Source organism: Paraburkholderia phymatum (assembly GCF_040965635.1).
GTDB lineage: Bacteria > Pseudomonadota > Gammaproteobacteria > Burkholderiales > Burkholderiaceae > Paraburkholderia > Paraburkholderia phymatum_B.
This window is the reverse complement of sequence record NZ_JBFRCH010000003.1, coordinates 1-115,343: the sequence shown is the minus strand read 5'-3', so window position 1 is coordinate 115,343 and position 115,343 is coordinate 1. Positions and strand designations below refer to the sequence as shown.

General features: G+C 64.2%; 95 protein-coding genes, 4 pseudogenes and 1 riboswitch (1 of these 100 running past the window's edge). Of the genes and pseudogenes, 38 read left to right on the top strand and 61 right to left on the bottom strand.

Annotated elements, in window-relative coordinates:
• The 3 genes and pseudogenes from AB4Y32_RS07115 to AB4Y32_RS07105 all read left to right on the top strand — a co-directional run.
• Nucleotides 1–1,871, top strand: partial view of an AI-2E family transporter gene (locus AB4Y32_RS07115; protein WP_368720650.1) — the 3' portion only. Its footprint begins 28 nt before the window's first position; 1,871 of the gene's 1,899 nt are visible here — the last part of the coding sequence; its start codon lies beyond the left edge, outside the window; it ends in the stop codon at nt 1,869–1,871.
• A gap of 220 nt (nt 1,872–2,091) precedes the next feature.
• A pseudogene (locus tag AB4Y32_RS07110) lies at nt 2,092–2,367 on the top strand (alpha/beta fold hydrolase); the annotation flags it as partial.
• Nucleotides 2,355–2,705: a hypothetical protein gene (locus AB4Y32_RS07105; RefSeq protein ID WP_368720649.1), complete on the top strand. Its 351-nt coding sequence runs from the start codon at nt 2,355–2,357 to the stop codon at nt 2,703–2,705. The pseudogene AB4Y32_RS07110 and the gene AB4Y32_RS07105, both read left to right, overlap by 13 nt.
• Nucleotides 2,706–2,932: 227 nt before the next feature.
• Here the strand turns inward: AB4Y32_RS07105 and AB4Y32_RS07100 are convergent, their stop codons facing one another.
• The gene (locus AB4Y32_RS07100) at nt 2,933–4,456 is read right to left on the bottom strand and encodes an amino acid racemase (protein WP_368720648.1); all 1,524 of its coding nucleotides are present in this window, start codon (nt 4,454–4,456) and stop codon (nt 2,933–2,935) included.
• 349 nt (nt 4,457–4,805) lie between these two features.
• Between AB4Y32_RS07100 and AB4Y32_RS07095 the strand changes: the two genes are divergently transcribed.
• The 3 genes and pseudogenes from AB4Y32_RS07095 to AB4Y32_RS07085 all read left to right on the top strand — a co-directional run.
• A complete protein-coding gene (locus AB4Y32_RS07095) occupies nt 4,806–5,273 on the top strand; it encodes a response regulator (protein WP_368720647.1) in 468 nt (155 codons plus the stop codon).
• A gap of 225 nt (nt 5,274–5,498) precedes the next feature.
• Nucleotides 5,499–6,086 (top strand): BPSL1445 family SYLF domain-containing lipoprotein, encoded by a 588-nt coding sequence (locus tag AB4Y32_RS07090; protein WP_368720646.1) that lies wholly within the window; start codon nt 5,499–5,501, stop codon nt 6,084–6,086.
• Nucleotides 6,087–6,184: 98 nt separating this feature from the next.
• Nucleotides 6,185–7,312 (top strand): annotated as a pseudogene (locus AB4Y32_RS07085) (glycosyltransferase); the annotation flags it as partial.
• Between the two features lie 75 nt (nt 7,313–7,387).
• Here the strand turns inward: AB4Y32_RS07085 and glgX are convergent.
• Both glgX and AB4Y32_RS07075 read right to left on the bottom strand, forming a co-directional pair.
• Nucleotides 7,388–9,559: a glycogen debranching protein GlgX gene (gene glgX, locus AB4Y32_RS07080; protein ID WP_368720645.1), complete on the bottom strand. Its 2,172-nt coding sequence runs from the start codon at nt 9,557–9,559 to the stop codon at nt 7,388–7,390.
• A gap of 130 nt (nt 9,560–9,689) precedes the next feature.
• Nucleotides 9,690–11,327 (bottom strand): sensor histidine kinase, encoded by a 1,638-nt coding sequence (locus tag AB4Y32_RS07075; protein WP_368720644.1) that lies wholly within the window; start codon nt 11,325–11,327, stop codon nt 9,690–9,692.
• A gap of 404 nt (nt 11,328–11,731) precedes the next feature.
• Here AB4Y32_RS07075 and AB4Y32_RS07070 point away from each other — a divergent pair, with 404 nt between their 5' ends.
• Nucleotides 11,732–12,163, top strand: a complete 432-nt coding sequence (locus AB4Y32_RS07070) for a PleD family two-component system response regulator (protein WP_368721072.1) — start codon at nt 11,732–11,734, stop codon at nt 12,161–12,163.
• 179 nt (nt 12,164–12,342) lie between these two features.
• On the opposite strand, the gene AB4Y32_RS07065 is transcribed toward AB4Y32_RS07070, so the two are convergent.
• The 5 genes from AB4Y32_RS07065 to AB4Y32_RS07045 form a co-directional block, all read right to left on the bottom strand.
• On the bottom strand, nt 12,343–12,552 hold the full coding sequence (locus tag AB4Y32_RS07065; RefSeq protein ID WP_368720643.1) for a hypothetical protein: 210 nt from the start codon (nt 12,550–12,552) through the stop codon (nt 12,343–12,345).
• Nucleotides 12,553–12,704: 152 nt separating this feature from the next.
• Entirely contained in the window at nt 12,705–13,559 is an 855-nt protein-coding gene (locus AB4Y32_RS07060; RefSeq protein ID WP_368720642.1) for a 2OG-Fe(II) oxygenase, read from the bottom strand.
• A 164-nt stretch (nt 13,560–13,723) separates the two neighbouring features.
• Complete coding sequence (locus AB4Y32_RS07055; RefSeq protein ID WP_368720641.1) at nt 13,724–14,197, bottom strand: nuclear transport factor 2 family protein; 474 nt, start codon at nt 14,195–14,197, stop codon at nt 13,724–13,726.
• 131 nt (nt 14,198–14,328) lie between these two features.
• Nucleotides 14,329–15,588, bottom strand: coding sequence for a patatin-like phospholipase family protein (locus tag AB4Y32_RS07050; RefSeq protein WP_368721071.1), 1,260 nt, complete (start codon nt 15,586–15,588; stop codon nt 14,329–14,331).
• A 202-nt stretch (nt 15,589–15,790) separates the two neighbouring features.
• Nucleotides 15,791–17,182 carry a sigma-54 dependent transcriptional regulator gene (locus tag AB4Y32_RS07045; protein ID WP_368720640.1) on the bottom strand — a complete coding sequence of 464 codons (1,392 nt, stop codon included), beginning with the start codon at nt 17,180–17,182 and terminating at the stop codon, nt 15,791–15,793.
• Between the two features lie 467 nt (nt 17,183–17,649).
• Between AB4Y32_RS07045 and AB4Y32_RS07040 the strand changes: the two genes are divergently transcribed.
• Both AB4Y32_RS07040 and AB4Y32_RS07035 read left to right on the top strand, forming a co-directional pair.
• Nucleotides 17,650–17,991: an NIPSNAP family protein gene (locus tag AB4Y32_RS07040; RefSeq protein ID WP_368720639.1), complete on the top strand. Its 342-nt coding sequence runs from the start codon at nt 17,650–17,652 to the stop codon at nt 17,989–17,991.
• Nucleotides 17,992–18,188: 197 nt separating this feature from the next.
• Complete coding sequence (locus tag AB4Y32_RS07035; RefSeq protein ID WP_368720638.1) at nt 18,189–20,777, top strand: mechanosensitive ion channel domain-containing protein; 2,589 nt, start codon at nt 18,189–18,191, stop codon at nt 20,775–20,777.
• A 13-nt stretch (nt 20,778–20,790) separates the two neighbouring features.
• On the opposite strand, the gene AB4Y32_RS07030 is transcribed toward AB4Y32_RS07035, so the two are convergent.
• The 4 genes from AB4Y32_RS07030 to AB4Y32_RS07015 form a co-directional block, all read right to left on the bottom strand.
• A complete protein-coding gene (locus tag AB4Y32_RS07030; protein ID WP_368720637.1) occupies nt 20,791–21,276 on the bottom strand; it encodes an SRPBCC family protein in 486 nt (161 codons plus the stop codon).
• Between the two features lie 971 nt (nt 21,277–22,247).
• Nucleotides 22,248–24,512 (bottom strand): ATP-dependent DNA helicase, encoded by a 2,265-nt coding sequence (locus tag AB4Y32_RS07025; RefSeq protein WP_368720636.1) that lies wholly within the window; start codon nt 24,510–24,512, stop codon nt 22,248–22,250.
• Nucleotides 24,509–26,329: a VRR-NUC domain-containing protein gene (locus AB4Y32_RS07020; protein ID WP_368720635.1), complete on the bottom strand. Its 1,821-nt coding sequence runs from the start codon at nt 26,327–26,329 to the stop codon at nt 24,509–24,511. The genes AB4Y32_RS07025 and AB4Y32_RS07020 overlap by 4 nt, the downstream gene beginning before the upstream one ends.
• Before the next feature lie 115 nt (nt 26,330–26,444).
• A complete protein-coding gene (locus AB4Y32_RS07015; protein ID WP_368720634.1) occupies nt 26,445–28,037 on the bottom strand; it encodes an MFS transporter in 1,593 nt (530 codons plus the stop codon).
• 408 nt (nt 28,038–28,445) lie between these two features.
• On the opposite strand from AB4Y32_RS07015, the pseudogene AB4Y32_RS07010 reads away from it, so the two are divergent.
• Both AB4Y32_RS07010 and AB4Y32_RS07005 read left to right on the top strand, forming a co-directional pair.
• Nucleotides 28,446–28,682: pseudogene (locus AB4Y32_RS07010) on the top strand (hypothetical protein); the annotation flags it as partial.
• Between the two features lie 178 nt (nt 28,683–28,860).
• Entirely contained in the window at nt 28,861–30,057 is a 1,197-nt protein-coding gene (locus AB4Y32_RS07005) for a TIGR03118 family protein (protein ID WP_368720633.1), read from the top strand.
• A gap of 74 nt (nt 30,058–30,131) precedes the next feature.
• Here the strand turns inward: AB4Y32_RS07005 and AB4Y32_RS07000 are convergent, their stop codons facing one another.
• Entirely contained in the window at nt 30,132–31,607 is a 1,476-nt protein-coding gene (locus AB4Y32_RS07000) for an RNA polymerase factor sigma-54 (protein WP_368720632.1), read from the bottom strand.
• A gap of 481 nt (nt 31,608–32,088) precedes the next feature.
• Between AB4Y32_RS07000 and AB4Y32_RS06995 the strand changes: the two genes are divergently transcribed.
• Complete coding sequence (locus AB4Y32_RS06995) at nt 32,089–32,427, top strand: BON domain-containing protein (protein WP_368720631.1); 339 nt, start codon at nt 32,089–32,091, stop codon at nt 32,425–32,427.
• Nucleotides 32,428–32,516: 89 nt separating this feature from the next.
• Here the strand turns inward: AB4Y32_RS06995 and AB4Y32_RS06990 are convergent, their stop codons facing one another.
• Nucleotides 32,517–32,969, bottom strand: coding sequence for a PA2169 family four-helix-bundle protein (locus AB4Y32_RS06990; RefSeq protein WP_368720630.1), 453 nt, complete (start codon nt 32,967–32,969; stop codon nt 32,517–32,519).
• 361 nt (nt 32,970–33,330) lie between these two features.
• Here AB4Y32_RS06990 and AB4Y32_RS06985 point away from each other — a divergent pair, with 361 nt between their 5' ends.
• Nucleotides 33,331–33,615 carry a hypothetical protein gene (locus AB4Y32_RS06985; protein ID WP_368720629.1) on the top strand — a complete coding sequence of 95 codons (285 nt, stop codon included), beginning with the start codon at nt 33,331–33,333 and terminating at the stop codon, nt 33,613–33,615.
• A gap of 79 nt (nt 33,616–33,694) precedes the next feature.
• On the opposite strand, the gene AB4Y32_RS06980 is transcribed toward AB4Y32_RS06985, so the two are convergent.
• The 3 genes from AB4Y32_RS06980 to AB4Y32_RS06970 are packed head-to-tail and all read right to left on the bottom strand — an operon-like array spanning nt 33,695 to nt 35,189.
• On the bottom strand, nt 33,695–34,054 hold the full coding sequence (locus tag AB4Y32_RS06980; RefSeq protein WP_439899759.1) for a DUF1488 domain-containing protein: 360 nt from the start codon (nt 34,052–34,054) through the stop codon (nt 33,695–33,697).
• On the bottom strand, nt 34,051–34,581 hold the full coding sequence (locus AB4Y32_RS06975) for a DUF4142 domain-containing protein (protein ID WP_368720628.1): 531 nt from the start codon (nt 34,579–34,581) through the stop codon (nt 34,051–34,053). The genes AB4Y32_RS06980 and AB4Y32_RS06975 overlap by 4 nt, the downstream gene beginning before the upstream one ends.
• Before the next feature lie 56 nt (nt 34,582–34,637).
• Entirely contained in the window at nt 34,638–35,189 is a 552-nt protein-coding gene (locus tag AB4Y32_RS06970; RefSeq protein ID WP_368720627.1) for a type 1 glutamine amidotransferase domain-containing protein, read from the bottom strand.
• A 204-nt stretch (nt 35,190–35,393) separates the two neighbouring features.
• On the opposite strand from AB4Y32_RS06970, the gene AB4Y32_RS06965 reads away from it, so the two are divergent.
• Nucleotides 35,394–36,674 carry a DNA topoisomerase IB gene (locus AB4Y32_RS06965; RefSeq protein ID WP_368720626.1) on the top strand — a complete coding sequence of 427 codons (1,281 nt, stop codon included), beginning with the start codon at nt 35,394–35,396 and terminating at the stop codon, nt 36,672–36,674.
• Between the two features lie 86 nt (nt 36,675–36,760).
• On the opposite strand, the gene AB4Y32_RS06960 is transcribed toward AB4Y32_RS06965, so the two are convergent.
• The 3 genes from AB4Y32_RS06960 to AB4Y32_RS06950 form a co-directional block, all read right to left on the bottom strand.
• A complete protein-coding gene (locus AB4Y32_RS06960; protein WP_368720625.1) occupies nt 36,761–37,051 on the bottom strand; it encodes a hypothetical protein in 291 nt (96 codons plus the stop codon).
• 224 nt (nt 37,052–37,275) lie between these two features.
• Nucleotides 37,276–37,464, bottom strand: a complete 189-nt coding sequence (locus tag AB4Y32_RS06955; RefSeq protein WP_368720624.1) for a hypothetical protein — start codon at nt 37,462–37,464, stop codon at nt 37,276–37,278.
• A gap of 91 nt (nt 37,465–37,555) precedes the next feature.
• Entirely contained in the window at nt 37,556–37,834 is a 279-nt protein-coding gene (locus AB4Y32_RS06950; RefSeq protein WP_368720623.1) for a hypothetical protein, read from the bottom strand.
• A gap of 379 nt (nt 37,835–38,213) precedes the next feature.
• On the opposite strand from AB4Y32_RS06950, the gene AB4Y32_RS06945 reads away from it, so the two are divergent.
• From AB4Y32_RS06945 to pelG, 5 genes and pseudogenes are all read left to right on the top strand, one after another.
• Complete coding sequence (locus AB4Y32_RS06945; protein ID WP_368720622.1) at nt 38,214–38,888, top strand: HAD family hydrolase; 675 nt, start codon at nt 38,214–38,216, stop codon at nt 38,886–38,888.
• 178 nt (nt 38,889–39,066) lie between these two features.
• Complete coding sequence (locus AB4Y32_RS06940) at nt 39,067–39,204, top strand: hypothetical protein (RefSeq protein ID WP_368720621.1); 138 nt, start codon at nt 39,067–39,069, stop codon at nt 39,202–39,204.
• Between the two features lie 100 nt (nt 39,205–39,304).
• Complete coding sequence (locus tag AB4Y32_RS06935; protein WP_368720620.1) at nt 39,305–39,811, top strand: PRC-barrel domain-containing protein; 507 nt, start codon at nt 39,305–39,307, stop codon at nt 39,809–39,811.
• Between the two features lie 16 nt (nt 39,812–39,827).
• Complete coding sequence (locus AB4Y32_RS06930) at nt 39,828–40,262, top strand: DUF3175 domain-containing protein (protein WP_368721069.1); 435 nt, start codon at nt 39,828–39,830, stop codon at nt 40,260–40,262.
• Nucleotides 40,263–40,386: 124 nt separating this feature from the next.
• Nucleotides 40,387–40,604: pseudogene (gene pelG / locus AB4Y32_RS06925) on the top strand (exopolysaccharide Pel transporter PelG); the annotation flags it as partial.
• 82 nt (nt 40,605–40,686) lie between these two features.
• Here pelG and AB4Y32_RS06920 read toward each other — a convergent pair.
• Nucleotides 40,687–41,748, bottom strand: a complete 1,062-nt coding sequence (locus tag AB4Y32_RS06920) for an aldo/keto reductase (RefSeq protein ID WP_368720619.1) — start codon at nt 41,746–41,748, stop codon at nt 40,687–40,689.
• A gap of 462 nt (nt 41,749–42,210) precedes the next feature.
• On the opposite strand from AB4Y32_RS06920, the gene AB4Y32_RS06915 reads away from it, so the two are divergent.
• Entirely contained in the window at nt 42,211–46,791 is a 4,581-nt protein-coding gene (locus tag AB4Y32_RS06915; protein ID WP_368720618.1) for a DEAD/DEAH box helicase, read from the top strand.
• A gap of 24 nt (nt 46,792–46,815) precedes the next feature.
• Here AB4Y32_RS06915 and AB4Y32_RS06910 read toward each other — a convergent pair whose 3' ends face one another.
• Together AB4Y32_RS06910 and treA are read right to left on the bottom strand one after the other, a co-directional pair.
• On the bottom strand, nt 46,816–47,394 hold the full coding sequence (locus AB4Y32_RS06910) for a hypothetical protein (RefSeq protein ID WP_368720617.1): 579 nt from the start codon (nt 47,392–47,394) through the stop codon (nt 46,816–46,818).
• 386 nt (nt 47,395–47,780) lie between these two features.
• Complete coding sequence (gene treA, locus AB4Y32_RS06905) at nt 47,781–49,370, bottom strand: alpha,alpha-trehalase TreA (protein WP_368721068.1); 1,590 nt, start codon at nt 49,368–49,370, stop codon at nt 47,781–47,783.
• 381 nt (nt 49,371–49,751) lie between these two features.
• Between treA and pdeR the strand changes: the two genes are divergently transcribed.
• Entirely contained in the window at nt 49,752–51,755 is a 2,004-nt protein-coding gene (gene pdeR, locus AB4Y32_RS06900) for a cyclic di-GMP phosphodiesterase (RefSeq protein WP_368720616.1), read from the top strand.
• Between the two features lie 177 nt (nt 51,756–51,932).
• Here the strand turns inward: pdeR and AB4Y32_RS06895 are convergent, their stop codons facing one another.
• The 3 genes from AB4Y32_RS06895 to AB4Y32_RS06885 all read right to left on the bottom strand — a co-directional run bounded on the left by AB4Y32_RS06895 (nt 51,933) and on the right by AB4Y32_RS06885 (nt 56,264).
• Nucleotides 51,933–52,811 (bottom strand): crotonase/enoyl-CoA hydratase family protein, encoded by an 879-nt coding sequence (locus AB4Y32_RS06895; RefSeq protein ID WP_368720615.1) that lies wholly within the window; start codon nt 52,809–52,811, stop codon nt 51,933–51,935.
• Nucleotides 52,812–53,537: 726 nt separating this feature from the next.
• Nucleotides 53,538–54,653, bottom strand: coding sequence for a malate/lactate/ureidoglycolate dehydrogenase (locus tag AB4Y32_RS06890; protein ID WP_368720614.1), 1,116 nt, complete (start codon nt 54,651–54,653; stop codon nt 53,538–53,540).
• Between the two features lie 150 nt (nt 54,654–54,803).
• On the bottom strand, nt 54,804–56,264 hold the full coding sequence (locus tag AB4Y32_RS06885; RefSeq protein ID WP_368720613.1) for a M20 family metallopeptidase: 1,461 nt from the start codon (nt 56,262–56,264) through the stop codon (nt 54,804–54,806).
• 204 nt (nt 56,265–56,468) lie between these two features.
• Here AB4Y32_RS06885 and AB4Y32_RS06880 point away from each other — a divergent pair, with 204 nt between their 5' ends.
• The 3 genes from AB4Y32_RS06880 to AB4Y32_RS06870 all read left to right on the top strand — a co-directional run bounded on the left by AB4Y32_RS06880 (nt 56,469) and on the right by AB4Y32_RS06870 (nt 58,932).
• Nucleotides 56,469–56,777: a superinfection immunity protein gene (locus tag AB4Y32_RS06880; RefSeq protein WP_368720612.1), complete on the top strand. Its 309-nt coding sequence runs from the start codon at nt 56,469–56,471 to the stop codon at nt 56,775–56,777.
• A 45-nt stretch (nt 56,778–56,822) separates the two neighbouring features.
• A complete protein-coding gene (locus AB4Y32_RS06875; RefSeq protein WP_368721067.1) occupies nt 56,823–57,977 on the top strand; it encodes an epoxide hydrolase family protein in 1,155 nt (384 codons plus the stop codon).
• 173 nt (nt 57,978–58,150) lie between these two features.
• Nucleotides 58,151–58,246, top strand: a riboswitch (ZMP/ZTP riboswitch).
• A 53-nt stretch (nt 58,247–58,299) separates the two neighbouring features.
• Nucleotides 58,300–58,932: a LysE family translocator gene (locus AB4Y32_RS06870; RefSeq protein ID WP_368720611.1), complete on the top strand. Its 633-nt coding sequence runs from the start codon at nt 58,300–58,302 to the stop codon at nt 58,930–58,932.
• Between the two features lie 137 nt (nt 58,933–59,069).
• Here AB4Y32_RS06870 and AB4Y32_RS06865 read toward each other — a convergent pair whose 3' ends face one another.
• The 5 genes from AB4Y32_RS06865 to AB4Y32_RS06845 form a co-directional block, all read right to left on the bottom strand.
• The gene (locus AB4Y32_RS06865) at nt 59,070–59,348 is read right to left on the bottom strand and encodes a YodC family protein (protein WP_368720610.1); all 279 of its coding nucleotides are present in this window, start codon (nt 59,346–59,348) and stop codon (nt 59,070–59,072) included.
• 586 nt (nt 59,349–59,934) lie between these two features.
• A complete protein-coding gene (locus tag AB4Y32_RS06860) occupies nt 59,935–61,416 on the bottom strand; it encodes an MFS transporter (RefSeq protein WP_368720609.1) in 1,482 nt (493 codons plus the stop codon).
• 46 nt (nt 61,417–61,462) lie between these two features.
• Nucleotides 61,463–62,107, bottom strand: coding sequence for a TetR/AcrR family transcriptional regulator (locus AB4Y32_RS06855; RefSeq protein ID WP_368720608.1), 645 nt, complete (start codon nt 62,105–62,107; stop codon nt 61,463–61,465).
• Between the two features lie 89 nt (nt 62,108–62,196).
• On the bottom strand, nt 62,197–63,042 hold the full coding sequence (locus AB4Y32_RS06850; RefSeq protein WP_368720607.1) for an isocitrate lyase/phosphoenolpyruvate mutase family protein: 846 nt from the start codon (nt 63,040–63,042) through the stop codon (nt 62,197–62,199).
• A 142-nt stretch (nt 63,043–63,184) separates the two neighbouring features.
• Nucleotides 63,185–63,610, bottom strand: a complete 426-nt coding sequence (locus AB4Y32_RS06845; protein ID WP_368720606.1) for an OsmC family protein — start codon at nt 63,608–63,610, stop codon at nt 63,185–63,187.
• Between the two features lie 348 nt (nt 63,611–63,958).
• Between AB4Y32_RS06845 and AB4Y32_RS06840 the strand changes: the two genes are divergently transcribed.
• Nucleotides 63,959–64,252, top strand: coding sequence for a DUF4148 domain-containing protein (locus tag AB4Y32_RS06840; protein WP_368720605.1), 294 nt, complete (start codon nt 63,959–63,961; stop codon nt 64,250–64,252).
• A gap of 142 nt (nt 64,253–64,394) precedes the next feature.
• On the opposite strand, the gene AB4Y32_RS06835 is transcribed toward AB4Y32_RS06840, so the two are convergent.
• From AB4Y32_RS06835 to AB4Y32_RS06805, 7 genes are all read right to left on the bottom strand, one after another.
• Nucleotides 64,395–64,949, bottom strand: coding sequence for a carboxymuconolactone decarboxylase family protein (locus AB4Y32_RS06835; protein ID WP_368720604.1), 555 nt, complete (start codon nt 64,947–64,949; stop codon nt 64,395–64,397).
• A 32-nt stretch (nt 64,950–64,981) separates the two neighbouring features.
• Entirely contained in the window at nt 64,982–66,319 is a 1,338-nt protein-coding gene (locus AB4Y32_RS06830; RefSeq protein ID WP_368720603.1) for an aspartate aminotransferase family protein, read from the bottom strand.
• Nucleotides 66,316–67,410, bottom strand: a complete 1,095-nt coding sequence (locus tag AB4Y32_RS06825) for a C45 family autoproteolytic acyltransferase/hydolase (RefSeq protein WP_368720602.1) — start codon at nt 67,408–67,410, stop codon at nt 66,316–66,318. Before AB4Y32_RS06825 ends, AB4Y32_RS06830 begins: the two co-directional genes overlap by 4 nt.
• 148 nt (nt 67,411–67,558) lie before the next feature.
• A complete protein-coding gene (locus AB4Y32_RS06820) occupies nt 67,559–68,419 on the bottom strand; it encodes a MurR/RpiR family transcriptional regulator (RefSeq protein WP_368720601.1) in 861 nt (286 codons plus the stop codon).
• A 340-nt stretch (nt 68,420–68,759) separates the two neighbouring features.
• A complete protein-coding gene (locus tag AB4Y32_RS06815; RefSeq protein ID WP_368720600.1) occupies nt 68,760–70,202 on the bottom strand; it encodes an aldehyde dehydrogenase family protein in 1,443 nt (480 codons plus the stop codon).
• 21 nt (nt 70,203–70,223) lie between these two features.
• Entirely contained in the window at nt 70,224–71,432 is a 1,209-nt protein-coding gene (locus AB4Y32_RS06810) for a fumarylacetoacetate hydrolase family protein (RefSeq protein ID WP_368720599.1), read from the bottom strand.
• Nucleotides 71,433–71,523: 91 nt separating this feature from the next.
• Nucleotides 71,524–73,308, bottom strand: coding sequence for an IlvD/Edd family dehydratase (locus tag AB4Y32_RS06805; protein WP_368720598.1), 1,785 nt, complete (start codon nt 73,306–73,308; stop codon nt 71,524–71,526).
• A 496-nt stretch (nt 73,309–73,804) separates the two neighbouring features.
• Here AB4Y32_RS06805 and AB4Y32_RS06800 point away from each other — a divergent pair, with 496 nt between their 5' ends.
• Nucleotides 73,805–75,157 carry an MFS transporter gene (locus AB4Y32_RS06800; protein WP_368720597.1) on the top strand — a complete coding sequence of 451 codons (1,353 nt, stop codon included), beginning with the start codon at nt 73,805–73,807 and terminating at the stop codon, nt 75,155–75,157.
• Nucleotides 75,158–75,246: 89 nt separating this feature from the next.
• Here the strand turns inward: AB4Y32_RS06800 and AB4Y32_RS06795 are convergent, their stop codons facing one another.
• The 7 genes from AB4Y32_RS06795 to gltA form a co-directional block, all read right to left on the bottom strand.
• A complete protein-coding gene (locus tag AB4Y32_RS06795) occupies nt 75,247–75,603 on the bottom strand; it encodes a hypothetical protein (RefSeq protein WP_368720596.1) in 357 nt (118 codons plus the stop codon).
• Between the two features lie 153 nt (nt 75,604–75,756).
• Nucleotides 75,757–76,101 (bottom strand): hypothetical protein, encoded by a 345-nt coding sequence (locus tag AB4Y32_RS06790; RefSeq protein ID WP_368720595.1) that lies wholly within the window; start codon nt 76,099–76,101, stop codon nt 75,757–75,759.
• A gap of 208 nt (nt 76,102–76,309) precedes the next feature.
• Entirely contained in the window at nt 76,310–77,149 is an 840-nt protein-coding gene (locus AB4Y32_RS06785; RefSeq protein ID WP_368720594.1) for a tetratricopeptide repeat protein, read from the bottom strand.
• Nucleotides 77,146–78,120: a non-homologous end joining protein Ku gene (locus AB4Y32_RS06780; RefSeq protein ID WP_368720593.1), complete on the bottom strand. Its 975-nt coding sequence runs from the start codon at nt 78,118–78,120 to the stop codon at nt 77,146–77,148. Before AB4Y32_RS06780 ends, AB4Y32_RS06785 begins: the two co-directional genes overlap by 4 nt.
• Nucleotides 78,121–78,267: 147 nt before the next feature.
• Entirely contained in the window at nt 78,268–79,008 is a 741-nt protein-coding gene (locus tag AB4Y32_RS06775) for a YukJ family protein (protein WP_368720592.1), read from the bottom strand.
• 37 nt (nt 79,009–79,045) lie between these two features.
• Nucleotides 79,046–81,325 carry an amylo-alpha-1,6-glucosidase gene (locus tag AB4Y32_RS06770; RefSeq protein WP_368720591.1) on the bottom strand — a complete coding sequence of 760 codons (2,280 nt, stop codon included), beginning with the start codon at nt 81,323–81,325 and terminating at the stop codon, nt 79,046–79,048.
• Nucleotides 81,326–81,686: 361 nt separating this feature from the next.
• A complete protein-coding gene (gene gltA, locus AB4Y32_RS06765) occupies nt 81,687–82,988 on the bottom strand; it encodes a citrate synthase (RefSeq protein WP_368720590.1) in 1,302 nt (433 codons plus the stop codon).
• A gap of 369 nt (nt 82,989–83,357) precedes the next feature.
• On the opposite strand from gltA, the gene AB4Y32_RS06760 reads away from it, so the two are divergent.
• Complete coding sequence (locus tag AB4Y32_RS06760; RefSeq protein ID WP_368720589.1) at nt 83,358–83,759, top strand: hypothetical protein; 402 nt, start codon at nt 83,358–83,360, stop codon at nt 83,757–83,759.
• 15 nt (nt 83,760–83,774) lie between these two features.
• Here AB4Y32_RS06760 and AB4Y32_RS06755 read toward each other — a convergent pair whose 3' ends face one another.
• The 4 genes from AB4Y32_RS06755 to AB4Y32_RS06740 form a co-directional block, all read right to left on the bottom strand.
• On the bottom strand, nt 83,775–84,563 hold the full coding sequence (locus AB4Y32_RS06755; RefSeq protein WP_368721066.1) for an alpha/beta fold hydrolase: 789 nt from the start codon (nt 84,561–84,563) through the stop codon (nt 83,775–83,777).
• 243 nt (nt 84,564–84,806) lie between these two features.
• The gene (locus AB4Y32_RS06750) at nt 84,807–85,859 is read right to left on the bottom strand and encodes a rod shape-determining protein (RefSeq protein WP_368720588.1); all 1,053 of its coding nucleotides are present in this window, start codon (nt 85,857–85,859) and stop codon (nt 84,807–84,809) included.
• A gap of 218 nt (nt 85,860–86,077) precedes the next feature.
• Entirely contained in the window at nt 86,078–86,737 is a 660-nt protein-coding gene (locus AB4Y32_RS06745) for an alpha/beta hydrolase (RefSeq protein ID WP_368720587.1), read from the bottom strand.
• A gap of 355 nt (nt 86,738–87,092) precedes the next feature.
• Entirely contained in the window at nt 87,093–87,314 is a 222-nt protein-coding gene (locus AB4Y32_RS06740; RefSeq protein WP_368721097.1) for a hypothetical protein, read from the bottom strand.
• On the opposite strand from AB4Y32_RS06740, the gene AB4Y32_RS06735 reads away from it, so the two are divergent.
• Nucleotides 87,259–88,776, top strand: a complete 1,518-nt coding sequence (locus AB4Y32_RS06735) for a DHA2 family efflux MFS transporter permease subunit (RefSeq protein ID WP_368721065.1) — start codon at nt 87,259–87,261, stop codon at nt 88,774–88,776. The two genes, AB4Y32_RS06740 and AB4Y32_RS06735, sit on opposite strands and share 56 nt — an antisense overlap.
• Nucleotides 88,777–88,922: 146 nt before the next feature.
• Here the strand turns inward: AB4Y32_RS06735 and AB4Y32_RS06730 are convergent, their stop codons facing one another.
• A complete protein-coding gene (locus AB4Y32_RS06730; RefSeq protein WP_368720586.1) occupies nt 88,923–89,681 on the bottom strand; it encodes a helix-turn-helix transcriptional regulator in 759 nt (252 codons plus the stop codon).
• Nucleotides 89,682–89,858: 177 nt separating this feature from the next.
• Here AB4Y32_RS06730 and AB4Y32_RS06725 point away from each other — a divergent pair, with 177 nt between their 5' ends.
• From AB4Y32_RS06725 to AB4Y32_RS06715, 3 genes are read left to right on the top strand one after another with little or no spacing between them, the layout of a single operon-like run.
• Nucleotides 89,859–90,668 (top strand): PadR family transcriptional regulator, encoded by an 810-nt coding sequence (locus tag AB4Y32_RS06725; RefSeq protein ID WP_368720585.1) that lies wholly within the window; start codon nt 89,859–89,861, stop codon nt 90,666–90,668.
• 33 nt (nt 90,669–90,701) lie between these two features.
• A complete protein-coding gene (locus AB4Y32_RS06720; RefSeq protein WP_368720584.1) occupies nt 90,702–91,520 on the top strand; it encodes a siderophore-interacting protein in 819 nt (272 codons plus the stop codon).
• A gap of 27 nt (nt 91,521–91,547) precedes the next feature.
• On the top strand, nt 91,548–92,846 hold the full coding sequence (locus tag AB4Y32_RS06715) for an MFS transporter (protein WP_368720583.1): 1,299 nt from the start codon (nt 91,548–91,550) through the stop codon (nt 92,844–92,846).
• A gap of 12 nt (nt 92,847–92,858) precedes the next feature.
• On the opposite strand, the gene AB4Y32_RS06710 is transcribed toward AB4Y32_RS06715, so the two are convergent.
• Genes AB4Y32_RS06710 through AB4Y32_RS06700 form a run of 3 tightly spaced genes read right to left on the bottom strand, consistent with a single transcriptional unit; the run spans nt 92,859 to nt 96,680 of the window.
• On the bottom strand, nt 92,859–95,093 hold the full coding sequence (locus AB4Y32_RS06710) for a xanthine dehydrogenase family protein molybdopterin-binding subunit (protein WP_368720582.1): 2,235 nt from the start codon (nt 95,091–95,093) through the stop codon (nt 92,859–92,861).
• A 23-nt stretch (nt 95,094–95,116) separates the two neighbouring features.
• The gene (locus tag AB4Y32_RS06705) at nt 95,117–96,118 is read right to left on the bottom strand and encodes a xanthine dehydrogenase family protein subunit M (protein WP_368720581.1); all 1,002 of its coding nucleotides are present in this window, start codon (nt 96,116–96,118) and stop codon (nt 95,117–95,119) included.
• A gap of 10 nt (nt 96,119–96,128) precedes the next feature.
• On the bottom strand, nt 96,129–96,680 hold the full coding sequence (locus tag AB4Y32_RS06700; RefSeq protein WP_368720580.1) for a (2Fe-2S)-binding protein: 552 nt from the start codon (nt 96,678–96,680) through the stop codon (nt 96,129–96,131).
• 157 nt (nt 96,681–96,837) lie between these two features.
• Between AB4Y32_RS06700 and AB4Y32_RS06695 the strand changes: the two genes are divergently transcribed.
• Complete coding sequence (locus AB4Y32_RS06695; protein WP_368720579.1) at nt 96,838–96,999, top strand: hypothetical protein; 162 nt, start codon at nt 96,838–96,840, stop codon at nt 96,997–96,999.
• 51 nt (nt 97,000–97,050) lie between these two features.
• On the opposite strand, the gene AB4Y32_RS06690 is transcribed toward AB4Y32_RS06695, so the two are convergent.
• The 6 genes from AB4Y32_RS06690 to AB4Y32_RS06665 all read right to left on the bottom strand — a co-directional run bounded on the left by AB4Y32_RS06690 (nt 97,051) and on the right by AB4Y32_RS06665 (nt 104,893).
• The gene (locus AB4Y32_RS06690) at nt 97,051–98,190 is read right to left on the bottom strand and encodes an enoyl-CoA hydratase/isomerase family protein (protein WP_368720578.1); all 1,140 of its coding nucleotides are present in this window, start codon (nt 98,188–98,190) and stop codon (nt 97,051–97,053) included.
• Entirely contained in the window at nt 98,187–98,993 is an 807-nt protein-coding gene (locus AB4Y32_RS06685) for an enoyl-CoA hydratase (protein ID WP_368721064.1), read from the bottom strand. Before AB4Y32_RS06685 ends, AB4Y32_RS06690 begins: the two co-directional genes overlap by 4 nt.
• Nucleotides 98,993–99,886 carry a 3-hydroxyisobutyrate dehydrogenase gene (gene mmsB / locus AB4Y32_RS06680; RefSeq protein WP_368720577.1) on the bottom strand — a complete coding sequence of 298 codons (894 nt, stop codon included), beginning with the start codon at nt 99,884–99,886 and terminating at the stop codon, nt 98,993–98,995. The genes AB4Y32_RS06685 and mmsB overlap by 1 nt, the downstream gene beginning before the upstream one ends.
• A gap of 413 nt (nt 99,887–100,299) precedes the next feature.
• Complete coding sequence (locus AB4Y32_RS06675) at nt 100,300–101,829, bottom strand: CoA-acylating methylmalonate-semialdehyde dehydrogenase (RefSeq protein ID WP_368720576.1); 1,530 nt, start codon at nt 101,827–101,829, stop codon at nt 100,300–100,302.
• A gap of 52 nt (nt 101,830–101,881) precedes the next feature.
• Entirely contained in the window at nt 101,882–103,600 is a 1,719-nt protein-coding gene (locus AB4Y32_RS06670; protein WP_368720575.1) for an AMP-binding protein, read from the bottom strand.
• A 159-nt stretch (nt 103,601–103,759) separates the two neighbouring features.
• Entirely contained in the window at nt 103,760–104,893 is a 1,134-nt protein-coding gene (locus tag AB4Y32_RS06665; RefSeq protein ID WP_368720574.1) for an acyl-CoA dehydrogenase family protein, read from the bottom strand.
• Nucleotides 104,894–105,191: 298 nt separating this feature from the next.
• On the opposite strand from AB4Y32_RS06665, the gene AB4Y32_RS06660 reads away from it, so the two are divergent.
• The 5 genes from AB4Y32_RS06660 to AB4Y32_RS06640 all read left to right on the top strand — a co-directional run bounded on the left by AB4Y32_RS06660 (nt 105,192) and on the right by AB4Y32_RS06640 (nt 111,130).
• Nucleotides 105,192–106,259, top strand: coding sequence for an AraC family transcriptional regulator (locus AB4Y32_RS06660; RefSeq protein ID WP_368720573.1), 1,068 nt, complete (start codon nt 105,192–105,194; stop codon nt 106,257–106,259).
• A 71-nt stretch (nt 106,260–106,330) separates the two neighbouring features.
• Nucleotides 106,331–108,085 (top strand): NfeD family protein, encoded by a 1,755-nt coding sequence (locus AB4Y32_RS06655; RefSeq protein WP_439899757.1) that lies wholly within the window; start codon nt 106,331–106,333, stop codon nt 108,083–108,085.
• Nucleotides 108,086–108,176: 91 nt separating this feature from the next.
• Nucleotides 108,177–108,947 carry a slipin family protein gene (locus tag AB4Y32_RS06650; protein ID WP_087740074.1) on the top strand — a complete coding sequence of 257 codons (771 nt, stop codon included), beginning with the start codon at nt 108,177–108,179 and terminating at the stop codon, nt 108,945–108,947.
• A gap of 98 nt (nt 108,948–109,045) precedes the next feature.
• Nucleotides 109,046–109,297: a DUF4148 domain-containing protein gene (locus AB4Y32_RS06645; protein WP_368720571.1), complete on the top strand. Its 252-nt coding sequence runs from the start codon at nt 109,046–109,048 to the stop codon at nt 109,295–109,297.
• Between the two features lie 531 nt (nt 109,298–109,828).
• Nucleotides 109,829–111,130 carry an NCS2 family permease gene (locus AB4Y32_RS06640; protein ID WP_368720570.1) on the top strand — a complete coding sequence of 434 codons (1,302 nt, stop codon included), beginning with the start codon at nt 109,829–109,831 and terminating at the stop codon, nt 111,128–111,130.
• A gap of 937 nt (nt 111,131–112,067) precedes the next feature.
• Here the strand turns inward: AB4Y32_RS06640 and AB4Y32_RS06635 are convergent.
• Both AB4Y32_RS06635 and AB4Y32_RS06630 read right to left on the bottom strand, forming a co-directional pair.
• Complete coding sequence (locus tag AB4Y32_RS06635) at nt 112,068–112,358, bottom strand: DUF1488 domain-containing protein (protein ID WP_087739302.1); 291 nt, start codon at nt 112,356–112,358, stop codon at nt 112,068–112,070.
• 308 nt (nt 112,359–112,666) lie between these two features.
• Nucleotides 112,667–113,011 (bottom strand): DUF2964 domain-containing protein, encoded by a 345-nt coding sequence (locus AB4Y32_RS06630; protein WP_368720569.1) that lies wholly within the window; start codon nt 113,009–113,011, stop codon nt 112,667–112,669.
• 244 nt (nt 113,012–113,255) lie between these two features.
• On the opposite strand from AB4Y32_RS06630, the gene AB4Y32_RS06625 reads away from it, so the two are divergent.
• Nucleotides 113,256–115,226, top strand: a complete 1,971-nt coding sequence (locus AB4Y32_RS06625) for a sigma-54-dependent Fis family transcriptional regulator (RefSeq protein ID WP_368720568.1) — start codon at nt 113,256–113,258, stop codon at nt 115,224–115,226.
• Nucleotides 115,227–115,343: the final 117 nt, after the last annotated feature.

Sequence of the window (115,343 nt, the reverse complement as noted above, 5' to 3'; positions counted from 1 at the left end):
CTTCCGCCAACCGGGTCTACCCATCGGGAACACCCGGGCTGCATGGCCTCACGTCGGTGGTTACGTTCGTGGTCGTCGTATGCGGGCTGTACTTTGGGCGCGAGGTGCTGATCCCCATCACGCTCGCGGTGCTGCTGAGCTTTTTGCTCGCGCCGCTCGTCGGGCTGCTGCGCCGGTTTCATTTCGGACAATTGCCGTCGATCTTCGTCGCGGTGCTGACGGCTCTCGTCACGCTGCTTGCCGTCAGCACGCTGATCGGCGCGCAGGTCGCGCAGCTCGCGAGCTCGCTGCCGCAATATCAGGCGGCCATCGAGCGCAAGGTCGAGACCGTGCAGGAGAAAACGGTCGGACGCGCCGATGCGCTCCTCACGCGCGCCGCGTCCGCGCTCGCGCGTGTCGCGCCCGAACGTCCCGCGCCGCCTCACGAGCCAGGCCGCTCGCAAAAGCCCACAGTCGCGGCGCCACTGCCCGTCGAGGTCCACGAGCCCATTCCGTCGCCGCTACAGGTCGCACAGCGCGTGTTCTCGCCTGTCGTCGGGCCGCTGGAGACGATGTTCATCGTGCTTGTCGTGACGATCTTCATCCTGTTTCAGCGCGAAGATCTGCGCGACCGGCTGATACGCCTGTTCGGCGCGCGCGATCTGCACCGCACGACCACTGCGATCAACGATGCCGCGAGCCGTCTGTCGCGCTACTTCGTGGCGCAACTCGGCGTGAACCTCGGCGCGGGCGCGACGATCGCGATCGGACTTGCGGTCATCGGCGTGCCGGGTGCGCTGCTGTTCGGCGTGCTGACAGCGCTGTTGCGTTTCGTGCCGTATATCGGCACCTGGATCGCGGGGCTGCTCGCCATGATTCTCGCGGCCGCGATCCAGCCGCAATGGACGATGGCGGTGTTGACCTTCGTGCTGTTCGTGTCCGTCGATGTCATTGCCGGCCAGATCGTCGAGCCGCTGCTGTATGGGAATCGCTCGGGACTTTCGCCGCTTGCCGTCGTCGTCGCGGCGATTTTCTGGAGCTGGCTGTGGGGGCCCATCGGCCTCGTGCTGTCGACGCCCCTCACGTTGTGCCTCGTCACGCTGGGTCGCTATGCGGAGCGCCTGAAGTTCCTGACGGTGCTGCTCGGCGATCAGCCCGCGCTCACGCCCGCGCAGAATTTCTATCAACGGCTGCTCGCCGACGACCCGCACGAAGCGATCGTGCAGGCCGACCGCTTCCTGAAGGAGATGCCGCTCACGCGCTACTACGACGACGTCGCGCGCGAAGGCTTGCGGCTCGCGCGTAACGATGCGCTGCGCGGCGTGTTCGCGCCCGAGCAGCTCGCGCGGATGAACGAGACGCTGGTCGATATCGTCGAGAACCTCGAGCAGTTCGAAGGCTTGCCCGAGCACAAGCCCGATCCGAATGCGCTCGATGCGCTGCCCGCCGTGCTGCCCGAAGACGCCGCCGCGCAACGCATCGTGTGCGTGGCGGGCCGCGGCGCATTCGACGAAGTCACGACGGCCATCGCGCTGCAATTGCTGACGCGCCGCGGCTTTGCACCCGTGCTGACGAATTACGCGCACTTCAGGCGCGGACACGCGGATACGCTCGGCGTCGATGGCGCGACGATCATCTGCGTGGTCACGCTCGATGCGCCCGAAGCACCGCCGTATCTGCGCAATCTGTTGCGGCGCATTCGCGATCGCGCGCCCGGCGCACAACTGATCGTCGGTATCGGCGGACAATCGGAGCGCGTCGATCAAGTGGGCGTGTTGAACGGCACGCACAACGCGAACGCATTCGGCGATCTCGTCAATCAATGCGTGCGGGCCGCCTGCGCGATGGCCGCGCCGCTCGTCGAGAAGTCAGCTGGCAGCATCGGCGCATGAACGGGCCGCTCCCTGCTCAGTCCGCCTGGTTCGTTCGGTTCGTTCGGTTCGTCATGTGACTTCGCAACGCATCACGCGCTTCATACGTTCGGCGTGTTTCTGTCGATGAAGCGTCGTTTGTCCGCATGTTCATGCGGCAAAAAATCCCTGCGGGTATAGGCTGAATGAAAGCGCGCGTTGCATTGATCGCAAGCTTTCGTCATTCGCTGCCGGGAGGCCCATGTCCGCGTCCGCCCCGCATTGCAGGCAACAGATAAGGCTGTGCACGGCCCGCGACGGCGTGCGCATCGCGTATGCGACGACGGGCAAGGGACCACCCATTGTCAGGGCCGCAAACTGGCTGAGCCATCTGGAATTCGATCTCGGCAGCCCCGTCTGGCATCACACGATTGCCGAGCTGTGCCGCGAACACACGTTGATCCGCTATGACCAGCGCGGCTGCGGCCTGTCGGATCACGACGTCGCGGATATTTCGTTCGATGCGTGGAAGCACGAGACGCGAATCTCGGCAAGCCCGAACGCGACGCCGCCGTCGACGACCTGATCGCACTGGTGGCGGGCGTCGATGGACTCGCGCAAATCCAGGCGAAAGAAGATGCCGGGTACTTCTGCGAGCACATGGGCCGCACGCTGATGCGCGCCGAAATCGCGGACGCGGAGGCGGCGATGCTTGACGCGTATCGTTGGCAGTACATCGTGTCGGGCGTCGAAGAGCCACGCTTTCGCTCGCTGCTCGGCGGCCTGATCGATGAAGAGCAAGGCAAGCGCATCTTCGACGCGCTCACGCCCATCATGAAGCCGACGCTGCAACGTCAAACGCTGCCGCTCATCTGAGTCCGTTCTGTCCGCGCGCAAGTGACAACAAAAAAAGACCCCGGCATCGCGGACGATGCCGGGGTCGAGCTTGCGCTGCTGTGCTCTGCTCTTCTACGCGTGCAAGAGAAGAGAGCAGAGTCTGACGTCGAATCAAGAAAGTATTGTGAAACGTTCGCAAAGAACAATTAACAATTCACCCGATTCGTTTATGGAAAGCGGCAAGAAAGGAAAAGCAACTACGCGAGTCACGATGCAATTGTGCTTAAAAGAACTCCAGCATTAAGTGCCGTGCCTCTTTCGGCCCGCGCGGCTAATGCCGCATATTCGACGGGCACGCGTTCCAGGGGCGCTTTCGCCTGCTTTGCAATCGGCTCGCCGATCGGCTTGCCTAAAGCGAACTCGACACAGCATTTCGCCAGCACGTCAGTCGGATCGACGAGATGCGCGGTGCGGCCTCTGCGCGTAATCGTAGCCGCTTGCGGAAAGAGCAGCGGCAATTCCGTACACGCCAGCAGAATGACTTCGACTTCCTGCAACAGCAGGCTCTCGATGGCGGCGATGATATCGTCGACGCACTCGCCGCTCGTGAAGCCCGCTTTCACGCCGCGCGTCCCGTAGATTGCATTGGCCACCCGTGCCTGCATCGCGGCGGACGGCAAGACCTGAGTCAGTCCGCGCGCTTCGAGCGCGACTCGATACACGCCGCTCGCAAGGGTGCCGTCGGTTGCGAGCAGCCCGATACGCTCGACGGCGGGAAATGTCGTTCGCAGATGATCGGCCGTCACGCTCATCATGCTGACGATGGGCACGCGCAAGCGCGCTTCGATCGGCACGATGAACGCATGTGCGGTATTGCATGGAATCGCGATCACATCGGCGCCGCCGTCTTCGAGTTTCCGGCAAGTCGCATAGAGCGCGAGCGTCGGGTCCATGCCATTGCCCATCAGATGATCGGTGCGATCGGGAATCTGCGGGTTCTGTTCGACGATGATCTTGATGTGCTCCTGGTCGCGCACGGCGGGCGTATTGCGCACGACCTTGTGCATGAAGTCGACGGTCGCGGCGGGACCCACTCCGCCGACGACGCCGAGCGTGACCTGGCGCGCCGGCTTGCAATGATCGGCCGTAATCAGATGCTGCGCGTAGGCCGCATACGAGTCGACGATCGGCACCGCAAGCGCGCCGAGCCGTTGCACCGATAACGCGCTATCGGTCGTGGCCGGCAACAGCACGTCGACGTCCTGCGCAATCAGCGCATCGCAAGCGGCGCGTAGCGCGCCCGCGTCCTTAATGCCTACGCTGACCACGTCGATACCCACGCGGGCGCCGTAGCGCTCGAAGAGCCGCCGCTCGCACATCAGCGGCGAGGTCAGCACGCCGACGCGCCGAGCGAACGGGAAACGCCGCCGGATATGAGCAAAGAGCGCAGCGACCATATCGATCACGGCGACGCTCGTGTTCGCCTGCAATTCGTCGATGAACAGATGGCTCTCGAAACACGGCAGCGCTACGGCCAGCACGCCGCGCCGTTCGAAATCGCGAATCGCGTCGAATGTGCGCAGCTTGTGTTCCGCAGAACCGGCAACAGGTGGATAGGGCTCGCAGCGCTTGCCACTCGCGCCGCGCTCGACGGCAATATCTAGCGGCTGAAAGTGACGTGCGGCCGAATTCGCGCAATGCATCTTGCGCAGCAGGTCCACACTTGCGAGACGCGCGGCGCCGCCGACGATGCCGAACGCGCGCCGTCCAATAACAGACGATGGTTTCATTAAGCCCTCGCTTGATTGTTCTATTGGAGGCACGCATTCCGGCAATCGCATTGCGCGTGGTGCCGGTGCTCTATTCGAATCCGCAATTTGTCGCGCCATTCGGAATATAAATCCGAATCACCGTTTATGTCGCATGAATAAAGCCGATCGCAGACTTATAAACAACACGCTTTACGTTTACTCCTTCGCATTAGCGTGCGGCGATTATGTTCGCCTCACCAATCCAGTGGTTAACCCTAAGCGGGCGCCGCAATTGTCAATTAAAGGCGTTGAATGCGTTTGAAAACACTTCGCGTCCCGGGTCCGGCCCTTGCTCAATTCGGAGCCTTGGGGAGTGGAGATCAACGGGATGGCTACGAAAAACCCGCGTGACAATGAAGATGTATTGCAATGGCGGCCGATTCCAACGCATATGTCCAATCACCGGCGCGTACTGGTCGTCGACGATTACGCGGATGCCGCCGATGCGCTGCAATTGCTGCTTTACGCCAATGGCTTCGAATGCCGCGCAATGCATGGCGCTGGGAACGTTTGCGAATTCGCGGCTGAATGGCAGCCGTTTGCCGTCGTGCTCGATATCGCGATGCCGGGCGTCGACGGACTCGAATTGGCACGCCGTCTGCGCGCGACGCGGTCGACCTCGCACATGCTGCTGATCGCGTGCAGCGGCTACGCATCGCAGTCCGACCGCGAGCGAGCGCGCGAAGCGGGCTTCGACGCGCATTGCGCCAAGCCGCTGACGCCGCAACGCCTGCTCGCTTTGTTGAAGCGCGCCGTGTCCGAATCCGATAACGCACAGCGAAGCGACGGCGTGTAATTCGTACACACGTCGCGCCGTTCGTCGAACGCGTTCATACCGTGCAGGTCTGATGACGCCCCGCCGCTCGCGACATCGAACGCTGTGGTGCAATGCGGGCACACGAACTGCTGTCATATGGTTAGTCCTTGCCCATCAAGGGTTTCGCGACCCTCATCGGCGGCGGTGATGCACCCAGGGAGGCGCAAACCGGCGGACTTTGCGTTGACAGACAGGAGAACTCAAATGCATAGAAGAATTTTCATGTTCAGCACGGGTGCCGCGCTCGCCGCCGGCAGCCTGGCGCTCGCCGGCTGCACGACGACGCCTTCGAACTCCACGACGGCAAGCAGTAACGCGGACAAGCGCAGAGCGATCAATGCGAGCGTCGATGAAACGTTGTCGCGGCTCTATACGAGCGTGCACGGCTCACGTGAACTCGTCTCTAAAGCGCGCGGCGTGCTCGTGTTCCCTTCAGTCGTGCAGGCGGGCTTCTGGATCGGCGCACAGTACGGCCAGGGCGCATTGCGTGTCGGCGGACAGACGGTCGGCTACTACAGCACAGCAGCCGGCTCATTCGGCCTGCAGATCGGGGCGCAGTCGAAGGGCGTGATCTTCCTCTTCATGACACAGGATGCGCTCGATCGCTTCCGCAACAGCCAGGGCTGGTCGGTCGGCGGCGATGCGACGGTCGCGCTCGTGAAGATCGGCGCGAACGGCAACATCGACTCGACGACGGCCACGGCGCCTGTTCAGGCGTTCGTGCTGACCAACGCCGGACTGATGGCGGGCGTATCGCTCGAAGGCGCGAAGATCTCGCGGCTCGACATCTGATATTTGAGTCTGAGCACGTCCTTGCGGGGCGTGCAACGCGCCCCGCAACTTCGCGGCGCTGCCGAAGTTCGTAAAGCGCCTCTGTAAAAAAGCGCCATTTTCAAGGCGTGTTTTACATTCCGCTTGCGCTCGGCAGCTGGATGGGCGTGCCGCCGGAACTGCTCGTGCCCGCGCTGTCGGACCCGCGCAGCATCGAGTTCTATGGCGCGCTCAGCATGATGAAGGCGGGCATCGTGCACGCGCAGCAGGTCGTGACCGTCAGCGAAAACTACCGCGAAATCCTCACGCCGCGCTTCGGTCATCTGATGGAAGGCGTGCTGCACGCATGTGCGCATAAGCTGTCGGGCATCACGAACGGCATCGACGGCAACACGTGGAATCCCGCGACCGATCCGCTGATCGCGCGCCCCTACTCCATCGACGACGTGCGCGGCAAGCAGGCCTGCAAGCGCGATCTGCAACAAACGTTCGGCCTGAGCGTCGATCCGTTCGCGCCGCTCGTCGCGATCGGCAGCCGCCTCACGTCGCAAAAGCTCGCGGACGTCGTGGCCGAAGCGCTGCCCTTGATGCTTGCGCGCCACCCGCGCCTGCAAGTGGCGATTCTCGGCAAGGGCGACGCGAACCTGGAAGCGGCGATGCGCAAGCTTGCGTCCGCGTGGCCGCAGCGCGTGGGTGCATATATCGGTTATGACGAAGCGCGCGCGCACATGCTGCACGCAGGCGCCGACATCCTGCTGCACGGCAGCCGCTTCGAGCCGTGCGGTCTCACGCAGCTGTATGCGCTGCGCTACGGCACGATTCCTGTGGCATCGCGCGTCGGCGGGCTGCGCGACACGATCGTCGACTACACGCCCGAGCGCTCGCCCGAACTCGGCCTGCCCGAAGACGGCGCGACGGGCTTTCTGTTCGACGGCGAAACACCGGAAGGTGTAGCGGGCGCGCTGCGACGCGCGCTCGACGCGTTCATGCGGCCATCGTCGTGGCACGCGCTACAGCGCAACGCGATGCGCTGCGATTTCAGCTGGCGCAAGCCGGTGCACGCGTATCTGAAACTGTATGGCGCATTGACGGATGCACGTCCGGCGCAACCGCGCGTCGATGTGGATGTCGTGGCCGCCGCTTCCGCGCAGCGTCGCGCGAATGCTGGCACGCAAGCCGCCAACGCGCAGACGGGCTGGGCGAACGGCGCGGCTGCATCGCAGGAGACGGTTGCGCGCAGTGCGTGAATGCCTGACATGTCAGCGACGGGCTTCGATGTTCGGCTTGCTTCGCCCGTCGCTGATATGGCCGTGAGACAGACCCTAGCCCGTCAGCCGTTCTTCCAGCCGATCGAAGATCCGTTGCGTTTCGCCCTTCGCGTGCAGCGCGAACAGCAGCATCGAGCGCCCCGTCACCTGATAGACATCGCCTGATTCGAAGTCCGGCAGTTCGTCTCGCTCGGGCGCGTTCGTATCGATCATGCAGCTCCATTGATCGCTGCCCGGTATCTCAGGCAGCGTGAAGTCGACGACATCGTGATACGCATTGACGACCAGCAGCAAGGTCGCGTCGGATGCGGGCTTGCGGATGCCGCTCGCCTGCGCGCGGCCGTCGATCACGAGGCCGAAGCAGCGCATCGTCGCATCGTCCCATTGGTCGCCCGTCAACTCGACGCCCGCGGGACTCAGCCACTTCACGTCCATCACGCCGATGTCCTCGCGCATCTCGCCCGTGAGAAAGCGATTGCGCCGCAATACAGGCAACGCATGGCGCAGCGTCGTGAGCTTGCGCACGAATCCGGTGAGCGCGCGGCCATTGTCATCGATGCCCTTCCAGTCGACCCAGCTGATCTCATCGTCCTGGCAATACGCGTTGTTGTTGCCCATCTGCGTGCGGCCGAATTCGTCGCCGGCGAGCACCATCGGCGTGCCTTGTGAAAACAGCAGCGTCGCGAGCATGTTGCGCTTCTGGCGCTCGCGCAACGCGATCACTTCCGGATCGTCGGTGGGCCCTTCGACGCCGCAATTCCACGAACGATTGTCGCTATGGCCGTCGTTGTTGTCCTCGCCGTTCGCTTCGTTGTGCCGCTCGTTGTACGACACGAGATCGTTGAGCGTGAAGCCGTCGTGCGCGGTGATGAAGTTCACGCTGGCCCACGGACGCCTGCCGCGCCGGTTGAAGAAGTCGCCCGATGCGGTGAAGCGCGTCGCGAGATCGGCGGCGATGCCCTCGTCGCCTTTCCAGAACGCGCGCACCGTGTCGCGAAAGCGGTCGTTCCATTCGGCCCAGCCCGGCGGAAAACCGCCCACCTGATAGCCGCCCGGCCCGCAATCCCACGGCTCGGCAATCAGCTTCACGCTGGAGATGATCGGGTCCTGCCGGCAACTGTCGAGAAAGCCGCCGCCTTCGTCGAACCCATACGGCTCGCGTCCGAGAATGGTCGCGAGATCGAAGCGGAAGCCGTCGACGTTCATCTCCGTGACCCAGTAACGCAGACTGTCCGTCACCATCTGCAGCACGCGCGGATGCGACAGGTTCAGCGTGTTGCCCGTGCCCGTATCGTTGATGTAGTAACGGCTCTGCTCAGGCATGAGCCGGTAGTACGACGCGTTGTCGATGCCGCGAAACGACAGCGTCGGCCCGCGCTCGTTGCCTTCGGCCGTGTGGTTGTACACGACGTCGAGTATCAGTTCGAGGCCGGCGTCGTGCAGGCTGTCGATCATCGCCTTGAACTCGTCGACCGCGCCGGGGCCGCGCGCGAAGTAACGCGGATCGGCGGCGAAAAAGCCGATCGTGTTGTAACCCCAGTAGTTGGTGAGCCCCTTGTCGAGCAGATGTTGATCGTTGACGAACGAATGAATGGGCAGCAGTTCGATCGTCGTCACGCCGATGCGCCTGATATGGTCGATCACGGCCTTTTGCGCGAGACCGTCGAAGGTGCCGCGCATCGCTTTGGGCACGCCGGGATGACGTTTCGTATAACCGCGCACGTGCGTCTCGTAGACGATCGTGCGATCCCACGGCACGCGGATGCGAGTGGGATGCGTCCAGTTGAACGTCTGATCGACGACCTGGCACTTAGGCATGAAAGGCGCACTGTCGCGCTCGTCGAATGTGAGGTCGTCCTCAGATTCCAGCGTATAGCCGAATAGCGACGGGTCCCAGCGCAACGCGCCCTCATGCGCCTTCGCATACGGATCGAGCAGCAGCTTGTTCGGATTGAAACGATGACCGGCCTCGGGCTCATACGGACCATGCACGCGATAGCCATAGACAGTGCCCGGCTTCAATCCGGCGACATGCACGTGCCACACTTCGTCGGTGTATTCGGGCAGTTCGATGCGTTCGCGTTCCTTCTTGCCCTTGTCGTCGAACAGACACAACTCGACCTTCGTTGCATTTGCGGAGAAGAGCGCGAAATTGACGCCCCTGCCGTCCCATGTCGCGCCGAGCGGAAAAGGCAGGCCCTCGGCAATGCGGGAATCGATCGGCATGTTGTGTTCCTCAGGCGAATTGAACGGGCGCGGCGCATGCTGCATGCGAGGCGGCAGCGCTGCGAGCAGCAATCGATGTACCTGTGGACGAACGCTAACGCACTTCTACGCGTTTCGCTCGACGACGTTGTCAACGATAGAGCGGCAGCGTCACTCTGAACGTCGAACCCGTACCGCGCCCTTCGCTCTCGGCCACGACCGAGCCGTGATGCAGATCGACGAGATGCTTGACTAGCCACAGCCCGAGACCCAGCCCCGCGACGCGCCCGCCGCTTTCTGGATCGACCTGGCGAAAGCGCTCGAAAATGCGCGTCAGCGCATCGGGCTCGATGCCGGAGCCCGTATCGCGCACGGACAGTTCGACCTGCTGCCCCTTCACCGTCACGCTCAACTCGATTTCGCCCTGCGCGCAGAACTTCACTGCATTCGACAGCAGATTCCACGCGACCTGCTTCATCCGGCTTTCGTCGGCCATCACGACGCACGGCGCAAGCTCGCCGACCACGAAGCGCAGCCCTTTTGCTTCCGCCGACATGCGCATGTCCTCGGCGACGTTGCCTGCAAGCGCGCCAAGATCGACGGGCTGAAGATTAACGGACAGCTTGCCCGTCGCGATCGCGCCGCTGTCGAGCAGATCGTCGACCATATGCGCAAGCTGATGCGCGTTGCGCTCGATCACGCCGGCGGCGCGCATCACGTGTGCGGGATGATCGGCGGCACGTTGCAGCAGCGTCGTCCACGAAAGAATCGCGCCGAGCGGCGAGCGCAATTCGTGGCTCACAGCGGTGACGAAACGATCCATCGCGCGCGCCGCTTCATCGCTATGCTTGCGTGCGCGCTTTTCCGATTCCGCGATCGCGCGCTGCTCGAGCTCGGCCTCCTTGCGCGACGTGATATCGAGCGTAAAGCCGACGATCGACTTCAGCGTGTCGTCCGCATGATGACGGCCGAGCCCGCGCAGCAGCACCCAGCGCACAGTGAGGTCGGGCCACGTGACAAGGAACTCGACTTCGAAGTGCTCGCGTCGCGCAAGCGCGCGTTGCATCGCGTCCTTCACGCGCGCGCGGTCGGCGACGTCGATCAACTCGTCGAAAAGGCGCTTCTCGGTCAGCTCGTCGGATGCCGAAAGGCCGAGATTGATCTTGCATTGCTCGGTGGCGTCGATCGCGCCTGTCGCCGAATTGAGCTCCCACGCGCCGACATGCGCGAACTCGAGCGCCTGGCGCAACTGCTCGCGATGCATGCGCAGTTCCGCATTCGCTTCGTCGACCAGCACCTGACGTCGGAGCACCTGCGAACGCAGCTTCTCGCGCTCGCGTTGATCGCGTTCGGTGATCGCGAGCGATTCGGTCACGTCCATCAGGCACATCGCGATCAGCAGCGCATGACCGTCGCTCGGCTCGATCATCGACGCGCGCGCCTGCCAGTAGCGCGGCGTCAGCGCGTCGTCGCTCCCGTTCGGCGCAGGTGTGTCATAACGGATCAACGAAGAAAGACGTGGCTCGCCAGGCACGAGACCGGCTAGCAGCGAATCGAGCCAGCTGCGGCGCAATTCCCGCTGCGATTGCGGGCCGACCTGATTGATGTCGTGGATCGAACGGCCCTGGATATCGGACAGCGTGACACCGTGCATCTCGCGATAACGCGCGTTCGCGGCCACGACCTCGCACCGCTCGTCGAGGATGAGCCACGCATCGGGCAACAGTTCGAATACCTGCGTGGCGTCGACGGAGATGACCGTGTGCGATCGGCTGGATAGTCTGTCCATAGCCCTAGAGTCTACCTGAAACGACACCATTGGACCCGACGTAAAGCACCGCGTGACGCATATCGCATACCGTGATTGAAACTCACAGGCATGTCGCGGTAAATATCGACATCGCCGCGAGTCAGAACTTACAACGCATCCGATAATTTTTGCGACGCGCGACCCTCCACTGCAACAGTACTCATGCCGCTTCGCGCCCATCCGCCGACAGGGTCGAAACGTCCGGAAGCCGCGCCCGCCTTGGCGACGACGCATCTGCTTCGTTGCTGCGCGATGACCATGCGGTCACTCGAATGAACCTGTCATGTGAGTGGCACGCGCCGTGCGTGCGCGGGAATCAATTAAACGATGACACATCGCATGCGCCGGATTCCGGTCTGCGAGTAAGAAGCTTGCCTGTGTACATGGATTCGAACGCGATATCGGACAGCCGACTTCCTACCATCCTGCTCATCGACGACGAGCCGGATCTGTTGATTGCATGGGCGCTCCTGCTCGAACTGGAGGGCTTTCACGTGCTCACGGCCTTCAATGCCCGCCAGGGCGTCGAACTGGCGCAGCGCGTGCATCCCGCACTCGTGATCACGGACCTGATGATGCCGGAGATGAACGGCGCCGAAGTGTGCCGCACGCTCAAGAGCGATCCCGGACTCGACGGCATGCCCGTGATCCTGTGGAGCGCTTCGCCGGATATCCCCACTGATCTGAAATGCGAGTGCACCTTGCACAAGCCCGTTGCGCGCGAGATCCTGCTCGGGCAAGTCGATCTGCTGCTCGGCCGCGAGCATGCAAGCGATGCCGCTTCGCCGATCTCGGACAGCGCGCCGTTGAACTAGCCCATCATCTTTTGCTTTTGACGCGATCCGGCGTCCTTCTCGTGCATGAGCGCGAGCGTGCTTCGATACGCACGAGAGGATAAACATACCGAACTGAAACGGGCCGCGTCGCAATACGGCCCACGCCTGGTCCTCTTACGCTCCGTGTGTTGCATCGTCTCGCTCGATCGAACGCGCCGTCAGCCGATCTCCGGCGCGCGAGTCTCGAGCGTGCGCAGCATGCCGTCGAGCTTGCGCGCACGTGTGCGCTGCGAAGGCACCAGCGGCGCCGCGAGCACGGTGTTCAGCCGGGTGCGCCAGTACGAGAGCGGAAACCGATGCTCAGCGGCCATATGGCTGAGCACGCGTTCGAGGTGGTGCAACTCGCTTTCCAGCTGATAGTTGTCCATCGTTGGTCCCCCGAGTTCTTTTTCCAGTCGGGACGGCGCTCACGCGTCGCGTCGAACGCCGGATACCCGCGCGTCGACACGCCGCAATGAGCACACGCCATTCCTGATTCTTTTTTACGCGCGCGCGAAGAGACGCACGCGCCGGACCGCACCTACACGTACGCGCGTTCGCGCATCCACTTGGTCATGATCCACTTCTCACCGCCCGTGACGGGCGCGCCGCCGTGCAGCGTCAGCGGATCGAGTTGCCCGCGTCCGTTCATGTAGCGGAAGTAGACGGCGCCACCCCGTCGCGCCATCACGGTGATGCCGGCGTCCGGAAACACCGTTTCGCCGCCGCCCTCGACATCGCACAGATAGACGATCAGCGTCGCGACCCGCTGGCCGCCGCGCGCCGTATGCAGTGCGCTGCCCGATTGCGCGGGCGGAAAGTAGTCGAAGTGCGGCCGATACTCGCCGCCCGCCCTGTAGTGCAGGATCTGCAGGCCCTCGCCATGTTCGAGCGGCCAGTTCATCAGCTCGGCGATGCGGCGGTCCAGCCGCTCGATGAACGCGTCCTCGCAGCGCTGAAACCAGAAGCCCTCGCTGGTGCGCAGCGTGATCACGTCTTCCTGTCCGCTGTCGGGATTGACGGTCGTCGAGCGCTTCAGCCTGTTTCGCGCGCGCTCGATCAGCTCCGTGCATTCGTCGCCCGACAGCACGTCGTCGAACGCGATCACCTGCGGGCGATCGACGCGCAGCACCACGGGCACGTCGCGGTCGTGCGTGCGCACGATATTGCCCGCGGCGACGGGGCACGCATCGTATTCATAGGCGCGCTCGCCGTCCGATGGCTTGACGGCCTCGGCCTCCACGCTGTTTTCGGCGGCCGCGCGGCCCACGATCTCGCGCGCCGCCGATGCGTCGAAACCCGCCTGCACCATCGCGTCGACCATCGATTCCTGCGTGCACCCGCGACGCACATTGGTCGCGAGCCATTCCTGCCATGCAGCATCCACGACTTGCATTCGAGCCTCGCTATGTCGTTCGTTCTGCCTGCTTCGCAAACGGAATACCACGCATACCCAGCGGCGCGATGCCTGCATTGCGCCGCGCATGCACGCGGTCCGCGTGCCCATCAGGGGCGCTTCCCGCGCCCTTCATGCTCCCCGCCTGCTCCCACCGTGCCCCTTCACGCATGCCTTGCACGCCACGCAGCCAGCCCACGTCTGGCCTGCGCGCGGATCGCGTTGTGCGCGAACGGCGTCCAGCCGAACAGCGCGCCCTTCGCGCCCAACGCCTGACTCGCCCAGCGCCACAGATCGAAGCGATCGCGATGCTCGACGATCAGCCCGTCGCGGAACACGAAGCGCGCATCGACGGGATTGACGACCGTCCTGCCCGTCTGGCTGAATACATAGCTCGCGACCCAGTGCGCGCTGCCGCCTGCATCATCGGCAACGACGTGACTGAAAGCAAGCGTCAACTCCTCTGCGCGCGACACCAGCATGCGCCACATGTCGGACACTTCGGCGCCATGCAGCTCGCCGAAGACGGGATCGCTGAACGTCACGTCGGACGCATAGCAGGCCGCCATCGCGTCGACGTCGAGCCGCTGGAACGCCTCGTAGAACCGTTCGATCAATGCCGCATTCGGATGAGTCATGTCGTTCTTGTCGTGGACGTCCCGTCTGCCGATGCCTTCATTCAAGGTACATCACGCCGATTCCTTTGCGCAATGTTTCCGACGTGCCGCCATCGCTCATCGCCGCTCATCGCTCCTGCACAACGCGCGGTTCACGCCGTCTGCGGCTCCGAGCGATGAATCGATATGCCCTCCATTGGGTCCGGCTCCGCGCTCCACGGCGAGCGTTCGATCATCCGTTGCGCGTCCGCGTAGCCCGCCTGCCAGCGCCGCTTGATGCCGTCCGCCGAAAAGTCGATGTCCTTGTGCAGCTCGTCGCCGCCGAAGCTCGGCGCGTCGAGCTCGATCACCTGCATCGTCGTCCCGCAGCCCCAGCCGAGCAGTTCCTGGACGGCCTTCGTATCGCGTTCGTTTTCAGGCAGATGCTTGCCCAGTTCGCGGATCACGTGGCGAAGCCGGTGAATCTGCCGCTGCCGTTCGAGATGGCTCTCGGCGCGGCTCGAATACTGGATGTCGCGCTGCCGGCTCATTGCTTCGTGGATCGATGCGGGCTCGTCGCCATGCGCGGGCCACAACTGCACGGTGAAGATCACCGAGCTGTGGCGCGGCCGGTCGTCGAGCACTGCTTCGAGCGGCGTGTTCGAATAGATGCCGCCATCCCAGTACGCCTCGCCGTCGATGCGCACGGACGGAAAGCCCGGCGGAAATGCAGCCGACGCCATCACGTGCTGCACGTCGAGCGGTTCGTCGCGGTTGGTGAAATAGCGCATCTGCCCGCTGCCGACGCCGACCGTGCCGACCGTCAGCCGCGTTGCCTTGGCGTTCAGACAACCGAAGTCGATCAATGACGCGAGCGTCTCGCGCAACGGCTCCGTGCGATAGAACGCGGCGTGCTCCAGGCCGACGGGCACTTGCATGCCGAGCCACGCATCGGCGCGCGGCGTGAAGAACGCCGGAATGCCTTTTGACATGATCGACAGATTGCGCAGCCATTGCTCGTAGCCCGGCATCCACGCGGCCCACGCGCTCCATGCGGCCGTCAGATACGCGGGAAGGTTCGTCGCAGCGCACGCGGGCGCGAAGGCCGACAGCCAGGCGTTGTGATCGTCTGCAACGCCCTTCCACGTGACGCGCTCCCAGAACGCGCGCAAACGATTCATCCGGTCTTCCGGGCGATTGCCCGCGATGATCGCGCCGTTGATCGCGCCAATCGACGTGCCGATCACCCAGTCGGGCTCGATCCCTGCGTCGTGCAGCGCCTCGTATACGCCCGCCTGATACGCGCCGAGCGCGCCGCCGCCTTGCAGCACGAGCACGATCTGCGCATCGATCGCGGGATGCGCGGACGTCTCGCCGGCAACCGCTTCACGCGGGCGCGCGGACGTGCGGGATGCCTGCGCTGCCGCATGCATCGACGGTTTTTTCACACGGCTCGGCCTGGTTGAGCTGGGCATTGCTTTTAGCCTCGTTCAGCAACGGTTTCGCGGAAGAATCCGCTGTCCATTTTGACAGAGGCGACGGGAGAAATCAGGGCAAGGCCGCCTGGACGCGCCGCGAGCAGCCGATTCCCGCTGTCCGCACGGGCGTAGCACGCGTGCCGGCGCGCCGGTTTCGTCAATCCGCCTCGCCATGGTCGTCGTGGCCCTTGCCTGGTTTGTCGAGTCCGGCGCTGTCCGGCTCGCGCATCCGGTAGGCGTCCATCAGGCGGTAAAGCGTGACGCGGGAAATGCCCAGGTCGCGCGCGGCCTCGCCATAGCGTCCGCGATGCCGCAGCAGCGCGCGTTCGATGGCCATGCGCTCGGCCGCCTCGCGCGCGACGTTCAGCGACACGGGCGTTTGATCCACGAGATGATCCAGTTCGAGATCCTTCGCCGTGATCAGTCTGCCTTCGGCCATCACTACGGCACGTCGAATGCGATTGCCCAGTTCGCGCACGTTTCCCGGCCACGCGTGCCGGTGCATGGCTTCCATCGCATCGGGCGCGAAACCCTGCAGCCGTCGTCCCGCGTCGCGCCGGAAATGACCGAGCAGATGAAACGCGAGCAGTTCGATATCGCGGCCTCGCTCGCGCAACGGCGGCTCGACGATGCGCAGCACGCACAGCCGATGATAGAGGTCGTGCCTGAAGCGCCCAGCGGCGATGGCTGCATCGAGATCGACGTGCGTCGCCGAGATGAACCGCACATCGACGTCGATCGATTCCTGCCCGCCGAGTCGTTCGATCTTGCGTTCCTGTAGAAACCTCAGCAGGCTGGCCTGGCTTTCCAGCGGAAGATCGCCGATTTCGTCCAGAAACAGCGTGCCGCCGCTCGCTGCCTCGACGCGCCCTATCCTGCGTTGCGCCGCGCCCGTAAACGCGCCGCGTTCGTGACCGAACAGCTCCGACTGCACCAGCTCGCGCGATATGGCGCCGCAATTGATCGCGACGAACGGAGCGTCGTGGCGGGAAGACCGTTGATGAATCGCGGCGGCCGTCAGTTCCTTGCCTGTTCCCGATTCGCCGGCGATGAACACGGGCGCATCCGTCGACGCCACCCGTTTGATCGACCGAAACAGCGCCTGCATCGACTCGCATGAGCCGATCATATCGCCTTCCGTGACGTGATGAACGGGCGCCCGTTGCGGCGCGCCCGCGAGCGTGGCCATTCCGCGCGCATGCCCGACGGCCCTGACGGCCCGTTCGGGGACGACGGGCACGGTCACGTAGTCGGAGCAGTAGTCGCGCACGAGCCGGCGCATCGTCGAATCGGCGAGTTGCCCCGGCGATACGATCGCGACCCAGCCGATATCCGGCATCGCCAGGCACGCATCGAGCGCCTCGATTTCGTGAAGCGGCAATCCTGCTGCAAGATCGATTAGCCCACCCGCCGCATCGAAACCGTCGAGCGCCTTCGTCACCTCCTTCACCGACTTGACCGGTTTCACTTCCCAGTCGCATTGCTCGAAGAATTGACGGATTTCCGCGCTGGGTTTCGCCGACAGGTAGATCAATCGCCGCACATCCATACTTCCCCCTTCGCGCGCGCCTGCGTCCGGACGACAAGGACGCTACCCGGTGTGCGCATACTACATGCACCGTCATCGCGAACCGATGCCCGATCGTCGACGATCCATTCGACTTTCTTATCGGCACATGTTTTTTTGACTTTAGGCGGGTAAACCATCACGCGCATCGCCACCGACGCAAGCGATCGTCAGTCTGCCATGTAATCGCCGACGATCTGCTGGAGAGGCATACCTGCTGGTCGCGTCACGGACGCATGAAGGAAAAGCACACTTAAAAATCTGAGGCTGCTGGACATCCACACCCATCCACACCCATTCACACCATCACCCAGCCGCCGTCGAACAGCCATCGACACTTCGAGCCAGCCTGAAACATCGCGCGACACGCGTCGCGGATACTTGCTGTCATGCCGCCGCAAGTCCCGTTTCAAGCGGCCAACGAACCCACGACATCGACAGGAATCCCCATGACGCTCACCTGTTTCATCCGCTATCAGATCGATCCTTTTCAACGTGACGCGTTCAGACAGTACGCCGAGAACTGGCGCGAAATCATTCCACGCTGCGGCGGCCATCTGATCGGTTATTTTCTGCCGCACGAAGGCACCAACGACATCGGGTGGGGTCTCGTCGCGTTCGACAGCCTCGCCGCCTACGAAGCATATCGCGCGCGGCTGCGCACCGATCCGGCAGCGGCCGAGAACTTCCGCATGGCGCAGGCGAAGCGCTTCATCCTGCGCGAAGAACGGACCTTCACGGAAGCCGTCGACGGCACGCTCGGCAAGCCCGCGCACGCCGGCAAAGGCTGATATGCGGATGCGTCCGCGCCACGCTTATACATAAGCACCCAAAGCGCGCATTGCACGCTCCGACGCGCGCTGGGTCGCCGTTTGCGGAACTTATAGCGCCCCGCCGCTGTCGTTTTATTTTTTAGTCGAAACGTGGTGGCTCCCGGCGCCGCATCGCGTCCAGCCGTACGCGCATCGCCGCCGCCCACCGGCCCTACATGCGCAAATTCCTTTTGCTCTGCCTGCTGGCGCTGTTCAGCGTCCCTGCCTTTTCTGCCGTCACGGCGATAGCGACCGCGACGGGCGCCTCCGCCACCACCGTCACGCTGACACCCGAACAGGCCCGCGAGGCGCTGTCCGTCCTCAACGATCCGAAAAGACGCACGCAGATCGAAGACACGCTGACGGCGATCGCCGCAGCAGGCGCGCTTGCAACGCCTGCTGCGCCCGCGCCTGCATCCGGCGCGTCGGCTGCTGCGGCGGCGAACGCATCGGGCGCGAGCGTGCCTGCCGCGTTCAAGTCGAACGGCCTCGCATCGCAGCTGGCGCGCCAGGGTGCGCATTGGCTCGCCCAAGGCGGCGCGACGCTCAAGCGCTCGGTGGCCGTGCTGCTCGATACGTCGTCGGCGCGCTACTGGTGGAACGTGCAACTATCCGATCCGCACGAACGCGCGAAAGCCGGCGGCGTGCTGCTCGCGCTGATCGGCACGCTGCTGCCCGCGATCGTGCTCGAATGGCTCGTGCGGCGCGTGCTGCGCCGGGCGCGCGCGGCGATCATCGCGCGGCGCGGGGCGCGCGAAGCACGCGACGCGGCTCATCAGGCAGAAGAAGACGCCGCGGCGCGCGCAGCGGGAGCCGTGAGCGTCGCGGCAACTGCAACGGACACGGCTACAGACAAGAGCCCGCCCGCAAGCCCGGCTGCGCCGTCGATGTCGACACCACCATCATCGGCGGGATCGGCTGCAACGCCCGCTGCCAAACCCGACACCACCGACGACAATCAGAAGGAAGCCCGCAGCAAACGCCAGGCGGCGCATCACTGGACCACGCTGCAACGTCTGCCGAGCGCGGCGCTGCAACTGTGCGTGCGCATGCTGCCGCTCGTCGCGTTCATCGCGGCCGCAAGCGCGCTGATGTCGTTCTTCACCGACGACGGCACGATTCAGGACGACGCGCTCAACGGGCTGATCGACCTCTATGTGATCTGCCGCGCGATCGTGATCGCGGCGGGCTTTTTCCTGCAGCCCGATGCGCCCGGCTTGCGCCTGTTGCGGCTGCGCGATAGCTGGGCGCTCTTCATGCAGCGCTGGGTGGTCCGCATCGTCAGCGTGATTGGCGTGGGCGGCGCGCTAATCCAGATTTCCACCGCGCTCGGCCTGAGCGATGCGGCGCATCTGCCTCTCGTCAAGCTGCTCGCGCTGGTCGGACACGTGATGGTGTCGATCATGATCCTGCAATGCCGCGCGCCGATCGCCGCGCTCGTGCTGGAGCGCACGAGCGAGAGCCAGCGTCCGATGAAGCTGCTCGCGCACGGGCTCATCGACATGTGGGCGGGCGTCGCCGTATTCGTGGTGATGGCGCTGTGGTTCGTGTGGGCGCTCGACGTGCACAACGGCTACCGGACGCTGCTGCATCTGGGCGGCCTGTCGCTGATCGTGCTGGTCGCCGCGCGCATCGTGTCGATCGTGCTGTACGGCGCGCTCGGGCGGATCTTTCGCGTCGAGGAGGGCGAGAGCCGCTCGCTGCTTCACCAGCACGCGTACCGCTACTATCCGCTGATACGGCGCGTCGTATCGACTGTCATCGTGGCCGTCACCGCGCTCGTGCTGTTGCAGGTGTGGGGCATCGGCGTATGGCAGTTCTTCCGTCCGGGCGCGATCGGCCACCGTCTGACCTCCGCGCTGATCACGATCTGCGTGGCGGCCGTGATCGCGCTGGTCGTGTGGGAAGTCGCGAACGTCTCGGTTGAGAAGCGCCTCGATCAATGGACGAAGAGCGGCGACCTCGTACGCGCCGCGCGTCTGCGCACGCTGGTGCCGATGCTGCGCACGGCCCTCTTCGTCGTGATCGCGCTCGTCGTCGTGCTGACGGGCCTGAGCGAACTCGGCGTGAACACGGCGCCGCTGCTCGCGAGCGCAAGCATCTTCGGCGTCGCGCTCGGCTTCGGTTCGCAAAAGCTCGTGCAGGACTTCATCACGGGGATCTTCCTGCTGATGGAAAACGCGATGCAGGTCGGCGACTGGGTGACGCTCGCGGGCGTGTCGGGGACGGTCGAGTATCTGTCGATCCGCACGGTGCGCCTGCGCGGCGGAGACGGTTCGTTGTACACGGTGCCGTTCAGTTCCGTGTCGACGGTAAACAACACGAACCGTGGGCTCGGCAATGCGGCCGTGAAGGTCAGCATCGCCTACGGCCAGGATGTCGAACTCGCGACCGCGACGCTGAAGGAAATCGGCGCGGCGCTGCGCGAGGACGACAAGTTCAAGGACGGCATCCTGTCGGACTTCAGCTTCTGGGGCGTCGATGCCGTCGATGGCGCGTCCGTCACGCTCGTGGGCCAGATCCAGTGCCGCGACAGCGCGCGCTGGCCGGTGCAGCGCGAATTCAACCGGCGCATTTTCGAGTCGTTCCACGCGAAGGGCATCGAGATTTCCAATCCTCAGCGCAACGTGCTCGTTCCGCCCGATGCGCAAGCGGGCATCGCCAACGGCGAAGAGCCCGAAGGACCGCCGCGTCCCGCGAGCGCACCCGACGGCCCGGACAAGGACAAGCAGGACAAGCCACAGCCGAAGGCCGCGCGCCACTGACGCGCCGTTTGCTTCACGACGAGTGCTCGATGCCGACGAGACGCGCATCGAGCAGACTCGCGAGCGCTTCGCCGCCCTGCTGCATCACGTAGTCGTGGTTCCATTTGAAGAACGGCCGCGCGAGCGGCGCAAGCAGATTCATCCAGCCACGCTTCGTGCGCACGCGCCATTCGTAGCGCACGACTGTCACCGTATCGTGCGACGAGAACTGCCAGCACCCCGTGCCCTCGACATCGCCGCACGCTTCGCCTTCGAGCACGATGAGTGGCTCGACGCGCGTCACGCGCATGTCGAACGCAACGCGATATGGCAAGCGGCCTTTCCACGTATAACGATGCAGTGCGCCGACGCCGTCGCTCGCGCCCGTCTCCACTTCGATCACGCGCTCGACGCTTTTCCACCAGCGCGGCCAGGCGGCCGGATCGTGGATCGCGTCCCACACGGCCTGGAGCGGCGCGTTGATGCGCCAGATCGTGGTGAAGCGGTATTCGGTATGCACTTTCGTTTCCTTTTTTTGTCTGCGACGCTGGTTCGGGTTTTTTAGCGTGCCGCTGGCATCCGCGATGCGGTTTTGTTTTGGTTTTTATGGCTTGCCGCTGGCGTCCGCGAAGCGTTCGTTCGCCTTGCCCTGCGCGAGCATCCGCGATTGCGGTTCGCCTTGCCCTGCGCGGGCATCCGCGATGCGCCTCGCGGTGCGGGCGTTGCCCCTGTGCGGGGCGGCACCTACTCTTCTTTGCCGCGGCAAAGAAGAGTAGGCAGAAGAAAGCCGCTCACACCGCCAGTGCTTGACCTTTACCCACGGGCTCTCAACGTCCCCATCCTTCACACGGCAGCATATATGACCCATGTTCGTTGCCAACGCACAGGTTAAGCGCCTCACCTGCATCGTGCACCCGAATTGCAGCTTGCGACATCGAACATCCCGCGCCCCTTTGCGGCAAACTGTGTGTAGGCATTCGCGCCGCACAGGACACCCTCGCTACGCGAGACGCTTGCGCGGGCGTTGCCCTGTACAACCGAGCCACCCGCATTCACTACCGACATGCGGCGCTGGAACAGTCAATAACCTTGGCCGTGCCACACGTGCATGAAGCGGGTGAGGCGTTCAGCAAGAACGTTGGTAACGAACATAAGTTAGTACACTGCCGTGTGAAGGATGGGGACGTTGAGAGCCCGTGGGTAAACGTCAAGGGCTGGCGGTGTGAGCGGCTTTCTTTTGCCTACTTTTCTTTGCCGCTGCAAAGAAAAGTAGGTGCCGCCCCGCACAGGGGCAACGCCCGCGCCGCGAGGCGCATCGCGGATGCCAGAGCAAAGCCATAAACACCAAAACAAAAGCAAGTGCCGCCCCGCACAGGGGCAACACCCGCGCCGCGAGGCGCATACGCGGATGCCCGCGCAGGGCAAGGCGAACCGCAATCGCGGACGCCCGCGACAAGGGCAAAAGAAACCAGCGCCGCAGACGAAAAAAACCTACCTCACCATCCACCACCGCGGCAACAGCCGCCTGACATCACCCCGCCGATACCTGTCATCGATCAGATGCACGACGCCCGCATCCTGCTCGGTGCGGATCACCCGCCCCGCCGCCTGCACGACCTTCTGCAAGCCCGGAAACAGATAGGCATAGTCATAGCCATTGCCGAACTGCGCGTCGAACGTGCGGCGCATCTGCTCATTGACATCGTTCATCTGCGGCAAGCCGAGCGTCGCGATGAACGCGCCGATCAGCTGATCGCCGACGAGATCGACACCCTCAGAAAACGCGCCGCCGAGCACGGCAAAGCCGACGCCCTCTCCGCTCGCGCGAAAGCGCGCGAGAAACGCGTCGCGCGCCGCTTCGTCCATGCGCGGCTGCTGCGTCCAGATGGGCACCTGCGGATGACGCTCGCGCATCGAATCGGCGACGCGCTGAAGATAATCGAAGCTGCTGAGAAAGCCGAGATAGTTGCCGGGACGCTGCGCATACTGCTCCGCGATCAGATCGACGATCGGCGCGAGCGAACGCTCACGGTCGCGCCAGCGCGTCGACACATGATGCGCGACATGCACGTCCAGTTGCTCCGCCCTGAACGGCCCTTCGACGTCGAGCCAGCCGGTATCGTCGGGCAGGCCGAGCATGTCGCGATAGAAGTGCTGCGGACTGAGCGTGCCCGAGAACAGAACCGTCGCGCGCGCGGCCGCATAGCGCGGCTTCAGGAACGGCGCGGGAATCACGTTGCGTACGCAAAGCGATGTCGACGACTTCGCGCGCGCAGCTCCTTGATACGAATCGAGCGCCGCGTCGACAATCGAGTGATCGCCGAACGCCTCGGCTAGCGACACGAAATGCAGCGCATCGAAATAGAAACGCAGCACGGTGTCGTCAATGGACTGCGGCGCTTCGGCAAGCTGATCGCCGATCGACGCGATCAGATTCTGCACCGCCGATTGCAACTTCGGCGGCACGGCGGGCAGCACTTCATACGCCGCGTTGCGTTCGCGATTCAACGCATTCCACTCGCGATTTGCGCGGTCGAATGGCTTCTTCAACGCAGCAGGCGCCGCATGACGCGCGCCGCGAAACGCGCCCTGATCGAGCGTCGCGCTGTACATGCGCCGCGCGCGGTCGGGCAGATTGTGCGCCTCGTCGACGAGCACCGCGACGCGCCAGCCGTTCATCTGCGTGAGCGCATACAGCATCGCGCTGCTGTCGAAGTAGTAGTTGTAGTCGCCGATCACGACATCGCACCAGCGCGACAGCTCCTGCGCAAGATAATACGGACAGATGCCGTGCGCGAGCGCCGCTTCGCGCACGGCCGCGCGATCGAGCATGCGCGACTGCAAGGCCGTGTCCCGCGCAGCAGGCAGCCGGTCATAAAAGCCGCGCGCGAGCGGACACGATTCGCCGTCACATGACTTGTCGGGATGCTCGCACGCCTTGTCGCGCGCAACGAGTTCGAGCGTGCGCAGCGGCAACGCCTCTTCGCTTCGATGCAACGATTCGATCGCATCGAGCGCGAGCGCGCGACCGGGCGTCTTCGCGGTCAGAAAGAACACACGGTCGAGATGATCCGCGCCGCACGCCTTCAGCAGCGGAAAGATCGTGCCGAGCGTCTTGCCGATGCCCGTCGGCGCTTGTGCCATCAGACAGCGCCCGTCGCGCGCGGCGCGAAACACGGCCACCGACAGCTCGCGCTGCCCGCTGCGAAACTCGCGATACGGAAAGCGCAGCGCGTTGAGCGCCGCGTTGCGCGTATCGCGATGCGCTGCTTCGCGCGCGGCCCACGCGACGAAACGCTCGCACTGGTCCTCGAAGAATGCGCGCAACGACTCGGCCGTGTGCTGTTCGGTCAGCACGGTTTCCTTCTGATCCGCGATGTCGAAGTAGACGAGCGCGACCGTGAGTTCGTCGAGTTCGCGCGCCACGCACAGCAGATGTCCATACACGAGCGCCTGCGCCCAATGCAGCACGCGATGATTCGCAGGCATCCGTTCGAGATCGCCCCGATGCGTCTTGATCTCTTCGAGCCGGTTGAGCGCAGGGTCGTAGCCGTCGGCGCGGCCGCGCACGGTCAGCGAACCATGCGTGCCCGTCAGCGTGATCTCGGTTTCATAGCCAGGCGCGCGCCGCGCCGTCACGGTCTGATGCCCTGCGATGCCTTCGAGCGCGGAAGGCGCGGGCGTGAAGCGCAGATCGAGATCACCGCGCCGCGCGGTGAATTCGCACAGCGTGCGCACGGCGACGATGTAGGTCATGCTGCCTCCGCGTCGCCGACGTCGCTGATGTCGCCGATGTCGCCGATGTCGCCGACGGCGCTGATGTCGCCGATGTCGTTCATGTCGCGCATGCCCACGCTGGCGACAACATTCGCATCGTCGTTACCGCCGACCCAGCGCACGTCGAGCACGCTCACAGGCATGCGATGTTGCACGCAGTACTCGAGCCAGCGGATCTGGTTGTCCTGCAGACGATCGCCCGGTCCTTTCACTTCGATCAGTTCGTAGCGCCGCTCGCCCGGCCAGAAGCGGATCAGATCGGGCAAGCCCGAACGATTCGCGCGAACGTCGGCCAGCAGCCGCTCGAACCACAGTTTCAGATGCGCAGCGGGCAGGCAATCGAGCGCGAGCGTCAGCAGCTCGGGCGTCAACATGCCCCAGAACACGAACGGCGATTGCAACCCTGCTTTGGTTTTGAAGTGACGTTGCATCGTCGCGCGATATTCGCCGCTGTCGAGTTGCGCGAAGCACGTGTCGAACAGCGCGGCGCGGCGCGCGCGAAAGTCGGGCGCGTGCAGATCGGCGGGACCGCGCTGAAACGGGTGGAAAAATGCGCCGGGCACGGCCGCGAACACGGGCTCCCAGCACAAAAGGCCGAACAGCGAATTGATCAGCGCGTTCTCGACGTAATGAACAGGTGCATCTTCCGTCGACAGATGATCGCGCGCGATATATTCGACTGCAAACGGATCGGCAGGGCGCGGCAATTCGAGCATGCTGCGCGGCGCTGCGCGCGCTTTCGCCGCCTTGTGCGCGGCAAGTCCGAGCCGTCGTTGCAGACGCGGCACGATACGCGCAAGACGCTGCAACTCCTCTTCGCTTTCCGGCTCATCGGCGGCTTGCAGGGCCAGCGCGAGCGCTTGCGCATCGCGGCCCGCGCGTTCGAGCACGCGCATGCGACGGTGCCGCGCGCCCGGCCACGCGCAGCGCTCGTAGACGCGCACCGCCGCATCCCAGTCATGCCGGCGTTCGGCATACTGGCCGATCGCGAACAGCAGTTTCGCGCGGCGCAGCGCAAGCCATGCGTTCTCTTGTGTATCGACTGCATCGACGGCTTCGAGCAGCGACTCCAGCGCTTCACCGTCCGTGAGTTCCAGCGCTTCGCGGCACGCGTGCAGCGCCAGATAGCAGTCGACATCCGCTCGTTGCTGAAACGCGCGCGACGAATCGGCAAACGCGACGCGCTCGTACTGGAACACACCCAGATCGGCGAGCACGAACTCGGACCAGTCCTGATGCAGATTGCCGAAGAACATCAGCCTGAAACGCTCGCACAACGGCGCGACGAGCACGCGCAGCGCGGCTTCGTCCGACGCGGCATCCCACTCGCGATACCGCCGTTGCCTCGCATGGGCTGCATGGGCCGCATCCGCGTGCAACGCTTCGAGCCACTCGGCCTTGCGCGCGCCCTTGAGCGCGGGCGCTTCAGCGAACATGCGCTGAAGCTCGGGGCGCGTCGCGAGCGCGAACAGTTCGTCGAGCGACACCGCCGCATCCGCATCGACCCATCCGAGCGCGGCAAGCGGCGCGGCGGCCTGCCCCGGGCAGCCTATCTCCGCATACGCGAGCCGCCCCGTGCGAAACAGCGTGCCCTTGCGCATCAGCATCCGGACGAGCAGCGCACGCGACGCTCGCGGCAAGCGCGCCGCGTCGTGCAGAAACGTGTGCAGAAAAGCGCGCTCGCCGTCGTCGAGCAGATCGTCATAACGCTCGGCGATCCATGCGAGCGCGCGCTCGAAGTTCAGCAAGTAGTAGAAAGAAGACCCGGAATACGGATCGGGTGCGTCGGTCGGCACGAGTGTCGGCAACAGAAGGGATGAAGAAGGCCTGTATATCTATACAGCCATCATAGCAAAAGCGGCCGCCCTTCCCGGCGGAAGCCACGCAATACAGCCTCTGAATGCAACGAGGTCACGTGCCGCGCGCTTCGGCCTCCGCAAACGTGACCTGCACGGCGGGCACGAACCACGCGAGGCACAGCCCGATCAACGCCGCCAGTGCCGCGACGGCGAGCCCGATATGGATCGACGCGATGAGCGCTTCTCGCGCCATGTGCATCATCGGCTCGCCGGAATGCCCGGCTGCCACCAGCCGCTCGATCAGCGCCGACTGCTCCGCGCGGTCCACCAGCACTTCGGGACTCGAGAACGACTTGAGCCATTGCGCCGCCTGATACGAATCGAGCGAGCGGTTGACGCCCTGCGTGTACAGATGACCGAGCAGCGCGCCCGTGATCGCCGTGCCGAGCATCCCGCCGAAGATGCGCAGCGATTGCAGCAGCGCCGTCACGGCGCCGAGATGATCGCGCGCGACGATCTGTTGCGAGCAGATCGTCAGATTCGTCACGACGAGGCCGAGCCCGAGTCCGCTCAGGCCCATGCACGACATCCATACGATATGCGGCTCGTTGCCGTTGAGCGCGACGAGCGCGAGGCAGCCGATCACGCACAGCGCAAAGCCGATATACATCAGGCCGTTCGCGCGCCGTATCCGCGTAACGATGCGGTTGTTCAGCACGCTGCCGACCGTGGTGCCGAGCAGCAAAGGCGTGATCAGCATGCCGGAGTCGTGCGGCGACATCGCATAGCCGCCCTGGAACAGCAGCGGCACATAGAACACCATTGAGAAGAGCGCAAAGCCGCCGAGCACGGCCATCGCGAACAGCGCCGCGAGCTTGCGGTCGAGCAGCACATCGACGGGCACGACAGGATAGCCCATGCGCTTTTCCCAGAAGTACAGCGTCAAGCCGCAAACGGTCGTGATCGCGAACAGCACGATCGTCGTGCCGCTGATGCCCTCCTTCGGCAGCAGTTCGATCAGCAGTTGCAGCGCGCCGAACGTCACGGCGACGACGAACGCGCCAAGCCAGTCGAGCTGTATCGGCCCGCGTTCCTTCAGCCGACGCAGTTTCGGCACGAACAGGTGAACGAAAGCCAGCGACACCACGCCAATGGGCACATTGACGAAGAACACGAGCCGCCAGCCCTGCATTTGCGTGAGCACGCCGCCGAGCGTCGGCCCGACGATGTTCGCGATGCCGAACGACGACGTGACGAACACGAGCCAGCGCAGGCGCAGCTTCGGGTCCGGGAACAGATCGGCGACCGTCGCGAACACGGTGCCGATCAGGATGCCGCCGCCGATCCCTTGCAAGCCGCGCGCGGCCACGAGAAACAGCATGTTGGTCGCGAGCCCGCACAGCATCGACGCGAGCGTGAACAACAGGATCGCCGCGAGCAGGAACGGCTTGCGCCCGTAGAGATCGCCGAGCCGCCCGAAGATCGGGATCGCGATCACGGATGCAAGCATGTACGACGTCGCGACCCAGGCGTAGAAATCGAAGCCCTTCAGGTCGGCGACGATGCGCGGCAGCGCCGTGCCGACAATCGTCTGATCCAGCGCGACCAGCATCGAAACGAATGCGATGCCAAGCATCGCGAGCAGCGATTCGCGAAACGGCAGCAATTGACGGTGAGGATCATGAACGGCGATGGCGGACATCATGGCGTGCTCCACCCGGAAGGACGCGCCTGTTGCGGACGTGCGAACAGGCGGTATTCTTCATGCAGAGTGGTACGCGCGCCTGAAAATAGCAAGGCAATTGCTCGAACGCGCGTCCTTGCCGCCGAGCAGTTTGGCGCACGGCAAAGAAGCTTTTAAGCCGACTGCACATGTCGACTCTTTCGCGCACGACAGCGCGTGCTTTTCGACAGGATTGCAATCGGATAACAGCCGCCGATCGTGCCTATACTTCCGTAGCCATTCCGAACATAGCGAACGTAGGTAGCCGACCAGCCGTCGCACAACGCGTGGCTATGCCGACGCGTTTGCTCTCGCGAATGCGAAGCGCCGGCCCTCCGCCCGTGCCCGAATGTCCGTCGCTCGAATTCGTGATGGGCCTGCATCCGACTCGCTGCCGCGCTGGCAATGATCTTCTTCTATGCGATGGCGCTGCCCGAGCGCTACGACGTGCTATGCGGCGCATTCGCATTTGCGCTAATCGTCACGCTTGCGGCGAGCGGAGTACACCTGGTGCCGCTGATCGGCAGTATGCTCGTCCTGTGCGCGGCGATGTTCATTTTTTTCCGCTGCATCATCGCGAGGGTAAGTCTGACGCAACACATACGCAGTCGTGCCCACCGCTTTTAATCAGAAGAACGGAATAATCACGCTTCCTGTTCGTTGCACAACGGACCTTCCGTTCAACTGCCTCACCGATTGAAATCGCGCGCGAAATAAGTCCTTGCGCAGCAGGAATAAACTCAACGCCCCCCTCGTTCAATGACCGTCACGACCTGTGGACAAAACAGGAACAAGGAGTACGGCCATGAAGTCTCTAGTCGAGGTGTTCGGCATCACGGCGTGCGCAGCCGCTCTGGCGACGCTCGTGTCATGCGGCGGCGGTTCCAGCTCGAACAATCCCAGCCCGCCTGTGCAGTCGTCGTTCGCCGCGAAGGCACTCGTCTCGGATGGCGCCGTGCCCGCATCGCACACCGATCCACACCTGAAGAACCCCTGGGGTGTCGCGTTCAATCCGAAAGGCTTCGCATGGGTCGCGGACAACGGCACCAATGTCGCGACGCTCTATGACGGCGACGGCGTGCCGCAATCGCTGGTGGTCACGATACCCAACGGCAAGAACGGTACGGCATCGCCGACGGGCATCGTGTTCAACGGCACGCAGAGCTTCAACGTCACGCAGAACGGCAAATCGGGCCTCGCCGCATTCATCTTTGCGGGCGAAGGCGGCACCATCTCCGCGTGGGCGCCCGCCGTCGGACCGACCAACGCATTCACGATGTTCGACGACGGCACGGGCGGCGCCGTGTACAAGGGCCTCGCGCTCGCGTCGAACAACGGCGCCAATTTCCTCTATGCCACCGACTTCCATAACAACAAGATCGACGTCTTCGATACCAGCTTCGCGAAGGTCGCAATGCCAGGCGGCTTCCACGATCCGGCGATTCCCGCGGGCTTCGCGCCGTTCGGCATCGCGGCAATCGGCACCAGCCTGTTCGTCACTTTCGCGATGCAAGACCCCGCAAAACACGACGATGTCCCCGGCATAGGACTCGGCATGGTCGATGTGTTCGATACGGCAGGCAATCTCAAGCAGCACTTCGCGACGGGCGGCGCATTGAACGCGCCGTGGGGCATCGTCCAGGCGCCCGCCAACTTCGGCACGCTGAGCGGCGCGATATTGATCGGCAACTTCGGCGACGGCCTCATTCACGCGTTCGACGCATCGACGGGCCAATCGATGGGCTCGCTCAATGGTCCGACGGGTAGCCCGATTGTCCAGGACGGCTTGTGGGGCCTCGCGTTCGGCAACGACCTCAGCAACCAGCCTTCGACCACCTTGTTCTTCGCGGCGGGACCGAATGACGAAGCGAATGGCGTCTACGGAAGGATCGATCTGAATACGACGTCGACAACCGGCTCGACCACGGGGTCGGGCACGGGCACGGGCACGGGCACGGGCACGGGCACGGGCTCGCCGGGCGGTTCGACCACGGGCATGTAGCGCTTTTCAAGCAGTAAAGAAAACACGGCCGCTTGCGCACCACGAGCGGCCGTCTTTTTTTGTGAGCCCCGGCGTCAGACCTGGCGACGCAGCTCGGCAGGCGGCACCTTCATCAGATGACGGTACTTCGCAACCGTGCGTCGCGCGACGAGCACGCCCTGTTCCGCGAGCATCTTCGCAAGCGCGACATCCGACAGCGGATCGCGCGTGTTCTCCGCGGCGATCATTTCCTTCAGCAGCGCGCGCACGGCCGCCGCCGAGCACGTGCCGCCGCTTTCCGTGCCGAGCTCGCGCGGGAAGAAATGCTTGAACTCGAAGATGCCGCGCGGCGTTGCCATGTACTTGTTGCCCGTCGCGCGCGAGATCGTCGATTCGTGCAGCCCGAGCTCTTCCGCGACGTCGCGCAACACCAGCGGCTTCAACGCGATCTCGCCGTACTGGAAGAACGGCCTCTGGTGCGCGACGATGCATTCGGCGACGCGCTGAATCGTCTCGAAGCGCTGCTGCGCATTGCGTATCAGCCAGCGCGCTTCCTGCAACTGCTGCGCAAGCGGCGAGCGGCTCGCGCCTGCCGACTGCGCGAACAGTTCCGCGTACATCCGATGGATGCGCGCGCGCGGCAGCACGGCGGGATTAACGGTCACGACCCACTTGTTGCGCACGTTGCGCACGATCACGTCGGGGACGATGTAGTTGTCGTCCGCGCGGCCATACGAATTGCCCGGCTTCGGATCGAGCTTGCGCACCAGCGCGCAGGCGATCCGCAACTGCTCCGCATCGCAGCCGATCTGCTTCTGCAACTCCGCATGCTCGCGCCGCGCAAGCCGGTCGAGATGATGTTCGACGACCTGCTTCGCGACATTGCGCGCGGGCGTATCCGCAGGCATCGCGTCGAGTTGCAGCGACAGGCACTCCGACAGCGAGCGCGCCGCGAGCCCCGGCCTGTCCAGCGTCTGCACGAGACGCAACGCGACCAGCAGCTCTTCTTCCGTCAGCGGAGGGTCGAACTCCACTATGTCCGTCAAGTCGGCGAGGTCCTGGCGCAGATAGCCATCGTCATCGAGCGCTTCGATCACGAGCCGCGCGACTTCGCGATCGCGATCGTCGAGCCGGTACAGACGCAGCGCGTCGTGCAACTGCTCATGCAGCGTCGGCTGCGCGCGCGCCCACTCGGTCGGGTCGGCGGCTTCCGAGTCGCCGTTGTAGCGCGACGGTCCGCGGCCATATCCGTCGCCCGGGAAGTCGTCGCCGCCGCCGTCGGACGAAACGGGTGTCTCCGCAGCCGGTTCCGCCGCAGAGCCTTCGAGCGCAGTATCGCGTTCGGCAGCAGGCAATGCTTCGCCGTCGGCCGTCGCGCCGTCCGCCGTCTTGCCCGCCGCGAGGTCGTCGGCAACGGTGGGATCGTATTCGAGGAAGGGATTCGTATCGAGTGCGTTGCGCAGTTCCTGCTGGAATTCCAGCGACGACAGTTGAAGCAGGCGCACGGACTGCTGCAGACGCGGCGTAAGCGCAAACGATTGCTTTGCGCGTAGTTCAATTGAAGGCGGCATACAGACTTTCCTTTCCTATGTGCGAGTCTACGAGTCGGCAGTGTGTTGGACGCGATCACGCAACTGTCGTACCAGGTTTCCCAACTGCCTGTTTTGACTCGTCTTTGCCTGTTCCGAATGCCGATCCAATAAGCACTTTGCGCGCCGAATTTACAAATGCTCTGAAATTCGAACCCAATCATCGCGCATCGCCGATTAGGCGCCTAGCGGCTTGCCATAAGCGTTTCGCGTTGCTTCTCGCGATTTTGAAAGCAGGTTGACAGCAGGCATGCGGCAGTGCGGCACATCGCTTGCTGCGCGCCTCTTAGGGACGCGCCGTGCGCATTGCGTGAGCGACGCTCAGCGCCGCGCTCTCAGGTCGGCGACGTACCGGACGGAACCGCGGCGGCAGTTTGGTCTGGTCATCGGTGGCAAGGGCCGCAATCGATCGCACCGACAACAGGGCCGCAACACCCTGATCATCAACCGAGAAGGAGAAACCATGAGAACTATCCCGTTGCTCAAGGCCGCAAGCAGCATCGCATGCGTTGCATTCGCACTGAACGCTACCGCGCAGACCACGGCGTCCGCGCCGCCGGCAACGTCCGAAAGCATCGGCGAACACATCGACGACGGCACGGTGACGACCAAGGTCAAGGCGGAACTGCTCGGCGCGAAGAACGTGAAGTCCACGCACATTCACGTCAAGACCCGCAAGGGCATCGTGTGGCTCAGCGGCTCGGTGCCGTCCGCCGAAGACAAGACGGCCGCGCAGGACGTCGTGCAAAACGTGTCCGGCGTGAAGGGCGTGAAAAACCATCTGAAGATCGCGGCCGAATAGGTGCCGCCGGGCGCCGCCGGGTGATCGTCACCTGATCGCGGCGCTCGGGAAACATGGCCGCCCATCTGCATGGGCGGCCATGTTTTTTCTCAGGTCTTCATTGCCGCGTACTGATCGCGCATGGCGCGAATGCGATCGTGATTTTGCAGCACGCCCTGATACAGCCGCTCGACGACCGCGCGCACATCGGCGGGCAGGTCCTTCTCTAGTGCCTCGTGAAACCGCTTCTTCGCGGCCTCTTCGCCCTTTTCGCAATCGGCGAGAATCGCGTGATCCGAACGGCCGCCGACTGCCGACTTCACATCGAGCCAGCCGCGATGCAGCGCACCCGCCACGCTGCCGCCGCTTTCGGGCTTGCCGCCCAGCTGCACCACGAGGTCCGCCAGTTCGCGCGCGCCGCGCGAGCAACTCGCGGCGCTTTCGAGCAGCGCATCGTTCACGCTCGCGTGTTGCGCTTCCTCTGCTGCTTTCATGAAGCCGTGTTCGCCGTCCTTCGACGTTTCGATCAGATCGTTCAGCACGGCAATGACATTGGTCGTCATGACTTCGCTCCCGTTCAGGTGACGCTTCAGCTAACGCATGAAACACGCTCACGCATGCACTCGTCATGCCCGAGCGGTAGCGAGACGTGGCGGCGACGCTGTTCTTATCTGGGCGTTTCGATTGGCGTCTTTTCCAATGCGGCGAGTAAATGATGCAGGCCTGAAGCGCCGGGCACGGCCTCATCGCGCTGAAGACCGCGCCGTGTAAGGGGCCGACATAGAGGCACGCATTTTGCAGCATTGAGCGCTGGCCCATTCTCACGCCTTTCGCAGACAGCAAACGCGAGGCGATTACACGATCTCGGATCACACATAAGCGATCACCCATAAGGGCCGGCATTCGACAAGGGAGAGCTTCATCATGAACATGAAGAGCGCGGAGCGTCTGCTCCTCGTCGCTATCGTCACTTCAGCCGTCGTCGCGCAGGTGCGCATCCATACGCTGTCATCCGTCAAAGCCACTCCGTCCGCGCAGACGCGAACAGCGCAACCGCGGCCCACTCGCGAAGTGCCCACGTGTGACGAAGCGCGCGGCGTCATGTTGCGCGCAGCATGCGAGATGCGACGCGATCGACACCCCGTCGACGGTCATGACCGTGAAATCGAACGCACACATCGTCCGCGCGTGAACGACGGCTGGGTCTGATCAGCGGCTGCCTCGCGTTCAGGCGCGCAAATGGCACGCGCGGCACGTGCGGCACGCACCCCTGCGCGCGCCGTATCGACTAGCGCGGCTTGGCGCTGCGATCCGGTTCCATGCCTTCGACACGGAACATTCCGCTATGCAGGATCACGCTTTCGCCTCCGTTCTCATCGAGCGCCTCGGCGCAGACGGAACGGATGCGGGCGCGCCCTCGTTCGTATGCGCCGATCAACGCGCCTTCGAGCGGCGAGTCCGCGCCGAAGTGATCTTCGAGCGCCTCGGCCGTGATCTCGCACACGACAGGCTCGCCATCGACGCACGCGGTAAAGCGCACGACCAGGCTCGACCCATCGAATGCGGGAGCATCATCGGTGAATGTGATGTGCATGTGAGAGTCCTCGTACGCCGCACGCGGCATGAACACCTTGATCATCCCGTTCATGACGATGCCTTTCGCGCATCCGCGAGTTGCTGCGCCATCTGGAGATGGTGACGGATAACGGGGAGCGCGCGCGTCGCCGCGCTCTTCAGTTGCGGGTCCTGGCCGCTTTCGCTCTCCTTCTGGAACAGCTCGACTGCCTTCTGGTGACCGCCCACCGCGACCTCGTCGATATATGCCTTGTCGAAGTCCGCGCCCTTGAGCCCCTGCAGCTTGCCGACCAGCGCCGAATCGGCGCCCGGCGCCTTGCCGAGGCCCTTGCCCGCGGCGACGACGTCGAGACTGCGCGCGAGCCGCATGTGATCGGCGATCATCTGTTGCGCGAACTTCTTCACCTGCGGATCGGAGGAATTCTTCAGCGCGAGCTTGCTCGCGGCGATCTCCGTGGCGCCCGCCTGCGAAGCGTCCTGCACGAACTGCTGATCGCCCGGCGCAAGCTTCGACGACTGCGCGTTGACGACACAGGTCGCCACGCCGAGCGCGACGATCGCAGGCAATACGACGGCTCTAACGAGTGGGCGATGAATCATGCGTCTCTCCGCTTTAGCGCTTGCTCTGATCGCTTGCAGCATGGTCGCGCCGTAACTCACGCGGCCTTCTTCTTCGACAGCTGCGCAATCAGTGTCCTGTTGAACGCGGGAATATCGCCGGGCTTGCGGCTCGTGATGAAGTTGCCGTCCTCGACGACTTCCTTGTCGACCCACGTGCCGCCCGCGTTGCGAATATCGTCTTGCAGGCTCGGCCAGCTCGTGACCGTGCGCCCTTTCATCAATCCGGCGGAAACGGGCAGCCACGCGCCGTGGCAGATCACGGCGACAGGCTTCTTCGCCTGATCCGCCGCCTTGACGAACGCCTGCGCTTGCGGCAGCAGACGGATCGCGTCGCTGTTCACGACGCCGCCCGGCAGGACCACTGCGTCGTAGTCGCCCGGCGACGCGTTGTCGAATGTCATATCGACATCGACGAAATCGCCCTTGTCGACGTGCCTGAAGCCCTGAATCTTTCCGCCCGTGGCAGAAATTACGTGTACTGTCGCTCCCGCTTCCGTGAGCGCGCGGCGCGGCTCGATCAGCTCGGCCTGCTCGAAGCCGTCGACTGCGAGTACCGCAACCTTGCATCCCGTGAGTGCGTTCGCCATGTATTCGTCCTCCCTCACTATCGGCGTGCTGCCTTGTTCGTCCTGCCGGCACGCGAACACGCGGCCGGACATTCGTTGATCAGGCGAGCAAGTTCGGTGCCCAGGTGTCGCGGCAATACCAGCGATGCGCGTCATGCAAATGCATGGCACCGCTATTGCACGGGTTACGTCATATCGCTGAACGAGCCGGAATCAACAACGCAGATGAAAACGATGACACGTCACACGGCCGAAGCGATTGCCGACGCGTGGCCTTCGCCGATGCCTGCCGGACTGTGGCACGCCGACGACACGCGGCCCGGCTTCACGCGCAGGAAAACGCGCGGCACGTTCGCGTATTTCGATCTGGACGGCAAGCGCATCAGGGACGAAGCGCAGATCGCGCGCATCCATGCTCTTGCGATTCCGCCCGCATGGTGCGACGTATGGATCTGCGCGGACCCGCGCGGCCATATTCAGGCCACGGGACGCGACGCGCGCGGCCGCAAGCAGTACCGGTATCACCCGCAATGGCGCGAGACGCGCGACGCCGACAAGTTCGAACGCATGGCCGCCTTCGGACGCGCACTGCCGAAGATACGCGCGTGCGTCGCGCGCGACCTCGCACGCGCAGGCATGCCGCGCGAGAAAGTCGTCGCGGCCGTCGTGCAACTGCTCGATACGACGTTGATTCGCGTTGGCAGCGTCGAGTACGCGCGAGAAAACCAGTCCTATGGGCTCACGACGCTGCGCAAAAAACACGTGAACATCCGATCCGGCGAAGTGCGCTTTCGTTTTGCGGGCAAGAGCGGCATCGAACACGATGTGACCGTCGAGAATCCACGCGTCAAGCGCATCGTGCGCGCATGCGCAGAACTGCCGGGACACGATCTCTTTCAATACATCGACAATGACGGCACGCGCGGCACAGTCGAATCCGCCGACATCAACGACTATCTGCGCAATGCGAGCCGCGCCGACTTCACCGCGAAGGACTATCGCACTTGGGCGGGCAGCGTATTCGCGATGACCGCGCTGCGGCACCTCGTCTGCGTAAGCGCGGCAGAGGCACACCGTCATGTCGTAGCGACCGTGAAGGACGTAGCGGGGCTGCTTCGCAACACGCCCGCTGTATGCAGGCGCTGTTACATCCATCCCGAAGTGATTGCCGCCTTCGAAGCAGGCGAGCTACAAGAACGCCAGGAACTGTTGCCGCCGCGCGCGAGGCGTCATATGAACGTCGACGAGGCGGCATTTGCGGCGCTGCTTGCGCAATGGGAAGAACGCGACCGGCTTGCACACCGCCGCGCACGCAAAAACGGCGGCAACGCGAAATCAGCCGCGTCGACGGATGTCGAGCGAGCGAGACTCGCGACGCTGCTGAAAAAATCAGGCGCGCTGCCAAATCAGGCTAATAAGCTGGCTAATAAGCAGGCCTGTAAGCCGGCCTGTAAGCAGGCCAATAAGCGAACGAACAGGCAGGCGAATGTTCGAAAGACGGCCTGAGTGTTGACTCGTACGCGTTTGCGCCTCAGATCAGTCACGCAAACGCAAGCACGCATGCGCTCTGTGTCGGCGCATGCGTGCCCGCGTCACTCCTCGTAGGCGGCCATTACGAGCCACATATCGCGCTCGCCGTCATGAATCTCCGCTGCCAGCGCGTACGGATCGTTCGGTCCGCATGTCTTGAGTAGCGTGCGTTGTGCGACTTCCGCGTTGTCGAATACGCGCTCGTCGAGCGGACGGACTTCGCGCTTGCCTTCGAACATGTGCTCGTTCATCCGGTACACGAGCGGCTGCGTTTTCCATGTATTGAAGCAGTCCTTCACGTGTTGAAAGTCGCCACCGCAGATGTTGCTCTGATAGTGAATTTTCGAACGCATCACATCACCTCCATGGGGTGCGTGCCCGTCGCCGCGGTTGTGGATGCTCTACCGCGCAAACCGGATCGCGAGTGGGACGGACCTTGATGCGCCCGTTGTCCGCAACGCGGATCGCCACGTACCCCCGTTGTGTCGCGCCCTTCAGGTCCTCGATGAAGAACGCGGCGTGATTCGATTCCCTCATTACCCGGCGCTGCCGAGGTACCCCGTTACTGCGCGAAACGTCACTGGCTCGCGCCCGATGCGCCCGACGCCCCTGCTGCGCCGCTTGCGCTCATCGCGCCCGCGGCCGGGGCCATGCTGCTGCCCGCCGCGCCCGTGCTGGTGTTGTCCGCCTTCTTGCAGGCCGCGCCTAGTGACATCGACACGACCGCTATCGCGAGCAACGCGTATTTCCATCCTGGCTGTGTCATGATTCCTCCCGCCTTTGCTAAAGGTCCGGCATATCGCGCCACATCGCACCCGTATCGCGAAGCAGCGGCGCGCGCCGGACGGACTCAAGGGTCATTGCCCCTTCGTATCGCTGCTTGCGTCGGCGCCCGGCATGTTCGTCGTGTCGGTAGCCGACTTCTTGTGCGACTTCGACATCTTATGATGCATCTTTTTCGACGCATGCGTGCCCGACGATGCCATGCCCGCCCCCGTCTCATCGGACGAACTCATCCCGGCGCCATTGCCGCCACCGCCCGCCGAACCGCTGCTGTTATTGCCGCCCGTCTGGGCAAAAGCGCCTCCCGACAGTGCGAGCATTGCCGCTACGATCCATGCTTTACGGTTCTTCATCAGTTAGCTCCTTGAAAAACGTTATCAGTGAATGCGGTTGACTGCCGCCAAAAACCCTGGTGCCGTCACTCGTCAGTTCAGCAAACGGTGTGCCCCTGCGAAGCCGCGCGCACACGGCCGGAGGCGGCCTGGCACGGTTCTACGGGCCGCCATGCGCGATGAAGAACCGGGCCGCGCGCACACGCTCTTTGATATTTACAAAGCGGACGTAAATCTTTCGTGCAATAAATGGCGCAATATGGGCGCTGCGCCGCCAGGGATCGCAATGCTTGCATTACGTGTCCCGCTTTCGTGTTGGCTTTTGTGTCGGCTTGCATGTCCATTTGATTACCGGTTCCCATTCATTGCATCTGATCGCATTCGATCGAAGGAGAAGCCCATGCGTATATCCACATCATTTCTGTTCGACCTCGACGGCACGCTCGTCGATAGCGTGTATCAGCATGTGCTCGCCTGGAAGGAAGCACTCGACGAAGAAGGCATCGAATTGTCGGTGTGGCGCATTCATCGAAAGATCGGCATGAGCGGCGGCCTCTTCACGCATCAGTTGCTACGCGAAACGGGCGGCGACATGAGCACGGAGCGCGTCGAGCGCTTGCGCCGCGCGCATGCCCGCGCATACAAGCAACTTCACGCGAAAGTGCGGCCTCTGCCGGGCTCGCAGGCCTTGCTGGCCGCGCTGACGGAAAGCGGCACGCCATGGGCGATCGCGACCAGCGGCCGGATGGAAACGGCCGCCGTGAACCTGGAAGCCTTGGGCGTCGATCCGTCGAAGACCGTGGTCGTCACACGCGACGATGTGAAATACGCGAAGCCCGACCCCGATCTCTTCGTCGCCGCTGCGCACCGTCTCAATGTGCCCATCGAGCATGCCGTCGTCGTCGGCGACAGCATCTGGGACATGCTCGCGGCGCGGCGTTGCCGCGCACTCGGCGTGGGCCTGCTGTCGGGCGGCTACGGCCAGGAAGAACTCGAACGCGCAGGCGCATTGCGCGTCTATGAAGACCCCGCCGATCTGCTCGAGCATCTCGACGAAATCGCCGCGCGGCCCTGATTCGCGCTGCTCATTCGCTCTCTCGCTCTCTTCGCGATCGACACCGCACGACGTGCTACGTACGTGGCACGCCGTGTGCAGCGCTTCTGTCATTCCGCGACCGCAACGATGTCGCATGGGACCAGAACAAGGTGCTCTGCTCCAGCTCTGGTCGACCGCGCTGCATGGGAGAGAGATCATGAACCGCGAAGAAAACTCCGCCGACACTTCCACATCCCGTCCCGACGACGCCCCGCAAGGCCAGCCACAACCGCCCGACACCACGAAGGAACTGCCCGAGTTGCCCGATCCTGTCGAAGTCGGCGAGGACGGCTGAGGCGTTCGTTGAGCCGTTCACGCATGCCGCGCAAACGCGACGGCGTGGAATAGCTGTTGCTCGAATCCGCCTGTACGCACACCCACGACGGAGAACGATCATGACGATGGCGAAGCAGTCGCAAGGCGCGAATATCGTCGGCACGGGCCGCAGCGGATCGACGGGCCCGGGCCCCGACGTGATGGCGGCCGCCACGCTCGACGGCGACAAGGTACTGAGTGCCGATGGCAACGATATCGGCAAGATCAGGGACATCATGCTCGACGTGCGCTCGGGACGGATCGCGTATGCGGTGCTGTCGAGCGGCGGCTTTCTCGGCATCGGCGACAAGCTGCTTGCGATTCCATGGAGCGCGCTCACGCTCGACGCGGACCGCAAATGCTTTCTGCTCGACATGCCGACCGAAAGCGTGAAGAACGCGCCGGGCTTCGACAAGGACCACTGGCCGCCGATGGCGGACGCAACCTGGGCGACTTTGGTGCACCAGTACTATGGATGCGCGCCCTATTGGCATAGAAGCGAAAGCGCGGGCGGCGGGGAATTCGGCACTGGAGACATTCCGCCCGGATCATCCGATGCGCCCGAAGCGGGCGGCGTGAAGCTGTGATAAATCGGGGACCATGATGGGTACAAGCAAACGCAGTGGAACGTCGAATGGCAAGAATACGGCCGCGCACGCGTCGACGCGCACGAAAGGCGGCCGCCCTCCGCGCCAGCGGCACACGCAGGCGCAGGCCGCGCATCATCGCGCGCGAACGTCGTCCGCGAGTTCGTCGAAAAGGACGTCGAAGTACTGGTCGCATCACGTGATGGAAACGAGCGATGCGATGGACCTCGAAAAGGATATCTTCAGGACGGGCAGCGCCGAAGAAATCGCGCAATCGCTCAAGCGTTCGTCGACGAGCAGCAAGCGGCGCAAGGGCACGCCGTTCCAGTCCGCGATGTCGATGCTCAACTTCTATATCAACCGCGCGGGCCGCAATTTGCCGAAGTCGCGCAAGAGCACGCTCGAACAGGCCAAGCGCAAACTGCGCGAGGCGTTCGGCCGCACGCCCTGACAGACAGCGATGTCGGCGGCGCGCTCCCGAGTACGCGCGCGTCGCTCTTCACACGGCAAAGCGCCGCGCTGATCGCGGCGCTTTTCTTCGTCGTGGGGCCGCTCGCTGTCGAAGCTTCGCGGCTGTCGTGTTCATGGGCACGATCAACGTGTTCTTCTATCTCGACAAGCGCAAGATCGGGTTGCTGCTGGTGGGCGGTTCACAGGGATCACGCTGTCGCTGAATCCCGCTTGCTACGGCTATGGCTTCGCGACGTCGCTGCTCGTCGTGGTGCTCGCCAGTCTTTATCTGCTCGACCGCAAGCTCGATTCGCTCGAGTACGAGACGTTCATGCTGCAATGAGCCCCGTTGCGATGATGACGCGGCGTGAAGCGTCACGCCGCGTCGTCTGCCTGAAGCCTGAATCGCAGCGGGCTTAAAAGGCTCAGCCGTTGCCTTCGCGGCCCCAGCGCGTTTCGGCGATCTGCTGACGGCGCGGATCGCCCTGACGCTCCAGCATCCAGCCCGGATACTCAGACGGCAGGCGGCTCACCTCGTCGAGCTTCGCGAGATCGTCCGCGCCCAGTTCGACCTGGGTCGCCTTGATGTTGTCGTCGAGCTGATCGACCCGCTTCGCACCGACGATCACGCTCATCACCGCGCGCTGATGCAGCAGCCACGCAAGCGCGATCTGCGCGACGGACACGCTCTTCGCTTTCGCAATCGCGCGCATGACGTCGACGCAATCGAACGCGCGCTCGCGATCGACGGGCGGAAAGTCGAACGTCGTGCGGCGGCTGCCCGCCTCGCCCTGCTGCTCGCGGCCATACTTGCCGCTCAGCAATCCGCCCGCGAGCGGGCTCCAGACCATCAGGCCGAGGCCTTCGCTCTTCAGCATCGGCACGAGTTCGCGTTCGAGATCGCGGCCCGCAATCGTGTAATAGGCCTGCAACGTATCGAACCGCGCGAGCCCGAGCCGCTCGGAAATGCCGAGCGCTTTCACGATCTGCCACGCGGCCCAGTTCGACACGCCGATATAACGCACATGTCCCTGTTGCACGAGCGTATCGAGCGCGCGCAGCGTTTCTTCGATCGGCGCCGCGGGATCGAAGCCGTGGATCTGATACAGGTCGACGTGATCGAGTTGCAGCCGTTGCAGGCTCGCCTTGATGCCGTCCATGACGTGATAGCGCGACGCGCCGCGCGCATTCGCAAAGTCGCCCGTCTGGCCGAAGACCTTCGTCGCGACGACGACGCTGTCGCGCGGCACCTTCAGGTTTCTGAGCGCCTGCCCGGTGATCTGCTCGGAGAGGCCGGACGAGTAGACGTCGGCCGTGTCGATGAAATTAATGCCGGCGTCGATCGCGCGGCCTATCAGCCGTTCGGCGTCGTTCTGCTGCAAGTCGCCGATATGCTGCCAGATGCCGCCGGTGCCGCCGAACGTCATCGTGCCTAGACATAGTTCCGACACGAAGACGCCTGTGCGGCCAAGCTGGTTGTATCGCATGGTTCGAGACTCCATCGTGGGTGATGAATCGATGCTCAGCCGATGAGCATACTCGTTGCTTCTGGATGCTGCTGGCGGGTTGCCATTGGGTCGTGAGCGCCGGGTTCTGTTCGTGCGATGCGGCATCGATGATGCCTTGTTGCTTTCATTCGGCACACGATGGTGTCGTTTTTCATTCGATGTTCTGGATGCTGCTAGACGCACGCCTTTGCTTGCCTTTGCATCGATGCGGCGGTTGTCATCGTCGCCGGCGGGTCGCTGTGGGGGGGACGCGGGTGCGGCTGACCGGTAGTTGCGTTTAGCCGCCTACGAACGCGTCGGCTCACAGCGAAGCCCCCGCGCGGCCTCTGCGATCGCGCTGTCAGCACGAAGCCACGAAACCTGCGAGACTGAAGCGGTCTAATGGTTGCCGGGTCGCGGCCACCACTGGATATACGCCGCGCCGCCCCCATCTCCGATGCCATGACTTCCGCCTCCCCTGCCGCTCGCGTGCTGGCCGACTTCCATCCCGCCGTCGCGGGCTGGTTCGAGAAAACCTTCGCCGCGCCCACGGACGCGCAAGCCGCCGCGTGGCCGCTGATCCGCAGCGGCCGGCATACGCTCGTCGCCGCGCCGACGGGCTCCGGCAAGACGCTGACCGCCTTTCTGGCCGCGCTCGACGAGCTCGTGCGCGACGGGCTGGCGCACGACGGCACGCTGCCCGACGAAACCCTGGTGGTCTACGTGTCGCCGCTGAAGGCGCTGTCGAACGATATCCGCATCAACCTGCAAACGCCGCTCGAAGGGATCGCTTGCGAACTCGCGCAGCGCGGGCTGGCCGCGCTCGACATCCGCACGGCCGTGCGCACGGGCGACACGACGCAGCAGGAGCGCGCCGCGTTGAAGAAGCGCGCGCCGCATATTCTCGTCACGACGCCGGAATCGCTGTATGTGCTGCTCGGCTCGGAGTCGGGCCGCAAGATGCTGTCGACGGTGCGCACGGTGATCGTCGACGAAATTCACGCAATGGCGGGCAGCAAGCGCGGCAGCCATCTCGCGCTAACGCTCGAACGGCTCGACGCGTTGTGCGGCCGGCGCTTGCCGCGCATCGGCCTGTCGGCGACGCAAAAACCGATCGAAGCCGTCGCGCGCTTTCTCGTCGGCGGCACGAGTCTCGACAGCATGACGGATAACGCCTTCCACAGCGGCGCGGACCTCGATCGCGTGACGGATAACGCCGCTCACAGCCGCGCGGGCCGCGATCGCATGACGGATAACGCCACTGACAGCAGCCCGCCCGCCGACTGCGCGATCGCCGACGTCGGCCACGTGCGCGAGCGCGATCTCGCGCTCGAAATTCCGCCCGTACCGCTCGAAGCGGTGATGTCGAACGAAGCGTGGGAACTGGTCTACAACCGGCTCGCGGAACTCGTCGCGCAACACCGGACGACGCTCGTGTTCGTCAACACGCGCCGGATGGCCGAGCGCGTCGCGCGCCATCTGACCGAGCGGCTCGGCAAGAATGCCGTCGCCGCGCACCACGGCTCGCTCGCGAAAGAGCATCGCTTCGACGCCGAGCAGCGCCTGAAGCGCGGCGAACTGCGCGTGCTGATCGCGACGGCGTCGCTGGAACTCGGCATCGATATCGGCGATGTCGATCTCGTCTGCCAGATGGGCTCGCCGCGCGCGATCGCGCCGTTTTTGCAGCGCGTCGGACGCTCGGGACACCATGTGGGCGGTATGCCGAAGGGACGGCTGTTCCCGGCTTCGCGCGACGATCTGATCGAATGCGCGGCGCTGCTCGATTGCGTGCGGCGCGGCGAACTCGATCAGTTGCATATTCCGCGCGCGCCGCTCGACGTGCTCGCGCAGCAGATCGTCGCGGAAGTCTCGAACGCCGAATGGAGCGAAGACGGGCTCTTCGATCTCTTCCGGCACGCCGCGCCGTATGCCGATCTGAAACGCGAGCAATACGACGCCGTGCTGCGCATGCTCGCCGAGGGCTACACGAGCCGCCACGGCCCGCGCGCCGCGTACGTGCATCGCGACACCGTCAACGGCACGTTGCGCGGGCGGCGCGGCGCGAAACTGTACGCCGTCACGTCGGGCGGCACGATTCCGGAGAACGCCGATTACGCGGTGATCCTCGAACCGCAAGGGCTCAATATCGGCACGGTCAACGAGGACTTCGCGGTCGAGAGTCTCGCGGGCGACGTGTTTCAGCTCGGCAATGCGTCGTACCGGATCATGCGCGTCGAAAGCGGGCGCGTGCGCGTCGAGGATGCGCAAGGCCAGCCGCCGAATATTCCGTTCTGGCTCGGCGAAGCGCCCGGACGCAGCGACGAATTGTCGGCGGGCGTCGCGCGTCTGCGTGTCGAGATCGAGCGGCGACTGGCGGTTGCGGCCGATGCAAAGACCACGCTGCACGCGCCCGAAGAAGCGCCAGCCGACGCGCGCGACGAACCCACGGCCGTCGCCGAGCGACCCGCTGCCTTGCTCGATCTCGAACCCGCCATCGCGTGGCTCGTGGAGCGAACCGGGCTGATCGAGCCGGCCGCGCGGCAGATCGTCGAGTATCTGGCGCGCGCACGTCAGACGCTCGGCGCGCTGCCGACGCAGGACACGCTCGTGATGGAGCGCTTCTTCGACGAATCGGGCGGCACGCAACTCGTGATCCATACGCCGTTCGGCAGCCGCGTGAATCGCGCGTGGGGACTCGCGCTGCGCAAGCGTTTTTGCCGCACGTTCAACTTCGAATTGCAGGCCGCTGCGACGGAGGACGCGATCGTGCTGTCGCTGACGGGCGCGCACAGCTTCGCGCTCGACGAAGTGTGGCGCTATCTGCGGTCGGCGACGGCCGAGCACGTGCTGATCCAGGCGCTGCTCGACGCGCCGCTCTTCGGCGTGCGCTGGCGCTGGAACGCGACGACGGCGCTCGCGTTGCCGCGCTACACGGGCGGCCGCAAGACAGCACCGCAACTGCAACGCATGCGCAGCGACGATCTGCTCGCGACCGTGTTTCCCGATCAGGCCGCGTGCCTCGAAAACATCGTCGGCGAGCGCGAGCTGCCGAGTCACCCGCTCGTCGATCAGACCATCGACGATTGCCTGCACGACGCGATGGATACGCAAGCGTGGCTCGCGTTGCTGCGGCGTATCGAACAAGGCGAGATCGCGCTCGTGAGCCGCGACCTGCCCGCGCCGTCGCCGCTTGCAGCCGAGATCTTGACGGCCAAGCCCTATGCGTTTCTCGACGATGCGCCCATCGAAGAGCGCCGCACCCAGGCCGTGCTGAATCGCCGCTACACGAGCGGACCCGAATCCGCCGACGATCTCGGCGCGCTCGATGCCGACGCGATCGCAAGCGTGGTTGAAGAAGCATGGCCGCAAGCGCGCAACACCGACGAAATGCACGAAGCGCTGACGGGTCTTGCGTGCATCACGGAAGCCGAGGCGCAGCGCAACGAAGGGTGGAGCGCGTGGCTGTCCGGGCTGGCAAAGACGGGCCACGCGACGCGCATGCAGATCGCCCGGCACGATGCGCTATGGCTGCCCGCCGAACGGCTGACATGCCTGCGCGCGATCTATCCTCACGCCGAGATCGAACCGGAGGTCCAGGCGCCCAAAGGTTTCGACGACGCCTGGGCAGAAGACGACGCGCTGGTCGACGTGGTCCGCGCGCGGCTGACGGGCTTTGGGCCGCTGCCGTTATCGGCGATTGCGCGGGCGCTGGCTTTGCCCGCATCGGCCGTCGCACAGGCACTGACGCGGCTCGAAGCGGAAGGCTACGTGATGCGCGGCCGTTTCACGCCACGTGCGGCCGACGAGGAATGGTGCGAACGGCATCTGCTCGCGCGCATTCATCGCTATACGGTTCGTCGCTTGCGACGGGAAATCGAGCCTGTCGAGCGGCACGACTTCATGCGCTTTCTGCTCGAGTGGCAGCGCGTCACGCCCGATACGCGCGGCGAAGGGCGCGATGCGCTCGCGGCCGTGCTCGATCAGCTGGAGGGATTCCAGGCGGCAGCGGGCGCGTGGGAGGAAGACATCCTGCCCGCGCGGCTGAAAGACTATTCGATCACATCGCTCGACGAGTTTTGCCGCTCGGGCAAGATCGTCTGGACGCGGCTCACGGAACGCGCGCGCGGCGCGAGCGCGCCCGTGCGCAGCACGCCCATCGTGTTGCTGCCGCGCCGTGCACTGCCCGTGTGGAGCGCGCTGATCGATCCCGCGAAGCAGCCGGAACTGTCGTCGAAAGCGCAGCTCGTGTTCGACGCGCTGACCCAGCACGGCGCGATGTTCTTCGATGAACTGCTGACGGATGTGCATCTGCTTCGCGTCGAACTGGAGAATGCGCTCGGCGAACTGGTCGCGGCGGGACTCGTCAATTCGGACAGCTTTGCGGGTCTGCGCGCGCTGCTCAAGCCGGTCGCGAAGCGCAACGCGTCGTATTATCCGAGCCGCCGTCCGCGCGGCGCGGGCGCACTGATCGGCGGCATGGACGACGCAGGACGCTGGGCGTTGTTGCGGCGACCCGCTGCAGTGGCCAAAGACGCGGCAGACGATGCGTCCGCTGCGTTGCCTGCGTGCCGTCCGCCGCCGCTCGCGCCGGACGTGCTCGAACACATCGCGATGGCGCTGTTGCGGCGATATGGCGTCGTGTTCTGGCGGCTGCTTGAACGCGAAGCCGAATGGCTGCCGCCGTGGCGCGACCTGCTGCGCGTGTGTCAACGGCTCGAAGCGCGTGGTCAGGTGCGTGGCGGGCGTTTCGTGAACGGACTCGCCGGCGAACAGTTCGCACTGCCGGAAGCGATTCCGCTGCTTCGCGAAGTGCGGCGGCATGCCAACGATGGCGCCTACGTGTGCGTGGCGGGCACCGATCCGTTGAACCTGGTGGGCACCCTGTTGCCGGGGAACAAGGTGCCGGCCGTGACGGGCAACCGCGTGTTGTATCGCGATGGCGTGCCCGTCGCGTCACTCGTTGCGGGCGAATTCAATCTCCCGCCCGACGCCGACGGTGAGACGAAACAGCTGATGCGCATGCGGCTCGCACGGCGATATTGAGCGCGGCAAGGTCGCACGCTGCACTCAAATGGCGATGGCTGTGAAGGCGTGGGTCAAGCGGCCCGCGCGCCGAAACGCAGCCGCGCGCACCGCGCTTTCGGCATCGACGACGGCGCGCGACAGCGACCTCGCGGATCTCAACTGTCCTGTGATTAGCACGCCGATCGCTGCGACGATTCCCATCTGCGCGACGACAATGACGCCGCACATAGGATTGGCTGCAAACGCGGAGCGGCAGAACAGATCGGTGATGGGATCGACAGGGCTTGTGCCACGCGCGCGCCGCTCGACGCATGGCTGCGCAATAGTTCTGAAGGCCCTGCGCCGCGAGCACAGACCAGCGAGTATCCATGCGCTCAGAAACGGCATCAACAACATGCCCTGGAACGCGACGCTGCCGTTGAACGCATTGTCGAGGCAGAAGCGGACGTAGTCGGCGTCGGCGTCACGCAACGTGCCCGACGCGAGCAGCGCCTCGCCCTCACGCGCGAGTTCGAGCCGCATGGGATGCACGGCGTCGGCGAGGCGCCTCGCCAGCAGCAGGTAGACGGCGGCGCAGACCGCCAGCGTGGCGCAAAGGCGCAGCAAATTAAAGTATTCCATTATTTCGACGCACTCCTTCGGAAATGCCGGATGATGACCTTGCGCGCTGCGTCGTATTCCGACTTCTTCAGCCCAACGGGGTCGATGATGATCCGGAAAATAAAGAATGAAACGAACAGGCCCGCTATCAGCAACGGCAGCATCACTTCGAGAAAAACAAGCGGCTCCGAGCGTGGCGAAATCGATCAGTTCGATCAGCGCGTCACCGATCGTTGCTCCACTTGCCATACGCCTCCCGAGACTCTTGCCGCGTCATTGCATTAATAAAAATCCTACCACTGTGGGCAAATTCGTAGAGGAATTCTAAACGTCAAAATTTGTGGAAAAGAGATGGGCGCGGCGACGTCACTCGCTCGCCGCGCCCGCCGGCGCTTGCGTTTTCTCGCTTATTCGCCCGGGCTATACATGTCGAGCAGCTTGAGCGTCACGCCATTGGTCCAGCCGAAGCCGTCCTGCAACGGATACTCGCCACCGCCTCCACCGCCCGTCCCCGATCCTTCGACGACATACTTCTCGACCAGCTTCTGCTCTTTCGAATACACGTTCTTCACGTCAGCGAGAAAGCGCGTTCCGATCTGCGCGGCGAGATCGCGGCGTCCATAGCGCGTGAGGCCTTCGATCCCGATCCAGTGCAGCGGCGCCCAGCCGTTCGGCGCATCCCATTGCTGGGTCGTGTTGTAGGTCGACGTCGTCAGGCCGCCGGGCTTGAGCAGGATGGCCGCAACGACATTCGCGGTCTTCTGTGCGCGATCCGGCCACGCCGCGCCCGCGAAGAGCGGATACAGCATCGCCGGCGTCTGGTTGTCGCGCGGCTTCGCGAGCTTCCAGTCGTAATCGCCGTAATACCCCTTGCTGTTCCACAGGTACCGGTTGATACCCTCGGCACGTTTGGCCGCCTTGCCGATGAACTGCACGACGCAGCCGAAATCGCGCGCCTCGGAGCAGCCCCGTGCGATGGTCGTCTCCAGATGGAACATCAGGCTGTTCAGGTCGACGGGGATGATCGCCGTCGTGCGTACCGTCGTCAGGTTCACGTTGTCGCCGAACCAGCGCGAGCTGAAGTCCCAGCCGCTTTCCGCCGTCGCGCGCAGATCGCGATACACGTCGCTGGGCGTGCGGCCCGTTGCCTGCTGCGCCGTCTGCACGTCTTCGAGATATGACTCGTCGCGCGGCGTGTCGAGTTCGTCCCAATAGCGGTTCAGCACCGTATGATCGGGCAGCACGACGACGTTGCGCGTCGCGTCGCCGGGCTTCGTCGTCGACGCGCCCTGCATCCAGTACGCGTACTCCTTGCGCATCTGCGGCAGGTACTTCTGATAGACGCGCCCGCCCTCGACCTTAGCCGCGAGTTCGACCATGTACGAGAAGAACGGCGGCTGCGAGCGGCTCAGATAGTATGTGCGGTTGCCGTTCGGAATGTGGCCGTACGTGTCGATCATGTACGCGAAGTTGTCGAGCATGTTGTCGACGAGATCTTCATGACCCGACTCCTGCAAGCCCAGCATCGTGAAATACGTGTCCCAGTAGTAGCCCTCGCGAAAACGCCCGCCCGGCACGACATAGGGCTTCGGCATCGGAATCAGCGAGCTGTTCGGCGGCGCGCTCGTCGTCGTGCGCGTCAGCGCGGGCCACAGCCAGTTGATGTGATCGCGCAGCGACTGATTCGCGGGCGGCGTGATGACGGGCTCGGAAGGCGGCGTGAAGTACTTGTTGACGAAGTCCGCCAGCGAAAAGCCAGCATCGTTCTTATGCGCGTCATACAACTGCACGATCGTGGCGGGATCGGCGTTCGGGGTTGCGTCGACGAAAGTCTTCTGGTCGGGATAGATCTGCGCGGTTTGCACGGCGACGAAAAGGTCGCCATACAACTGGTCGGGCGGCGGCGGAAGCGGCCCGCCGATCTGCGTATCGGCGCTCGCCACGCGCGCGAAACCGGCGAACAGCATGAAGCCCGACAACGCGATCGCGCGACGCATCGTCGTCGATGGAATGGCGGTTGAATGGTCGTTCGGGACAGACCTGCATGGCACACACGACAGCATACTCATGTCTCCCTCCTCGGAAAGGTGGACAACCGGTCTGGTCTGCCGTCGCGCTTTTTTATCGCTTTGCGAGCATCGCACACGAGCACATGCGCGCGCAATCGAGCGTCAACGTTTTCGGAATCGGTTCGTTAGATGCGCATAGCTTCCATGCATTTTGATTAAAGAATGGCTTGAGAACAGTCGTTAATAGATCGGAGCCATAGCCCTGCCGCTTCGATACAATGAAGCGCAGCCCATACGACGCTTTGCCCCCGCCTGCTTTACTCGAATTCGGAGTTTGACTGAAGGCAACGGTTTGCCCAGGGACCCCTCATGAACGACGGCCAACACGATCAGGTGCTTTTCGCCCGCTTCGGAACGAGCAGTCCGTGCTGGCGCCTGTCCAGCGACAGCAACGCGCTCGAGCTGTCGCCGGAAACGGACGACCGTGCGGCCACCGTCGCGATCGCGCTATCCGGCGCGCAAGCCGCGCAGATTCGCCGGCTGACGGGCGTCACGTCGCACCTGACGATGGACGTGCGCCTGCACGGCGAGCCGCTGCGGCTGCATCTCGTCGGCAAGAAGCTCAGCGGCAGCACCTGGGCGGGCACCGCATCGGCGTTCGAGGACACGGAGTCGGTCGCGCGCGACCTGGTGCACGGCCTGTCGTTCGCCGAACAGGTCGTGTCGGAAGTCAATTCCGTCGTCGTGATCGTCGACCGGAACGGCCGCATCCAGCGCTTCAACCGTCTCGCCGAAGAACTCACGGGCATGAAGGAAGAAGACGTGATCGGGCGCAGCGTGTGGGCGCTCTTCATGTCGTCGGAAGCGGGCGCGGCGTCGAGCCAGAACATTTCGGGCTTTTTCAATCGCGGCGTCGCGTATGAAGTCGAGCGCCGCGTGCGCACCGTGCACGGCGAACGGCTCTTTCTCTTTCGCAACAAGTTCGTGATGAGCGGCAGCGGCGTCGACGAGCAGTTCCTGATCTGCTCCGGCACCGACATCACCGAGGAGCGCCGCGCGCAGGACCGCCTCACCGAGCTCGCGAACACCGATTCGCTGACGGGCCTGCCGAACCGCAACGCGATCCACGACAAGACCCGCACGGCCATCGCGAGCGCGGCGCCGGGCGTCTCCGTCGGCATTCTGTTTCTCGATCTCGACAACTTCAAGAAGGTCAACGATCACTACGGACACGTGTTCGGCGACCGGCTGATCCAGGACGTGTCGTCGGCCGTGCGCGAATGCCTCGGCGCCGACGACATGCTCGCGCGCCTCGGCGGCGACGAATTCATCGTGCTGTCGCCCGTCGCGACGGCCGGGTCGATGGAAGCGACAGCGCAACGCATCCTCGAACGGCTGCGCACGCCGTTCAGCCTCGGACTCGTCGAGGTCTATACGGGCTGCTCGATCGGAATCGCGATGTTCCCCGAGCACGGCGACAGCCTCGAAGCGCTGATCCGCGCCGCCGATACCGCGATGTACGTCGCCAAGGACGACGGCAAGCGCACCTATCGCGTGTTCTCGCCGGAGATGAACCGCAAGGTCGCCGAATACATGTGGCTCGACACGAACCTGCGGCGCGGGCTCGAAGAAGGCCAGCTGACGCTGCACTATCAGCCCAAGCTCTCGCTCGCGACGGGCAAGGTGTACGGCGTCGAGGCGCTGGTGCGCTGGAATTCGCCGGAGCGCGGGCAGATCATGCCCGCCGCGTTCATCCGCTATGCGGAAGAGTCGGGGCTCATCGGGCCGCTCGGCCGCTGGGTCATGCAGACGGCCGCCGAACAGGCTGCGCAATGGCAGGCGCGCGGACTGTCGCTGCGCGTGGCGATCAACGTGTCGGCGCGGCAACTGGTGGATACGGCCATCGTGTCGCATTTCAACGAGGCCTTGCAAAACGCGAAACTCGATCCGTGCCTGCTCGATATCGAGCTGACGGAAAGCTGCCTGATCGAGGACGAAGCGGCCGCGATCGGCCTCATCACGCAATTCCGCGATCTCGGCGCGCAGGTCCATCTGGACGATTTCGGCACCGGCTATTCGTCGCTGTCGCAACTGGGGCGTATTCCGCTCGATGTAATCAAGCTCGATCGCAGTTTCGTGAGTTCGATCAACGCGGACAGGAAGTCTCAGGCGCTCGTGCGCTCGATGGTGGCCGTCGCGCAGGCGCTGCAACTGAAGGTGGTCGCCGAAGGAATCGAGACCGAATCGGAAGAACTGTTCATGAAGGGACTGGGCGTCGAATACGTGCAGGGCTATCTGTACGGCAAGCCGATGCCCGCTGCTGATTTCGAGCGCTGGCTGAATGACAGGCAGAAGATCCGGTTGATCGCCTGAACCCCCGAAAAGTCTGCTCGACCCGACGGGTCCCCTGCCTGTCGGCCGCTCGCGCGGCTGGCTACCGCAGAATGCGCAGAATGCATGCTGAGTACTGCGGGTTTGCTGCCTTGATGATTGCTGTGTCGATTGCGTCCGTGTCGATTGCGTCTGCGCTGAATGCGCGACTCAACGCGTTCACGCGGCGTTCACGGCCGCCTGGCGCAGATTCCCGGTGCGGCGGTTCTGCAGCATCACGAGCCGCTCCATGAACGCAAGGTCTTTCTCTTCGATCGTGAACGCGGCCTGCACCCAGTCCTCCGTAATCTCCATCAGCTCGGCGCGCGAAAGCTGCAATACGCGCTGACGTGCCCGCACCATCGCGCGGATGCCGTTGAGCTTCGGGCGCAGCGTATCGATGAAAGTACGCGTCGCCACGTACGCCTCGCCCGGCTCGAAGAGCTGATCGACGAGACCGCGGCTCGCATGCCATTCGGCCGTGTGCGATTCGCCGCCGCCGATCAGTTCCTCCGCGAGGCGCATGCCCGCCTTGCGCGCGACGAGCGAATAGCCGCCCATGCCGGGGAACAGATTGAACGCGATCTCGGGAAAGCCCATCCGCGCGTCGTTCTGCGCGAGCACGAAGTGATGCGCAAGCGCGGCTTCGAAGCCGCCGCCCAGCGCCGAGCCCTCGATCATCGCAATCGAGATCGCCCCCGTGTCGAAACCGCGCGCCGCCGCATGCACGCAATCGACGCAGGCGCGCGCGTACGCCATCAGTTCCTGCCGGTGGCCCGAGCGGATCGCGTCGGCGAAGAAATTGAGGTCGCCGCCGACGTTGAACATCGACGGAATGGCCGAGCCTGTGACCCAGAAATCGATCGGCAAGCGCGAATCGCGTGCGGCCTGCGCCAGTTCGAGAATGTCGTGGACAAGCTCCAGGTTGAAGCATGGACGCGGCTGCGCGCGCAGTATCATCCACATGACATTGCGCTCTTCTTCGTAATAAGCGGCGATTTGCGACAAATTGCCCGCTTCGAGGAATGGACGGCAGGCGTGATGGTTTTGCAGATTCATTTTGAACGGTCCTTTGAGGTTAAACACTGGGTGAAGCAATGCGAGCCTAAAACAGACCGGAATACGTTGGGGGAGGCCTAACGAACAGAAGGGAGCAGTTCGTCATAAGTATCGCGATGCCCACTGGGCGAGATTCTTGACCAGCGCCGCTTGCGCAAACGATTGCAAATCGAGGCAAGGCTCCAGGCGCGCGCGCTTTCGCGTCCTTTAAAAGGGCGCAAAGTCGTCATTAGAATATTTGCTTTAAATCTCGGGCGTTTTTGCCCAGCGGATGATGCTATCGGTAATCGCGCTTATTGCGCGCACCGCACGCATTTGTTAAATGGAGGCAATGCGGCCGAAAAAGCGGCATTGCGAATTTCGAATGCGCGATGAATGGCGTTTTCACGCGGCGCGGCGAGCGCCCGCGCATTGCCTGTGAATCAGGCGCGTGACGCACGCATGCCGATGCTGATGCGCCGATTTCGATGCCGATGTCGATGTCGATGCGCCTATTTCGATGCGCTCATTTCGATGCCGATGCCGGGCTGATGCGCCGATGTCGATGCATGCTGATGTCGATGCGCCCATTTCGATGCCGATGCCGATGCCGATGCCGATGCTGATGCGCCGATGTCGATGCGCCGATTTCGATGCCGACGCAACGTCATGCGCGCCGTTTTTGCGCCGACCGTATGTCGTCGTCACGCGAAGGTTGCGCAATCACGAACGTGGGTTGTTCTCGCGTTATCGCAGACGCACCGACCAGCCATCGGCCTGTTCCTGGGTCAAACCTGCCGCCAGCGCCGCATCGCGGATCTGCCGCCACGTCTCGGGATCGACGGGAATCCCGTTGGCCTCGCGCTCGGCACGCGTCGCGCGCTCCGGTTCGCCCGGCGCGTAGATGCGCTCGACGCCCGCGGCAAGCGGCGACGCCTTCACCCACTCGACGAACGCGTCGGCCTCGGCTTCGGCGTTCGGCGCATCGAATGCGTTGGGATCGACGATCACCGACAGCATGCAGTTGATGATTGCGTTGGTCTGTTGCAGCGTGTCGTCGTGCGTCGTGTAGCCGCCCGACAGCGCGCCGCCGAAAATCTCGCACATCGCCGCGAGACCGAAGCCCTTGTGACCGCCCGCCTGCCCGCCGACGGGCATCAGCGCGCCGAACGGCGCCTGCATCATCACGGCGGGATCGACGGTCGGCTTGCCTTCGTGATCGATCAGCGAACCGGACGGCACCTCCTTGCCCTGGTTGTACGCGACGCGCGTCTTGCCGTAAGCGACGGCGCTGGTGGCGAAGTCGAGCACGAGCGGCGCCTTGCCCGCGCGCGGAAACGCCGCGCAAAACGGATTGGTGCCGATGCGGCGGTCCGCGCCGCCGAACGGCGCGACGAGCGGATCGCCCGCCACGTTGACGAAGTGAAACGACACGAAGCCCGCCTTCGCGCACTGCTCGGCCCAATGCCCGATGCGGCCGATGTGATGCGCGTTGCGCAGCGCGACGGCGCACACGCCGAGCTTGTTCGCGCGCTCGATGCCGAGTTCCATCGCTTCATGCGCGACGACCTGGCCGAAGGCCTTGCCGCCGTCGATCGTCAGCACGGCGCCGACATCCTTGACGACGCTCGCGTGACCATTGAGCTTCAGCTCGCAATCGCGCAACGAATCGACATAGCGCGGAATCATGCCGACGCCATGCGAATCGTGTCCCGTCAGATTGGCCGCGACGAGATGATCGGCGACGAGTTGGGCTTCGCGCGGCGCGCTGCCCGCCTGCTCCCAGATCGCGCGCACATAGGCGTGCAGTTGATCGGCCGGAATGCGGGGAGCGGACGTCTGGGCAGTGCGCGTGTCGTTCATTCGATGATGGGCTCGTTCAAAGGAGGCGGATGGACAGCGGGAGAGACCGGCCGGCCCCTCCCGCGCGCGAACGTCCGCGATGCGAACGCTCGGAGAACAACTTGAAGGACGTCTACGAGGACAACTTCAGGGACGACTTCAGGGACAACTTCAAGGCGCGGCGGCGATCACCTCCGCCACGGCCGCCGTCAGCTTCTTGCCATACGGCACATGCAGGAACTCGTTCGGACCGTGCGCGTTCGACTTCGGTCCGAGCACGCCGCACACCATGAACTGCGAGGTCGGGAAGCCTGCCTTCAGCACGTTCATCAGCGGGATCGTGCCGCCCTGCCCGATGAACGCAACGTCCGCGCCGTAATGCTGGCGCGATGCGTCGTTCAGCGCGGTGGCCAGCCACGGCGCGAGTTCCGGCGCGTTCCAGCCTGTCGCGGCTCCCGCGTCCGGCTTGAACGTGACTTTCGCGTTGTACGGCGGATCGAATTCCAGCAGCGACTTCAGCTGCTGCACGGCCTTGTCCGCTTCGACGAGGGGCGGCAGGCGCAGCGACAGCTTGAACGCCGTGCGCGGACGCAGCACGTTGCCCGCATCGGCGAGCGAAGGCAGCCCCGCCGCGCCCGTCACCGACAGCGACGGACGCCACGTCGAATTGAGCAGCGCCTCTTTCGGATCGGTCGTCGTCGGCAGCACGGGGCCGCCGTCCTGGCCGCACGACCACGGCAGCTTCTTCCACACGTCGTCGCCGAGAATCTGCGCGGTCGCTTCGACTTCGTTCAGACGGTCGAGCGGAATCGGGCAATGGAAGCCCTTCGGCAGCAGCGTGCCGTCCGCTGCGTCTTCGAGCCGCTCGAACAGTTGGCGCATGACGCGGAAGCTCGACGGTGCGATGCCACCGTAGCTGCCCGAGTGAATGCCTTCGTCGAGCACCTGCACTTCGAGGTCGCCGGAGACGAGGCCGCGCAGCGATGTGGTCAGCCATAGCTGATCGTAGTTGCCCGCGCCCGAATCGAGGCACACGACGAGTCCGACCTTGCCGAGCCGCTCGCGCAATGCGTCGACATACGGAAGCAGGTCATAGCTGCCCGACTCTTCGCACGTTTCGATCAGGCCGACGCAGCGCGGACGCTCGATGCCTTGCGCGTCGAGCGCCGCCAGCGCCGTGAGGCTCGCGTAGACCGCGTAACCGTCGTCGGCGCCGCCGCGGCCGTAGAGCTTGCCGTCTTCGAGCTTCGGCGTCCACGGACCGAGGTCCTTGCGCCAGCCGTCGAATTCAGGCTGCTTGTCGAGATGGCCGTATAGCACGATCGTTTCCGTGCTGCCCGAACGCGTGGCTGGCGATTCGAAGAAGATCACGGGCGTGCGGCCCGGCAAGCGGACGATTTCGAGCTTCAGTCCGCGCACGGGCTGCTGCTCGGCCCACTTCGCGGCCTCCGTGATCACGCGCTCGATGTAGCCGTGCTTCTGCCAGTCAGGATCGAACGCAGGGCTCTTCGCGGGCACGGCGATGTAGTCGGTCAGCGCCGGCACGATCTCATCGTTCCACTTGCGATCGACGAATTCGCGCAGCGTGTCGTGATTCAGCTTGTGAGCCTGTTGGGTTTCGTCGGAGATCATGATGGCAATCCGGGTCAGTCGAAACGCACATGATAAGCCCCTCGCGCCCGCATTGCCGAATTCATCCGATCCGTGACGCCGCTTCAGCGCGGCGCCAGACGGCTGCCTGGCACAGGCTTGCAACGGGCTTTCCACGCCGCGTGCGCCCGTCACGCATTCGCGCGACAATGCACGCATAACTACGACGCGCCTGGGAGGCCCTCGATGAGCTACAACATCGTGGTTCAAGGCGTCGCGACCGTGGTTGCGCTGGGTCTGTACTTCCTGCCGTCCATCGTCGCCGATCGCCGAAAGCGCCATGACCTGCTGACCCTTGCGCTCTTCAATGCTTGCATGGGCTGGACCGTGTTTGGCTGGCTGATCGCGCTCTACTGGGCATTTCAGCCGAATCCGCCCGTCAATCTGGAAGGCGAAGTGGTGCGCTCGCGGCGCGTCATCAGCATGCGGACCTTCACGAAGATGCTCGGCGAGCGTGTGCAGATGCGCGAGTCGCGCGATCGTTCGACGAAGTGACGCGCACTTGAACCTGAACCCCTTGCACAAAAGCGAGTCATGCCGATGCAGCTCACGCCGTTTCAGATTGCGATTCCCGATGCAGAGCTTGCGGCGCTCAACGCGCGCCTCACGCAAATGCGCTGGCCCGATCCGTTCGACACGCCGCCGTGGGCACTCGGTACCGATCCGCGCTATCTGCGCGAACTCGTCGACTATTGGGCAAACGTATATGACTGGCGCGCGACGCAAGCGCGGCTCAACCGTGAGCCGCAGTTCATTGCGCGCGTCGGCGGACTCGGCGTGCATTTTCTGCATCGGCGCGGCATCGGTCCTAAGCCCTATCCACTCGTCATCACGCATGGTTGGCCCGGATCGTTCGTCGAGTTCATCGAGCTGCTGCCGCATCTGTGCGATCCCGCATCGGTGGGAGCGGACCCAGCCGACGCATTCGATGTCGTCGTGCCGTCGATGCCCGGCTACGGTTTTTCCGAGCGTCCGTCGAAGCCCGGCATGTCGGTGTTCGCGATCGCGGACCTGTGGGCCGAGCTGATGCGCGGCCTCGGCTACGAGCGCTTCGGCGCGCAAGGCGGCGATCTGGGCGCGGCCGTATCGATGGCGTTGGCCGTGAACCATGCACAGCACGTCGACGGCATTCACCTCAACTTCCTGCCGAGTTCGTATGCTCCGGCTCTGACGGCAAGCGATCCGCCCGTCACGCACGAAGAACAGGACTTTCTTGCGGCCAAAGCCGCATGGGCCGATGCGGAAGGCGCTTATGCGCACATGCACGGCACGAAACCGCAGACGCTCGCGTTCTCACTGAACGATTCGCCAGTGGGACTCGCCGCATGGATCGTCGAGAAATTCCGCGCGTGGAGCGATTGCGATGGCGACGTCGAGCGCGCATTTTCGAAGGATCAGTTGCTGACCGACCTCTCGCTGTACTGGCACACGCAGACCATTGGCTCGTCGGTACGGCTCTATGCGGAGACGCGCGCGCGGCCCTTGCGTTTCGAGCCCGGCCAGCGAGCGACGCCGCCGCTCGGCTTTGCGCGTTTTCCAAAAGAGATCAGCCAGCCGCCGCGTTCGTGGATCGAGCGCGTGTTCAACGTCACGCAGTTCGCCGACATGCCGCGCGGCGGGCATTTCGCCGCGATGGAACAGCCCGCGCTGCTCGCGGGGGAAATCCGGCGCTTCTTCCGGCCGCTGCGCGGCTGACCGTGGTTGATTGCGATTAAGCGCGGTTCACGTTCAGCGCTCGCGCGGCGCCCGGTGCGTTAGCGCAAGCGCATCACCTGCACGGCGCTGCAACTGCCGCGCGCACGCTGAAGTGTATCGACACGCAGCGCCGATTCTGTCTCTGGCATCCGCTTGCCCCGCGCGGAACAATGAAGCGTTCGCGCAACTGGCGCCAGATCGAGGTGGGGCACCACCGGGGAACGCGAACCGCGAGCACGCTCGCGTTGCCGCGCGCCTGGGCCTCTTGTCACGATCCGTCGATCGTTCTTTCCTGCTCTTTCCACACACGGGAGCCTACGCAATGCCTCAAACCACGCATCTGCTTGCATTCGCCGTCGTCGCACTCGGCATGGCGCTCACGCCGGGGCCCAACATGATCTATCTGGTCTCGCGCTCGATCAGTCAGGGCCGCACAGCCGGTCTCATTTCGCTCGGCGGCGTCGCGCTCGGCTTCGTGGTTTATATGTTCTGCGCGGCATTCGGCATCACGGCGTTGCTGCTCGCGGTGCCGTTCGCGTACGACGCATTGCGTTTCGGCGGTGCGCTGTATCTGCTGTATCTCGCGTGGCAGACCGTCAAGCCGGGCGGCCGCTCGCCGTTCCAGGTGCGCGAACTGCCCGCCGACAGCCCACGCAAGCTCTTCACGATGGGCTTCGTCACGAATCTGCTGAACCCGAAGATCGCGGTGCTGTATCTGTCGCTGCTGCCGCAGTTCATCGATCCGCAGCAGGGCAGCGTGCTCGGACAGTCGCTGATATTCGGCGCTATTCAGATCGTGTTGAGCATTTCAGTGAATTCGACGGTTGCGATTACGGCGGGATCGATTGCCGGGTTTCTCGCGCGCAAGCCGACATGGCTCGTCATTCAGCGTTGGCTGATGGGCACGGTGCTCGCCGGCCTCGCCATGAGAATGGCGACGCAAGCGCGGCGCTAATCGAATGGCGCTGATCAAATGGCGTTAACGGGCCAAATGGCGTTAACGGGCGTTAACGAAATGTGCCGGGCGCGAAGGCCCGGCACAAACAATAGAAACCGAATGCAAAGGCGCACCGCTCGAGCGCGCCTTCGCTCTCAGCGCATCACGACGCTGATGACCTTGTGCAAATGTACCGATCCCGCGGGAATCGAGCGCGGCTGGCGCCGCACGTTATCCTGCGAGAAGGTTTCCTGACGCAGTTCGCCCTGGTCGTCGAACCATTGGCAGACGAGCCGCTCCTCCGCTTCTCCTGCGACCTGGCCGACATAGGTCACCGTCATGCGCGAGCCGCCCGTTTTGAGCGTCACCACGTCACCCACATTGAATTGCACTGTTTGCGTCGTATCAAATGCGTCGTAAGTAGCAGTCAGCATGGATGTCCCCGATATAAGCATTAGGCTGGCTGAAAATTCACTGCCATAAACGCACCGCAGTCCAACGAATTAATAAGTGTGGACGAAGATTAACAATCGAATATTTCGGCAGCAAGTATTTTTTCTTGGAAGCGTTTTCATCCAGCTGGCAATAAGCCGGCTTATATCTCGAACGTTCGTTCATTGTTGTTTAGTGCCTGAATCCACTGCGGCAGAAGGCCTCATGCTGTTGCGCAGCACGCTGCGGCAGGCAGTTTAGACCGATCGTGCCGGGTATACGTAAATACGCCCGACCACCACCTGTCATAACCATGACATTCTCAGCGTTAACGTGAATTTAAAAGATTGGCGTCGCAGAAAATCGACGCCACCAATGAATAATCGCATCACTGCTGAACAAGAAAATCAGTTGCGATGCGCCATGTAATGAAGTGAAATGGTATGACTGTAAGCGCGGAAAACGATATCAGTTGATATATCAACGCGCTTTTGTTCGGCGCCAATACAAATATGCGCGAATATCCGGCGACTCGGGATTTTCCCTAAGCGGGCTTTTAAGCGCCGCTAAAACGGCTTACAGCGGCCTTTAAGCGACCGTCATCGCGCGCCGCTGAGCGACTTGCTGATGCCGCACGAGCGTCACGCTCAGGACGATGCAGACCACCATCAACACCGCGTTGATCGCGAGGCTGCGCTGGAACGCATACGCGTAATCTGTCGCCGACGCCTGCGCGGACAGCGCGCCGAAGAACGCGCCACTGATGGCAGCCGTGCCGAACGCGGAGCCGATCTGAAGCGTCGATGTAACGACACCCGATGCGAGTCCCGCCTTCGCCGGTTCGACTTCGCCGAGCACGATGCGCATGATCGACGGCAGCACGAGCCCCTGGCCGACGCCCGCGAACACGAGTCCGCCATAGAACAGCGTGCCGAGCGCCGCGTGCGTCGCGGCCCAGCCGGTCAACGAAAAACCGGCGGCCATCATCGCGAAGCCGAGCGTCAGCACATGCGCGCCGATGCGCTTCACGACGGCAGGCGAGGTCAGCGGCCCGGCGACGAAGCCGAGCGCGAATGGCATGATCGCGATGCCGGATTGCAGCGGCGTCCAGTGCAAGCCCGTCTGCAGATAGATGCCATATGTGAGAAAGAAGGCGCTGTTGCAATAGAACAGGAACGCGATCACCAGCCCCGTCGAGAACGCGGGATTGCGGAACAGTTGCAGATCGACGAGGGGGCTGCCGCCCTCGCGCTCGACCTGCCGCTCGGTTGCGACGAATGCGGCGAGCGCGGGCACGGCGAGCGCGAACATCGCGAAGGTCCACCACGGCCAGCCGGCCTCGCGGCCATGCGTCATCGGATAGATCAGCAGGATCAGCACCAGCGATAGCAACGCGACGCCCTTCAGATCGACGCTCTCACGCGTTTCGGGCTGATTCTCCGGCACGAACTTCCACGCGCCGGCGAACGCCAAAAGGCCGACGGGAATGTTGATCAGAAAGATCGCGCGCCAGTCGAGGCCGAACGGCTGATAGGTAATCAGCGCGCCGCCGCCGAGTTGCCCGACGATCGACGCAAGCCCGAACACGAAGCCGTAGAAGCCCATCACACGCGTCTGCTGATGAAGCGGCACGACGGCGCGCACGGTGGCCAGCACTTGTGGCGCCATCACGGACGCGGCCATGCCCTGCACGATGCGCGCTATCACGAGCACATGCCCGTTGGGCGCAAAGCCGCACAGCGCCGACGCGACGACGAAGCCCGCCATGCCCGTCATGAACATGCGCCGCCGGCCGAACAGATCGCCGACGCGGCCGCCCGTGATCAACAGCACCGCATACGCCGATGCGTACGCGGAGACGATCAGTTGCAACTGCGCGTCGGTCGCGTTCAGGCCCGTGTGGATCGCGGGCAACGCGAGATTGACGATGAAATAGTCGAGCGGCGCGAGAAACGCGCCGACGAAGAGCACCGTCAGCGCAAGCCCCTGCCGCTCGAAGCGCTGATGCACTCGCGCATCGGCATGCGATGCGGCTTCTCCGGCGTGTTCGCTCACACCGGATCTCTTCATGCAGGTCTCATTCATGACTGTCTGTTCAAAAATTCGGTAAAAAAATTCAGGTCAGCGCGCGCATCGCAATGTCGACGATGGCTTTCAGCTCGTCTTCCTTGCGCTTGCATTTGCCCAGCACGCGCAAGCCTTGCGTCATGCACAGCAGGAAATCGGCGACCGCTTTTTCGTCGAGGTCGCCATTGAATACGCCTGCCGCCTGCCCGCGGATGACGGCCGCCGCGAGCAACGTGACGATGCGCCGCTGGATCGCGCGGATTTTCGCGTGCAGCGCCTCGTCTTCGGGCTGCAATTCGAGCGTGGTGTTCGTGATGAAGCAACCCGTGAGCGTCGATGAGATGCGCGCATGGTGCAGCAGCGCGTTGCGCACGGCCACTTCGGGCGGCACATTCGCGTTCAGCCGCTCGACGAGACCGCAAATGGCCTTTTCCGCGTAATGGTCGAGCGCCGCCATCATGATGCCGTGCTTGTCGCCGAATACGCCGTACAGGCTGCCGCGCAGCACGCCCGTCGCGTTGCACAGATCGTCGACGGACGTAGCGTGAAAGCCGCGGCGCCAGAACACCTTGCTCGCCTCGGCGAGCACCGTGTCGGTGTCGAATTCGCGTGGACGGCCGCGCGCACCGACGGCGCCGGGCTTCGCGTCCCTCGTGACGCCAGACGTGCGCCGGGATGTAGTGTTATCGCTCATGCAGCCCAGTTTATGACTGCGCATTCAAGAATTCAAGGCAAAACCACGCGGCAGGCGTGGCTTCAGACTTGTTAGTCCTGTTAGTCCTGTTAGTCGGCTCGATCGGGCTTGCGCACGGAAGCGAACAGATCGGTAATTTCCTTCATCGTCGCCGCCTCGCTTGTGTATGTGAAGGTGCCGCGCAGGAGCATTTCCTTCGCCGCGCGCAGCATCGCGCCGAGCGCCGCGCGTGCGAGCGCCCCGCCCACACTGATCCGCTTCACGCCCATCTGCGCGAGTTCCTCGACGGAAAACGGCATGCCCGCCATGCCCATCAGCACGTTGACGGGCCGGTCGACGGAGCTGACCACGGCGGCAATGTCCTCGCGCGTCTTGAGGCCGGGCGCGTAGAGCACGTCGGCGCCCGCTTCCTGAAACGCTTGCAGGCGACGTATCGTGCCCGCGAGATCGGGGCGGCCCACGAGATAGTTTTCCGCGCGCGCCGTCAGCATGAACGGAAACGGCAGAGCGCGCGCCGCCTCGACGGCAGCGCGCACGCGTTCCACAGCGAGGTCGTATGCGTAGATGGGATCGCCGGCACGCCCTGTCGCGTCTTCGATCGAGCCACCCACGACGCCCGCCGCTGCCGCCTGGCGGATCGTTTCGGCGGCGTCTTCCGGCGCGTCGCCGAAGCCGTTTTCGAGGTCCGCGCTGACGGGCAGATTCGTCGCCGGCGCGAGATCGGCGAGATGCCGGATCATCTGCTCGCGACCTACCGCGTTATCCGGCACGCCGCGCGAAAACGCGTAACCCGCGCTCGTCGTCGCGAGCGCCTTGAAGCCGAGCGCTTCGAGCAGGCGCGCGGAACCGATGTCCCACGGATTGGGAATGACGAACGGATCGCTCGCCTCATGCAGCGCGCGAAATGCGCGCGCCTTGTCTGCCTGTGATGTCATGGCCGCTCCGTCGAGGGCTGAAGAGAAACCGCAGATGAGCCGCTTCGCGCGTGCAGGACTGGCGCGAACGCGCGAAGCGGGCAAGCAGGTAAAGCGCAGCGGCTTTCACACGAAAGAGCGCTGCGTTGCGCACCGCGAACGCTCAGGTCTCGAGCTTCGCGTCCATCGTGATCGTCGCGTTCAATACCTTCGAGATCGGGCAACCCGCCTTGGCATCCGCGGCGGCCTTGTCGAACGCGGCCTTGTCGCCGCCCGGAATCTTCACGACGACGTCAAGATGCGAAGCCGTCACGGAGAAGCCGCCGCCGTCCTTGTCGAGCGTGACAGTCGCCGTGGTGGCGATGCGCTCGGGTTTGATGTTCGCCTTGCCGAGTTCCGCCGACAACGCCATCGAAAAGCATCCCGCGTGTGCCGCTGCGATCAACTCCTCGGGGTTCGTGCCGATGCCGTTTTCGAAGCGCGTCGAGAACGAATACTGTGTGTCCTTGAGAACGCCGCTATCGGTTGAGATCGAACCCTTGCCGTCCTGCAGACCGCCCTGCCAGACTGCTGATGCCTTGCGCTTCATCAGACTCTCCCATCTCATGCCCGCTTCGTCCAGCCGCGTTTCCAGCCACGATGCCTGCCGCGGCGGTCTCGCCCGAATCCCGCGGCCTCGGCACCCGTCACGCGCGCCGCGCCGAAAGCGTGGGTTTAGGCGTCGACCGAAGCTTCATCATAGGCGGATATCCGTGGCGCTGCCGTGAAGCGCACGGGAGCGCCTTGAAAGCGCTGCGGCGCGGATTATCTCAGTCGAAGCAAGAATATTTATCCAAACGGGCGCTTTTTTCCTCACCTCCGCGGAAATACACTGGGTTCAACGGTTCGGAACACAGCATTCCAGCCGAACTCACCAACAATGTTCTCGGAGGTCGTTATGAAATCGCTTCTTTCCGCAGTCGTCGTCGCATCGGCGCTGATCGTTCCCGCCGTCTCGTTCGCGCAGCAAGCCAATGGCCCCGTGACGCGCGCTCAGGTTCAAGCCGAGCTGGTCGCCGCGCAGCAAAACGGCACGCTCGACCAGAACGACGTGTCGTATCCGAAGGCCCAGCCGCAATTCGGCGCGTCGTCGCAATCGTCGGAAGTCGGCGGCGTGACGGCTGGCTCGTCGCAATCGGGTTCGCGTCCTAGCGTCGAGCAGCGCATCTTCTCGACGTTCCGCGGCAACTAAGCGCGATACAGGCGCAACGTCGTGACGCGGCGGCACGCGATGGTTCATGCGCCGCCAGATGGACGAAGGCCCCGGCTGACCTGAAACGTCAGCCGGGGCCTTTCTACGTTCGATGCTGTTCGCTGCTATCGAGGCGTCGCGCTTATTCGGGGAACGGCAGCGAGTCCTGCCCTTGCGCGCGCATGCCGAACACGTTGAGCGTCATCGCGACCAGCGCGTAATAGCCGAGCAGTCCGACGAGGTTGATCGTCACATCGTGACCAAAACGCTCGACGGCCTTCGCATACGTCGCGTCCGACACGCGCTTCGTGTCGTACAACTCGGTCGTGAACGCATAGATGAGCGCATCGTCGGCATCGGCGAATGACGGCACGCGGCCTTGCCGGATCGCCTCGGCGTCTTCGGCGCGCACGCCTGCGTCGATGGCGATCGGATAGTGGATGAACCACTCGGCCTGCGCCTGCCAGCGCGACGCCGTGACGAGAATCGCCAGCTCCGACAGACGCAACGACAGGCCCGTCTTGTAGCGGCAGAACGCGCCGAGGCGTTGCGCGTGCTGCGCGAGTTCCGGGCTATGAATCCAGCCGAGGAACGGACCGTTCAGATTGCCGCGCGGACCCGACAGGATTTCGTCGAGCACGGCTTTCTGTTCGGGCGACGCCTGGTTGGCGTCGAAAGTTGGCAGACGGTTGGTCATCGCAAGTTCATTGAGAGTGGGTTCGGTTTGAATCAGGCAGCGCCCGTCGCGGCAAGCGCGCCTTCGATCGCATCCGTCAGGCGGCCGACGATCTCCTCGATATCGCGCTGCGTGCAGATGAACGGCGGCGCGAGCAGCACATGATCGCCGATCTTGCCGTCGACAGTGCCGCCCATCGGATACACCATCAGTCCGCGCTGGAACGCCTCGCGTTTGATCGCGGCGTGCAGCTTCAGTTTCGCATCGAATGGCGTTTTCGTCGCGCGGTCCTTCACCATCTCGACGCCGACGAACAGACCCCGGCCGCGAATATCGCCGACATATGGATGCTGCGCATAGTGCTCGCGCAGCAGCGAACGCAACTGCTCGCCGCGCGCTTTCACGTTGTCGAGCAGATGCTCGTCGGCGATCACGCGCTGCACTTCGAGCGCGGCGGCGCAGGCCGTCGCGTGACCGATATACGTGTGGCCGTGCTGGAAGAAACCCGAGCCGCCCGTGATCGCGCTGTAGATCCTGTCGCTCACGAGCGTCGCGCCGATCGGCTGATAGCCCGCGCCGAGCCCCTTCGCAATGGTCAGCAGATCGGGCGCCACGCCATCTTCTTCGCATGCGAACAAATGGCCCGTGCGGCCCATGCCCGACATGATTTCGTCGAGAATCAGCAGCACGCCATAGCGGTCGCACACCGCGCGAATCTTGCGGAAGTACTCGCGCACGGGCGGCACGGCGCCCGCCGTCGCGCCAACCACCGTTTCGGCGACGAATGCCGCGACTGTCTGCGAGCCGAGTTCGAGAATCTTCTGTTCGAGTTCGTCGGCAAGACGCTGCGCGAACTGCTCTTCCGTTTCGTCAGCGCGCTGCTCGCGATACGCGTAGCACGGGCTCACGTGATGCGCGTCGATCAAGAGCGGCAGGAACGGCTCGCGGCGCCACGCGTTGCCGCCGATCGCGAGCGCACCCAGCGTGTTGCCGTGATAGCTCTGACGCCGCGCGATGATATGGCGGCGCTGCGGCTCGCCCGTTTCGACGAAGTACTGGCGCGCGAGCTTGAGCGCGGCCTCGATCGCCTCCGAGCCGCCCGACACGAAATACACGTGCCCGAGCCCTTGCGGCGCTCGGTCGACGAGATAGCTCGCGAGTTCCTCGGCGGGTTGCGTCGTGAAGAACGACGTGTGCGCGTACGGCAGTTCCTGCGCCTGGCGCTTGATCGCGTCGATCACGCGCTGATTGCTGTGACCGAGGCACGAAACGGCTGCGCCGCCCGACGCGTCGATATAACGCTTGCCCGTCGAATCGATGATCTCGATGCCCTCGCCTTTCACGGCGACGGGCAGCGTCTGCTTCGGCATGCGGTGGAATACGGTAGTCATGCGCTTTCCTTGGAGGTAGGGAGAACGGCAGCGCTCAGGCCGCCGTGCGTGCGAGTGCGTGCAATAAAGGTGTCGAAAACGACGGCTCGTTGCGCGCGCACCTGCAGCGCGACACCGTCGTTACGGATGCGGAACAGCGCCGTGGCGAGCGTGTTTTCGTCGTCGGGATCGTTCGGGTCTTCGCGGTAGATCGGCAGGCCGACGGGTGCCTTGTCGTGCAGCATCTGCACGAGCGCGTCGCCGTCGATGGCCACGCTCCGCTCCCGCTCTTCGAGCAGCGCCGCGACGCGCGCCTGACGGTCGCGCGACGAATCGGTGACGATCTGCGCCTCCCGATCGCAGCCAGGATGGATCATGTGATTCGCGTGAGCCGACGCGCGCACGACGGGCACGACCGAGCAGCGCATCGCCGTTGCCTCGACGCTCATTACGCGCGCGTCGCCCGCCGCGCCAAGCGTGTGATGAAAGCCGCTGGCGCGCGGCGTGTCTTGCAGCAGATGCACGGCCGCGTCGAGCGTCGATGCGTCGAGCACTGCGCGCGACAGAATCATGCGAGGCACGCCCGTCAACGGCTGACGGATGCGCAGATTGTTGATCGCCTGCACGAGCCCCGCGCGATTCGCGGCAAACGTGTGCCCGGGCAGCGAACCGGGATAATAAAAGCTGATGAAGCCCGGCTTGTCCGTCGGCTGGACCTCGACGATCAGGCCTTTGCCGTGCAGGAACGGATCGCCGTCTTCGTTGTGTGCGACCAGCGTTTCATCGCCGCCAATCGCTGCAAACGTCGTGCACCCGTCGAGCGTGTTGTGAACCAGCTCGCCACGGCAATTCCACAGGAAAATGTCTTCCGCCGACCAGCCGAGCCCAGCCGCGATGCCGTCGAGTTCCGCTACCTGGTCGGGAAAGTGCGCGAGCGCCGTATCGCGCAGATGCCGCACGAACGCATGGCCGCGCCACGCGCGCACGCCGCGCCAGGCCGCGCTCTGCTGCATGTATGCATCGAACACCGGCCGGACCAGCTCGCCGAGCTGACGGCCGATTTCAGCCGGCTCGCCGGATATCCGATGCAATTCCCATCCCTGCTTCGACACATGACACCTCGAAGAACGATCAACACGCGATGCGCATTTATACGCCACGACAACATATGTTGTCAATCAGCGTGTAAGCCCCCGTGCGCAACCGCACGCACGCGGTTTCGCGCCCCGGAACGCGCCGTGTCGCGTCGATCAGGGTATATCAGGGAACGTAGGCGCCCTTCGCGTGCAGCGACTGTTCGGCGAGTTCGAGCTGCTGGACGGCGTCCGTGCCTTCGAGCGCGAGCAGATGCGCGACCAGCGATTCCGCGATCGCCGTCGCAGCTACGAGGGATGGAAAAAACGACGGGCTTTCGTGTGAAAAAATCAGCACCTTGTCGGCGTTCAGGGCAATGGGTGAGACGGCGCTGTCGGTGATCGCGATCAGCTTGCCGCCTTTTTCGAGCGCAGCCTCGGCGACGCGCGCGGCTTCGACGGAATACGGCGCGAAGCTCACGACGACAGTTGCGCTATCGCGCTCGATGCCGCGCAACTGCATTTCGAGCGTGCCCGCTTCGCCCGTCAGCAGCGACACCGACGAGCGAAAGAGGCGGTATCCGTAGACAAGGCCGAATGCGACGGGATAACACGAACGGAAGCCGGCGACATGCACGTGCGATGCGCGCCGCAACAGCTTCGCGGCTTCGACGGTGACGCGCGCATTGTGCGCCGCCGTCACTTCGAGATTGTGCTGATGCGCGACGAGCAGATCGTGCGCGAGCGCGTCTTTCGCGTGGCCCTTGACGAGCGAGCGGGCGCGCGTGGTCAGCGGCTCGGGACGCGTGCGCACCCGCGCGACGAACAGGTCGCGCAACTCGTTCCAGCCCGGAAAGCCCAGTTGCTGCGACAGACGCACGAGCGACGCGGGTTGCACCTGCGCGCGCTCGGCGACCTTGCGCATCGAAGAAACGGCAACCTCATCGGGATGATCGAGCAGAAACGCCGCCCCCATCTGGAACTGCGGACTGAGTTCCTGAAAGCGTCCGCGAATCAGGGCGGCGAGCTGATCGAAGGTGTCGGGCATACGGTGTACCGGGCGATGGGATGACAACAAATGTTACCACCCGGTATAAGGGCGATCCGAACATTCGAGTACTTCTAGTGATGAACCATGCCGCCGCTCAGGAACAACATGACGCAGGCGTCGGGATGCAAAGGAACGAAGGAATGAGCCAGTCGGAGCGGAAACTACAGGCACAAGCGGCGCCGCCGCACCGACAGAGCACAGGACGCACACGTCAGACCTTCAAGGCAAGGAAGCCAGTCTCCCGGCCAGGATTGCTTCCCGGTAGCAAAAGAAGGGAAGCGCATCCGGGTGGCGCTTCCCTTGACCGGCTTCGGACCGGCCGTCTCTCGCTCTTGCGTCAGACCGCGCCCGGATTGATGTACGAAGTCTTGACGGTCGTATAGAACTCGCGCGCATAGCTGCCCTGCTCGCGAGGACCGTAGCTCGATCCTTTGCGTCCGCCAAACGGCACGTGATAGTCGACGCCGGCTGTCGCCGTATTCACCATGACCATGCCAGCCTGGACGTGTCGACGGAAGTGGCTTGCAAGACTCAGCGAAGTCGTGCAGATGCCCGCCGACAAGCCGAACTCCGTGTCGTTCGCCGCCGCGAGTGCCTCGTGATAGTCCTTGACCTTGATGACAGAAGCAACCGGGCCGAACACTTCTTCGCGGTTGATGCGCATCGCGGCCGTCGTATTCGTCACCAGTGCGGGAGCGAGAAAATAGCCGCGCGTGGACCCTTCGACACGCTCGCCGCCGAACACCTCTCCACCCTCTTCGCGTGCTACCGCGATATAGCGCTCATCCTGCTGGAGCTGCTTGTCGTCGACGACGGGCCCGATATGCGTCCCGTCAGCCAGCGCGTCGCTGACTTTCAACGTCTTCATGCGCGCCTTCATTGCGTCGACGAAGCGGTCGTGAATGCCTTCCGTGACGATGAGCCGGCTCGATGCCGTGCACCGTTGCCCCGTCGAAAAGAAGGCGCCGTTGATGCAAGCCTCGACGGCAACGTTGAGGTCGGCGTCATCGACTACGACCATCGGATTCTTGCCGCCCATCTCCAACTGAAACTTCTTGCCCGTTGCAAAGCACTTCGCGCCGATCGCGCGGCCCGTCGCGACAGAGCCGGTGAAGCTGACGGCCTCGACGTCCGGCGAGTTGACGATCGCTTCGCCGACCACCGAGCCGCGGCCCATCACGAGATTGATGACGCCTGCGGGCGCGCCCGCTTCGGCGATGATCTTCACCAGTTCCCACGTGCTCGCCGGCACGAGGTCTGCCGGTTTGATGACGACCGTGTTGCCGTACGCGAGCGCGGGCGCGATCTTCCAGGCGGGAATGGCAATCGGGAAATTCCAGGGCGTAATGAGGCCGATCACGCCGAGCGGCTCACGCGTCATTTCGACGGTCATTCCCGGCCGCACGGAAGGCACCGTCTCGCCGCCGACACGAAGCGCTTCGCCTGCGAAGAACTTGAAGATCTGCCCTGCCCGGCCGACTTCGCCGATTGCTTCGGGCAGCGTCTTGCCTTCTTCACGTGCAAGCAGCCGGCCCAGCTCCGCCTTGCGAGCAAGGATGACGCTGCCGGCCTGGTCGAGCAGATCGAAGCGTTGCTGAGGCGTCGACAGCGACCAACGCGCAAAGGCCCTGCGTGCGGCAGCGATCGCGTCGCGCGTCTGCGCGTCGTCGGCCTGCGCGAATTCGCCGATGACGTCGTCGAGATTGGAGGGATTGATGTTGGCAGACGTGGTGGCGCCGCGCACCCACTTGCCGTCGATGTAGTTGTCGAACTGGTTCATATTGTCTTTCCTGATTCAGCGTTATCGATGGTCGGCACGCGCGATCGCCTGGAGCAATCCGCGCGAGGCCAGGTTGCGGTACAGCGCGCGTACGCCGAAGGTCCACGGCGCGATCTCCGTGCTCAACTGCACGGTATTGATCAGCGCGCCGAGTTGCGGCGTCGAGATCGTGACCTTGTCGCCGAGATGATGTGTAAAGCCGCCGCCGGGCGTGTCACGGTCCTTGATCGGCGAGAACATCGTGCCGAGAAACAGCATGAAGCCATCGGGATACTGATGATGGCGTCCGCATGTCTGCGCGACGAGATCGGCGGGATCGCGGCTGATCTCGCTCATATGGCTGACGCCATCGAGAAGAAAGCCGTCATCCATGCCTTCGACACGCAGCGACACACTGGCCTTGCGCACCGAGTCGAGATCGAACGATTCGTCGAACAGACGCACGAACGGACCGATCGCACACGACGCGTTGTTATCCTTGCACTTGCCGAGCAACAAGGCCGAACGGCCTTCGATGTCGCGCAGATTCACGTCGTTGCCGAGCGTCGCGCCGACGATCTCGCCACGGCTGTTGACTGCGAGGACGATCTCGGGCTCGGGGTTGTTCCAGTTCGATGCGGGCAGCAATCCGATGTCCGCGCCGAAGCCGACAGCCGACATCGGCTGCGACTTCGAAAACACTTCAGCATCGGGACCGATGCCCACTTCCATGTACTGGGACCACGCACCGCGCCGTTCGAGTTCCGTCTTGAGCTTCATCGCCGCTTCGGAGCCCGGCTTGATGTTCGACAGGTCCGTGCCGATCGTCGCAGCAATGGTTTCGCGGACTTCTTGCGCTTTGGCCGGATCGCCGCCCGCCTGCTCCTCGATGACGCGCTCGATGAGGCTCACCGCAAACGTCACCCCGCACGCCTTGATCGCCTGAACGTCATTGGGCGCGAGCAACCGCAGTGCGGGCTCTTCATCGCCGGGCAGAAGACTGGTCTCGATCAGCTCGTGGACGGAGCCTGGCGACTCGCCTTTCACCGTTCTCGCGAATTGAACGATGTCCTCGCGATCGAACAGGTCTGCGGTAGTCGGAACGCTCGCCGTGATATCGAGTACTTCGCCGTTGCGAACGAGCACGACGGAAGGTCCTTCTTGCGCACCCGCTTTACGCCATACGCGGCCGACGAGCAGTGCCTGCTGAATGTCGTCGGGAAGATACGCTGATGGGGATGATGAGGTCATGGTGCGAAACGTCTCCAGTTCGGTTTTATGGGCCGCTGATTCGAAAAGGGCTGGCATGAACGTGAACGCATCGGGCCGGCCCCGATCGCGTTCAATGCGAGTGTCGCGGGTTGCCGCGCTCGGCGATGACCTTCAGATAGAGCGTCGCGGGCTCGAGACAACCGCCCGTGGACAGTTGCCCCACAGTCTGCCGGTACAACGCCTGCCATGGAGTCTGCGCCTGCGGAATCTCGAAGCTCGCGCTCTCGCGGCGCCGCGCAAGCTCTTCTTCGTCGACCAGCACGTTTACGCTGCGCGCATTCAGATCGACGCGAATGCGGTCGCCCGTTTGCAGAAGCGCAAGCCCGCCGCCCACGGCCGCCTCAGGCGACATGTTGAGAATCGACGGGCTCGCAGACGTCCCGCTCTGCCGGCCGTCGCCCATCGTCGGCAGCGACGTGATGCCCTTGCGCAGCAGTTCGGCGGGCGGCGCCATGTTGACGACCTCCGCACTGCCCGGATAGCCGACCGTGCCCGCACCGCGAATCACGAGGATGCAATGCTGGTCGATCTTCAGCGACGGGTCGTCGATGCGCGCGTGATAGTCTTCGGGACCATCGAACACAATCGCGCGTGCCTCGAACATGTTCTCCGCGCCAGGCTCGTTCAAATAGGTTTGCCTGAACGCATCGCCGACCACCGACATCTTCATGATCGCGCTATCGAAGAAGTTGCCCGACAGCACCATGAATCCCGCTCCATGCTTGAGCGGCTCGTCCGTGGTCTTGATGACGTCGCGGTCCGGCTCGGGCGTGCTGTCGGCGATCACGCCGATGGTGCGGCCCGACACCGTCAGGCAATCGCGACGCACGAGCCCCGCGCGGTCGAGTTCGCGCAGCACGGCAGGCACGCCGCCCGCTCGATGGAAGCTCTCGCCCAGATATTCGCCGGCGGGCATGCAGTTGACGATGAGCGGCACCTGCTCGCCGACGCGCTGCCAGTCGACGAGGCTCAGTTCGACGCCCATGTGGCGCGCGATTGCAATCAGGTGCGGCGGACAGTTGGTGGACGCACCCAGCGCCGACGCGACGACGATCGCGTTCTCGAACGCTTCTTTCGTCATGACTTGCGACGGCCGCACGTCTTCGCGCACGAGATCGACGATGCGCTTGCCCGTCGCATACGCCATCTGACCTCGCTCACGATAGGCGGCAGGAATGCTCGCGCAGCCGGGCAGCGACATGCCGAGTGCTTCCGCGAGACTGTTCATCGACAACGCCGTGCCCATCGTATTGCAGTGGCCGATGGAAGGCGACGATGCCGTCGTGAGCTCCATGAAGCCTTCGTAATCGATCTCACCCGCGGCAAGCAGATTGCGCGCATGCCAGATCACCGTGCCCGAGCCGACGCGCTTGCCCTGATGCCAGCCGTCGAGCATCGGGCCGCCCGACAATACGATCGCGGGCATGTCGACGGTCGCGGCAGCCATCAGACATGCCGGCGTTGTCTTGTCGCAACCCGTCGTCAGCACGACGCCGTCGAGCGGGAACCCATGCAGGATTTCGACGAGACCCAGATACGCAAGATTGCGATCGAGCGCGGCCGTGGGCCGGCGGCTCTGTTCGGCGAGCGGATGCACGGGGAATTCCATCGGAATGCCGCCCGCGTCGCGAATGCCCGCCTTGGTCCGCGCGGCGAGTTCGATGTGGTGCCGGTTGCAGGGCGCGAGGTCGCTGCCCGTCTGCGCAATTCCGATGATGGGACGGCCCGACTGCAATTCCTCGCGCGTGAGGCCATAGTTCATGAAACGCTCGACATAAAGCGCGGTCATGTCGGCATGCGCGGGGTCATCGAACCATTCCTGGCTGCGCAGGCGCCGTGTGTTGGGCTGGGTCATTGCGTTGTGTACTCCGTTGTTCGATGTGCTGGCGATGTGCGCGTCACTATCGCCTGTGATACGGACAGCGTCGGCGCCCGTCGGCTGCCTGTGGCTGTCTCCTTGTCTCGTCAGATTCAGCAAGCTGTTATCGCTGCCTCTGTTATCGGTAACATATTTTCGATGTTATCACGCTGCGCCGGGTCTGCACACCTTGCCCAGCTTGCGCGTTTTCATGAGAAATGGACGTCCGATGCCGCTTGCAACGGCCATCACAGTCGCAACCCGCGCCGACGTCACCACCATCCAGGTAGATTTCCCTGGCTTGCCCTGCGATGCCTCCTCATGCTAACTTCGTTACCGATAACATATTCGCGCATCGGCAATAATGCATCGCGATGTTACCGGTAACTATTCGAGGCGCTATTGGATGCGCCGGCAAACCACGACGAAGTACGGTGAACGGTCTTTCCCTTCGAACGTGACCGCGCACGACATATGCAAAAGGAGACAACCTATGCCCACCATCATTCAGGCCGCGGCTTCACCCGTCGCTGTCGATGAGACTGAAGAACTGCTTTACCGCAAGGTGCTGAAGCGCATCTTGCCGCTGCTGCTTCTGTGTTATGTCGTCGCCTACCTGGACCGGGTCAATGTCGGCTTTGCGAAGTTGCAGATGCTCGACTCGCTCGGCCTGAGCGATGGCGTCTATGCCGTCGGCGCAAGCATCTTCTTCTGGGGATACTTCTTCTTCGAGATGCCGAGCAACCTGCTTCTTCATCGCTACGGAGCACGTTTCTGGATCGCCCGCATCATGGTGACGTGGGGTATCGTCTCGTCGTCCCTCGCCTTCATCTCGCCGCTGGCAGGCTTCTTCCACGTCGAAACCTCGACGATGTTCTACATCCTCCGCTTCCTGCTGGGCGTCTGCGAGGCGGGCTTCTTCCCGGGCATCATTCTCTACATGAACTACTGGTTCCCGGCCCGTCGACAAAGCATCGCGATGTCGGGGTTCCTGATTGCCATTCCCGTGAGCCTGACGCTGGGCGGCATCGTTTCCGGATGGCTGATGGAAAACACACATGGCCTGCTCGGCCTGGGCGGCTGGCAATGGATGCTTTTGCTGGAAGGCATTCCTTCGATCCTCGTCGCATTCGTGGTGCTGTTCCGGATGGGCGATGGCATTCAATCGGCGAAATGGCTGACGTCTTCCGAAAAGGCCCTGCTGCAAAGAAATATCGAACAGGAAAGCGCAAAGAAGACGCATAGCGTTGCGGCGGCACTCAAGAGCCCGCGCGTGTGGCTGCTGACCTTCATCCTGTTGACGTTCAACACCGGCTTTTATGGCCTCGCATTCTGGCTGCCGTCGATCATCAAGGCGTCTGGCGTGAAAAGCACCTTTACCATCGGCTTGCTGACGGCCATTCCGTACCTCAGCGCGGTGGTCGCGATGATCTGGAATGCGGCGCACTCGCGCAAGACAGGCGAGCGGCGCATGCACGCGGCAATTCCCGCATGCATCGGCGGCATCGGCCTGATTCTCAGCGCGTTCTTTGCGAACAATGTGCCACTGTCGATTCTGTTCCTGACGATCGCTACCTGCGCCATCCTCGGCCTGATGCCGATTTACTGGACCTTCCCCGGGCAGATTCTCTCGGGCACGGCGGCAGCGGCCGGCATCGCGCTGATCAACTCTGTCGGCAATCTGTCGGGCTTCACCGGCTCGATGATTACCAGCGTGGCGAAAGACTTGACGGGCAACATCAACAACGGCACGTATGCGCTTGGCGCCTGCCTTCTCGTCAGTTGCGTGCTGATTCTGTCGATTCCGAAGAGCATGCTGAACAGGGAACCCGCGGAGCGCGGTTAAGTACTTCATCGCTGCTTTACCGCTAGCAGTCGAACGTTCCCTATCGCGTCCTTTTATATAGGACAGGAGCCTGGATCAGGCGCCTGGAATCAAAACCGCGAGTGACATTCGAACGTGAGTTCTGTCTCATGTTCTTCGAGTGGCCGCACACCCTTCGAAGACTCGGACACGACGCTGACCATCTGCCCGCGCTGCTGACAGAAATCGCTCGCGCTTTGCATGACCGCCTTGTGCGATCTCGCCCATGCGACGCTGCCGCCCGCAGCCGTCGCGTGAAGGGAATATCGTCCCGGGTTCGCCGCTTCCGTTACGGGACTTGAACTGGAGCAGGCCTGCATCATCAGCGTTGCGATGGCGAACAGGCTCGCCCATTTGACCAGCCTCGCTGCCGCAATGGTCAGCCCGCTTCTTGTCGGACTGGCGCGCCGCAGTCGCGCCTCATTCACTCCGATATCGTTCACAACAACCTCTACACCAGGCTCCCGTCGCGCTCGCCCTATGCGGCGCTGCGAAGATCTGCAGTATGAACGGTGGACGTCCTGCGATCAGCTAGCGCAATTGCAATGCTGTGTTTGAAAATCCGTATCGACGCTGGCCGATCAAAGCGCTTCCTGGCACAGCGACATCATTCGCTGCACCATCGTGCTCGCCTCGTTCAATTCCATTTCACTCGTAAAGAGCGCATTCACACTGGAAAGACGCACGGCGATACCCGCGTCCAGCAGATCCTCGCTTGCGATTTTCAGCGCGAGTTGCCCGATCCTGACCCGATCGAGCCAGTGCATTTTCACGTCGTTTTTCCCCAGCCAGCGACGGCAGCATTCGACGACATGATCGACACGCCATTCCTGTGTAAGGGCATGCGAAGCCGCCGCAATCGCAACAAGGAAGCAAAGCAGTTCCGGACGCGCACTGTCGGCGTCGTTGAATTCGGGTTTCAGCATGGGTTGTGGACCTCTATTCCTGTCTTCACTACGTGCGTACCGTTGCACCGAAATCAACCCGTGCGCATGGCGAACAAGCGGGCCAGCGCAGGCGTTTCTCGCACACCGACTCGGCGTGCGTAAGGCAAAAGTCTACGCCTTTTTGGACGCTCGCCAATCGAGAATCAGCTGAACGGACGTGCTCGAATCATCGGCGCAGATCGGCGTGCTAGTTCGTCAATCGCCGATACGCATTCAGATGCCGCAGCAACCCCTGCTGGTCGCCGAGGCCATCGAGAAGAATGGCGAGATTGTGATGCGCATCCGCGTACGACGGATCGAGTTCGAGACAACGCTCGTAACTTCGCTCAGCATCCGCAAGCCGATCCAGTCCCTCCAGCGCCACCGCACGATTGAAATGAAGCACAGCGTCTTCGGGGAAATACGACAGCGCGTCGTCGAAGACGCGCAGCGCGTCTTCGCAGCGCGCTTCGCTTTCGCACAGCAGCGCGCCGAGATCGACATACGCGGCATAAAACGGCTCGGGCGACAGCGCTATCGCTTTTCTATACGCCTGCTCCGCGCCTTTCGCATCCGACTCCATCAATTGGCCCGCGAGGCCATACCATTCGTCGGCTTCGCGCGCGGCGTCCTTCGGCTGCGGCGACGATTCGAGAAACACCACGTCGCCCCTGATCTGCGCCACTTCGAAGTCGAGCAGATGCTGGCCCGTGATCGCATCCCATTGCGACGGGCCCGTTCGCACCACGATCTCGTTGCCGACAGCCGTGACGCGAATGCCCGACAGCGGCAATGCATCGGGCAGCTCGGACCTGAGACGCTTCAACGCCTGCACGACCTTGCGCGGAGGAATATTTGACGCGCGCAACTGGAGCGCCGTCCTCAGCAGCACGACATCCTGAAACGTGAAGCGCAGCGCGTTGCGCGGGCCGCGCGTCGGCGTCACGAAGCCCGCGTCGACGAGTCCCGAGACGACTCGCCGCGACACGCCCAGCATCGACTCCAGCTCGCGCATCGACAGGCTATGCGCCGCGTCCGCTCCCGTCACTTGCGCGCCCGAACCTTGGTGGGCACTTCGGCGGCGGGTGCTTTCGCCGCGCGCGCGGCAGGCTTGCGCGTTCTCGGCGCGCCGGCGATGTCGGTCACGGGCTCGGCGGCCTTGCGCTTTTGCGCGCTCGCGGACGGGCTCCCGGACGAACGCGCAGACGTGCTCGCAGGCGCGGCAGCGGGCGTGGCCCTCGCGCCGCCTTTCAGACTCGCGCGCAATGCTTCCATCAGATCGATCACTTCGCCGCCCGGCTCTGGCACATCCGCGCGCTCGGCCGAGATGACCTGCTGGCCTTCGATCTTCCTGTCGATGGCCGCGAGAATGCGTTTTTTCTCCTCGTCCTCGTAGGCACTCGGGTCGTAGTGGTCCTCGGTGCCCTGCTCGATGATCTGCATCGCGAGCTTCAATTCCGATGCGGTGACGCTCACGTGCTCGATGTTCAGGTCCTTCAGCGAGCGCACTTCGTCTGCGAACAGCAGTTGCTGGAACACGAGGCCGTCTTCGGCCGGCCGCACCTGAACGATGCGCGTCTTGCCCTTGAACGCCCACTTCGCCAGCGCACAGCGGCCGCTCTCCGCGAGCGCCTGTTGCAGCAGGCTATACGGCTTGCCGCCGCGCTTGTCGGGCGCGATGTAATAAGCCTTGTCGTAGTACACGGGATCGACTGACTTCTCCGGAATGAAGGTCACGATCTCGACGACATGGCTCGCGCTTTCTTCGAGCGCCTTCAGTTCGTCGGCGGTGAAGACGACAAAGCGGTCCTTCTCGAACTCATAGCCCTTCTTCATCGACGAGCGCTCGACGACGGCGCCCGTCGTCTCCGAGATGTATTGCTGCTTCACGCGGGAGCCGTCGGGCGCGAGCATGTTGAAGCGCACGTCCGACGCGCTTTCGGTCGCGGAATAGAGCCGCACAGGAATCGACACGAGGCCGAAGGAGAGGGACAACGATGCAATCGAGCGTGCCGCCATGAGCTTCTCCCGTGGGCTGCTGCGCTGGCCGGCACTCGTCCGATGAAACCGGCGCAAGCGCGACGCCGCCCCTGAAATTACGCTGAACGCGTTTGCAAGCTTAGCACTGTGTCAGCACCGTGCAGCGATGGGCACGGCAGGGTATCGCTAGCCGAGAATCGGACGCGACGTGCCGGGAATCGGCCAGCCCCGGTTGTCGGTCGGCACGAGCTGGGTCTGGAACGCCACGAAGAGCGCCTGGAACCGCCCATCCACTTCGACCAGCACCGCGCCGTCCTGAAAGGTCCCGTTCTCCGATGAATGGTCCCTCACGTGGCTGCCCGGCTGCGGCTTCGGATTGCCCTGGTTCATGTGCGTCTCGTGCAAGCCGTCCTTCTCCGGCTCGAACAGAAAACCGAAGCCGTAAACGGTGACGTTCTTCGTGGGCTTCCAGCCGCGCCGGCTGTCGGTGCCGCTCTTGCTCCGATACACATAATCGACGGGCGCCGCCGACATGTCGAGCTGCAACATCCCGTTGACCAGCGCGTTGATGTCGTTGTGCTCGGTCTGCGTATCGAGTGTGATGGGGCGCATCGTCGTGAGATCGACGAGGCGCGTGTCGTGCACGTAGTCCAGCTTCGGAAATCCTGTCTGCGTGAGGCCAAGCGGCAGCCTGGCGAGATCGGCGATCATCGGATGATCGAAATACTGGTTCCACGCATAGAGCACGTGATATCCGGCGGCACCCGCGAGCGAGCTGTCGGACTTCACGTTGGTGACGATCTCGAAGTCGCCACCTTTGGTATCGTCGACCACGATCACATAGTGCGGGTCGCCTTTGTAGCCGTCGAGAAAGGGCACGCCCAGTTTCAGCGTGCCCTTGAACACGACGTAGACGTTTTGCGGCATCGGTGTGCTCCGTCGAAGAAGGTTGAAAGGCGGCGGCTTACAACAGCGCGATCACCCGCACATCTCCCTGCTCCGCCGACGCCACGACCTTGCCCGCGACACGCCGGAACGTGATCGACACCGAAGAATCGCCGACCCGCAAATCGCTGATCTCGATCCAGTCGATGCCTTCGGGCAGCATCGGCTGCTCGATCAGCACTTCGCGCCGCTCCGCGTCGATCGTTATGCCCAGGCACGCTTCGAGCATCATGAACGGCGAGCCGGCTGCCCAGGCTTGCGGCAGACACGCGACGGGATACGCCGTCGGCGGCTCGCCACGGCGGCGCGGAAAGCCGCAGAACAGCTCCGGCAGCCGCATGTCGAAATTGACGGCCGCCTGAAAGAGCGCCTGCAACAGACGCACGGCGGCCGCCTTGGCGCCATAGCGCGCGAGGCCACGCGCGCAGATCGCATTGTCGTGCGGCCAGACGGAGCCGTTGTGATACGCCATCGGATTGAAGCGCGGCTGGCCTGCCGCCAGCGTGCGCACGCCCCAGCCCGTATGAAAGAGCGCCGACTCCAGCGCACGCGCCACGGCTTCGCCGCGCTCGCGCGACGGCAAGCCGAACGCGAGCAGATGCCCCGCATTCGACGCGAGCACGCGGCAAAGATCGCCCTTGCCGTCCAGCGCGATGCCGTAGAAGTTCGTGTCGTCCATCCAGTACTTGTCTTCGACACATGCGCGTATCGCCGTCGCGCGCTGCCTATAGCGCGTGGCCTCCTCGGTCTCGCCGCGCAGCGTCGCGAAATGCGCCATCGTGTCGAACGCGGCGCTCGCATAGGCCTGCACTTCGACGAGCGCGATAGGCCCATCGGGGTAGCGTCCGTCCGCGTGAAAGACGGAATCGTGACTGTCCTTCCAGCCCTGGTTCGCGAGGCCGCTGTCCGACGCGCGCTGATAATCGAGCAGGCCATAGCGGTTGCGGTCGCACACGGCCGACACCCACTTCGTCGCGCGTTCGAGCGCCGGCCACAACTCGTCGACGAGCTTCGTGTCACCCGTGCGCGCAACGTACGCGCCCGCGAGCACGATGAACAGCGGTGTCGTATCGACACCGCCGTAATACAGCGCGAACGGCACCTCGCCCGTCGCCGCCATTTCGCTGCGGCGCATTTCGTGCATGATCTTGCCGACGGCGGCGTCGCGGAACGCGGAGTCCTCTTTCGCCTGGTGCTCGGCGAGAAAGCGCAGCACGCCGCGCGCGAGAGCCGGCTGCAGCCACAGCGTCTGCAGCGACGTGATGACGGCGTCGCGCCCGAATGGCGTCGAGAACCACGGAATGCCCGCATACGGATACGGCCCCGTCGCGAGATCCGTCGTCAGCAGATTGAGGTCGGCTTGCGAGCGGTCGATCCAGGCGTTGAAAAGCGGATTGCTCGAACGCACGCGCGCCGATGCGCGGCGCCGCTCGCGCATCACGAGGTGCGCGTCGACGAGCGCCGCGCGCACGGCCGAGCGGCCCACGCGAGGCCGCGCCGCATCGATCTGCGACACATGCAGCTCGGTGACGGTATGCGTCGATTGCGGCACGTTGACGTCGGGCGCGCCCTTGTGCGCCTCGACCTGCACGGCCACCGACAGATAGATCGACACGCAAGCCTGCGCCGGCAGGTTCACCGAGTAATCGGCGCGACCTGCGAGCAGCTTGTCGGGCATCGGCGAAAACGCGACGCGCACGCGGCGCACGACGTCGTCGAGTCCGACATAGCCGAGCAACACTTCGTTCTTGTGCACGCGCGGCGTTTCGATCGTGCCTTCGCGGTCGCGCTTCAGGCCGCGCACCTCGAACATGTCGCGAAAGTCGCCCGCGAACGAAATGGACAGCGGCACGACGGCATCCGTCGTGCCATAGTTGGTGAGCTCGATCGCCTCGTTCATCACCGTGCCCGACAGCACGCGCACGCGTTCGACGTGAATCACGCCTTCCGGCGTGCTGGCGCCGCCGAGCGGCGGCAGCGGGCGGTTGGTCAGATGTGCGGTGAATGACGTGTTGTCGCTGCTGACGCTGCCCGACAGCAGCGACGGCGCGCGGCCGCCGAAGGTCAGGCGCAATTGCGACAGCACGCGGGTATCGTTGACGAACAGGCCGTCGTCGTGCCCCGTCACATCGCCGAGCGGATCGTTGACGATGAACGTGCCGCCCGATTTCAGCACATGCTGCGTCGCGGCGGCGACGTTCAGGTTTTCGGGCGCGATGAACGCGGTGTCGGCGTCCTCGCCCTGATAGTCCACGCCGCCTTGATGGGTCAGTCCGCCGAGTGCTTCTGGGTCCTGCATCAGCATGCTCCTGTGCTAGTGGCTTCGTTCCGATTGTAGTGGGTTCGCGCAATTAGGACAGAGGATAGCGCGATGGGTGCCCCGATCTTCATGATTTTTTCGTGTAAGGCATGAAACGGGAGTCGAGCGGCGCACATGGCACGGGTCGTGCGGTCGATACGCGAAATGGCTTCATGCGCCGGCAGCGTTCTCAACTTACGGCCGAAACGCAAAGGAATTGGTTCGCGCTCCTGCCGATATCGAATGAAGTACTTGCAATGAAAACAGGCGCCGTTTCCCTCTTGCGGAAACGGCGCCTGCGCTTTCAGACGATGCCGCGGATAGCGGCGTTCAAAAGCAAGCTTCGATAACTGACAAACGCTTAACGGCGTGCGATCGGCTTTGCGTCACGCGGCGTTTCGCCGATGAAGAGCTGACGCGGACGGCCGATCTTCTGCTCGGGATCGGCGATCATTTCGTTCCACTGTGCAATCCAGCCGACAGTGCGCGCCATTGCAAAGATGCACGTGAACATCGCAGTCGGAATGCCCAGTGCGCGCTGCACGATGCCCGAGTAGAAATCGACGTTCGGATACAGCTTGCGCGACACGAAGTACTCGTCTTCCAGCGCGATCTTTTCGAGCGCCATCGCGAGCTTGAACAGCGGGTCGTCGTGCAGACCCAGTTCGTTCAGTACTTCGTGGCACGTTTCGCGCATCAGCTTCGCGCGCGGATCGTAGTTCTTGTAGACGCGGTGGCCGAAACCCATCAGCTTCACGCCCGAGTTCTTGTCCTTCACCTGTTCGATGAACATCGGGATGTTGTCGACCGAGCCGATTTCATCCAGCATGTTCAGCGCGGCTTCATTTGCGCCGCCGTGCGCCGGGCCCCACAGGCACGCAATGCCCGCTGCGATACACGCGAACGGATTCGCACCCGACGAACCCGCCAGACGCACCGTCGACGTCGACGCGTTCTGCTCGTGGTCTGCGTGCAGGATCAGGATGCGGTCCAGCGCGCGGACCAGCACTTCGTTGACCTTGTACTCTTCGCACGGGTTCGAGAACATCATGCGCATGAAGTTCGCGCTGTACGACAGATTGTTCTGCGGATACACGAACGGCTGGCCGATTGAGTACTTGTACGCCATCGCGACCAGCGTCGGCAGCTTCGCGATCATGCGGATCGCGGAAACTTCGCGGTGACGCGGGTTATTGATGTCGAGCGAGTCGTGATAGAACGCCGACAGCGCGCCGACTGCGGCGACGAGAATGGCCATCGGGTGCGCGTCGCGGCGAAAGCCACGAAAGAAGAAATGCATCTGCTCGTGAACCATCGTATGGTTCGTGACCGTCTTCACGAACTCGTACTTCTGCGCCTGGTTCGGCAGTTCGCCCTTCAGCAGCAGGTAGCACGTTTCGAGAAAGTCGGCGTTCTGCGCGAGATTGTCGATCGGGTAGCCGCGATACAGCAGCTCGCCCTTGTCGCCGTCGATATACGTAATCGCCGAATTGCACGACGCCGTCGACATGAAGCCCGGATCGTAAGTGAACTTGCCCGTCTGTCCGTAGAGCTTGCGAATATCGATTACATCGGGACCCATCGATCCTTTATAAACGGGCAGTTCGATCTTCTCGTCGCTATTCGAAAACGACAGCAAGGCTTTGGTCGTTGATACGTTCATCTGGGGATTCCTTTCGACTTTGCATTCCTGAGACATTGCGAAGCCGGCGATCACGCGCGTCCGCGCCTCCGGCAGCCGTGTGCATTCTACGGCCCGCATGCCGTTTGATTGCACCGCTCTCGCGCAACAATCAATCTCGTACGAAGCAATACTCGACCATGGAATAAGGCTCCCTCAACGACAGACAAATGAAAGAGAGAGCGCCTAGTGCAACAATGTTTTGCTCCAGCATGAGGCGCCAAACGCAATCGCGTCTGAGATACTGGATTCGTGTTGAGCTTCCCCCGCAAAACACAATGCTGTCTTTGACCCGCCGCGCGATCTATTGCGCGGCGGGTCTCTTTTAAAGTCAGATACAGGATGCACAAAATGAACATGAACATCGACACGCTCTTTCCCGCGACAGAAGAAACGGACGATATCGTCGTTACGGCGCTGAATCATCAGGACATCGTGCTCGCGCTGTCGGCGGCGCTCGCCACGGAAAAGGTCACGGTTCTGCACATGCTCTATCCGCGCACAGACGCGCGCACGCACCGCAGCCTCGACGAACTCGTCGACCGTCTGCATGGGCATGGCCTGCATCAGGTCGCGCGTCTCGTCTCGCAGGAAGCGCACTACCTCGTGTTCAAGGAGCCGGTGAAGGCGTGGAAGGCGTTCAACGAGATCCGTCACGACTCGCTCGCGATCGGCGTGCATCTGTACTATCGCGGCTTCGTCGGCGAAGCGGCCGAGCGCGCGCTCGACGTCGACGCGCACGCGAAAGACTGACCCGTCAGAAGAACTTCAACGCGAGGCCTGAACGAACGAGTCGACGAATCGGTTGAAGGCGGCGGGATGCGCGAGATTCATCCCGTGCGAAGCGCCTGGCACCGTTTCGCGGCGCGCGTCGCGCAGCCATGACGCGAGTGTTTCGGCTGTGCGCCGGAACATCAGCGGACTCTTCTCGCCGTCGATCAGCAGCACGGGACACTTCACATCCGCTGCGTCGTCGGGCGTATAGGCGGGCAGCGGATCGCGGAACTGGCGCGCAAGCGTGTGCGCATTGTCGGTCGCCATGCGCCGGAAATTCGCCGTGCTCTTCGACCAGAAACCCGGACGGCTGACGGAATCGACGAAGAGTTGCAGCCCCGCATCGACCTGCCCTTCTTCGATCAGTTGCGCGGCACGCGCCCGCAATGCATTGACCGTCTCCGGCAGGCTCGCGGGCGCACGGTCGCCGATCTGCAGCGGCCCGCCCGGATCGGCGAGCGTCAGCGTCTTCACATGGTGCGCATGACGGCGCGCGAAGTGATACGCGACACAGCCGCCGCGCGAATGCCCGACGACGTGCGCCGCGCCCGCGCCGAAACGCTCGATGAACTGCGCGACTTCATCGGCATGACTGCTCCAGCTGAACGGAATCGTCGCGGGCGTATCGGCGGCGGGCCAGTAGTGCGTGAGACTCACGGCCACGCATCGATAGCGCTTCGACAAGCCCGCGAGTTGCGCGTCCCAGTAACGGTAATCGCACAGTGAGCCATGCACGAACAGCAGCAGCTCGCCTTCGCCCTCGCCCTGCTCGACATAAGGCATCCGCAAGCCGTTGGGCAGATCGACGAAATGCGGCGATGAGGCGGAAATCGGAGTCACTGAAAGAGGCGAATGAAAAAGGCGCGCGATTCACGCGCGCCACAAAACCTCATTGTCACACAGCGCTTTCGCGCGCGTTTGCCGCTGACGTCGCGGGCAACACGGGAAAGCGGCCTTTGAAGCGGCCTTTGAAGCTGTCTTTAAAGCGCCCTTCGAAACGCCCTGGACGAATGTCAAACGATTGCGTCAGTCATATGCCGACATTTCGACCAGTCCTGCGCTAGCCGCCGCGCCTGCGCCGCGCACGGCGCACGTCAGCGGCTCATCGGCGACGCGCACGTCGATGTGCAGTTCGTTGCTGAAGTAGCGCGCGAGATTGCCGAGCAGCGCGCCGCCACCCGTGAGCACGATGCCCGCGTCCGCGATATCGGTGACGAGCTCGGGCGGCGCGTTTTCCAGCGCGGCCTTCACGGCCCCCAGCACCTGACGCAGCGGCGAGGCGATCGCCTCGACGATATCCTGCGTCGACAGCTCGACCGTGCGCGGCAAGCCGTCGTCGATGCCTCGGCCCGTTGCCCGCATCGTGTCGGGCGGAACGATCGCGAGCGCCGAGCCGATCGTCTTCTTCACGTACTCGGCCGTCTGCTCGCCGAGCAGCACATGAAAGTTGTTGCGCACGTGCTTGATGATGGCCGCGTCGAACTGGTCGCCGCCGACGCGGATCGAGCCCGTGTACGCAGTGCCGCCCAGCGCGATCACGCCGATCTCCGTCGTGCCGCCGCCGATATCGACGACCATCGAGCCCGTCGCCGACGACACCGGCAAGCCCGCGCCCACGGCCGACGCGAGCGACTCGTCGATCAGGTTCACTTTGCGTGCGCCGGCGGCGGCCGCCGCCTCGCGGATCGCGCGACGCTCGACCTGCGTCGCGCCGGACGGCACGCAGAGCGTGAACGACGCGCGGCGCGCGAAGAACGGCTGCGGACGCGCCATTCCCACGAACTGCCGGATCATGTGTTCAGCCGCTGGGAAATTGGCGATCACGCCAGCCCGCATCGGGCGCACCGTTTCGAGATTGACGGGCGTGCGCCCGAGCATCTGCTTCGCCTCGTCGCCGACCAGCGCGACGCGCTTGCGCCCCGCCGCCGACTCTTGCCTGTCGAAGCACACCACCGACGGCTGATTGAGCACGATGCCGCCGTCGTCGGTGTAGATCAGCGTGTTGGCCGTGCCGAGGTCGACCGCCACGGAGTCGCTGAACAGGCGTCCAAAAACCGATTGCGCATGCGATCTGGCCATAGTCAGGCTCTTTTAAAAGTGTTGAGCTGCCGGGTCAGCAGCGAAAATGTCAAACCGCAAGCAAGCATTGCGGCAGTGCATCGGAAAGTTTTTCCGGCCCTTGATCGCATAACGGCACATACCTGGCGAACTTTAGGAATATTGATTCAGGACATCGTCGAGCAGCCGCGCGAACGGCCGTGTCGACGAGTCTCTTGTGTGGCCGCGATGAACGCGGTTCAGGTCCGCGTGAGCGGCGTCAGCGCGCGCACCAGCGCTTTGCGGGCAAGCTGGACACCGTCGCCGGAAATCGTATGGCCGACGCCCGGCAGCGCGAATGCATCGACATCGAAGCCCGCGTCCGTCAGCGCGATCGCAGCGCGTTCGGTTTCATGCACGGAAATCACGGTGTCGTCTTCGCCGTGGATCAGCGTCACGGGCGTGGTGCTGCGCGTCACAATGGGCGACGCGAGCCGCCCTGAAAACGCGACCACGACAGCCGCGCCCTGCGGATTCGTCGCCACGTGATGCAGCGACATGATCGAGCCTTGCGAAAAGCCCACGAGCGCAAGCTGACCGTAACCGATGCCCCAATGCGCGAGCTCGGCGTCGAGCATCTTTTGCAGCGCGGGCCATGCGGACGCGACGCGCCCGGGACGGTTGCTTTCGTCGACGTCGCGCAGGCTGAACCACTGACGCCCGCCGAAGCCGCCGTCGAACGGCTCGCTGCCGTCGAGCGAGACGAATGCCGCTTGCGGCAGCGCTGCACGCCAGAGATCCGCGAGCGGAACGAGGTCCTGAGCATTGCTGCCGACGCCATGCAGCAGTACGACCAGCGCCGTCGCCGGTCCATCGGCGGGCGCGAGCCGCCAGCCGTTGTCGAATCGTTCCCAGGCCATCGCCTTCATCCTTTCATCTTGCGCCGCGCGCACCGCGGGCCTCTCCGCTGCCGTGTCACGCGCAGGCGGAGCATACGCCGCGTGTCGCGATTTTGCGCGCGTTTTGCGTAAAGCGTGTGTGGCGCCCAACAACTGACATCGACGGGCTACGCGCCACTGGACAACGCATTTCTGTTCCGCTCTTCGCGCATGCAAAGTGCGGGCCTGAACGCGCGGTTAAACACGGGCGCAAGCGCGGCCTCGAACGCAATCGCGCAGCGCGCAACGCCGCCGCGATGTCGCGATGAATCGCGCCCGCCTGTGCAATCGGCCGGTGCCGATTGGCGCTTGCGACTATCATCGGCATGAAGGGCCGTCAGTCACTGCCGACAAGGCCGTGCCGTCCGACGGCTTGCGCGTGTTCACCGCCGGAGATCCGCTTGAGCGAACCGAACGATCCGAACCGACCGAGCCCATCGAACGATTCCTCCTCCCCGCCGAAGCCCGCCGCGCCGCCGCCCGGACCGCCTGCTCCGCCGCCGCTGCATGGCGGGCAACTCGTGCTCGCGACCTTCGCCGTCGCGCTGGCAACGTTCATGAACGTTTTGGACACGTCGATCGCCAACGTTGCAATCCCAACGATCTCCGGCAATCTGGGCGTTTCCGTCGACGAAGGCACATGGGTCATCACAGTGTTCGCGGCATCGAACGCCGTGTCGATTCCGCTGACGGGCTGGTTCACGCAGCGCTTTGGGCAGATCAGGCTGTTCGTCGGCGCGATTCTCGGCTTCGTGATCGCTTCGTGGCTGTGCGGCGTGGCGCCGTCGCTGCCCATTCTGCTGCTCGCACGCGTGTTCCAGGGCGCGGTGGCCGGCCCGCTGATTCCGCTGTCGCAGGCGATTCTGCTCAGTTCCTGGCCGAAGGAGAAATCGTCGAGCGCGCTCTCGCTGTGGGCGATGACGGCAACTGTCGGGCCGATCGCGGGCCCGGCGCTCGGCGGCTGGATCACCGACAGCTACTCGTGGTCGTGGATCTTCTACATCAACATTCCCGTCGGCATCTTCGCGGCGGGCGTCACGTGGATGATCTACCGCACGCGCGAAACGCCGACGCGCAAGCTGCCCATCGATGTCGTCGGCCTCGGCCTGCTGATCACATGGGTCGCGTCGCTGCAGATCATGCTGGACAAAGGCAAGGATCTGGACTGGTTCGGCTCGCCCGTGATCGTCACGCTCGCGGTGACGGCGCTGATCAGCTTCTCGTTCTTCCTCGTGTGGGAGCTGACAGAGCCGAATCCCGTCGTCGATCTGCGGCTCTTCACGCAGCGCAATTTCCTGGGCGGCACGATCGCGATTTCCGTCGCGTACGCGGTGTTCTTCGGCAATCTCGTGCTGCTGCCGCAATGGATGCAGGAGTATCTGAACTACCGCTCCGTCGATGCCGGGCTCGTGACCGCGCCGCTCGGCATCTTCGCGGTGATCCTCGCGCCCGTGATGGGCCGCGTGCTGCCGCGCTCGGACGCGCGCATCATCGCGACGCTCGCGTTCGTCGGCTTCGCGATCGTGTTCTTCATGCGCTCGAATTACGTGATCGAGATCGACACGTGGCACCTTGTGTTGCCGACGCTGCTGCAAGGCATCCCGATGGCGATGTTCTTCGTGCCGCTGACGGCCATCATTCTCGCCGGTCAGCCGGGACCGAAAGTGCCGGCGGCGGCGGGCCTGTCGAATTTCGTGCGGGTGTTTTGCGGCGCAGTGGGCACGTCGATCGCGGGCACGGCCTGGAACAACCGCACGATCCTGCATCACGAACGCCTGACCGAGCAGGCCAACGCGAACAACCCCGTGTTCGCGCAGCAGATCGACGCGACGCAGACGCTATTGCACGTGAGCCCGTCGACGTCGAATGCGATGTTCGATTTCACCGTGAACACGCAGGCCGCGATGATGGGGATCAACGACATCTTCTATGCGTCGGCGATCATCTTCGTGCTGATCATCCCCCTCATCTGGATCACGCGGCCCGTGCGGGGCGGCGGGGACGCGTCGGGCGCGCATTGAACGTGCATTGAGCGCGCATTGAACGTGCATCGGGCGCGCATTGAACGTGCATTGGACGAGCGAGCGTTGACCGGGCGATGAAGGCGCATTGGACGCGCATTGGACGCGGATGCAAAGGCGCACGCCCGCGAAGCGCCCCTCGCGTGTCAGCGCAAAAATCGCGCGGGCGTTTCTCCGAGTGCGTCCCTGAACACGGCGATGAACGACGACACATCGCTGTAGCCGACCGCGAGCGCGACCTGCGTGACGCTCGCGCCCGCGCCAAGGCGCGAGAGCGCAGTCAACAGGCGCAACTGCTGACGCCACTGGCCGAACGTGAGCCCGGTTTCCTTCATGAAGAGACGCGCCGCCGTACGCGCGGTGATGGCCGCGTGCCCGGCGAAATCGTCGAGCACGCCGGGCCTGCCGGGATCGGTCGCGAGCGTATCGGCGATGAGACGCGCGCGCGGATCGCGCGGATAGATCAGCGAAAGCGGCGGGATGTGCGCGAGGCGCGACAGACGGTCGGCGATCACGGCCATCAGGCGCGACTCTTCGTCGTCCGCCCGCACGTGCGGATCGAATGCAGACGCCGCGCCGAGCAATTCGTCCACCAGACGGTCGATGGCCACGACGCAGCAACGCGCGGGCACCAACGGCGCGCCCGCATCGACGTGCAGGACGCGCAGCACGACGGGCGCCGCCGACGACATCCGGTGCAGCACATCCGGCAGCATCCAGACGGCGTGGTGTGGCGGCGCGACCCACAGGCCGCCCTCCGTACGCACGCTCAGCACGCCTTGCGCGACATGGACGCACTGCGCGCGGCGCTGCGTCCGCCACGGCTGATCGAATGCGCGGTGACGCGCGCCCAGCACGAATGCCGTCCGCGCGACAGAATCGGGATCGATGGAAGCATCGCTCATCTGACTGTCCGTTTTGCCCTGTCAGGAACCGAAACCGACCAAGATTAGCACGCACGATCTGCGGACATTCCATCCCGGTGCAACGCCGCCTGTCGCACGGCAAAGCAAAATTGAGCTTGACTGATTATCTTTCGATATATATCTTAAGATACATCTTACGACACTCGGAGATGCGCCATGCGTCATCACCATTCGCGCTTTTCACGCGAATTCTCGCGGGACGCCGCATTCAGCCGCGATCCTTCGTTGTTCCACCTTTACGAGCGCTTTCACGCGTTCTGGCACGCGATCGGCCGCCATCGCGGCGGCGGCCGTCATGGCGGGCCATTCGGCGGCGGTCCCAGCGGTCCCAGCGGTCCTTTTGGCGGCGGCTTCGGCGGCGGCCCGTCTGGCGGGGGTGGCGGGTTTGGCGGCGACAGCGACGGCTTTCCGCGCGGCCGCAAGTTCACGTCCGACGACCTTCAACTGCTGCTGCTCGCCCTGATCGACGAACAGCCGCGCCACGGCTACGAGTTGATCAAGGCGCTCGAAGCGCGCTCGAACGGCTTTTATGCGCCGAGCCCCGGCATGGTCTACCCGGCGCTCACGTATCTGGAAGAACTCGGCTATGTGACGGTGCAGCTAGAAGGCAACCGCAAGCGCTACTCGCTCGCCGACGCGGGCCGCGACTATCTCGCCGCGAACCGCGAGCGCGCCGATCTGATGCTCGCGAAGCTCGCGCACATCGCCCGCAAGATGGACTCGGTGCGCCGCGCGTTCGCGGGCGAACCGGGCGAAGCAGGCGACGACGCGCCGGGCGGCTGGCTGCCCGAGCTTACGACAGCCCGGCGCGCACTGAAAAATGCGCTGCTGTTGCGCGACAACGCATCGCCGGAAGAGCAGCGGCGCATCGCGGCGATTCTCGCGCGCGCAACGGCCGAAATCGAAAGCAAGCCGCGCGAGAACGGCCGCACGATGCCCGGCACCGACAACGGCGCGCCGGCCTGAACGATCCGGCCGACATCTGGAGAGAACAACCCTGTGCAAGCAACCCGATCCGATCTGACAGTGACGCGCGTGCGTCATCCGCTGAAATTCCGTCTGCTGCAAGTGAAGCGCGTCGAGACCGTCACGCCGCATCTGATCCGCGTCACGCTGACGGGCGACGATCTGCACGACTTCGCGTCCGCCTCGTTCGACGATCACGTGAAAGTGTTCTTCCCGGCTCCCGGCGAAGAAAAGCCCGCGATGCCGGAAGCAGGCCCGGAAGGGCCGATTTTTCCGGCCGGCCAGCCGCGCCCCATCGCGCGCGACTTCACGCCTAAGCGCTTTGACCGCGACGCGCGCGTGCTCGAACTCGAATTCGCGCTGCACGAAGCGGGACCCGCCACCTTATGGGCGGCGCAGGCGACGGCCAGACAGTATCTGGGCGTCGGCGGGCCGCGCGGCTCGTTCGTCGTGCCGATGGACTTCGACTGGCATCTGCTGATCGGCGACGATACGGCGCTGCCCGCGATCGGCCGGCGGCTCGCGGAATTGCCGCACGGCGCACGCGTCGCGGCCGTGATCGAAGTGGCCGATCCGTCGGCGCGCATCGAATTCGACACGGCGGCCGATCTGTACATCGAATGGCGCTATCGCAGCGAAGCCTCATATCGAGGCAGCGCGCTCTTGCAAGCCGTGCGCGAAACGTTCCTGCCGGGCGGCGACGGCTACGTGTGGGCCGCCGGCGAAGCGGCGACGATGCGTGCGGTCCGCCATCACCTCGTCAACGAGCGCGGTATCGACAAGTCGCGCATTCGCGCGTCGGCATACTGGAAAGAAGGCGAGCAGGCCGTCCATGAAAATCTCGATGACTGACGCAATGCTTTTACCCGGAGCCTCTGGATGCGCCCGCTGAACGAACCAAACGAACCCGACGGCCTGAACCAGCGACAAGAGCGGCGCCTCCTGTGGCTGCTCGCGCTCACGCAATTCACGATCATCATGGACTTCATGGTGATGATGCCGCTCGGCCCGCAGATCATGCACGCGTTCCAGATTTCGCCCGCGCGCTTTGCGACGGCCGTGTCGGCGTACTCGTGGTGCTCGGGACTGTCGGGCCTCTTCGCCGCGACGTACATCGACCGCTTCGACCGGCGGCGTCTGCTGCTCGCGATCTACGCGCTGTTCGCGCTGTCGAACCTGGGCTGCGCGCTCGCGCCGAACTATCCGCTGCTGCTCGTGGCGCGCGCGTTCGCGGGCATCACGGGCGGCGTGCTGGGCTCCGTCGTGATGGCGATCGTCGGCGACGTGATCCCCGTCTCGCGCCGGGGCGCCGCGACGGGCACGATCATGACGGCGTTCTCGCTCGCGGCGATTGCGGGCGTGCCCGCCGGCGTGATGCTCGGCGCGCATTTCGGCTGGGCCGCGCCGTTCGTGCTGCTGGTCGCGTTGTCGTGTGCGATCTGGCTCGGCGGTCTGCGCATCGTGCCGTCGCTGACCGCGCACCTTCAGAAGCAGCGCACGCCGCTCGCGCAGGTGCTGCCCGATCTGTGGCGGCTCTTTGCGAATGCGCGGCACCTCAACGCATTCGCGCTGACGTTCGTCGTGATGATCTCGCACATGCTCGTGATCCCGTTCATCGCGCCGACGCTCGTCGCGAATCACGGTGTCGCGCCGGCAAATCTGTCGTGGCTGTACATGGCGGGCGGCGCGGCGACATTCTTCACGTCGCGGCGCGTCGGACAGCTCGCGGATCGCCACGGCAAGAAGCAGGTGTTCCGCATTGCCGCGCTGCTGTCGGTGCTGCCCGTGCTGTTCATCACGCATTTGCCCGATGTGCCGTTCTACGCGATGGTGCTGTTCTTCCCGTTCTTCATGGTCGCGATGTCGTCGCGAATGGTGCCGATGCAGGCGCTGCTCACGACCGTGCCCGCGCCGCAAACACGCGGCGCATTCCTGAGCGCGAACAGCGCTGTGCAGGCGATGGGCACGGGCTGCGGCGCGTGGTTCGGCGGCCTGCTGCTGTCGACGGATGCGCAGGGACATATCGCCGGTTATGGCACGGTGGGGTGGCTCGCGACTGCGGGCGCCATGTTCGCGTGCGCGTGGATCGGGCGCGTGAAAAGTGCGAGGGATGAGAAGAATGCAGCGGGCGTCGAGGCAGCGCCCGCTGCGGGAGCGGAGGTGGTTGGCGAGGCGTGAGCAATCGTTGCGTTACGTCGAGTTGCCCAACAGATCCTCGATCATCACGGGCAGCTTGCGCACACGAACACCCGTCGCATGATGCACGGCGTCCGTGATGGCGGCCGCAATCCCCGCGAGCCCGATCTCCGCGATCCCGCGCGCGCCGAGTTCGTTGAACACGGGATCGGGATAATCGAGAAACGTCACGTCCATCTCGGGCGAATCCGCGTGCGACGCGACGATGTAATCGGCGAGATTGCTGTTGATGGGCGCGCCGTTTTGCGCGTCATACATCGTGTGCTCGAACAGCGCCATGCCGACGCCCATCACGACGGCCCCTTCGATCTGATTGCGCCCGGCGCGCGGGTTCAGGATGCGTCCCGCGTCCATCACCGTGACGACGCGGCTCACGCGCAGCCGCGCGATTTCCGGCTGCCACGTCACCTCGGCGAAATGCACGCCGTACGAGTAGATCGAGTAATCCTTTTTCAGCGGATCGTCGAAGCCGCCTTTCGCGCTGCCTCGGCCCGTCGCCGAATGCATTCTCGCCGCTTCCAGAATCTGCGCGAACGGCACGCCCTTTTCCGCCGCGTCCGTCTTGCGATGCACGCGCCCCGCACCGAACGCGAGCGCGTCCGCCTTTTCGGCGTGAAACGGCGAATCGCCGATTGCGACGGCGCGCGCCAGCACCATGTCGGTGGCCGCGCGCGCGGCCTGCAAGACTGCGGGAATCACGGAAGCCGTCGCCGCCGAACCGCCCGATACGGGCCCGAGCGGCAGCATCGTATCGCCGAGTCCGACTTCGATCTTGTCAAGCGGAATGCCCGTGTGGCCGGCGACCAGTTGCGCAAGAATCGTGTACGTGCCCGTGCCGATGTCCTGCGTGCCGCACACGACGCGCGCCGTACCGTCCGCGCGCAGATCGACGGTCGCCTCCGCCGAAAAGCGCAGCCCCGGCCAGCCGCATCCGCCGACGCCCCAGCCGAGCGTCAGCCCATCGCGCGTCATCGAGCCGACCGCGGGCGTGCGCTTCGCCCAGCCGAATTTCTCGGCGCCCGTCTTCAGGCACTCGACGAAATGCCGCGACGAAAACGGCAAGCCCGTCGATTCGTCCACCTTCGGCTCGTTCATCAAACGAAACTCGACGGGATCGATGTCGAGCTTGCGCGCCAGTTCGTTCATCGCCGATTCGAGCGCGTACAGTCCGGGCACGGCGCCCGGCCCGCGCATCGGCGTCGGCGAACCGACGTTGCGCCGCGCGAGGCCCGACCTCACGCGCAGATTCGGCACGCTGTACAGGAACGGCGTGATCTCGCCGCAGCTTTCCTGGTAGTCGTCGGCGATCGCAGCGTGGTTCAGGTAGTCGTGGCGAATCGACGTGAGCTTGCCGCTCTTGTCGGCGGAAAGACGCAGGCGCTGCTGCGTCGTCGGACGATGGCCGACGTTCTGGAACATCATCTTGCGGCTCACGACGAGCTTCACCGGCTGCCCCGTGTGACGCGACGCGGCCGCGGCGAGCAGCGTATGCGGCCACACCCACAGCTTTCCGCCGAAGCCGGAGCCGAGATAGCGCGAAATCACGCGCACCTTTTCTTTCGGCAGCCCGAGCATCTGCGTCAGCGTGCCCTGATGATTGGCGACGGCCTGCGTGGTCTCGTAGAACGTGTAGCCCTCGCCGTCCCAGTGCGCGATGCTCGCATGCAGCTCGATCGGGTTGTGCGTTTCGACGGGCGTCACATAGGTTTCATCGAGCTTCACTTCGCTTCGCTCGTATGCGGCAGCCGCATCGCCGCGCTCGCTCTCGACGTGCAGCTCGCCGCTCGCCTCCAGTTCGTCGCTGACGTCATACGCCGTCCGCTCGTAGCCGACCTTCACGGCCGCCGCGGCGGCGCTCGCCGCCTCGAACGTATCGGCGACGACAGCGGCCACGTACTGGCCGTAGTAGCGCACCACGTCGTCGTCGAACGGCGGCCGCGCTTCGTCGACGAAGCCGGTGTCGATCGAATTGCCCGCAATGCGATAAAAGCGGCCGATGTTGCCGCGATGCAGAATCATCCGCACGCCCGGCATCGCCTGTGCAGCGGCGAATTCGAGCGACGTCACGCGGCCGCTCGCAATCGTCGCGCACACGGACACCGCGTACAGCATGCCGGGCAAGTCGATATCGGAGGTGTACTGCGCGCGTCCGCTCACTTTCAGCGGACCGTCGATGCGCGACTGCGGCTGCCCGAGCACGGACAGCAAGGATTCGGACACAGTGGACATGGAAAGAAGTCCTCGAAAAGGGATCAGACGGACTGCGTGACCTGCATGAGCGCATGAATCAGGCAGCGCCGCGCGAGCTCGATCTTGAAGCCGTTCTGGCTCTGCGGCTTCGCACGGCTAAGCGCGGCATCGGCGGCGCGCGCGAAGTTCGCCGCATCGGGGACGGCGCCCGCAAGCTCCGCTTCGGCTTCCGTCGCGTGCCACGGCTTCGTGCCGACGCCGCCCAGCGCGACATGCGCGCGCGTGATGCGCCCGTCCGTCACGTTGACGACGACGGCCGCCGACGCCAGCGCAAACTCATACGACGCGCGGTCGCGCAGCTTCAGATACAGCGAGCGGCTGCCCGGAATGGGCGGCAGCGTGACGTGCGTGACGAGATCGCCCGGTTCGAGGACGGTCTCGCGCTCGGGCGTATCGCCTGGCAGCAGATAGAAGTCGTCGATGGCTATGCTGCGCGCGCCTTTTGCGCCTTCGACTTCGATCGTCGCGCCGAGCGCCGTCAGCGCGACGTTCATATCGGATGGATTAGTGGCGATGCACGCGTCGCTCGTGCCGAGTATCGCCATCGTGCGGTTGAAGCCGGTGATCGCGGAGCAGCCCGAGCCGGGCACGCGCTTGTTGCACGGCATCGCGGTGTCGCGGAAATAGACGCAGCGCGTGCGTTGCAGCAGATTGCCGCCCGTGGTCGCCATATTGCGCAGTTGCGCCGACGCGCCCGCGAGCAGCGCCTGCGACAGCACCGCGTAAGGCTCGTGAACGAGCGGATGCATTGCGAGGTCGGCGTTGCGCACCATCGCGCCGATCCTGATGCCGCCGTCGTCCGTCGTCTGGACGCGATCGAGCGGCAGCCGGCTGATGTCGACCACGCGGGCCGGCCGCTCGACATCGAGCTTCATCAGGTCGAGCAGCGTCGTGCCGCCCGCGAGAAAGCGCACGTGCGCGCCCTGCTGGGCCGTCTGCGAAGCGGCGCCCGCCGCGACGGCGTCGCGCACGTCGTTCGCGCGCGAGAGCTGAAAGAGTTCCATCGCGGCCTCCTCAGCGCTTGCCGCGCACGGTCTGGATGGCCGTCACGATGTTCTGATACGCGCCGCAGCGGCACAGGTTGCCGCTCATCGCTTCGCGCACGTCGGCGTCGTCGGGGCCGATGGCTTCATCGAGCAGCGCGACGGCCGACATGATCTGGCCTGACGTGCAGTAGCCGCACTGATAGCCGTCGCATTCGACGAACGCGGCCTGCATCGGATGCAGCGCATCGGGCTCGCCGATGCCTTCGATCGTCGTGATCGTGTCCTCCGCGTGCGTCGCGGCGAGCGAGAGGCACGCGTTCACGCGGCGGCCGTTCACGTGCACCGTGCACGCGCCGCATTGGCCGTGATCGCAGCCTTTCTTCGTGCCCGTCAGATGCAGATGCTCGCGCAAAGCGTCAAGCAACGTCGTGCGCGGATCGAGCGACAGCGCGTACTGCGTGCCGTTCACGTTGAGTTCGACGGGAATCGCGACGGGTGAAACAGGCCGGCCTGGCTGCGCGGCGGCGTCCTGGCCGGCTTCCTGGTGGGAATCTTCGGGTCGGGCGAGAGTGTGGGGCATCGGGGCATCTCCATGTGGCAACCGGAACGGAGCGAGCGGAAGAAAGCTGTCGAATGCCTGATGGCGCAGGTCACGATCCTCGACGGTATCGCGGAACCGTGAAGCACCGATGGACAAGCGCAAAGTATAGGCGTCGATCCGCAATCGCGCCGATGGCGTGCCATTGCAGAACGCCGCGCTCCGGGTGGCGGGCGTCAACCTGGAAGCGGTAGCAAGCGCGATGCCTGATGGTCAGGTCAACGGCAGCGCGAACCGCGCCGTGACGCGCCATAGTCGCGATACGGATGTGCTGCTGGGCGGCGTCGGCTATCGCTTTTGAGCTATCGCTTCTGAGCGCGCGGCAAACGATACGCTGCAAGACTCACGCCTGCTACGCGCCGAGGTCCGCTAGGGGGTGCGCATCCACGCGCCACGGCGACGCAAGGAAATGCCGCACGCGCTCGGGCCGCACTTCGGCGAGCGTCGCGGGCGCCCAGCGCGGCTTGCGGTCCTTGTCGACGAGATGCGCGCGCACGCCCTCGCTGAAGTCGCCCTCTTCGATCGCGCGCGTGACGATGCCGAGTTCCATCCTGAAGCATTCGGCGAGCGTCATCTGACGGCCGCGCAGCAGCGCTTCGCGCGTGACGTACAGCATGGTCGGCGAATGCGACGTCATCGCGTCATAGGCTGCCTGCAGCCATTGACGAACCTCGCGCGGATGCTCGCGCCCGAGATCCTGGTGCAGCGTCGCGACGATGCGCTCGATACCCGAGCGCCCGTCGAAGTGGCGCAGGATCAGCTGCGAAAACGCGCCGAGCACCGCATGCGGCACGATGTTGCACGGTGGCTCGAACACGGTGCGCAGCGCGCGCATCAGTTCGTCGGCGCTCGCGTCGGCTGTCGCGACGCGCAACAGGCGCTCTTCGAATGTATCGAGCCATTCGGACGGCACGCACAGATCGGCGAGACCGACATGCAGCGCATCCGCGCCCGTGAGCGTCGCGCCCGTCAGCCCGACATACAGCTCGACTTCGGCGGGCATCACGCTCAGAAAGCACGTCGCGCCGACGTCGGGCAAGAAGCCGATGCGCGTCTCCGGCATTGCCATCTTCGTGCGCTCGGTGACGACGCGCAGCCGCGCCGCCTGGCCGAGCCCCATGCCGCCGCCCATCGTGATGCCGTCGAGCAGCGCAACGACGGGCTTCGGAAACCGATGCAGCGCGTAATCGAGCCGGTATTCATCGATGAAGAACTGCTGCCAGCCGCTTTCATTGCGCTCGCGCATCGCGTGCAGCGCGCGCACGTCGCCGCCTGCGCAGAAGCCCTTCGCGCCCGCGCCGCGCAGCACCACGGCGACGATCTCGCTATCGGTGCGGCAGCGCTCGATCAGCACGGCCAGCTCGCGCACCATCTCGTGCGACAGCGCATTGAGCGCGGCGGGCCGGTTCAGCGTGACGATCGCGACGCGATTGACGACGCGAAACAGCACGTCCGGTTCTGCGGCCGGTCCTTGCTCGAGAACGGCGCTCATCGCTGCGACTCCTGGGTTGGCTTCGCTTGCGCCGCCTGCCATTGCGGCGCGCGCTTTTCGAGGAACGCGTTGACGCCCTCGCGCTGATCGGCGCCGTCGAACAGATCGACGAAGCGCTCGCGCTCGACGGCGAGCGCCGCCGCGCGCGGCACGCCGTTGCGCGCCTGCTGGATCAGCTCCTTGCTGAACGTGACGGCCTGCGGACTCAGGCCCGCGACGCGCGCGGCCATCTTCAGCGCTAACTCCCGCGCCGCGCCCTTCTCGACCACTTCTTCGACGAGACCGATGCGCAACGCAGTCGCCGCACCGACGCGCTCGCCCGTCAGCACGATGCGCTTCGCCCAGCCTTCGCCGACGAGCCACGGCAGCGTCTGCGTTCCGCAGCCGCACGGCAGCAGACCCACGGCCGTCTCCGGCAGCGCCATCACGGCATGCTGCTCGACGACGCGGATATCGCACGCGAGCGCGCATTCGAGCCCGCCGCCCATCGCATAGCCGTTGATCGCCGCGATCACGACGGGCCGCGCATTCTGCAATGCTTCGAACGCCGCGCCGAAACGCGCGGCCGCGATGCGCGCGACTTCCTTGTTGCCGTCGGCGAACGTGTTGAGATCGGCGCCCGCGCTGAAGAACTTCGGGCCATCGCCGGTGATGACGACGGCGCGGACTTGCGCTTCGCCGTTCAGGCGCTCGACGGTCCGCTGCAACTGCAACAGTCCTTCGGGCGTGAACGCGTTGGCGGGCGGGCGCTTCAACGTCAGCAGCGCGACGCGGCCTTCATGCGCGTATTCCAATTCGATCATCACGCGTCCCCATCCTTGCGATACAGCTTGATGACTGCGGAAAAGTCGAGCTTGCCTGCGCCCTTCGTGCTCATCGTCTGATAGAGCTGCTGCGCGAGCGCGCCAAGATAAACGGGTTGACGCGCGAGCTTCGCGGCATCGGTGGCGAGGCCCAGGTCCTTCAGCATCAGATCGGTGCCGAAGCCGCCCGTATAGCCGCGCGTCGAGGGCGCCGATTCGATCACGCCGGGGAATGGGTTGTAGGTGTCCGAACTCCAGCAGCGGCCCGTCGATGTATTGATGATCCCGCCCAGCACTTTCGGATCGATGCCGAGCGCTTCGCCCAGTGCCATCGCTTCGGATACGCCCGCCATCGTGATGCCGAGCACGAGGTTGTTGCAGATTTTCGCGACCTGTCCCGTCGACGTGTCGCCGCAATGGACGATGTTCTTGCCCATCGATGCGAGGACCGGCTTCACCTGCTCGTAGACTTGTGCGCTGCCGCCGACCATGAACGTCAATGTGCCCGCCGCCGCGCCGCCCGTGCCGCCCGACACGGGCGCATCGACGAACGTGTTGCCGTTTTGTTTCGCCAGTTCGGCGAAGGCTTTCACGCTGGCCGGGTCGATCGTGCTCGAATCGACGATCGTCACGTTCTTCGCGATGCCCGCGAGGATGCCTTCTTCACCCGTCAGCACGGCTTTCACGTGTGCTGCTGCGGGGAGCATCGTGATTACTGATTCGGCGTCGGTTGACGCGGCTTTCGGTGATGTTGCTGCTGTCGCGCCTGCGTCTGTGAGTAATTGCACTGCGTGCGCGTTCAGATCGAACACGTTTAATGCGTGGCCCGATTTCAGCAGGTTTAGCGCCATTGGCGCGCCCATGTTGCCCAGGCCTATGAAGGCGATTTTCATATCAAGATGTCCTCTTTTATGTCTGCGACGCTCGCTTCTTTTGCCCTTATCGCGGACATCCGCGATTGCGTTGGTATTTCAGCGTGCCGCTGGCATCCGCGTTGGCGCCTCGCGGCGCGGGCGTTGCCCCTGTGCGGGGCGGCACTTACTTTCTTTGTCCCCCAAGGGGACTTCCTTCGGGGCGCCGCCGCAAAGAAAGTAAGCGGGCTCACACCGCCAGTGCTCGGCATTTACCCACGGGCTCTCAACGTCCCCATCCCTCACTCAGCAACGTCCTTGACCCGCGTTCGTTGCCATCGCACTGGTCAACGCCTCACCCGCTTCACTCTCGTGCGCCAGGTCGAGCGGCACCGAAATTCTTTCCGCCCTATCGCTCAGTGAATAGGCGCCGATGAGTCGCAGACTCGAACAAGCTATTTCAGGCTGATCGTCGTATTCACACCGTCGCTCACGGTCGCGTCATCGAACCACCGCGCTGTCACCGTCTTCGTCTGCGTGTAGAACTGCACGACCTGCTTGCCGTATGGCCCGAGGTCGCCCAGCTTCGAGCCGCGCGAGCCCGTAAAGCTGAAGAACGGCACCGGCACCGGGATAGGAATGTTGATGCCCACCTGCCCAATGTCGATCTCGCTCTGGAACTTGCGCGCCGCCGCGCCGCTCTGCGTGAAAAGACCAACGCCATTGCCCATCGGGTTGCCGTTGACGAGCGCAATCGCATCGTCGAGCGTCGGCACCGTCATTACGCACAACACCGGGCCGAAGATTTCCGTCTTGTAGATTTCCATCTCCGTCGTGACATCGCCGAAAATCGTCGGGCCGACGAAGTTGCCGTCCTCATAGCCGGACACCTTCACGTTGCGGCCGTCGAGCACCAGCTTCGCGCCTTCCTTCACGCCCGCTTCGATCAATCCGAGAATGCGCTGCTTCGCCGTGCGCGACACGACTGGCCCGACGTCGGTCTTCGGCTCGTGGCCCGCGTTCACTTTCAGCGTCTTCGCCTTCTCGACGAGTTCGGGCAGCCAGTCCTTCGACGAACCCACCAGCACGACCACCGACGTCGCCATGCAACGCTGCCCCGCCGCGCCGAAGCCCGCGCCGACGAGCGCGTTCAGCGTCTGCTCACGGTTCGCGTCGGGCAGCACGACGGCGTGATTCTTCGCGCCCATCATCGACTGCACGCGCTTGCCATGCTGGCTGCCGAGGTTGTAGACATGCGTGCCCACGGCCGTCGATCCGACGAACGAGATCGCCTTCACCAGTTCATGCGTGCACAGCGCATCGACGACTTCCTTGCCTCCATGCACGACGTTGAGCACGCCCTTCGGCACGCCCGCTTCGATCGCAAGCTCGACGAGCTGCATCGTCGACAGCGGGTCCTGCTCGGAAGGCTTCAGCACGAACGTGTTGCCGCAGACGATCGCCATCGGGAACATCCACAGCGGAATCATCGCGGGGAAGTTGAACGGCGTGATGCCCGCGCACACGCCGATCGGCTGGCGCAGCGTGTACGTGTCGACGCTGCCCGCAACGTTCTCCGCGAACTCGCCCTGTTGCAGCGTGCCGATCGAGCACGCATGCTCGACCACTTCGAGGCCACGGAAGATGTCGCCTTCGGCATCGGGCAACGTCTTGCCCTGCTCGGCCGTCAACGTCTTCGCGATGCGCGGCATGTGCTCGCGAATCAGCGCCTGGTACTTCAGCATGATGCGCATGCGCGCGCCGATCGGCGTGTTCTTCCACGTGGCGAACGCCGCGTGCGCGGAACGGATCGCGGCGTCCACTTCCTCCTTCGTCGCGAACGGCACGCGCGCGAGCACCTGCTGCGTCGCCGGATTCACGATGTCGCGCCACTCGGTTGCGTTCGATTCGACGAACTCGCCGTCGATCAACAGCTTGACGGTGTCGACTTTCTGGCCTGCAACAGTCGTTGGAATTGCGCTCATGCTGGATGTCTCCTGAAATGAATATCGATTGGTGGCGGACTTCAGTTGCCGCTCAGTTGCCATTCCCGTTGCGCAGCTCGGGAAAATCCTCTTCCCAGTACTCTCCAGGCAGCCGCGCGGGTTCTGCCGTGCGCTCCAGTTCGCGCCGCCTCAGTTCCACGCGGCGGATCTTGCCGGAGATCGTCTTCGGCAGATCGCTGAATTGCAAGCGGCGAATGCGCTTGTACGGCGCGAGTTTTTCGCGCGAAAAGCGAAACACGTCGCGCGCCAGCTCGGGCCCCGCCTCGAAGCCCTGACGCACGGTGACGAACGCCTTCGGCACGGAAAGACGCAGCGGGTCGTTGCTCGGCACGACGGCCGCTTCGGCGATCGCTTCGTGTTCGATCAGCACGCTCTCTAGCTCGAACGGACTCAGCCGGTAGTCCGACGACTTGAACACATCGTCCGAGCGTCCGACGTAGACCAGATAACCATCGTCGCGCCGCATCGCGACATCGGACGTGTGGTAGTAGCCGTTGCGCATCGCGTGCTCAGTGGCCTTCGCGTTGTTCGCGTAGCCCGTCATCAGGCCGAGCGGACGCTCATTCGGCGTGCCACTGAGCGGCAAGGCGATTTCGCCTTCCGTCACGGGATGATCGTCGGCATCGACGAGCTCGACGCGATAGCCGGGCAACGGTCGCCCCATCGATCCCGGAACGACGGGCTGCCCCGGCGGATTGCCGATCTGGCAGGTGGTTTCCGTTTGCCCGTAGCCGTCGCGGATCATGATGTTCCAGGCATGGCGCACGCGCTCGATGATCTCCGGGTTCAACGGCTCGCCCGCGCCGACGATCTCGCGCAGCTTGACGGGATACGATGCGAGCGGCTCCTGCACGAGCATGCGCCACACGGTGGGCGGCGCGCACAGTGTCGTGACGTTGCAGCGCACGAGCACGTCGAGCGTTTCCTTCGGCACGAAGCGCGCGAAGTTGAACACGAACACGCACGCCTGCGCATTCCACGGCGCGAAGAAGCAGCTCCACGCATGCTTCGCCCAGCCCGGCGAACTGATGTTCCAGTGAATGTCGCCCGGTTGCAGGCCGATCCAGTACATCGTCGACAGATGGCCGACGGGATAGCTCTGATGCGTGTGCTCGACGAGCTTCGGCTTCGAGGTCGTGCCCGACGTGAAGTACAGCAGCATCGGATCGGCCGCGCGCGTGACACCGTCGGGCGTGAAGGAAGGCGATGCGTCGTACGCGCCGGCGATATCCGTCCAGCCGTCGCGCGGCGCGCCGACCGAGATGCGCGCGAGCTTCGCGTCGAGCGCGTCGAACTTGCCCGTCTCCGCGCTATCGACCACGACGAAATTCGCGCCGCCGATCTGCACTCGATCGCGCACGTCGTCGGACGACAGTTGCGTGGTGGCGGGCAGCACGATTGCGCCGAGCTTCATGGATGCAAGCATCACGTCCCATAGCTCGGCGCGGTTCGGCAGCATCAGCAGCAGACGGTCGCCGCGCGTGACGCCCAGACCGCGCAGAAAATTGGCCATTCGCGACGAGCGCTCAGACATCTGCGCATACGAGAGCTTGAGGCCCTCCTGCGTCGGATCGTCGACGATCCACAGCGCCGGATTGTCGTTGCCGCTCGCGACGACGTCGAAATAATCGAGCGCCCAGTTGAACTCTCCGAGCTCCGGCCATCGGAATTCGCTGTACGCGCGCTGATAGTCCGTGCGGTGGCGCAACAAGAAGTCGCGCGCGTCGAAAAAGCCTTGGGCTGCCGTCATTGTCGTCTCCATCATTGTCGTCGGGAGTTGGCGCTTCAGCTGTCTGCTGGAGTCAGCGCGTTAGCACTTGCTCCAGCGCCCCATGCAGAGCACTTGCGCCCGTCCGATGCAAAGCTGGTCGTCGGCGCGGATGCGCTGTATGGGCGGTTTATTCTGCGCTCAAACGTGCCGCGCGATAACCATTCTTTGTACTTCGCTAGTGCCTTCGTAGATCTGCGTGATGCGGGCGTCGCGGTAATGCCGCTCGACGGCGTAGTCTTCGAGGTAGCCGTAGCCGCCGTGAATCTGGATCGCCTTCGAGCACACCTCTTCGGCCACTTCCGACGCGTACAGCTTCGCCTGCGACGCCTCCGACAGACACGGCCGGCCCGCGCTCCTCAGCCGCGCCGCGTGATGCACGAGCAGGCGCGCGGCGTTCAGGCGCGTGGCCATGTCGGCGAGCATGTTAGCGATGGTCTGATGCTCCTTCAGCGCCTTGCCGAACTGGATGCGCTCGTTCGCATACGCGCGGGCGGCGTCGAACGCCGCGCGCGCAATGCCGATCGCTTGCGCCGCGATGCCGATGCGTCCGCCCTCCAGATTCGACAGCGCAATGCGCAGTCCCTCTCCCGGCGCGCCGAGCAGGTTCGCTTCGGGGACGGCGCAATCGTCGAGCGAGATCGGGCACGTGTCGGACGCGCGAATGCCGAGCTTGCTCTCCGGACGGCCGACGTTGAAGCCCGGCGTATCCGTCGGCACGATGAAGCCCGAGATGCCGCGCTTGCCCGCATCGGGATCGGTGACGGCGAACACAATCGCGATGCCGGCGCGCGAGCCGTTCGTCACGAACTGCTTGCTGCCGTTGAGCACCCACTGTCCGTCGTGCAGCACGGCGCGCGTGCGGATGTTGTTCGCTTCGCTGCCCGCGTGCGGCTCGGTCAGGCAGAACGCGCCGATGCGCTTGCCCATCGCAAGATCGGCGAGATAGCGGTCTTTCTGCGCGTCGGTGCCGAAGTTGAGGATCGGGCCACAGCCGACCGAGTTGTGCACGCTCATCAGCGTCGCGCAGGCCGCGCAGCCGGCCGCGATCTCTTCGAGCGCGAGCGCATAGGCGATGTAGTCGGTATAGGAGCCGCCCAATTCGGCCGGCACGATCATGCCGAGAAAGCCGAGCTCGCCCATCTGCGTGACGACGTCGGCGGGCAACTGGCCGTCGCGGTCCCATTGCGCCGCATTGGGCGCGAGGCGCTCGACCGAAAAGTCGCGCGCCGCGTCGCGGATCATCCGTTGTTCGTCGGTGTAGAACTCGTCCATGTATGCCGCCTTGCGTCTCCGTGTGCTTCTCTGTGTTCCTTGTTGCGCCTGCTTAATGGCTCTTGCGGCGCGATCGTCGGGACCCAGTGTAGGCGTGGCGCGAGCGCGATTCGATGCCGCGTCCGATCAATCTGCGTGAGCGCATTTGCCATATCCGAACATCGGCTGCGGCCTTGATGCGGCAAAATGACGGTTTTCGCGTCCGTTCCCAATGATCGAAGTGAGCGGATTTGCAAGATGCGTCCCACAGCAGCCCCGAAAAGCACGCCTCCCAAAGTACGCAAGGACCCGCGACGGAATGAAAGCAGAAAGAGGCACGATCTCCGTGAGCCTCGTCGAAGAGACGCTGGCGCTCGCTCGCGCAGGCGGCCTCGACGTGCAGCCGCTCGTCGAGGCGGCAGGCATCGCGCCGCAGATGCTCGCGAGCGCGAAGAGCCGCGTGACGCCGGCGCAGTACGGCGCGCTGTGGGCCAACATTGCCCGCGCGCTCGACGATGAGTTCTTCGGCCAGGACACGCACGCAATGAAAAGCGGCAGCTTCATCGCGATGACGCAAACGGCGCTGACGGCCCGCAACGGCGGCCAGGCGCTCACGCGGGCCGTCGGCTTCATTCGGCTCGTGCTCGACGACCTGTCCGTGCAGATCAGCCGGCGCGACGACCGCGTGCGCCTCGCGTTCGTTCATCGCGACGGCGCGCCGCGGCCGGCCATGTTTGCGTATGCAACGTACTTCATCCTCGTCTACGGCCTCGTGTGCTGGCTGGTCGGACGGCGCATCCCGCTGATCGAAGCGCGCTTTCGCTGCACGGAGCCGCCCGCCGCGCACGAATACCGTCTGATGTTCTGCGACGACCTCGCGTTCGAACACAGCGAGTCGTATGTCGATCTCGCGCCGGACTTCGTCGAACTGCCCGTCGTCCAGACGGCGAAGTCCGTCAAGCCGTTCCTGCGCGACGCGCCCGCGAGCTTCATCATCAAGTACCGCAATCCAGGCTCGCTCGCGGCGCGCGTGCGCAAGACGCTGCGCGCGCTGCCGATGTCCGCGTGGCCGGGCTCGGGCGAGATGGCGCAGCGGCTGAATGTCGCCGAGGCGACGATGCGGCGGCATCTGAAGCAGGAAGGCTATACGTATCAGTCGATCAAGGACGACCTGCGGCGCGACATCGCGATTTCGGCGTTGCAGCGCGGCGGGCAGCCGATCGCCGAGATCGCCGCGACGCTCGGGTTTGCGGAGCCGAGCGCGTTTCATCGCGCGTTCCGCAAGTGGACGGGGATGCGGCCAGCCGACTACCGCGCGGCGAACGCGCTCGCCCAGGCCGCGAACGCGGGTATGTCCCGTCGGGCGGAACGGGCGGAATCCGACTAAGCTTAAGACAGGCCAGCCCTTTCAGGCCGGGGCGCCGCGCGACATACGTCGCGGCGCGACGGCCGCCGACAATGAGAACGTACCGGCTTCTCCCGTCCCGGCAAGCGGGTCCACGGCGCGCGCCGATCCGCGCGCGCCTCGCGCAAGGCACGGCGTGCGGCGCCTCGATGGCGGCCGCCGCATGCGCAGCATTGGCTTTCGGCCCAAGCGTCGCATCGCGTTTTGCCTGTTTCGTTGGCTGCCGCATTACGCACATTACAGATTGCATCGCCCGTCGCGCTGCCCGTCGCATGTGCAGCACGCTGGCGCGCCGGATCGCCCTGCTCGCGCTCGCGTTCTGCGCCGCCGCATCGCTGCTCGTCCGGCCGGCTGACGCCGCGCAAGCGGCCGTCACGCCCGGCAGCGTGTTCGTGATTCCCGTCGCGGGCGCGATCGGCCCCGCGACCGCCGACTTCATCGTGCGCGGCCTTTCCCGCGCCGCCGACGACCACGCGCAACTCGCGATCCTGCAACTCGACACGCCAGGCGGCCTCGATACGTCGATGCGGCAGATCATCAAGGCGATCCTGGCTTCGCCCGTGCCCGTCGCGACGTATATCGCGCCGGGCGGCGCGCGCGCCGCGAGCGCGGGCACCTATATCACGTATGCGAGCCACATCGCGGCGATGGCGCCGGGCACCAATCTCGGCGCGGCGTCGCCGGTGCAGTTGGGGATCGGCGGACAGGAAGCGCCGAAGCCGGGACAGGCGCCCGCCATGCCGGGCGAAAAGCCCGCTTCCGGCGCGAGCGCCGCGAGCGAGAGCGCCGCGTCGGGCGCGCTCGCGCTCGACAGTCAGTCGACGGAACTGCGCAAGCAGCTTCACGACGCCGAAGCTTATATCCGCGGGCTCGCGCAACTGCGCGGCCGCAACGTCGAATGGGCCGAGCGCGCGGTGCGCGAAGCGGTAAGCCTGTCGGCGCACGACGCGCTCGACCAGAAAGTGGTCGACATCATCGCGCGCGACATCCCCGATCTGATGAGGCAGGTGGACGGCCGCACCTACGAGACGTCCGCGGGCGCGAAGCGCCTGTCGACGGCTCATGCGCCCATCGTCACGCTCCAGCCTGACTGGCGCAGCCGCTTCCTCGCCGTCATCACCGATCCGAACGTGGCCTTGATCTTGCTGATGATCGGCATGTATGGCCTCTTCTTCGAGTTCTCGAATCCGGGCTTCGTGCTGCCCGGCGTCGCGGGCGCCATCAGCCTGCTGCTGGGACTGTTCGCGCTGCAACTGTTGCCCGTCAACTACGTCGGCCTGAGCCTGATCTTCCTCGGCCTCGCGTTCCTGATCGCCGAGGCGTTTCTGCCGACGTTCGGCACGCTCGGCTTCGGCGGCATCATCGCGTTCGTGATCGGCGCGCTGATGCTGATCGACACCGACCTGCCCGGCTACGGCATTCCGCTGCCGATGATCGCCGCCGTCGTCGTGTTCAGCGTGCTCTTCATCTTCGGCGTCTCGGGGATGGTGCTGCGCGCGCGGCAGCGGCCCGTCGTGACGGGCGCCGAGGCGATCATCGGCAGCGTGGGCGTGGTGCTCGACGATGGCCTCGTCGCCGTCAGCGAAACGGACGCGAAGACGGAATCGTCACGGGACAGCCTGTTGCACGGCGAGCCCGAGCGCGTCGGCTGGGCGCGCGTGCACGGCGAACGCTGGCGCGTGAGCAGCACCGCGCCGCTTGCGGCGGGCAACGCCGTACGCGTCACGGGGCGGCGCGGCCTCACGCTCACTGTCGTCCCCGCTGGCGATATCCCTCAACAGCAATCGTCTCGCATGGGACCCGGGTAAGTGCTCTGCATGGGACTGGAGCAAGTGCTCAAGCGCCAACTCCAGCCGACAGACCGAGCGCCCACTGTGATCGACAAAAAGGAGAACGCACATGATCGGTTTCACCTTCGGCTTCGGCAGCATCCTGATCCTGCTGGCAATCGTGCTGATTGCCTCGTCGGTACGCATCTTTCGCGAGTACGAACGCGGCGTCGTGTTCATGCTCGGACGCTTCTGGAAGGTCAAGGGTCCGGGCCTCGTGCTGATCATTCCCGTCGTGCAGCAGGTCGTGCGCATGGATCTGCGCACCGTCGTGTTCGACGTGCCGCCGCAAGACGTGATCACGCGCGACAACGTGTCGGTCAAGGTGAATGCCGTCGTGTACTTTCGCGTCGTCGATCCGGAGCGCGCGGTGATCCAGGTCGCGCGCTACTTCGAGGCGACCAGCCAGCTATCGCAGACCACGCTGCGCGCGGTGCTCGGCAAGCACGATCTCGACGAGCTGCTGTCCGAGCGCGAGCAGCTGAACACCGACATCCAGCGCGTGCTCGACGCGCAGACGGATGCGTGGGGCATCAAGGTATCGAACGTCGAGATCAAGCACGTCGATATCAACGAGACGATGATCCGCGCGATTGCGCGCCAGGCGGAAGCCGAGCGCGAGCGGCGCGCGAAGGTCATCCATGCCGAAGGCGAGCTGCAGGCATCGCAGAAATTGCTGCAGGCCGCACAGATGCTCGCGCAACAACCGCAGGCGATGCAGCTGCGCTACCTGCAGACGCTGACGACCATCGCCGCCGACAAGAATTCGACCATCGTGTTTCCGCTGCCCGTCGATCTGTTGACGGCCGTGCTCGACCGGATGGGCAAGCCATCCCATTGACTCAACGCATGCAACGGTTCATTTCACTTGAGAAACTTACCTATCGGGGATGCAGAACCTAAAATAAACAGGTCATCCTAACTTTTCAGGCCCCTGCCATGAAGCTGATTCCTCGTATGGTTCTGGGTGCGCTCGTCGGCGCGGTATGCGTGTCGTCTGCGTTCGCGCAGACATCGCGTGTCTATGACCAGAACAAGCCCAAGACGCGCGCTGAAGTCAAAGCCGATCTGATCGAATGGCGCAATGCCGGCTACGATCCGCTCGACTGGATCAACTATCCGTCCAATGCGATCGCGGCGGGACGCATCGTCGCGCAACGCCGTGCACAGGCACAGGGCGTGCAGCAGTAAATACAGCAGTAGCACACGACAACCGGGCGGCATGCGTGGCGCGTCTTCGACGACGCACGCCACGCATTGCGTCAGCAACGTCGCTTTCGTCGATGTCACGATGCCAAATGCCCGACGCGGCATTCCGTGGACGTCCATTCCCCATCCTTCCCTGCTGCGGTTCCCCTTGTAATCCGACCTGATGCGCCGCGTCAGGTATCATCACGCCCCTTCGCTACAGATAATCACGTTTGAGCACCGCAGGCCGTGAGGCGGACCGGGGCCGGCACGTCGCACGCGCACGCGCACCGCCGCGAGTGTTGCATACGCTCAACGCGTAAGCGCTGCCAATGCGGCAATGGCGGACCAATCGTGATTAAATCCGCCCGTGGCGCCGCGACGGCCTCAATGCGCCGGTGACGCTCGCCCAGGCGCCGCCGTTGCCGGCGCACGATGCCGTCGCGCGGCTCAAAGAGCATGAAAAGAAGCGCAAATCGAAGCGGTACAACAAGCAGTTACGAACGACATTTCACACGACGAGAGACTCGGCTCATGGACTCCGTAAAACGGTATTTCGGCTTTGACGAAGCAGGCACGAACCTGCGCGTGGAAGTGCTGGCAGGCATCACCACGTTCCTCACAATGGCCTACATCATCTTCGTCAATCCGGCGATCCTCGGCGACGCGGGCATGCCGAAGGACTCCGTGTTCGTCGCGACCTGCCTCGTAGCGGCACTCGCGTCGCTGATCATGGGCCTCTATGCGAACTACCCGATTGCCTGCGCGCCCGGCATGGGTCTCAATGCGTACTTTGCGTATACGGTGGTCAAGGGCCTGGGCTTCTCGTGGCAGGCCGCGCTCGGCGCCGTGTTCATCTCGGGGTGCCTGTTCCTGATCGTCACGCTGTTCCGGGTGCGCGAAGTGATCGTCACGGGCATTCCGCATTCGATCCGCATCGCGATCACGGGTGGCATCGGTCTCTTTCTCGCGATCATTTCGCTGAAGACGGCGGGCATCGTGACGGGCAATCCGGCGACGCTCGTCACGCTCGGCAACCTGCACGATGCGCACGTCGTGCTCGCGATCGTCGGCTTCTTCGCGATCGTCACGCTCGACCATCTGCGCGTGCGCGGCTCGATTCTGATCGGCATCGTCGGCGTGACGATCCTGAGCTTCTTCTTCGGCGGCAACGAGTTTCACGGCGTCGTATCGAGGCCGCCGTCGATCTCGCCGACGCTCTTCCAGCTCGACATCAAGGCCGCGCTGTCGACGGGCGTGCTCAACGTGATTCTTGTGTTCTTCCTCGTCGAGCTGTTCGACGCGACGGGCACGCTGATGGGTGTTGCGAATCGCGCGGGCCTGCTCGTGCACGGCAAGATGCACCGGCTGAACCGCGCGCTGATGGCGGACAGCGCGGCCATCCTTGCGGGCTCGATGCTCGGTACGTCGTCGACGACGGCTTACATCGAAAGCGCGTCGGGCGTGCAGGCGGGCGGCCGCACGGGCGTGACGGCGATCACGGTCGCCGTGCTGTTCCTGCTGGCGCTCTTCTTCGCGCCGATCGCGGGCGTCGTGCCCGGTTACGCGACGGCGCCGGCGCTGCTCTATGTGTCGTGTCTGATGCTGCGCGAAATGATCAACCTGCCCTGGGACGACGCGACGGAAGTCGTGCCCGCCGTGCTCACCGCGTTGCTGATGCCGTTCACGTACTCGATTGCGAACGGCGTCGCGTTCGGCTTCATTTCGTATGCGGGGCTCAAGCTGCTGACGGGTCAGGCGCGTCAGGTGAAGCTCGTTGTGTGGATTATCGCGGCTGTGTTTTTGTTCCGGTTTTTTTATCTGGGATCGGAATAGGCGCTTGCAGCGAGCTTTTGTCTGCGACGCTTTGGGTTTTTGCCTTTGTCGCTGGCGTCCGTGAATGCGGTGGTTCGCTTTGCCCTTATCGCGGGCATCCGCGATTGCGTGGCTATTTTTCAGCGTGCCGCTAGCATCCGCGATTGCGCCTCGCGGCGCGGCGTTGCCCCTGTGCGGGGCGGCACTTGCCGTTGTTTGCAACGGCTTTTGTTTTGGTGTCTTTGCCCTTATCGCTGGCATCCTCAATGCGCCTCGCGGCGCGGGCGTTGCCCCTGTGCGGGGCGGCACCTACTCTTCTTTGCCGCGGCAAAGAAGAGTAGGCAGAAGAAAGCCGCTCACACCGCCAGTGCTTGACGCTTACCCACGGGCTCTCAACGTCCCCGTGTTTCGTGCGGCAGCGTGCTGGCCAATGCGCGTTGCCAACGCACTACCTGAACGCCTCACCCGCTTCATGCACGTGTGCCATGACCAAGGGTATCGAATGTTACACCGCATGTCGGTAGTGAATATCGGTTGCTGTGTGGTACAGGGCAACGTCCTCACTATGCGGCGTATCGCGTAGCGACGGTGTCCTGCGCGGCGCGAATGCCTACACACAGTTTGCCGCAAAGGGGCGCAGAAATATTCGATGTCGCGGGCGGCGACACGGGTGCATGAAGCGGGTGAGGCGTTTGATCAGCGCGTTGGCAACGCGCATGAGATAGCACGCTGCCGCGCGAAGGATGGGGACGTTGAGAGCCCGTGGGTAAAGGTCAAGCACTGGCGGTGTGAGCGGCTTTCTTTTGCCTACTTTTCTTTGCCGCGGCAAAGAAAAGTAGGTGCCGCCCCGCACAGGGGCAACGCCCGCGCCGCGAGGCGCATCGCGGATGCCCGCGATAAGGGCAAAAAGGACACAGCGTCGCAGACGAAAAACAAAAAGGCCCGCAGCGCAGCTGCCTCAATTCCGCCAGTTCGCTTCGTAAAAGCGAACATACCCGCTACGCAACACGACACACTGCGCGCCCGTCTCGGACAACAAACGCCGCGTGGCCGCTTCGATGCGCTCGCGGTGTGTCGAGAACGCGCCGATCATGTCCTCGATACGAGGCGATGCCGCGCCGAAATGGTCTTCGAGCGCCTCGGCGGTAATCATGCATTCCACCCTTTGCCCATCGACCATAGCCGGAAACGCCAGAGTCAGCTCGCGCCCCGAGTACTCAGGAGCTTCTTTCGGGAAAATGATCTGCATGGGACACCTTGGATGGACGACACCGACGAGGGCCGCGCATGCCCTGTTCAAGCCTCCGTTATGGATCGCAGCGCGGGCTGTCAATCAGAAACGCACGCCGTCATCGCGCGCGCCTCAGTTGATTTCAACACTGTAGACGACCTGCGGCCGCCCGCAAGTTTTGTTGCGCCACACGCCAGCATGGCGCCGCCATGCGCCCCGAACCGGCATTTGACCGGCCCGGCGGCACGCTCGATAGGCTCTGCGAACCAAGGGAAAATCCCTGCGCAAAAACCCTGTGCAATGTGGCGCTGCAGCGTAAATACGCGCTAATACTGGCTCGGCAGATGATGATGGTGTTCGTGCGGCCCGCTGTCGTCAGCGGGATGATCGGGCGGTGTCTTGCCCGGCAGATCGCGCGGCCACAGCGTGAGCATCGTGACGCAACCGACGATGCCGATCGCAATCGCGATCACGCCCGTCCAGACTTCGCGATCCAGGTAGTACAGCGAACCATGGATCGACAACCCGATGCCGCCTAGCGCGACGAAGATCGCAAGCGTGGCGAGGACGACTCTCAGCTCCATGCGCACCATGACGTTCTCCTCGAACTGGCGCTGGCCAGGGCGATCGTTGATGGCCCCAGTGCGGCACGCGGCGCGAACGCATGCCATTTACGATCATTGCACTTCTGCGCAGGAAGGCAAGCGAAACACGCGCCGTGCGTCCTCCTGTAAGATGAACCGGCATGCGTCGGCGCGCATGCGCGCTCGCAGCAGTTGCGCCGATACTGCATACGCAGTGCTGCATCGCGCAACACATCGCCGCTCGCGCAGTTGCATCGAGCTCGCGCAAGCGCCGCGCCCGTCAGCGCGAAAGCACGGCGTACAAAGACGCGCACAACAACGGAGACAATCAGTGACCCAACGTTCCGTCACGCCGCCCGCCGCAGGCCGCGCCGACGTGATCGCGCAAGCTCACGCGCGCTCGCGCGAGTTCGGCCTGCGCGCTTCCGAGGCACCCGACTTTCATCCGCTGGAGCGGCTCGCGCTGCGCGATCTCGTCGAATGCAACCGCTCGCTGTATGCGCACGCGCTGCCCGTGATGGAAACGCTGCACGCGCAGATCGTCGATACCCAAAGCATGGTGCTGCTCACCGACAGCAACGGCGTGATCCTGCACAGTCTCGGCGACAGCGATTTCGTCGAGAAGGCGAATCGCGTCGCGTTGTGCCCGGGCGTGTCGTGGGCGGAAGCGGATCGCGGCACGAACGCGATCGGCACGGCGCTCGCCGACGCCCAGCCGACCGTCGTCCACGGAGGCGAACATTTTCTGCAGGCGAACCGCATCCTGACCTGCTCGTGCGCGCCCATTGCCGATCCGTATGGCCGCACGATCGGCGCGCTCGACGTCAGCGGCGACACGCGTGGCTTTCACAAGCACACGCTCGCGCTCGTGCGGATGTCGGCGCAGATCATCGAGAACCATCTGTTCGCGAACCAGTTCGCCGAAGCCGTGCGCGTGCGCTTTCATGCACGCAGCGAATTCATCGGCACGCTGTTCGAAGGGCTCGCCGCGTTCGGCGCCGACGGCACGCTGCTGTCCGCGAACCGCAGCGCGTTGTTCCAGTTCGGGCGGCCGCTCGATGCACTGCTCGCGCAACCTTTCGAGGCGCTGTTCGGCACGGCCTTTCCGGCCGCGCTGCAACAGGCGTCGCGCGCGCCGGGCGAGTGCCTGACGCTCGTGCTGCCAAGCGGCGTGCGCGTGGTGGCGCGAGCCGAATACGCAGCGCGTCCCGTGTTTTCCGCCGATACGCGAAGCCAGCGGACGGCCGCGCAGACATCGGCCGCATCGCACGCGGCCAGGACGCGCGCCGCCGCCACCACGTTTGCCACACTGGACACAGGCGACGCGCAGATGGCCGCGGTGCTCCAGCGCGTCGCGAAGGTGCGCGGCCGCGACATTCCACTGCTCGTGCTCGGCAGGACAGGGACGGGCAAGGAGTGGCTCGCGCGCGCAATGCACGAGGAGTCGCCGCGCCGCGATGCGCCGTTCGTCGCCGTCAACTGTGCGTCGCTGCCCGACACGCTGATCGAAGCGGAACTGTTCGGCTACGAGGACGGCGCGTTCACGGGCGCGAAAAAGCGCGGCAGCGCCGGCAAGATCGTGCAGGCCGACGGCGGCACGCTCTTTCTCGATGAAATCGGCGACATGCCGCTCGCGCAGCAGGTGCGCCTCATGCGCGTGCTTCAGGAGCGCTCCGTCGTGCCGTTGGGCGGCACGCGCGCGATTCCCGTCGACGTGCGCATCGTCTGCGCGACGCACCGCAATCTGCGCGCGATGATCGAAGAAGGCACTTTCCGCGAGGACCTGTATTACCGGATCAACGGTCTCGTCGTCACCTTGCCCGCGCTCGCCGCACGCAGCGATCTGCCCGTGCTCGTCGAGCGGATTCTCGCGCGGCTGCGCAGCGAGGAACCCGACAGCGCGCGGATGCCGGCGCGCGTGTCGGCCGACGTGCTCGCGATCTTCACGCGCTGCCGCTGGCCGGGCAATCTGCGGCAACTCGCAAACGTGTTGCGCACGGCCGTCATCATGGCCGAGGGCGCGGACGAGATTGGCGTCGAGGATCTGCCCGACGACTTCCTGCACGACTGCGAGCCAGAACGGCACGAAGTACCCGAATGCAGCGAGCCTTCACATGCGGATGCCGCGCCCGTCGCGGATTCGCCTGCCCCGCCGCGCCCCGCGCGCATGGAAGATTGGCAAGCGACGCTGATCGAGCAGACGCTTGCACGCAACAACGGCAACATCTCGGCAGCGGCGCGCGAACTCGGGCTCGCGCGCAACACGGTATATCGCTACATGCGGATGCGTAGGACGCATTGACGCGCGGACGGCATCGCCTCTCGTTGTTTGCGGATAGGCAGGGGCGCGTTGCCGCTTGCCGCTTGCCGCTTGCCCCTTGCCGCTTGCCCCTTGCCCCTTGCCCCTTGCCCCTTGCCC

Excerpts from the sequence above, each read along its gene's own strand:
- AB4Y32_RS07100 (WP_368720648.1), bottom strand. The coding sequence starts at position 4,456 with ATGAAACCATCGTCTGTTATTGGACGGCGCGCGTTCGGCATCGTCGGC.
- AB4Y32_RS07095 (WP_368720647.1), top strand. The coding sequence starts at position 4,806 with ATGGCTACGAAAAACCCGCGTGACAATGAAGATGTATTGCAATGGCGG.
- AB4Y32_RS07090 (WP_368720646.1), top strand. The coding sequence starts at position 5,499 with ATGCATAGAAGAATTTTCATGTTCAGCACGGGTGCCGCGCTCGCCGCC.
- glgX (WP_368720645.1), bottom strand. The coding sequence starts at position 9,559 with ATGCCGATCGATTCCCGCATTGCCGAGGGCCTGCCTTTTCCGCTCGGC.
- AB4Y32_RS07075 (WP_368720644.1), bottom strand. The coding sequence starts at position 11,327 with ATGGACAGACTATCCAGCCGATCGCACACGGTCATCTCCGTCGACGCC.
- AB4Y32_RS07070 (WP_368721072.1), top strand. The coding sequence starts at position 11,732 with ATGGATTCGAACGCGATATCGGACAGCCGACTTCCTACCATCCTGCTC.
- AB4Y32_RS07065 (WP_368720643.1), bottom strand. The coding sequence starts at position 12,552 with ATGGACAACTATCAGCTGGAAAGCGAGTTGCACCACCTCGAACGCGTG.
- AB4Y32_RS07060 (WP_368720642.1), bottom strand. The coding sequence starts at position 13,559 with ATGCAAGTCGTGGATGCTGCATGGCAGGAATGGCTCGCGACCAATGTG.
- AB4Y32_RS07055 (WP_368720641.1), bottom strand. The coding sequence starts at position 14,197 with ATGACTCATCCGAATGCGGCATTGATCGAACGGTTCTACGAGGCGTTC.
- AB4Y32_RS07050 (WP_368721071.1), bottom strand. The coding sequence starts at position 15,588 with ATGCATGCGGCAGCGCAGGCATCCCGCACGTCCGCGCGCCCGCGTGAA.
- AB4Y32_RS07045 (WP_368720640.1), bottom strand. The coding sequence starts at position 17,182 with ATGGATGTGCGGCGATTGATCTACCTGTCGGCGAAACCCAGCGCGGAA.
- AB4Y32_RS07040 (WP_368720639.1), top strand. The coding sequence starts at position 17,650 with ATGACGCTCACCTGTTTCATCCGCTATCAGATCGATCCTTTTCAACGT.
- AB4Y32_RS07035 (WP_368720638.1), top strand. The coding sequence starts at position 18,189 with ATGCGCAAATTCCTTTTGCTCTGCCTGCTGGCGCTGTTCAGCGTCCCT.
- AB4Y32_RS07025 (WP_368720636.1), bottom strand. The coding sequence starts at position 24,512 with ATGACCTACATCGTCGCCGTGCGCACGCTGTGCGAATTCACCGCGCGG.
- AB4Y32_RS07015 (WP_368720634.1), bottom strand. The coding sequence starts at position 28,037 with ATGATGTCCGCCATCGCCGTTCATGATCCTCACCGTCAATTGCTGCCG.
- AB4Y32_RS07005 (WP_368720633.1), top strand. The coding sequence starts at position 28,861 with ATGAAGTCTCTAGTCGAGGTGTTCGGCATCACGGCGTGCGCAGCCGCT.
- AB4Y32_RS07000 (WP_368720632.1), bottom strand. The coding sequence starts at position 31,607 with ATGCCGCCTTCAATTGAACTACGCGCAAAGCAATCGTTTGCGCTTACG.
- AB4Y32_RS06995 (WP_368720631.1), top strand. The coding sequence starts at position 32,089 with ATGAGAACTATCCCGTTGCTCAAGGCCGCAAGCAGCATCGCATGCGTT.
- AB4Y32_RS06990 (WP_368720630.1), bottom strand. The coding sequence starts at position 32,969 with ATGACGACCAATGTCATTGCCGTGCTGAACGATCTGATCGAAACGTCG.
- AB4Y32_RS06985 (WP_368720629.1), top strand. The coding sequence starts at position 33,331 with ATGAACATGAAGAGCGCGGAGCGTCTGCTCCTCGTCGCTATCGTCACT.
- AB4Y32_RS06980 (WP_439899759.1), bottom strand. The coding sequence starts at position 34,054 with ATGAACGGGATGATCAAGGTGTTCATGCCGCGTGCGGCGTACGAGGAC.
- AB4Y32_RS06975 (WP_368720628.1), bottom strand. The coding sequence starts at position 34,581 with ATGATTCATCGCCCACTCGTTAGAGCCGTCGTATTGCCTGCGATCGTC.
- AB4Y32_RS06970 (WP_368720627.1), bottom strand. The coding sequence starts at position 35,189 with ATGGCGAACGCACTCACGGGATGCAAGGTTGCGGTACTCGCAGTCGAC.
- AB4Y32_RS06965 (WP_368720626.1), top strand. The coding sequence starts at position 35,394 with ATGAAAACGATGACACGTCACACGGCCGAAGCGATTGCCGACGCGTGG.
- AB4Y32_RS06960 (WP_368720625.1), bottom strand. The coding sequence starts at position 37,051 with ATGCGTTCGAAAATTCACTATCAGAGCAACATCTGCGGTGGCGACTTT.
- AB4Y32_RS06955 (WP_368720624.1), bottom strand. The coding sequence starts at position 37,464 with ATGACACAGCCAGGATGGAAATACGCGTTGCTCGCGATAGCGGTCGTG.
- AB4Y32_RS06950 (WP_368720623.1), bottom strand. The coding sequence starts at position 37,834 with ATGAAGAACCGTAAAGCATGGATCGTAGCGGCAATGCTCGCACTGTCG.
- AB4Y32_RS06945 (WP_368720622.1), top strand. The coding sequence starts at position 38,214 with ATGCGTATATCCACATCATTTCTGTTCGACCTCGACGGCACGCTCGTC.
- AB4Y32_RS06940 (WP_368720621.1), top strand. The coding sequence starts at position 39,067 with ATGAACCGCGAAGAAAACTCCGCCGACACTTCCACATCCCGTCCCGAC.
- AB4Y32_RS06935 (WP_368720620.1), top strand. The coding sequence starts at position 39,305 with ATGACGATGGCGAAGCAGTCGCAAGGCGCGAATATCGTCGGCACGGGC.
- AB4Y32_RS06930 (WP_368721069.1), top strand. The coding sequence starts at position 39,828 with ATGGGTACAAGCAAACGCAGTGGAACGTCGAATGGCAAGAATACGGCC.
- AB4Y32_RS06920 (WP_368720619.1), bottom strand. The coding sequence starts at position 41,748 with ATGCGATACAACCAGCTTGGCCGCACAGGCGTCTTCGTGTCGGAACTA.
- AB4Y32_RS06915 (WP_368720618.1), top strand. The coding sequence starts at position 42,211 with ATGACTTCCGCCTCCCCTGCCGCTCGCGTGCTGGCCGACTTCCATCCC.
- AB4Y32_RS06910 (WP_368720617.1), bottom strand. The coding sequence starts at position 47,394 with ATGGAATACTTTAATTTGCTGCGCCTTTGCGCCACGCTGGCGGTCTGC.
- treA (WP_368721068.1), bottom strand. The coding sequence starts at position 49,370 with ATGCGTCGCGCGATCGCGTTGTCGGGCTTCATGCTGTTCGCCGGTTTC.
- pdeR (WP_368720616.1), top strand. The coding sequence starts at position 49,752 with ATGAACGACGGCCAACACGATCAGGTGCTTTTCGCCCGCTTCGGAACG.
- AB4Y32_RS06895 (WP_368720615.1), bottom strand. The coding sequence starts at position 52,811 with ATGAATCTGCAAAACCATCACGCCTGCCGTCCATTCCTCGAAGCGGGC.
- AB4Y32_RS06890 (WP_368720614.1), bottom strand. The coding sequence starts at position 54,653 with ATGAACGACACGCGCACTGCCCAGACGTCCGCTCCCCGCATTCCGGCC.
- AB4Y32_RS06885 (WP_368720613.1), bottom strand. The coding sequence starts at position 56,264 with ATGATCTCCGACGAAACCCAACAGGCTCACAAGCTGAATCACGACACG.
- AB4Y32_RS06880 (WP_368720612.1), top strand. The coding sequence starts at position 56,469 with ATGAGCTACAACATCGTGGTTCAAGGCGTCGCGACCGTGGTTGCGCTG.
- AB4Y32_RS06875 (WP_368721067.1), top strand. The coding sequence starts at position 56,823 with ATGCAGCTCACGCCGTTTCAGATTGCGATTCCCGATGCAGAGCTTGCG.
- AB4Y32_RS06870 (WP_368720611.1), top strand. The coding sequence starts at position 58,300 with ATGCCTCAAACCACGCATCTGCTTGCATTCGCCGTCGTCGCACTCGGC.
- AB4Y32_RS06865 (WP_368720610.1), bottom strand. The coding sequence starts at position 59,348 with ATGCTGACTGCTACTTACGACGCATTTGATACGACGCAAACAGTGCAA.
- AB4Y32_RS06860 (WP_368720609.1), bottom strand. The coding sequence starts at position 61,416 with ATGAAGAGATCCGGTGTGAGCGAACACGCCGGAGAAGCCGCATCGCAT.
- AB4Y32_RS06855 (WP_368720608.1), bottom strand. The coding sequence starts at position 62,107 with ATGAGCGATAACACTACATCCCGGCGCACGTCTGGCGTCACGAGGGAC.
- AB4Y32_RS06850 (WP_368720607.1), bottom strand. The coding sequence starts at position 63,042 with ATGACATCACAGGCAGACAAGGCGCGCGCATTTCGCGCGCTGCATGAG.
- AB4Y32_RS06845 (WP_368720606.1), bottom strand. The coding sequence starts at position 63,610 with ATGAAGCGCAAGGCATCAGCAGTCTGGCAGGGCGGTCTGCAGGACGGC.
- AB4Y32_RS06840 (WP_368720605.1), top strand. The coding sequence starts at position 63,959 with ATGAAATCGCTTCTTTCCGCAGTCGTCGTCGCATCGGCGCTGATCGTT.
- AB4Y32_RS06835 (WP_368720604.1), bottom strand. The coding sequence starts at position 64,949 with ATGACCAACCGTCTGCCAACTTTCGACGCCAACCAGGCGTCGCCCGAA.
- AB4Y32_RS06830 (WP_368720603.1), bottom strand. The coding sequence starts at position 66,319 with ATGACTACCGTATTCCACCGCATGCCGAAGCAGACGCTGCCCGTCGCC.
- AB4Y32_RS06820 (WP_368720601.1), bottom strand. The coding sequence starts at position 68,419 with ATGCCCGACACCTTCGATCAGCTCGCCGCCCTGATTCGCGGACGCTTT.
- AB4Y32_RS06815 (WP_368720600.1), bottom strand. The coding sequence starts at position 70,202 with ATGAACCAGTTCGACAACTACATCGACGGCAAGTGGGTGCGCGGCGCC.
- AB4Y32_RS06810 (WP_368720599.1), bottom strand. The coding sequence starts at position 71,432 with ATGACCTCATCATCCCCATCAGCGTATCTTCCCGACGACATTCAGCAG.
- AB4Y32_RS06805 (WP_368720598.1), bottom strand. The coding sequence starts at position 73,308 with ATGACCCAGCCCAACACACGGCGCCTGCGCAGCCAGGAATGGTTCGAT.
- AB4Y32_RS06800 (WP_368720597.1), top strand. The coding sequence starts at position 73,805 with ATGCCCACCATCATTCAGGCCGCGGCTTCACCCGTCGCTGTCGATGAG.
- AB4Y32_RS06790 (WP_368720595.1), bottom strand. The coding sequence starts at position 76,101 with ATGCTGAAACCCGAATTCAACGACGCCGACAGTGCGCGTCCGGAACTG.
- AB4Y32_RS06780 (WP_368720593.1), bottom strand. The coding sequence starts at position 78,120 with ATGGCGGCACGCTCGATTGCATCGTTGTCCCTCTCCTTCGGCCTCGTG.
- AB4Y32_RS06775 (WP_368720592.1), bottom strand. The coding sequence starts at position 79,008 with ATGCCGCAAAACGTCTACGTCGTGTTCAAGGGCACGCTGAAACTGGGC.
- AB4Y32_RS06770 (WP_368720591.1), bottom strand. The coding sequence starts at position 81,325 with ATGCAGGACCCAGAAGCACTCGGCGGACTGACCCATCAAGGCGGCGTG.
- gltA (WP_368720590.1), bottom strand. The coding sequence starts at position 82,988 with ATGAACGTATCAACGACCAAAGCCTTGCTGTCGTTTTCGAATAGCGAC.
- AB4Y32_RS06760 (WP_368720589.1), top strand. The coding sequence starts at position 83,358 with ATGAACATGAACATCGACACGCTCTTTCCCGCGACAGAAGAAACGGAC.
- AB4Y32_RS06755 (WP_368721066.1), bottom strand. The coding sequence starts at position 84,563 with ATGCCTTATGTCGAGCAGGGCGAGGGCGAAGGCGAGCTGCTGCTGTTC.
- AB4Y32_RS06750 (WP_368720588.1), bottom strand. The coding sequence starts at position 85,859 with ATGGCCAGATCGCATGCGCAATCGGTTTTTGGACGCCTGTTCAGCGAC.
- AB4Y32_RS06745 (WP_368720587.1), bottom strand. The coding sequence starts at position 86,737 with ATGGCCTGGGAACGATTCGACAACGGCTGGCGGCTCGCGCCCGCCGAT.
- AB4Y32_RS06740 (WP_368721097.1), bottom strand. The coding sequence starts at position 87,314 with ATGAACGTTGCCAGCGCGACGGCGAAGGTCGCGAGCACGAGTTGCCCG.
- AB4Y32_RS06730 (WP_368720586.1), bottom strand. The coding sequence starts at position 89,681 with ATGAGCGATGCTTCCATCGATCCCGATTCTGTCGCGCGGACGGCATTC.
- AB4Y32_RS06725 (WP_368720585.1), top strand. The coding sequence starts at position 89,859 with ATGCGTCATCACCATTCGCGCTTTTCACGCGAATTCTCGCGGGACGCC.
- AB4Y32_RS06715 (WP_368720583.1), top strand. The coding sequence starts at position 91,548 with ATGCGCCCGCTGAACGAACCAAACGAACCCGACGGCCTGAACCAGCGA.
- AB4Y32_RS06710 (WP_368720582.1), bottom strand. The coding sequence starts at position 95,093 with ATGTCCACTGTGTCCGAATCCTTGCTGTCCGTGCTCGGGCAGCCGCAG.
- AB4Y32_RS06705 (WP_368720581.1), bottom strand. The coding sequence starts at position 96,118 with ATGGAACTCTTTCAGCTCTCGCGCGCGAACGACGTGCGCGACGCCGTC.
- AB4Y32_RS06700 (WP_368720580.1), bottom strand. The coding sequence starts at position 96,680 with ATGCCCCACACTCTCGCCCGACCCGAAGATTCCCACCAGGAAGCCGGC.
- AB4Y32_RS06690 (WP_368720578.1), bottom strand. The coding sequence starts at position 98,190 with ATGAGCGCCGTTCTCGAGCAAGGACCGGCCGCAGAACCGGACGTGCTG.
- AB4Y32_RS06685 (WP_368721064.1), bottom strand. The coding sequence starts at position 98,993 with ATGATCGAATTGGAATACGCGCATGAAGGCCGCGTCGCGCTGCTGACG.
- mmsB (WP_368720577.1), bottom strand. The coding sequence starts at position 99,886 with ATGAAAATCGCCTTCATAGGCCTGGGCAACATGGGCGCGCCAATGGCG.
- AB4Y32_RS06675 (WP_368720576.1), bottom strand. The coding sequence starts at position 101,829 with ATGAGCGCAATTCCAACGACTGTTGCAGGCCAGAAAGTCGACACCGTC.
- AB4Y32_RS06670 (WP_368720575.1), bottom strand. The coding sequence starts at position 103,600 with ATGACGGCAGCCCAAGGCTTTTTCGACGCGCGCGACTTCTTGTTGCGC.
- AB4Y32_RS06665 (WP_368720574.1), bottom strand. The coding sequence starts at position 104,893 with ATGGACGAGTTCTACACCGACGAACAACGGATGATCCGCGACGCGGCG.
- AB4Y32_RS06660 (WP_368720573.1), top strand. The coding sequence starts at position 105,192 with ATGAAAGCAGAAAGAGGCACGATCTCCGTGAGCCTCGTCGAAGAGACG.
- AB4Y32_RS06655 (WP_439899757.1), top strand. The coding sequence starts at position 106,331 with ATGAGAACGTACCGGCTTCTCCCGTCCCGGCAAGCGGGTCCACGGCGC.
- AB4Y32_RS06650 (WP_087740074.1), top strand. The coding sequence starts at position 108,177 with ATGATCGGTTTCACCTTCGGCTTCGGCAGCATCCTGATCCTGCTGGCA.
- AB4Y32_RS06645 (WP_368720571.1), top strand. The coding sequence starts at position 109,046 with ATGAAGCTGATTCCTCGTATGGTTCTGGGTGCGCTCGTCGGCGCGGTA.
- AB4Y32_RS06640 (WP_368720570.1), top strand. The coding sequence starts at position 109,829 with ATGGACTCCGTAAAACGGTATTTCGGCTTTGACGAAGCAGGCACGAAC.
- AB4Y32_RS06635 (WP_087739302.1), bottom strand. The coding sequence starts at position 112,358 with ATGCAGATCATTTTCCCGAAAGAAGCTCCTGAGTACTCGGGGCGCGAG.
- AB4Y32_RS06630 (WP_368720569.1), bottom strand. The coding sequence starts at position 113,011 with ATGGCATGCGTTCGCGCCGCGTGCCGCACTGGGGCCATCAACGATCGC.